79 protein-coding genes and 1 riboswitch are annotated in these 83,932 nt (G+C 69.4%); of the genes, 41 read left to right on the top strand and 38 right to left on the bottom strand.

Translation table 11 applies throughout. The features are described from left to right. Positions 1 to 884: 884 nt before the first annotated feature. A complete protein-coding gene (locus ABZU75_RS06475; protein WP_030905642.1) occupies positions 885 to 1,085 on the top strand; it encodes a LuxR C-terminal-related transcriptional regulator in 201 nt (66 codons plus the stop codon). A gap of 197 nt (positions 1,086 to 1,282) precedes the next feature. Here ABZU75_RS06475 and ABZU75_RS06480 read toward each other — a convergent pair whose 3' ends face one another. Further along, on the bottom strand, positions 1,283 to 2,245 hold the full coding sequence (locus ABZU75_RS06480; protein ID WP_355550158.1) for an NlpC/P60 family protein: 963 nt from the start codon (positions 2,243 to 2,245) through the stop codon (positions 1,283 to 1,285). Between the two features lie 92 nt (positions 2,246 to 2,337). Further along, positions 2,338 to 2,485: riboswitch (cyclic di-AMP (ydaO/yuaA leader) on the bottom strand. A 335-nt stretch (positions 2,486 to 2,820) separates the two neighbouring features. Between ABZU75_RS06480 and ABZU75_RS06485 the strand changes: the two genes are divergently transcribed. From ABZU75_RS06485 to ABZU75_RS06505, 5 genes are all read left to right on the top strand, one after another. Continuing rightward, a complete protein-coding gene (locus ABZU75_RS06485) occupies positions 2,821 to 3,474 on the top strand; it encodes an amino-acid N-acetyltransferase (RefSeq protein WP_355550160.1) in 654 nt (217 codons plus the stop codon). Positions 3,475 to 3,573: 99 nt separating this feature from the next. Next, entirely contained in the window at positions 3,574 to 4,764 is a 1,191-nt protein-coding gene (locus ABZU75_RS06490) for an RDD family protein (protein WP_355550162.1), read from the top strand. A 1,287-nt stretch (positions 4,765 to 6,051) separates the two neighbouring features. Next, positions 6,052 to 6,384, top strand: coding sequence for an Lsr2 family protein (locus tag ABZU75_RS06495; protein ID WP_012895497.1), 333 nt, complete (start codon positions 6,052 to 6,054; stop codon positions 6,382 to 6,384). 279 nt (positions 6,385 to 6,663) lie between these two features. Further along, complete coding sequence (locus ABZU75_RS06500) at positions 6,664 to 9,171, top strand: ATP-dependent Clp protease ATP-binding subunit (RefSeq protein ID WP_030905625.1); 2,508 nt, start codon at positions 6,664 to 6,666, stop codon at positions 9,169 to 9,171. A gap of 536 nt (positions 9,172 to 9,707) precedes the next feature. Continuing rightward, positions 9,708 to 10,658, top strand: coding sequence for a TIM barrel protein (locus ABZU75_RS06505; protein WP_355550165.1), 951 nt, complete (start codon positions 9,708 to 9,710; stop codon positions 10,656 to 10,658). Positions 10,659 to 10,825: 167 nt separating this feature from the next. Here the strand turns inward: ABZU75_RS06505 and ABZU75_RS06510 are convergent, their stop codons facing one another. Further along, on the bottom strand, positions 10,826 to 11,701 hold the full coding sequence (locus tag ABZU75_RS06510) for an A/G-specific adenine glycosylase (RefSeq protein ID WP_355550167.1): 876 nt from the start codon (positions 11,699 to 11,701) through the stop codon (positions 10,826 to 10,828). A gap of 144 nt (positions 11,702 to 11,845) precedes the next feature. Between ABZU75_RS06510 and ABZU75_RS06515 the strand changes: the two genes are divergently transcribed. Next, the gene (locus ABZU75_RS06515; RefSeq protein WP_355550169.1) at positions 11,846 to 12,532 is read left to right on the top strand and encodes a hypothetical protein; all 687 of its coding nucleotides are present in this window, start codon (positions 11,846 to 11,848) and stop codon (positions 12,530 to 12,532) included. Positions 12,533 to 12,729: 197 nt separating this feature from the next. Here the strand turns inward: ABZU75_RS06515 and disA are convergent, their stop codons facing one another. The 5 genes from disA to ABZU75_RS06540 all read right to left on the bottom strand — a co-directional run bounded on the left by disA (position 12,730) and on the right by ABZU75_RS06540 (position 16,910). Then, positions 12,730 to 13,815, bottom strand: a complete 1,086-nt coding sequence (gene disA, locus ABZU75_RS06520) for a DNA integrity scanning diadenylate cyclase DisA (protein ID WP_350925636.1) — start codon at positions 13,813 to 13,815, stop codon at positions 12,730 to 12,732. 108 nt (positions 13,816 to 13,923) lie between these two features. Next, the gene (gene radA, locus ABZU75_RS06525; protein ID WP_350925638.1) at positions 13,924 to 15,327 is read right to left on the bottom strand and encodes a DNA repair protein RadA; all 1,404 of its coding nucleotides are present in this window, start codon (positions 15,325 to 15,327) and stop codon (positions 13,924 to 13,926) included. 79 nt (positions 15,328 to 15,406) lie between these two features. Continuing rightward, positions 15,407 to 15,721, bottom strand: coding sequence for a thioredoxin (trxA, locus tag ABZU75_RS06530; RefSeq protein ID WP_350925640.1), 315 nt, complete (start codon positions 15,719 to 15,721; stop codon positions 15,407 to 15,409). After that, a complete protein-coding gene (locus ABZU75_RS06535) occupies positions 15,718 to 16,098 on the bottom strand; it encodes a MerR family transcriptional regulator (protein WP_355550173.1) in 381 nt (126 codons plus the stop codon). The genes trxA and ABZU75_RS06535 overlap by 4 nt, the downstream gene beginning before the upstream one ends. A gap of 113 nt (positions 16,099 to 16,211) precedes the next feature. Beyond that, complete coding sequence (locus ABZU75_RS06540; RefSeq protein ID WP_350925644.1) at positions 16,212 to 16,910, bottom strand: class I SAM-dependent methyltransferase; 699 nt, start codon at positions 16,908 to 16,910, stop codon at positions 16,212 to 16,214. 261 nt (positions 16,911 to 17,171) lie between these two features. Between ABZU75_RS06540 and ABZU75_RS06545 the strand changes: the two genes are divergently transcribed. From ABZU75_RS06545 to ABZU75_RS06570, 6 genes are all read left to right on the top strand, one after another. Beyond that, positions 17,172 to 17,981 carry a sugar phosphate isomerase/epimerase gene (locus ABZU75_RS06545; RefSeq protein ID WP_355550175.1) on the top strand — a complete coding sequence of 270 codons (810 nt, stop codon included), beginning with the start codon at positions 17,172 to 17,174 and terminating at the stop codon, positions 17,979 to 17,981. Between the two features lie 11 nt (positions 17,982 to 17,992). Continuing rightward, positions 17,993 to 18,622, top strand: coding sequence for a TetR family transcriptional regulator (locus ABZU75_RS06550; protein WP_355550177.1), 630 nt, complete (start codon positions 17,993 to 17,995; stop codon positions 18,620 to 18,622). Between the two features lie 189 nt (positions 18,623 to 18,811). Beyond that, positions 18,812 to 20,962: a heterodisulfide reductase-related iron-sulfur binding cluster gene (locus ABZU75_RS06555; protein ID WP_355550179.1), complete on the top strand. Its 2,151-nt coding sequence runs from the start codon at positions 18,812 to 18,814 to the stop codon at positions 20,960 to 20,962. Between the two features lie 169 nt (positions 20,963 to 21,131). Continuing rightward, positions 21,132 to 21,926: a hypothetical protein gene (locus ABZU75_RS06560; protein WP_350925733.1), complete on the top strand. Its 795-nt coding sequence runs from the start codon at positions 21,132 to 21,134 to the stop codon at positions 21,924 to 21,926. Between the two features lie 32 nt (positions 21,927 to 21,958). Continuing rightward, a complete protein-coding gene (locus ABZU75_RS06565) occupies positions 21,959 to 22,999 on the top strand; it encodes a glycosyltransferase (protein ID WP_355550182.1) in 1,041 nt (346 codons plus the stop codon). An 18-nt stretch (positions 23,000 to 23,017) separates the two neighbouring features. After that, positions 23,018 to 23,299 (top strand): metal-sensitive transcriptional regulator, encoded by a 282-nt coding sequence (locus tag ABZU75_RS06570; RefSeq protein ID WP_344966736.1) that lies wholly within the window; start codon positions 23,018 to 23,020, stop codon positions 23,297 to 23,299. A gap of 88 nt (positions 23,300 to 23,387) precedes the next feature. Here ABZU75_RS06570 and ABZU75_RS06575 read toward each other — a convergent pair whose 3' ends face one another. From ABZU75_RS06575 to ABZU75_RS06585, 3 genes are all read right to left on the bottom strand, one after another. Then, positions 23,388 to 23,669, bottom strand: a complete 282-nt coding sequence (locus ABZU75_RS06575; protein WP_350925654.1) for a hypothetical protein — start codon at positions 23,667 to 23,669, stop codon at positions 23,388 to 23,390. 115 nt (positions 23,670 to 23,784) lie between these two features. Beyond that, positions 23,785 to 25,128, bottom strand: coding sequence for a hypothetical protein (locus ABZU75_RS06580; protein WP_355550185.1), 1,344 nt, complete (start codon positions 25,126 to 25,128; stop codon positions 23,785 to 23,787). A 167-nt stretch (positions 25,129 to 25,295) separates the two neighbouring features. Beyond that, positions 25,296 to 25,838, bottom strand: coding sequence for a gamma carbonic anhydrase family protein (locus tag ABZU75_RS06585; protein WP_355550187.1), 543 nt, complete (start codon positions 25,836 to 25,838; stop codon positions 25,296 to 25,298). Positions 25,839 to 25,978: 140 nt separating this feature from the next. On the opposite strand from ABZU75_RS06585, the gene ABZU75_RS06590 reads away from it, so the two are divergent. Further along, positions 25,979 to 27,211 (top strand): hypothetical protein, encoded by a 1,233-nt coding sequence (locus tag ABZU75_RS06590; protein ID WP_355550189.1) that lies wholly within the window; start codon positions 25,979 to 25,981, stop codon positions 27,209 to 27,211. A gap of 257 nt (positions 27,212 to 27,468) precedes the next feature. Here the strand turns inward: ABZU75_RS06590 and ABZU75_RS06595 are convergent, their stop codons facing one another. From ABZU75_RS06595 to ABZU75_RS06610, 4 genes are all read right to left on the bottom strand, one after another. Further along, positions 27,469 to 27,699 carry a hypothetical protein gene (locus ABZU75_RS06595; protein WP_355550191.1) on the bottom strand — a complete coding sequence of 77 codons (231 nt, stop codon included), beginning with the start codon at positions 27,697 to 27,699 and terminating at the stop codon, positions 27,469 to 27,471. 126 nt (positions 27,700 to 27,825) lie between these two features. Further along, positions 27,826 to 28,578: a GntR family transcriptional regulator gene (locus tag ABZU75_RS06600; RefSeq protein WP_355550193.1), complete on the bottom strand. Its 753-nt coding sequence runs from the start codon at positions 28,576 to 28,578 to the stop codon at positions 27,826 to 27,828. A gap of 151 nt (positions 28,579 to 28,729) precedes the next feature. After that, complete coding sequence (locus ABZU75_RS06605) at positions 28,730 to 29,212, bottom strand: VanZ family protein (protein ID WP_355550195.1); 483 nt, start codon at positions 29,210 to 29,212, stop codon at positions 28,730 to 28,732. Between the two features lie 255 nt (positions 29,213 to 29,467). Continuing rightward, entirely contained in the window at positions 29,468 to 30,226 is a 759-nt protein-coding gene (locus ABZU75_RS06610) for an IclR family transcriptional regulator (protein ID WP_355550197.1), read from the bottom strand. Positions 30,227 to 30,299: 73 nt separating this feature from the next. Here ABZU75_RS06610 and ABZU75_RS06615 point away from each other — a divergent pair, with 73 nt between their 5' ends. From ABZU75_RS06615 to kynU, 9 genes are all read left to right on the top strand, one after another. Next, positions 30,300 to 31,754: a 2-hydroxymuconic semialdehyde dehydrogenase gene (locus ABZU75_RS06615; RefSeq protein ID WP_355550199.1), complete on the top strand. Its 1,455-nt coding sequence runs from the start codon at positions 30,300 to 30,302 to the stop codon at positions 31,752 to 31,754. Then, the gene (locus ABZU75_RS06620; RefSeq protein ID WP_355550202.1) at positions 31,747 to 32,544 is read left to right on the top strand and encodes a fumarylacetoacetate hydrolase family protein; all 798 of its coding nucleotides are present in this window, start codon (positions 31,747 to 31,749) and stop codon (positions 32,542 to 32,544) included. Before ABZU75_RS06615 ends, ABZU75_RS06620 begins: the two co-directional genes overlap by 8 nt. Continuing rightward, a complete protein-coding gene (locus ABZU75_RS06625) occupies positions 32,541 to 33,479 on the top strand; it encodes an acetaldehyde dehydrogenase (acetylating) (protein WP_355550204.1) in 939 nt (312 codons plus the stop codon). The genes ABZU75_RS06620 and ABZU75_RS06625 overlap by 4 nt, the downstream gene beginning before the upstream one ends. Further along, positions 33,476 to 34,489, top strand: a complete 1,014-nt coding sequence (dmpG, locus tag ABZU75_RS06630) for a 4-hydroxy-2-oxovalerate aldolase (RefSeq protein ID WP_350925675.1) — start codon at positions 33,476 to 33,478, stop codon at positions 34,487 to 34,489. Before ABZU75_RS06625 ends, dmpG begins: the two co-directional genes overlap by 4 nt. Then, positions 34,486 to 35,259 carry a fumarylacetoacetate hydrolase family protein gene (locus tag ABZU75_RS06635; RefSeq protein ID WP_355550207.1) on the top strand — a complete coding sequence of 258 codons (774 nt, stop codon included), beginning with the start codon at positions 34,486 to 34,488 and terminating at the stop codon, positions 35,257 to 35,259. The genes dmpG and ABZU75_RS06635 overlap by 4 nt, the downstream gene beginning before the upstream one ends. Before the next feature lie 46 nt (positions 35,260 to 35,305). Then, complete coding sequence (locus tag ABZU75_RS06640) at positions 35,306 to 35,728, top strand: RidA family protein (protein ID WP_355550209.1); 423 nt, start codon at positions 35,306 to 35,308, stop codon at positions 35,726 to 35,728. Next, positions 35,725 to 36,240, top strand: coding sequence for a 3-hydroxyanthranilate 3,4-dioxygenase (locus ABZU75_RS06645; RefSeq protein WP_350925681.1), 516 nt, complete (start codon positions 35,725 to 35,727; stop codon positions 36,238 to 36,240). Before ABZU75_RS06640 ends, ABZU75_RS06645 begins: the two co-directional genes overlap by 4 nt. Before the next feature lie 3 nt (positions 36,241 to 36,243). After that, positions 36,244 to 37,215: an amidohydrolase family protein gene (locus ABZU75_RS06650; protein WP_355550212.1), complete on the top strand. Its 972-nt coding sequence runs from the start codon at positions 36,244 to 36,246 to the stop codon at positions 37,213 to 37,215. 127 nt (positions 37,216 to 37,342) lie between these two features. Further along, positions 37,343 to 38,575, top strand: coding sequence for a kynureninase (gene kynU / locus ABZU75_RS06655; protein WP_355550214.1), 1,233 nt, complete (start codon positions 37,343 to 37,345; stop codon positions 38,573 to 38,575). 25 nt (positions 38,576 to 38,600) lie between these two features. On the opposite strand, the gene ABZU75_RS06660 is transcribed toward kynU, so the two are convergent. Next, positions 38,601 to 38,861 (bottom strand): hypothetical protein, encoded by a 261-nt coding sequence (locus ABZU75_RS06660; RefSeq protein ID WP_355550216.1) that lies wholly within the window; start codon positions 38,859 to 38,861, stop codon positions 38,601 to 38,603. Positions 38,862 to 38,955: 94 nt separating this feature from the next. Between ABZU75_RS06660 and ABZU75_RS06665 the strand changes: the two genes are divergently transcribed. Then, entirely contained in the window at positions 38,956 to 39,447 is a 492-nt protein-coding gene (locus tag ABZU75_RS06665; RefSeq protein WP_355550218.1) for a hypothetical protein, read from the top strand. Between the two features lie 267 nt (positions 39,448 to 39,714). Here ABZU75_RS06665 and ABZU75_RS06670 read toward each other — a convergent pair whose 3' ends face one another. Genes ABZU75_RS06670 through ABZU75_RS06680 form a run of 3 tightly spaced genes read right to left on the bottom strand, consistent with a single transcriptional unit; the run spans position 39,715 to position 43,004 of the window. Then, entirely contained in the window at positions 39,715 to 41,319 is a 1,605-nt protein-coding gene (locus ABZU75_RS06670; RefSeq protein WP_355550220.1) for a CocE/NonD family hydrolase, read from the bottom strand. Positions 41,320 to 41,328: 9 nt separating this feature from the next. Next, complete coding sequence (locus ABZU75_RS06675; RefSeq protein ID WP_355550222.1) at positions 41,329 to 41,778, bottom strand: DUF3237 domain-containing protein; 450 nt, start codon at positions 41,776 to 41,778, stop codon at positions 41,329 to 41,331. Then, positions 41,775 to 43,004, bottom strand: a complete 1,230-nt coding sequence (locus tag ABZU75_RS06680) for a flavin-dependent oxidoreductase (protein ID WP_355550224.1) — start codon at positions 43,002 to 43,004, stop codon at positions 41,775 to 41,777. Before ABZU75_RS06680 ends, ABZU75_RS06675 begins: the two co-directional genes overlap by 4 nt. Before the next feature lie 72 nt (positions 43,005 to 43,076). On the opposite strand from ABZU75_RS06680, the gene ABZU75_RS06685 reads away from it, so the two are divergent. Continuing rightward, positions 43,077 to 43,580 carry a MarR family transcriptional regulator gene (locus ABZU75_RS06685; RefSeq protein WP_355550226.1) on the top strand — a complete coding sequence of 168 codons (504 nt, stop codon included), beginning with the start codon at positions 43,077 to 43,079 and terminating at the stop codon, positions 43,578 to 43,580. A gap of 81 nt (positions 43,581 to 43,661) precedes the next feature. Here ABZU75_RS06685 and ABZU75_RS06690 read toward each other — a convergent pair whose 3' ends face one another. Further along, positions 43,662 to 45,395 carry a pyruvate dehydrogenase gene (locus tag ABZU75_RS06690; RefSeq protein WP_355550228.1) on the bottom strand — a complete coding sequence of 578 codons (1,734 nt, stop codon included), beginning with the start codon at positions 45,393 to 45,395 and terminating at the stop codon, positions 43,662 to 43,664. 268 nt (positions 45,396 to 45,663) lie between these two features. On the opposite strand from ABZU75_RS06690, the gene ABZU75_RS06695 reads away from it, so the two are divergent. From ABZU75_RS06695 to ABZU75_RS06720, 6 genes are all read left to right on the top strand, one after another. Beyond that, the gene (locus tag ABZU75_RS06695; RefSeq protein WP_355550230.1) at positions 45,664 to 46,476 is read left to right on the top strand and encodes a class I SAM-dependent methyltransferase; all 813 of its coding nucleotides are present in this window, start codon (positions 45,664 to 45,666) and stop codon (positions 46,474 to 46,476) included. A 152-nt stretch (positions 46,477 to 46,628) separates the two neighbouring features. Then, on the top strand, positions 46,629 to 47,654 hold the full coding sequence (locus ABZU75_RS06700) for a YihY/virulence factor BrkB family protein (RefSeq protein WP_355550232.1): 1,026 nt from the start codon (positions 46,629 to 46,631) through the stop codon (positions 47,652 to 47,654). Positions 47,655 to 48,025: 371 nt separating this feature from the next. Continuing rightward, complete coding sequence (locus ABZU75_RS06705) at positions 48,026 to 50,365, top strand: nitrate- and nitrite sensing domain-containing protein (protein ID WP_355550234.1); 2,340 nt, start codon at positions 48,026 to 48,028, stop codon at positions 50,363 to 50,365. Beyond that, positions 50,358 to 50,783 (top strand): roadblock/LC7 domain-containing protein, encoded by a 426-nt coding sequence (locus ABZU75_RS06710; protein WP_355550236.1) that lies wholly within the window; start codon positions 50,358 to 50,360, stop codon positions 50,781 to 50,783. Before ABZU75_RS06705 ends, ABZU75_RS06710 begins: the two co-directional genes overlap by 8 nt. Before the next feature lie 20 nt (positions 50,784 to 50,803). After that, on the top strand, positions 50,804 to 51,130 hold the full coding sequence (locus ABZU75_RS06715) for a DUF742 domain-containing protein (RefSeq protein WP_355550238.1): 327 nt from the start codon (positions 50,804 to 50,806) through the stop codon (positions 51,128 to 51,130). Continuing rightward, complete coding sequence (locus tag ABZU75_RS06720) at positions 51,111 to 51,719, top strand: ATP/GTP-binding protein (protein ID WP_350959506.1); 609 nt, start codon at positions 51,111 to 51,113, stop codon at positions 51,717 to 51,719. Before ABZU75_RS06715 ends, ABZU75_RS06720 begins: the two co-directional genes overlap by 20 nt. 3 nt (positions 51,720 to 51,722) lie before the next feature. Here ABZU75_RS06720 and ABZU75_RS06725 read toward each other — a convergent pair whose 3' ends face one another. Further along, a complete protein-coding gene (locus ABZU75_RS06725; RefSeq protein WP_355550240.1) occupies positions 51,723 to 52,433 on the bottom strand; it encodes a helix-turn-helix domain-containing protein in 711 nt (236 codons plus the stop codon). Positions 52,434 to 52,586: 153 nt separating this feature from the next. Here ABZU75_RS06725 and ABZU75_RS06730 point away from each other — a divergent pair, with 153 nt between their 5' ends. The 3 genes from ABZU75_RS06730 to ABZU75_RS06740 all read left to right on the top strand — a co-directional run bounded on the left by ABZU75_RS06730 (position 52,587) and on the right by ABZU75_RS06740 (position 55,381). Then, entirely contained in the window at positions 52,587 to 53,822 is a 1,236-nt protein-coding gene (locus ABZU75_RS06730; RefSeq protein WP_355550242.1) for an acyl-CoA dehydrogenase family protein, read from the top strand. Then, positions 53,819 to 54,670 (top strand): SDR family NAD(P)-dependent oxidoreductase, encoded by an 852-nt coding sequence (locus ABZU75_RS06735; RefSeq protein ID WP_355550245.1) that lies wholly within the window; start codon positions 53,819 to 53,821, stop codon positions 54,668 to 54,670. The genes ABZU75_RS06730 and ABZU75_RS06735 overlap by 4 nt, the downstream gene beginning before the upstream one ends. Before the next feature lie 123 nt (positions 54,671 to 54,793). Next, positions 54,794 to 55,381 carry a thioredoxin domain-containing protein gene (locus tag ABZU75_RS06740; protein ID WP_355550247.1) on the top strand — a complete coding sequence of 196 codons (588 nt, stop codon included), beginning with the start codon at positions 54,794 to 54,796 and terminating at the stop codon, positions 55,379 to 55,381. 114 nt (positions 55,382 to 55,495) lie between these two features. Here the strand turns inward: ABZU75_RS06740 and ABZU75_RS06745 are convergent, their stop codons facing one another. Continuing rightward, complete coding sequence (locus ABZU75_RS06745) at positions 55,496 to 55,705, bottom strand: ferredoxin (RefSeq protein ID WP_355550336.1); 210 nt, start codon at positions 55,703 to 55,705, stop codon at positions 55,496 to 55,498. 8 nt (positions 55,706 to 55,713) lie between these two features. Then, a complete protein-coding gene (locus ABZU75_RS06750; protein WP_355550249.1) occupies positions 55,714 to 56,913 on the bottom strand; it encodes a cytochrome P450 in 1,200 nt (399 codons plus the stop codon). Positions 56,914 to 57,017: 104 nt separating this feature from the next. On the opposite strand from ABZU75_RS06750, the gene ABZU75_RS06755 reads away from it, so the two are divergent. Then, positions 57,018 to 57,641 carry a helix-turn-helix domain-containing protein gene (locus ABZU75_RS06755; protein WP_355550251.1) on the top strand — a complete coding sequence of 208 codons (624 nt, stop codon included), beginning with the start codon at positions 57,018 to 57,020 and terminating at the stop codon, positions 57,639 to 57,641. Between the two features lie 53 nt (positions 57,642 to 57,694). Here the strand turns inward: ABZU75_RS06755 and ABZU75_RS06760 are convergent, their stop codons facing one another. The 9 genes from ABZU75_RS06760 to ABZU75_RS06800 all read right to left on the bottom strand — a co-directional run bounded on the left by ABZU75_RS06760 (position 57,695) and on the right by ABZU75_RS06800 (position 69,245). After that, positions 57,695 to 58,897, bottom strand: a complete 1,203-nt coding sequence (locus tag ABZU75_RS06760; protein WP_355550253.1) for a cytochrome P450 — start codon at positions 58,895 to 58,897, stop codon at positions 57,695 to 57,697. A gap of 639 nt (positions 58,898 to 59,536) precedes the next feature. Beyond that, positions 59,537 to 60,715, bottom strand: a complete 1,179-nt coding sequence (locus ABZU75_RS06765) for a globin domain-containing protein (RefSeq protein WP_355550255.1) — start codon at positions 60,713 to 60,715, stop codon at positions 59,537 to 59,539. A gap of 66 nt (positions 60,716 to 60,781) precedes the next feature. Next, positions 60,782 to 61,210, bottom strand: a complete 429-nt coding sequence (locus ABZU75_RS06770) for an Rrf2 family transcriptional regulator (protein WP_355550257.1) — start codon at positions 61,208 to 61,210, stop codon at positions 60,782 to 60,784. A 160-nt stretch (positions 61,211 to 61,370) separates the two neighbouring features. After that, on the bottom strand, positions 61,371 to 62,456 hold the full coding sequence (locus ABZU75_RS06775) for a cytochrome P450 (protein ID WP_355550259.1): 1,086 nt from the start codon (positions 62,454 to 62,456) through the stop codon (positions 61,371 to 61,373). 796 nt (positions 62,457 to 63,252) lie between these two features. Then, positions 63,253 to 64,656, bottom strand: coding sequence for a cellulose binding domain-containing protein (locus ABZU75_RS06780; RefSeq protein ID WP_355550261.1), 1,404 nt, complete (start codon positions 64,654 to 64,656; stop codon positions 63,253 to 63,255). 23 nt (positions 64,657 to 64,679) lie between these two features. Continuing rightward, entirely contained in the window at positions 64,680 to 65,975 is a 1,296-nt protein-coding gene (locus ABZU75_RS06785; protein WP_355550263.1) for a beta-N-acetylhexosaminidase, read from the bottom strand. A 57-nt stretch (positions 65,976 to 66,032) separates the two neighbouring features. Continuing rightward, on the bottom strand, positions 66,033 to 66,863 hold the full coding sequence (locus ABZU75_RS06790; RefSeq protein ID WP_350929273.1) for a carbohydrate ABC transporter permease: 831 nt from the start codon (positions 66,861 to 66,863) through the stop codon (positions 66,033 to 66,035). Continuing rightward, complete coding sequence (locus ABZU75_RS06795) at positions 66,860 to 67,849, bottom strand: sugar ABC transporter permease (protein ID WP_355550266.1); 990 nt, start codon at positions 67,847 to 67,849, stop codon at positions 66,860 to 66,862. Before ABZU75_RS06795 ends, ABZU75_RS06790 begins: the two co-directional genes overlap by 4 nt. 109 nt (positions 67,850 to 67,958) lie before the next feature. After that, the gene (locus ABZU75_RS06800) at positions 67,959 to 69,245 is read right to left on the bottom strand and encodes an extracellular solute-binding protein (RefSeq protein ID WP_355550268.1); all 1,287 of its coding nucleotides are present in this window, start codon (positions 69,243 to 69,245) and stop codon (positions 67,959 to 67,961) included. 137 nt (positions 69,246 to 69,382) lie between these two features. Here ABZU75_RS06800 and ABZU75_RS06805 point away from each other — a divergent pair, with 137 nt between their 5' ends. Next, a complete protein-coding gene (locus ABZU75_RS06805) occupies positions 69,383 to 70,117 on the top strand; it encodes a GntR family transcriptional regulator (RefSeq protein ID WP_350929266.1) in 735 nt (244 codons plus the stop codon). A gap of 61 nt (positions 70,118 to 70,178) precedes the next feature. Here ABZU75_RS06805 and ABZU75_RS06810 read toward each other — a convergent pair whose 3' ends face one another. Beyond that, on the bottom strand, positions 70,179 to 70,310 hold the full coding sequence (locus tag ABZU75_RS06810) for a hypothetical protein (RefSeq protein WP_355550271.1): 132 nt from the start codon (positions 70,308 to 70,310) through the stop codon (positions 70,179 to 70,181). Positions 70,311 to 70,383: 73 nt separating this feature from the next. On the opposite strand from ABZU75_RS06810, the gene ABZU75_RS06815 reads away from it, so the two are divergent. Continuing rightward, a complete protein-coding gene (locus ABZU75_RS06815; RefSeq protein WP_355550273.1) occupies positions 70,384 to 71,070 on the top strand; it encodes a nucleoside/nucleotide kinase family protein in 687 nt (228 codons plus the stop codon). 152 nt (positions 71,071 to 71,222) lie between these two features. On the opposite strand, the gene ABZU75_RS06820 is transcribed toward ABZU75_RS06815, so the two are convergent. The 3 genes from ABZU75_RS06820 to ABZU75_RS06830 all read right to left on the bottom strand — a co-directional run bounded on the left by ABZU75_RS06820 (position 71,223) and on the right by ABZU75_RS06830 (position 73,139). After that, on the bottom strand, positions 71,223 to 71,975 hold the full coding sequence (locus ABZU75_RS06820; protein ID WP_355550275.1) for a GNAT family N-acetyltransferase: 753 nt from the start codon (positions 71,973 to 71,975) through the stop codon (positions 71,223 to 71,225). Continuing rightward, on the bottom strand, positions 71,972 to 72,712 hold the full coding sequence (locus tag ABZU75_RS06825; RefSeq protein WP_355550277.1) for a hypothetical protein: 741 nt from the start codon (positions 72,710 to 72,712) through the stop codon (positions 71,972 to 71,974). Before ABZU75_RS06825 ends, ABZU75_RS06820 begins: the two co-directional genes overlap by 4 nt. A 79-nt stretch (positions 72,713 to 72,791) precedes the next feature. Beyond that, positions 72,792 to 73,139 (bottom strand): hypothetical protein, encoded by a 348-nt coding sequence (locus ABZU75_RS06830; protein ID WP_355550279.1) that lies wholly within the window; start codon positions 73,137 to 73,139, stop codon positions 72,792 to 72,794. A gap of 313 nt (positions 73,140 to 73,452) precedes the next feature. Here ABZU75_RS06830 and ABZU75_RS06835 point away from each other — a divergent pair, with 313 nt between their 5' ends. The 4 genes from ABZU75_RS06835 (at position 73,453) to ABZU75_RS06850 (ending at position 77,791) form a co-directional block, all read left to right on the top strand. Beyond that, positions 73,453 to 74,817 carry an FAD/NAD(P)-binding protein gene (locus tag ABZU75_RS06835; RefSeq protein ID WP_355550281.1) on the top strand — a complete coding sequence of 455 codons (1,365 nt, stop codon included), beginning with the start codon at positions 73,453 to 73,455 and terminating at the stop codon, positions 74,815 to 74,817. 246 nt (positions 74,818 to 75,063) lie between these two features. Further along, positions 75,064 to 75,660, top strand: a complete 597-nt coding sequence (locus ABZU75_RS06840) for a hypothetical protein (RefSeq protein WP_355550283.1) — start codon at positions 75,064 to 75,066, stop codon at positions 75,658 to 75,660. Positions 75,661 to 75,698: 38 nt separating this feature from the next. Further along, positions 75,699 to 76,274: a TetR/AcrR family transcriptional regulator gene (locus ABZU75_RS06845; protein ID WP_355550285.1), complete on the top strand. Its 576-nt coding sequence runs from the start codon at positions 75,699 to 75,701 to the stop codon at positions 76,272 to 76,274. A 347-nt stretch (positions 76,275 to 76,621) separates the two neighbouring features. Further along, on the top strand, positions 76,622 to 77,791 hold the full coding sequence (locus ABZU75_RS06850; protein WP_355550338.1) for a DUF6745 domain-containing protein: 1,170 nt from the start codon (positions 76,622 to 76,624) through the stop codon (positions 77,789 to 77,791). Positions 77,792 to 77,842: 51 nt separating this feature from the next. Here the strand turns inward: ABZU75_RS06850 and ABZU75_RS06855 are convergent, their stop codons facing one another. The 3 genes from ABZU75_RS06855 to ABZU75_RS06865 form a co-directional block, all read right to left on the bottom strand. Beyond that, a complete protein-coding gene (locus tag ABZU75_RS06855) occupies positions 77,843 to 80,467 on the bottom strand; it encodes a BTAD domain-containing putative transcriptional regulator (protein ID WP_355550287.1) in 2,625 nt (874 codons plus the stop codon). An 805-nt stretch (positions 80,468 to 81,272) separates the two neighbouring features. After that, the gene (locus ABZU75_RS06860) at positions 81,273 to 82,367 is read right to left on the bottom strand and encodes a tetratricopeptide repeat protein (protein ID WP_355550289.1); all 1,095 of its coding nucleotides are present in this window, start codon (positions 82,365 to 82,367) and stop codon (positions 81,273 to 81,275) included. Continuing rightward, complete coding sequence (locus tag ABZU75_RS06865) at positions 82,357 to 83,646, bottom strand: MFS transporter (protein WP_355550291.1); 1,290 nt, start codon at positions 83,644 to 83,646, stop codon at positions 82,357 to 82,359. Before ABZU75_RS06865 ends, ABZU75_RS06860 begins: the two co-directional genes overlap by 11 nt. Positions 83,647 to 83,932: the final 286 nt, after the last annotated feature.

Below are 83,932 nucleotides of genomic sequence, written 5' to 3' on the forward strand. Positions count from 1 at the left end.
CGCGGGACCTCGTCCCGCGCGGTCCGGCGGCGCGATCGTCTCCGCCGGGATCGAAGCCCGGATGACGGCCCGGGGCGGCATCCCCGGGGCGGGCCGGTCGGGCTCGGCGCGCACCTTCGAATCCCGGTCGGCGGTACCGGGTAGCGCCCTCACACCTCGCGAGCACCTCTTCACCGTCCCGCACGGCTCCGCGCCGACGCGCGTGGGCGCGAGCACGGCAGGCGGACGATTCCTGGGCGGACGGGTCGAATCCCCATGGGCCGCAAACCGCGGGGTCCGTGCTCACGCTCCCCCGTGTAATTTCGGACGGCTTTCTGCATAGCGCAGAAACTCCCTTTTAAGCATGTCCAATATCGCCTGACGTCCGTCGTCGGCACCCGATACTTCGCTAATGCCGCAAAGGTGCTCTTGCGGGCTTCCCATTTCAGAGTTTTCCGCGAGGTGCCGTCAAGGCGCCAGACGGCGTGGCCGTCGAAGAGCGCCAGGAAGAGATCGATTTTCCCGGGGAAAAACGGGTGGCTCGCTTCCACCGAGGATGCGACCCCGCGGGTGCGCGCCGCCGCGGCGGTTCCGGCGAAACCTTGTTCTGCCAGGACTTCTGTTGTCGCAGCCAGGGGGGCACCTGCAGGCTCGTGCGGGGGCACGGTCGTGACTTAACCCCAAAGGCACTGACATATCATGAGTACTTCACGTAGCACCTAGTATGTCAATAGTGGGCGCGCGCTATGAAGAGTAGAACTTGACGACCTTTGAACAAGGCGTTTACCGTTCCTGGCGGACGGTATTCATTTCCGGCGTCTCGCGCCCGGTTTCCAGAGTGGGGGGAGTGACTCTTGATGGCATATCCAGAAGTGGATTCTCGCCATGGCGACAGCCCCCTGGGCATGAGTGATATCGGTCTCAGCGACGACGACCTCGTGCTGCTGGCTGAACTCGCCAAGGGCGTCACCGTCGACAGGGTGGGCCGCCGCCTCGATATCAGCGGCCGGACCGTCAGGCGCAGGCTCAGAGGCATCTGCGACCGCATCGGTGTCGCCACGGCGATCGAGGCCGTGGCCTGGGCGGCCCGCCGCCGCCTGATCTAGACCCTGCCCCTTGGCTGCCCTGCCCACCGCGGTCAGACGGCGCCTCACCGCGTTGCCGTCGTCACCGCACCTGCGGGCACCGTCCGAGGGGCGCAAGTCTGCGGGGTGCCCGTCTGACCGGCCCTCGGCACGGCAGGATTCGCCGCCCGGCCCAGGGCCGGGCGGCTCGCGATCCGTGACCGGCCCGGCTCAGCCGCTCAGTCGGAGATCCGCACCCCGCCGGCGAAGGGCCGGTTGTCGATCGTGGCGATGTGGATGACGTCACCCGTCCGGGGCGCGTGGACCATCAGGCCCGCGCCGATGTAGATCCCGACGTGGTGCAGGTCGCTGTAGAAGAAGACCAGGTCGCCTGGGCGCAGGTCGTTTTTGGAGATGTGGGTGCCCGCGGTCCACTGGTTGCCGGTGTAGTGCGGCAGGCTGATGCCGACCTTCTGGTAGGCCCACATGACCAGCCCGGAGCAGTCGAAGGAGTTGGGGCCCTCGGCGCCCCAGACGTACGGCTTGAGTTGCTGGGTGAGCGCCCAGCGGGCCGCCTCCGCCGCCTTGCCGCTGCCCACGATGGGCACGTCGACCTTCACCCGGGCACCCCTGTTGCTGACGGCCCTGGTGCGCACCTCGCTGAACAGGTCGCTCTCGACCCGCGCGACCAGTCGCTCGATCTTGCTGCGCTTGCCCTCGATCTCCTCCAGGAGCACCTTGACCTCTGAGGTCCTCGCCTTGGCGCTGGCCTGTGCCCGCTCGGCGGCCTCGATCGCCCGGCCGACCTGGGCGACCTCCTCGCTCTGCTGCTGCTGGAGGGCGTAGTTGGTGGTGGCCTGGTCGAGGAAGGTGTCGGGGTCGGTCGCCTGGGTGAAGGCGAGTCCGGAGTTCAGGCCGCCGGACATGTAGTTGCTCTGCGCGAGGAGGGTGGCCTTGGTGCGCCGGGTTGCGAGCTCCGACTCGCTCGTCGCGAGGGTCTTCTTGGCGCTTTCCGCGGCTCGCTGGGCCTGCTTGAGCCTGACCCGCTCGCCGTTGTACTGCTCGGCGAGCGTGCCGATCTCCTCGTGCAGCTTCTCGGCCTGCTTGGCCAGTTGCTGGAGGCTGGGCTCGGGATCCGCCGTGGCCGAGACCAGGGGGGTGCCGAGGGTCATGATGGCGAACGCCAGGCCGATGACCGCCATGCGGCGACTCCGCCTCCGCGGCGCGCGTTCTCGACAGCGGGCGTCGCCGCCCGCGTGCTCTCCTGCGCGGTCGCGCATGCGCTTCACCAACGGGCTCCTCTCCTCGGCCGCCTACCGGGTTAGCTGACGGGTTCGGGCCGGAGGCAGCCCTACCGGGTGCGCCGGTGGCACTCGGATTCACCCCGAAGGACGTGGTGGGTCCCCGGTTCCCCTGGTCGGGAGATTCGGCGGGTCAGGCTTTTACGTCTCTGACATCGAGCACGGAGATTAGTGCACTCGTGGTTCCTGCTCAACCAGAACTGCGAACTCAGTAGAGGTTTCGCAACTGAAATGTCACGGAAAGATCACATGCCAATATGATCAACATGGCCATTACGCTGCCTTTGCCTTCCTCGCGGCGGGCGTGGCGTGGGTCTTCCCAGGTCCGGGACCGTGCCAAAGATGAGCTGCGACACATTGGAGGCGTCGTGCGCCCAGCGTGGTAATCCAACTACCAAGGGTCATGTGATGCCCCCGGGGCGAGAGTTAAGGATGAGCCGTAATTGAAGGCCGGAGAGGACGTACGCTGATCGGTCATGGAGCAGCTTGCGGAGCATTCTCCCGTGCCGTTCGCGAATCCCGGGAAAGAGGGGGAGCAGCGAACCGGATCCGAGGGAGAGGAGCGGGGGTCACCCGCTCCCGGCGCCACCCCGGCGGTCACGGTCCGCCGCGCCCGCACCCCGGACGTCCGTGCCATCAGGCGGCTCGTCGACACCTACGGTGGAGCCGGCCCGCGCCTGCTGGAGAAGGCCACCGTCACCCTGTACGAGGACATCCAGGAGTTCTGGGTCGCGACTGACGCGGAGGGGATAATCCTCGGCTGCGGGGCGCTTCATGTTCTCTGGGAGGATCTTGCCGAAATTCGGACCGTTGCCGTCGATCCGACCCGCAGGGGAATGGGAATCGGCCATCGGATCGTCTCGGTGCTCATCCGCACGGCCGCTGAGCTGGGCCTGCGCAGGGTCTTCTGCCTGACCTTCGAGGTCGGCTTCTTCGCCCGGCACGGATTTCAGGAGATCCAGGGCACACCCGTCGCCCCGGAGGTCTACGCCGAACTTCTCGCCTCCTACGACGAGGGCGTCGCGGAGTTCCTCGATCTGGAGCACGTCAAGCCCAATACCTTGGGAAACACCCGGATGCTGCTGCACCTGACACACGAGCCCGACTCTGATGACTTTAGAGATGACTGACTGGAAAGGTGACTGTTGATTCCTATGTCGATACCTTGTGCAGCAGCAAGCATGTGCGTCTGACATTTGCCACATGCGCAGTCTAAGTGAGGTGACGCGGTGAGCAACGGACAGCCGCCGTATCCACAGGATGATCCCGAGCGCAGTCGCACACCTTCGGGACAGCCGGATTACGGGCAGCACAACCAGGGTCGAGCCCCTGGCGAACTCGACCCCGACGTGACGATCATGGGATATCGGTCGGAGGGATCGCAGCCGAACACCGGCCCGGGGGTGGCCCAGCCCGGCTATGGTCAGCAGGGCTACGGCCAGCAGCAGGGGTACGGGCAGCAGCAGTCGTACGGCCAGCAGGGGTATGGGCAGCAGCAGTCGTACGGTCAGCAGGGCGGGACGGACGCGTACGGCCAGCAGCAGGGCTATGGCCAGCAGGGCGGGACCGGCGCCTACGGTCAGCAGCCCGGCTACGGGCAGCAGGCGTCCCACGAGCAGCCCGGCTACGGCCAGCAGCCCGGTTACGGGCAGCAGCAGCCGTCCCAGCCGGGTTACGGGCAGCAGCAGCCCGGCTACGGCCAGCAGCCCGGTTACGGGCAGCAGCAGCCGTCCCAGCCGGGTTACGGGCAGCAGCAGTACGGTCAGCAGCAGCCCGACTATGGCCAGCAGCCCGGTTACGGGCAGCAGCCCGACTACGGCCAGCAGCCGGGTTACGGCCAGCAGCCCGGCTATGGGCAGCAGCAGTACGGGCAGCAGGGGTACGGCCAGCCTTACGGCGGCCCCCCCGGTGCTCCCGGCCCGCTCGCCGAGTGGTGGCAGCGCCTGGTGGCGCGGATCATCGACGCGATCATTCTGGCGATCCCGGGGGTGATCATCAGTGCGGTGCTGACCGGCCTCCTGGTGACGGCTCCCAGTTTCAACCTCGCGACGGGCGCCAGCACCGACGGGAGCGGCGTCTTCCTCGCGAGCCTTCTCGTCTCCCTGGTCAGCGCGGCGATCTACTTCGCCTACGAGTTCTTCATGATCAGTAGGGGGGGGCAGACCGTCGGCAAGATGGTCATGGGCATCAAGATCGTGCCCGTCGGCAGCACCCTGCCGCCGGGCGGGCTCAGCTCCGACGTCGCGCTCAAGCGCGGCGGTGTGTTCTTCGGCCCGCAGTTCCTGAGCTGGATCCCCCTCCTCGGCTGGATCGTCAACATCTTCAGCCTCGTGAACGTGCTGTGGCTGCTGTGGGACAAGCCCCTGCAGCAGGCGCTGCACGACAAGGTGGCCGGGACGGTCGTCGTCAAGATCAAGTAGTTCCGGGTAAATCGGGGCCGGCGGTTGAACCGCCGGCCCCGATTTCGTACCCGGACCAGAAAAACGAGGACCTTGGCGGTGGGTAACCGCCTCGGCCACGGAAGCCGCGGAAGCGTAAAAATCATTTGCCATGCCATGGGCGACGCGGGGGGACTTATGATCGAGCCCCGGCGTGCTCCGGCGGAATATTCGTGTTTGAGGCCGGACAAGGGGCTCAGGAGAGCCCGCAAGCCGCTATGAGACGCCAATGCCGGATCTGCCCCCGTCGAGGGTTCGCACACCAGTCATCGAATGGTGGGACCGGCTCGCCTCCCGCATCCCCGGTGACGGCCCGCGGGTTTCTCTCCTTCACCTTCCGTCGCGCGTTCAGGGGTCTTCTCACGGAGCTGGATCATGGGTGTGTGGTGTTGCCCGGGTTGTCCCGTGAGCCCATCGTCTTTGGTGGTTATACGGTCTACGACTATGTACTCCACGCCAGAGTGGGTCGTACTCTTGGCAAGAAAGCGTTGAAGATCCGTCTTGTTCCGTAGGCTTGCGTCGCATCGGCTGCCGCCCGGGTGATGAAGCGAGCCGCTCTCCATCCGGGTGTTCTGCCGGCGGTGGACATTCTCGCGATGAACCCGCCCGCGGTGATCTCCGGTTCCGTGACAAGGCGTTGTTCATCCCGGCGGGAAGGCTCTCCCACCAGGAGCTTCGCCCCTCCGAGGCCGGTGGCGCAGCGGCCGGAGAGCGGGCGGGCATTGGTATTTCCGAAGGCGACGATGATCACTTGATCGTCCTGTCGGTTTTTCCCTGCGGCTTTACGACTGCAACCGGTAAGGCGGCTGGAGAGAAGCATTAGGCTGGAGAGTGACGGGCATGGTCGCCCCTGCTGACGCACGTCGCCGTCCGGTGGCGCTATGGTCATCTGTGGGCGGTTCCAGACTGATCGGGCGGACACCCGCGTGGCTCGGGAGTCGTCGCCAAATTTTCATGGTCTCCAGAAAGCCACCTAGCGGTACGGAGCGAGGACGAATGTACGACGTATTGTCCGCGTTGATACCTCCGGCGGTCGTCGGCGGAGCCTTCATCTTCGGAGTCGTCAAGCTACTTCGGAGTGAAGCCGCCGGTCGCCGGCCAAAACAGTCCGACCCGGCCGAGTCGCAGAACAGCTGATCCACCGGAGCGCCGACTGAGAGTGTCTCGGTCGGCTGTGAGAATCGCCGGGCTCCTGGAATTGCCGCTCTTCGATCGCGGGTATATGTTTAGCTTGCGAATGAAACAATACTCCGCGAAAGGATTGTGTAGATGGCCAAGCAGATCCAGGAGATTCTCATCGACGACCTCGATGGGGGCGAGGCCAATGAGACTGTCGCCTTCGCGATTGACGGCACCAGCTATGAGATTGACCTGAGTGACGTTAACGCGAAGAAGCTCCGCGACTCCCTGTCGCCTTTCGTGCAGAGCGCCCGTCGTTCCGGCGCGCTGGCACCCCGCCGCCGCCGCGCGGGTGGCGCGCGGGCACTCACGCGAGAGAAGAGCGCCGACATCCGGGCATGGGCGAAGTCCCACGGCCTTAATGTCAGCGAGCGCGGTCGAATCGCCTCCAAGATCGTCGAGCAGTACGAAGCGGCTCACTAGATCGGCTCAGTGGATCGAGTGAATCATGCGGTTATGGCGGTCACGGTGGGGTCCGGTGGCGGCCATGACCGCATGATGTGTTTGTCTGGTGGACAAACGTCGTTCGCTTGCGGCGTAGCGGGAACATCCCACCCCCCGTAAGTAGTTGGATGGAGGGTGAACGCCCTGCTCTCGGGGAACGTCTTCTGCATAGAGCGGTCGCCGGGTCGGGGCTACCATGCGGGATGACAGGGCCCGGATATCCCGGACCTGCCTGACCGCTCTGTGAGGAGCGACGAGATGTTCGAGAGGTTCACCGACCGCGCACGGCGGGTTGTCGTCCTGGCCCAAGAAGAGGCCCGGATGCTCAACCACAACTACATCGGTACGGAGCACATTCTTCTTGGCTTGATCCATGAAGGTGAAGGCGTTGCCGCCAAGGCTCTGGAGAGCCTCGGCATCAGTCTTGAAGGTGTGCGTCAGCAGGTCGAGGAGATCATCGGCCAGGGCCAGTCCGCGCCGTCGGGGCACATTCCGTTCACCCCGCGTGCCAAGAAGGTCCTTGAGCTGTCCCTGCGCGAGGCGCTGCAACTGGGTCACAACTACATCGGCACCGAGCACATCCTGCTCGGCCTCATCCGTGAGGGCGAGGGCGTGGCCGCCCAGGTGCTGGTGAAGCTGGGCGCCGATCTCAATCGGGTCCGCCAGCAGGTCATCCAGTTGCTTCACGGCTACCAGGGCAAGGAACCGACCGCCGCCGGCGGTCCGGCCGAGGCCGCTCCTTCGACCTCTCTGGTGCTTGACCAGTTCGGCCGCAACCTGACCCAGGCCGCTCGTGAGGGCAAGCTCGATCCGGTCATCGGCCGGGAGAAGGAGATCGAGCGGGTCATGCAGGTCCTGTCCCGCAGGACCAAGAACAACCCGGTCCTGGTGGGTGAGCCCGGCGTCGGCAAGACCGCCGTTGTGGAGGGCCTGTCCCAGAAGATCGTCAAGGGCGAGGTGCCCGAGACGCTCAAGGACAAGCAGCTCTACACCCTGGACCTGGGCGCCCTGGTGGCGGGTTCGCGCTACCGCGGTGACTTCGAGGAGCGCCTGAAGAAGGTCCTCAAGGAGATCCGCACCCGCGGCGACATCATCCTGTTCATCGACGAGCTGCACACGCTCGTCGGTGCGGGCGCCGCCGAGGGAGCGATCGACGCCGCCAGCATCCTGAAGCCGATGCTGGCCCGAGGCGAGCTGCAGACCATCGGTGCCACCACCCTGGACGAGTACCGCAAGCACCTGGAGAAGGACGCGGCGCTTGAGCGGCGTTTCCAGCCGATCCAGGTGGCCGAGCCCAGCCTCAGCCACACGATCGAGATCCTCAAGGGTCTGCGGGACCGCTACGAGGCCCACCACCGCGTCTCCATCACCGACGGTGCCCTGGTGGCCGCCGCGCAGCTGGCCGACCGCTACATCAGCGACCGGTTCCTGCCGGACAAGGCGATCGACCTCATCGACGAGGCCGGCTCGCGCATGCGCATCCGCCGCATGACCGCGCCGCCGGACCTCCGCGAGTACGACGAGAAGATCGCCAACGTGCGGCGCGACAAGGAGTCCGCGATCGACGCGCAGGACTTCGAGAAGGCCGCCGCTCTCCGGGACCAGGAGAAGCAGCTCCAGCTCAAGCGCGAGCGCCGCGAGAAGGAGTGGAAGGCCGGCGACATGGACGTCGTCGCCGAGGTCACCGAGGAGCTCATCGCCGAGGTCCTGGCGACCGCCACCGGCATCCCGGTCTTCAAGCTCACCGAGGAGGAGTCCCAGCGACTGCTCCGCATGGAGGACGAGCTGCACAAGCGGATCATCGGCCAGGACGACGCCATCAAGGGTCTGTCCCGCTCGATCCGCCGCACGCGCGCCGGTCTGAAGGACCCGCGCCGCCCCGGTGGCTCGTTCATCTTCGCCGGTCCTTCCGGTGTCGGTAAGACCGAGCTGTCCAAGGCGCTGGCCGAGTTCCTGTTCGGGGACGAGGACGCGCTGATCATGCTGGACATGTCGGAGTTCATGGAGAAGCACACCGTCTCCAGGCTGTTCGGCTCGCCTCCCGGCTACGTCGGATACGAGGAGGGCGGCCAGCTCACCGAGAAGGTGCGACGCAAGCCGTTCTCGGTCGTCCTGTTCGACGAGATCGAGAAGGCCCACCCCGACATCTTCAACTCGCTGCTGCAGATCCTGGAGGACGGTCGTCTGACCGACGCCCAGGGCCGGGTGGTGGACTTCAAGAACACCGTCATCATCATGACGACGAACCTGGGCACCCGGGACATCTCCAAGGGTCAGGGGGTCGGCTTCGCGAAGAGCAACGACGCCGAGTCCAACTACGACCGGATGAAGTCCAAGGTGCAGGAGGAGCTCAAGCAGCACTTCCGGCCGGAGTTCCTCAACCGTGTCGATGACATCGTGGTCTTCCACCAGCTCACGCCGAAGGAGATCATCCGCATCGTCGACCTGATGCTGGCCCAGGTGGGTCTGCGTCTGAAGGACCGCGACATGGGGATGGAGCTCACGCAGGAGGCCAAGCAGCTGCTGGCCGACCGTGGCTACGACCCGGTGATGGGCGCCCGCCCGCTCCGTCGTACGATCCAGCGCGAGCTGGAGGACACCCTGTCGGAGAAGATCCTGTACGGCGAGCTCCGTCCCGGCCAGATCGTGAAGATCGGGATCGAGGGCGAGGGCGAGAACGCGAAGTTCACCTTCGTCGGTGAGGACGCGCCGGTCGACCGGGTTCCCGACTCGGCCGCCGCCATCGCGGAGCCGATCCAGAACTAGGCCCAGAACCGGGCATCGTCCCGCGGGCCCTGGCCGTTGAGGATCGGTCAGCTGGTGCCTCGCAAGGTTGGCGGAGGTCACCGCAGCACGCTGCGGTGACCGACGACAACCCGGCGAGGCGTCGTCCGTCCGGCCGCGGTAGGCGGAAGATCCAAGGCGCAGGACACCGGGCATGGCCCGATCAGGCAGGAAGGACAGACCTCGCCGTGAGGATACTCACGGCGGGGTCTGTCTATTTGTTACCTAAGAAGGTGTCTCGCCACGATAGGTAGTACTACACTGCGTAGAGCGAGTTCGATAAGTCTTGCCCGAGTGATCCGTGGGTTGCAGTGATCATGGTGAGATCGGCGTCGAGGTCAGCCTGGCGGCGTACCGGGAAATCAGCTTCGTGAGTGACGCGGAGCCCGGTGGTCGCACGGGATGCTTCGGACGGCCGGGTCGAGCTCCCGGCAGGGAGAGCCTCCGGCTCACGGCGCTGGAACACCGGCGCGGGGCGATCGGAGACGCTTACACGGAAGTATGTTTTGGAGGCACGCATGCGTTTACGGCACGAGGACGGGACGCTCGTTCACCTGGCCTACAACGCGGGCGTGCACCCCGCCGAGGACCTCGAGAACCTCATCGCGCACCTGACGAGATACGCGGTGCCGGTGCGCAAGCGCCTCGGAGTGGAGCGGATGGGCGTCGGCCTCTGGCTCTCCCCGAGCGTCGCCGACCATCTCGCCGCGGACAGGATAGAGCTGGTGCGCCTGCGCCGCTCCCTTGAGGAGCGCGGCCTGGAGGTCGTCAGCCTCAACGGAACCGGCGGCAGGAACCAGGAGTCCCCCGGTCCCGACTGGGCCAAGCCCGAGCGTTACCGCTACACGATGGCACTCGCCAAGATCCTGGCCTTCCTGCTCCCGCAGGACGTCCGCTTCGGAAGCATCTCCACCATCCCCATCGGCTGGCGCCGCGACTGGCCGGCCGACCTGCACGCGATAGCCTCGCGCCGGCTGGAGCGCCTCGCCCGCGAGCTGCGCGGGCTGTACAGCGTCACCGGAAAGACGATCAGGGTCGGCTTCGAGCCGTGGCCCGGCTGCGTCCTGGAGACCACCAAGCAGGCGCTCGACAGGGTCTCCGGCATCGACTCCGAGCACCTGGGGGTCTGCCTGGACGCCTGTTACCTCTCCGGCGGCGCTGAGGAGCCCGGAGTCGCCCTGCGCGGCCTGGCGGATGCCGGAGCTCCTGTCGTCAAGCTCGGCCACGTGCACAACCACATGGCCGCCGCCTGCCGGGAACTGCCCAGCACCCGCTCGGTCCTGGAGGACACCCTCACCGCGATGCTCTCCGGCGCGGTGAACGGCACCGCTCACATCGAGGTGGAGACGCACGACCTGGCCGTGCCGCTTCGGGCCAAGGGGCCCGGCGCACTGGTCAACGTGATCGCCGAGGAACTCGACTGGGCCCGCACCAGCCTCACGGCCCTCGGCCTGCGTCTCGCCGCCTGATCGCCTTCGCCCATCGGACTCGCGGCGCGGCAGTGGAGCCTTTCCCGCCGTGCACGGAGGCCCCGGCGGGAAAGGCACCGGCCTGCTCCACCCGGTGACCGCGAGCCAGGCGGCAGCTGCCCTCGTCGAGGGCGCGTTCCCGCGCTGAGGCGTCGATCGTGGCGCGTTCAGCCGGGTAGGCGGTAGGTGCCGTCGTCGAGGACCTCGGCCAGGCCGTCGGAGATCAGGCCGTCGAGGGCGCGCTCTCGCTGCGGGGCATCGTCCCAGACCACGTCGAGGGCGTCCTTGGGCACCGGACCGTGGGCCTGGCGCAGAACCGCGAGAAGGCGGCCGCGGCACTGACGGTCCGTGCCCGCGTACGTCTGCCCCCTGCGCGCGGGACCCTCGTAGGCGGGCTTGCCCGCCAGGCGCCAGGCGCACAGGTCGCTGACCGGGCAGTCGGCGCAGCGGGCGGCACGAGCGGTGCAGACCAGTGCGCCGAGCTCCATGACGGCGACCGCCCAGACGGGGGCGCGGTCGGCGTCGGGGAGCAGCGAGGTGGCGAGCCTGCGCTCGGGGGTCGTGGTGGCCTTTGGCGGATATTCCTCGCCGCTGACGGCCCGCGCCAGGACCCGCCGCACGTTGGTGTCGAGAACCGCGTGCCGGCCCCCGAAGGCGAAGCTGGCGACCGCGGCCGCGGTGTACTCGCCGACGCCGGGCAGCGCCAGCAGGGCGTCGTGCTCCGAGGGGACCTCGCCGCCGTGCCGGTCGGTGATCGCGCGGGCGCACGCGTGCAGGTTCAGCGCCCGGCGGGGGTAGCCGAGACGGCCCCAGTGGCGTACGGCCTCACCGGGGGGTTCGGCGGCGAGGGAGGCGGGCGTGGGCCAGCGCTCCATCCACTCGGTCCAGACAGGCAGCACCCTGACCACCGGTGTCTGCTGCAGCATGATCTCGCTGACCAGGATCGACCAGGGCGAGGCGCCGGGCGCCCGCCAGGGAAGGTCGCGGGCATTGCCGGTGTACCAGTCGAGGACGGGTTCGAGTAAGCGGTTCGACTCGGGCACCTTTTGACGATAGTGCGGGATCAGGCCCCCTTGCCCCTCCTTCACCTGCCTTCATCCGCCTTCTGCCGATGATCGGTGGCCGAAACGGGGACGGTAGCGGCGGGTCTCCCCCTGTGGCCCGCGAGCACTAACCATACTGTTGGTATGGACCCCGACACGTTCCGTAGCGATATCGGAGCCGACATCTACTGGCGGCGCCGGATGGCCGCGCTCGTCGGTGTGCTCGTGGTGGTCGCCGTCGTGGCGTGGGCCTGCTCGTCGACGAGCGGGCCGCAGGACGCCCGGGAGAAAGGCACCTCGGCCGCCAAGAAGGACGCGCCGGACCCGCTGCTGGCCATCCTGCCGACCGTGACGGTCATCCCCTCACCGCCTGCGAGCCCGTCCGCGAGCCCGACCCCGGAGCCGAGGGAGAGCAAGGCGGCCCCCAGGCCCCGGCGACCTGGTGAGGCCTGCGCCTCCCCGCAGCTCGTACTGAGCATGGAGGGCCAGGGGACGGTCTACCCGCCGGGCATCCGGCCCCGGTTCATCCTCACCCTCGTCAACGTCGGCAAGGTGATGTGCACCACGGACGTGGGGCCGCGCAACATGGAGGTGCGTATCACCTCCGGTGACGACCGCGTGTGGTCCTCCTCCGACTGCGTCAGCGGTGAGACCGAGAACATCCGCAAGCTCGACCGGGGCATTCCCTATGTCCGGGAGCTGGTGTGGGACCGCCGCAGGTCCGGGAACGACTGCACCGTCGACCGCGTCGCCGCGCGTCCCGGTACCTATGTCGCGGTGGTCCACGCCCCCGGTCTGAGGAGCCGCAAGGCCGTCTTCCACCTTCGCTAGCGATGTCCGTCCGCGTGCCCCGGGGCACCGAAGGGCCGCTTCCGCGAGACGACGGCCGGAAAACCGGCCGAAGTTCGCGGTCACCGCACCGGCGCCGTGGAGACCTTCGCCGGGTCGGCGGCCGTCGACCGTCCAGGCCGCCGGGCGAGGCGTGCCGGAAGGACCCGGTGAGCCTCCGCGCTCGGCCGGGGGATCTCTTACACGTAGCGTTCCAGGATGGACGACTCGGCCAGCCGGGACAGACCCTCGCGGATGTGGCGGGCCCTGGCCTCGCCCACCCCGCCCACCTCCTGGAGGTCGCCGATGCTGGCGGCCAGGAGCTTCTGCAGGCTGGCGAACTGGTCGACGAGGCGCTCGACCACCGTGCCCGGCAGGCGCGGAACCTTGGCCAGCAGGCGGTAGCCCCTGGGGCTCACCGGTGTCTCCAGGGCGTCGTTGCCCGAATGGCCGAGGATCTGGGCGACGACCGAGAGGTCGAGCAGGTCGGCGGAGGAGAGCTGGTCGAGCTCGTGCAACGCCTCGGCGAACTTGCGCGGGCGGCGGCCCGTCACGGGCAGGTAGTCGCGCACGATCAGTTCGAGGTCGCTCTCCGTGCCGGCCACGAGCTCGTCCAGCTGCAGGGAGAGCAGGCGGCCGTCAGTGCCGAGCTCCACCACGTAGCCCGCGATCTCCTCGGAGATGCGCCTGACCATCTCCAGCCGCTGGGCGACCACCGCGATGTCGCGGACCGTCACCAGATCCTCGATCTCCAGCGCCGAGAGCGTGCCGGAGACCTCGTCCAGGCGGAGTTTGTAGCGCTCCAGCGTGGCCAGGGCCTGGTTGGACTTGGACAGGATGACCGACGACTCCTCCACCACGTAGCGGATGCCGTCGAGGTAGAGGGCGATGATCCGCATGGACTTGCTGAGGGAGATGACCGGAAAGGATGTCTGAAGGGCCACCCGCTGGGCGGTGCGGTGCCGGGTGCCCGACTCGTCGGTGGGCAGGGACGGATCAGGCATCAGGTGCACGGCCGCGCGCACGATCCGCAGGTCGCCGGAGTTGAGGACGATGGCGCCGTCCATCTTGGCCAGCTCGCGCAGCCGTGTCGCGGAGAACTCGACGTCCAGCTCGAACCCGCCGCTGCAGATCTCCTCGACGGTGCTGTCGTATCCCAGCACGATCAGGCCGCCGGTGTGTCCTCGCAGGATGCGCTCCAGGCCGTCGCGCAGGGCGGTGCCCGGTGCGACGGCGGCGAGGACGTCCCTGCGGCGGTCGTCGAGCCCTTTGTACGTTGCTGCCACATGACCCCCGTGGTCTGCGTATAACGCTCAGCTTACCGGCGAAGGCCCCGCACGGCCCGGAATCATCTGATGACCATGGGCCGCGCGAGGTCCGTGGGGCGTGGCGCCTCAGGTGACGTGGGTGAGGGCGTCCCAGACGTTCTCCGCCTCGACGACGTCGAAACCGGGCGCGAAGGACGCGCCACGCCCGGCCACCCGGACCAGGGAGTTGTCGCCGTTGCGTCTCTTGCCCACCTCCAGGGAACCCGCCGGGACCAGTGCCCGGGTGAAACCCAGCCGCGCGGCCTCCGACAGGCGGCGCCGCACGTCGCGCACCGGGCGCAGCTCCCCTGCCAGGCCCACCTCGCCGAGCACCACCAGGCCGGCGGGGAGCGCCTTGTCGCCGGCCGCGCTGGCGACCGCCAGCATCACGGACAGGTCGACCGCGGGATCGCTGAGCTTGATCCCGCCGACGGTCGCGGTGAAGACGTCGCACCCGCCCAGCTTGGCGTTGAGCCGCCGTTCCAGCACGGCCAGCACCATCGTCACCCGGTAGGTGTCGAGCCCCGAGGAGGAGCGGCGTGGCTGCTGGGCCTCGGTCCTGGCGACCAGCGCCTGGACCTCGGCCGGCAGCGGCCGGGTGCCCTCCAGGGTGACCGTGACGCACGTGCCGGGCACCGGGTCGGTGCGGTGCGAGACGAACAGGCCGCTGGCGTCGGTGATGCCCTCGATGCCGCTCTCGTGCAGGTCGAAGCAGCCGACCTCGTCGACCGGGCCGTACCGGTTTTTGATCGCGCGGACCAGGCGGAGCCGGGAGTGCCGATCGCCCTCGAAGTGGAGCACCACGTCGACGAGGTGCTCCAGCGTGCGGGGGCCGGCGATCGAGCCCTCCTTGGTGACGTGGCCGACCAGCACGGTGGCCATGCCACGCTCCTTGGCCAGCCGCACCAGGTTTCCCGCGACCTCCCTGACCTGGGTCACCCCACCGGGCACGCCGGTCGCCTGGGCCGAGCCGATCGTCTGCACCGAGTCGACGATGAGCAGGTCGGGCTGGACCTTCTCGACGTGCGAGACCAGCGCGCCCAGCTCGGTCTCCGCGGCCAGGTAGAGACGGTCCTGGATCGCGCCGATCCGGTCGGCCCTGATCCGCACCTGGGCGGCCGACTCCTCGCCCGTGATGTAGAGGACGGTCTGCTGCCGGGCGATCTTGGCCGCCGCCTCCAGCAGGAGAGTGGACTTGCCGATGCCGGGCTCACCGGCCAGCAGCACGACGGCTCCGGGCACCAGACCGCCGCCGAGGACCCGGTCGAGCTCGGGCACCCCGGTGCCGCGCGCGTGCGCCACCTCGGCCTTGACCTGGCCGATCGGAACCGCCGGTGCCGACACCGCTCCGGCGGAGGCCACCCGCGCACCCGCGGGCGCCGTCTCCTCCTCGACCGTGCCCCAGGCCTGGCACTCGCCGCAGCGCCCCACCCACTTGGCCGTCTGCCACCCGCACTCGGCACAGCGGTAGCCACCAGCCTTCTTCGCCATGGCCGCACGTTACCCGTAGGACCCGACAACTTTCACCCGGTGGGGGCGCCGTACCGGATGAAAGCCATCGGGAGAGGCGTCAGATGTGGCCTTCGAGGTCGGCCAGGAGCAGGCGCTTGGGCTTGGCGCCCTTGATCTGCCGGACCACCTCGCCGTCCTTGTAGAGGTTGAGCGTCGGCAGGCCGAGGACGCCGTACCTGGCGGAGATCTCGGGGTAGTCGTCGGCGTTGAGCTTGGCGATCGTGAGGCGGTCGCCGTACTCGGCCTCGATCTCCGCCAGGACCGGCGCGATCATCTTGCACGGCCCGCACCACTCGGCCCAGAAGTCGACCAGGACCGGCTTGTCGCTCCGTAGCACCTGCTCGTCGAAGTTGTCACTGGTCAGTGTGATCATGGTTTTCCCGCTTTCCTCAGTACGCATCCTGGGCAGGCGGTGGTCAGCTGCGCCGCCACCTCCGCCCTCCGGGTGAGAAGCGTGCGGATCTCGTCGTCGATCTCCGCCAGCTTGCGCTGGTAGACGGCCACGGACTCCGGGCACGATCCCCCCAGGGCATGCCCGGCCCGCAGGCAGGCCACGAACGGGCGGGCGTCCTCCAGGGTGAAGCCGACGGCGAGCAGCGACCGGATCTCGGAGACGAGCCGCAGATCGGTCTCCCCGTACTCCCGGTAGCCGTTGGCCGAGCGCCGGGCCGTGATCAGTCCCTGCTGCTCGTAGTAGCGCAGTGCCCGGGTACTGACACCCGCCCGCCGTGCCAGCTCGCCGATCCGCATCCGGCCCTCCTCATGACCCGACGATAAACCTTGACATCAACGTCAAGGTCAAGCCGGTGTCCCGTTGTTCCCCCGCCGTGCCCGACAGGCCGGCGGGCAGCCGCGGGACAGGTTCAGAACCGCCTCCAGCGCAGCAGGTTGGGGTAGGCGATCTCCAGGCCGGGGGTCTCGGCGATGGCGAGGTCGGCGACCGCGGGGGTGAACTCGATGCGGAGCACCGCCTCCAGATCGGCACGGCGTTCGAAGCACATGCGCAGGTCGAGTTTCTCCACCTGCCAGCCCTGGCGGTTCCAGAAGCTCTCGACGGCCCTGGCCGAGTACGCGGGGATGGACTGGCTGAACCAGCGGCCGAAGGCGCCGCGGGTGGTGTCGATGTCGATCACGAAGGCCGCGCCGCCGCGCCGCATCACCCGGGAGAGTTCGGCCAGGCCGGGCTCGCAGCCGGGGCCGAAGAAGTAGGCCCAGCGGGCGACGGCCACGTCCACGGAGGCGTCGGGCATCGGGAGGGCCTGGGCGGTGGCGGCGTGGATCTCGACGTTCCGCAGGGCATGGCAGCGGCGCCTGGCCAGCCGTACGAGGTCCTCGTGGGGTTCGACGCCGATCACGCGGGCGGCGGTGGCGGCCATGGCCGGCAGGTGATAGCCGGTGCCGCAACCGATGTCGAGGACCGTCGCCCCGGTCCACGACCTGACGGCCGCCATCGCGGCCTCGGCACGCCCCTCGGGATCCACCGCCCGGTTCTCCAACTCGTAGGTCTGGGGGGTGTTCCAGATGTTGGGGCTGGGGATGGCACCCCTGGCGAACCTCGGCATGCCCTTACCGTAATGACTCCTCCGTCTCGGTGAGGAGAGCGGCTTCTCACCCCACCGGCGGAGGCGGGCCCTGATCGTTTCGAACGCCCGGCGGTCTCCTCGCCGAACCCGATGATGTGATCTCGGTCGCGTCGGTGGTGGCGGACAGCACTGCTCGCCGGACCCGCTTAGGCTGGCAAAGGTGAGCGACATGAGCGAGCGGGCCGGTATGCCCAGCGGTGTTCGCCAGGGTGTGCTCCGAGCCGGAGACGAGGAAGCGGTATGAGCGTCCGTGTATCCAGCGCGAAGATCGCGCTGTCCAGCGCGTCGGTGTATCCCGAACGCACCCCCGACGCCTTCGAGTTGGCCGCGCGTCTGGGATACGACGGTGTGGAGATCATGGTGGGCGCCGACCCCGTGAGCCAGGACATCGACGTCCTGGAGCGCCTGTCGGACCACTACCAGCTGCCGATCCTGGCCATTCACGCGCCGTGTCTGCTGGTGACGCAGCGGGTGTGGGGCAAGGACCCGTGGGCCAAGCTCCAGCGCGCGCAGCGCGCCGCCGAGCGGGTCGGTGCCAGGACCGTCGTGGTGCACCCGCCGTTCCGCTGGCAGCGCGACTACGCGCGCGACTTCGAGCTCGGCCTTGCCAGGATGCGTGACGAGACCGACGTGGTCTTCGCGGTGGAGAACATGTTCCCGCTGAAGGCCAGGGGCAACGAGGTGGTCCCCTACTCACCCGACTGGAATCCGGTCGACTACGACTTCCCGCAGGTCACGCTGGATCTGTCGCACACGGCGGTGTCCGGGTCCGACGCCATGGAGATGTTCACCAAGCTCGGCGACAGGCTGGCCCACCTGCACCTGGCCGATGGCGTGGGGGTGTCGAACAAGGACGAGCACCTGGTTCCCGGGCGGGGCAACCAGCCGTGCGCGCCGATCCTGGAGCGGATGGCGGGCAACGGCTACTCGGGGCTGGTCGTGCTGGAGATCAACACGCGCAAGGCCGCCAGCCGTACCGAGCGGATCGACGATCTCGCCGAGGCGCTGGCCTTCGCCCGGCTGCATCTCGCCGCGTCCACCAACGTATGAGCGAGCCCGTCGTGAGCACGCCGTCCGCGAACGGCTCCGCCCAGGACGGGGCCGGAGCGGTCAGAAGGCGCCCGGGGCGCAGGCCGGGGTCGGCTGACACCCGCGGGCAGATTCTCGCGGCGGCGCGTGAGACCTTCGCGGAGAAGGGGTTCGACCGGGCGACCATCCGGGGCATCGCCCGGCAGGCGGGGGTGGATCCGGCGCTGGTCCACCACTACTTCGCCGGCAAGGAGGGGATGTTCGTCGAGGCCATGGAGCTGCCGATCACCCCCGAGAGCGTCGTCTCGGCGGTCCTGGCGGGGCCGCGCGAGGAGGTCGGCGAGCGGCTGGCCCGGTTCATCCTGACCGTCACCTCGGATGCCGGGGCCCGCCAGCCGCTGCTGGCGCTGGTCCGCACCGCGATGACCAACGACCAGATGGTCGTCATGATCCGCGAGTTCATGACGCAGGCGCTCCTGGTCCGGGTCGCGGAGATACTGGGAGTCCCGCCGATCCGGATGGAGGCGGCCTTCGCACAGCTGTTCGGCGTGGTCCTGGTGCGCTACGTGCTCAAGCTGGAGCCGCTGGCCTCGGTGGACATCGAGGAGCTGGTCGAGCTGCTCGCCCCCACGGTCCAGCGCTATCTCGACGCGCCTTCCTAGCCTCGGCGGCCATCTCGGCGGCATGTAGAGCATTGTTCTGGGAACGGTGTTGACCGTAAGGTGGCCACGGTCGCAGTCGGCCTCGCTTTGAAGTTAAGTTACCGATCAGTAGTATTTATGGAGACCCGTCGTCAGCGTGGATGACAGGCAGTCGTACGCTGTCAGCCAACGTCGTCTGTGGGAGGACCCGTGCTCTGGGTAGCGATTATCGGGCTGGTCATGACAATCGTGGCGCTCGCGCTTGCCGCGCGCCGCGTGTTGTTCCTGTACAGGCTTGCCACCGTCGGGCCGGGCGCGCCCGAGCGCGTCGAGTACGCGAAGAACAACCTCGGTGAGGAGCTCAAGGCCCAGCTGGTCGAGGTTTTCGGGCAGCGGAAGCTGCTGAAGTGGACGGCGTCCGGCGTCGCGCACTTCTTTGTCATGTGGGCGTTCTTCATCTTGGCGACCGTCTACCTTGAGGCGTACGGCGCGCTGATCCAGGGGGCCGTCACCGGAACCCCCGACTTCCACATTCCCCTTGTCGGGACGTGGCCGATCCTGGGTTTCCTGCAGGACTTCATCGCGGTCGCGGCCCTGCTCGGACTCATCGCCTTCGCGACCATCAGGATCAAGAACGCTCCGAAGAAGCTGGGCCGCAAGTCCCGCTTCTCCGGGTCGCATCTCGGCGGTGCCTGGCTGGTCCTCTTCATGATCTTCAATGTGATCTGGACGATGTTCCTCTTCCGCGGCGCCGCGGCCAACACCGGCAACCTGCCCTACGCCTCGGGGGCGTTCGCCTCCGACGCGACGGCCGCGCTGCTGCGGCCGCTGGGCGAGGCGGCCAACGAGGCGCTCGAGCACGTCGGCCTGCTCCTGCACATCGGCGTCATGCTGGTGTTCCTGGTGATCGTGGTGAACTCCAAGCACCTGCACATCTTCACCGCGCCGATGAACGTGGCCTTCTCCCGCCGCCCGGACGGCAACGGCGCGGCCCAGCCGATGCGGATCGACGGCAAGATCGTCGACTTCGAGGACGAGGACCTCGACGGTGACCGGCTCGGCCGGGGCAAGATCGAGGACACCACCTGGAAGGGCTTCCTCGACTTCTACACCTGTACCGAGTGCGGCCGCTGCCAGTCGCAGTGCCCGGCCTGGAACACCGACAAGCCGCTGTCGCCGAAGATGCTGATCCTGGACCAGCGCGACCACGCCTTCAAGGTGGCGCCGTATCTGATGGCCACCCAGGAGCAGCGCGCCGACCTGCACGAGGACGTGCTGGCCCTGCTGGAGAAGCCGCTGGTCGGCGAGGACGGCGTCATCCACCCCGACGTGCTGTGGTCCTGCACCAACTGTGGTGCCTGCGTCGAGCAGTGCCCGGTGGACATCGAGCACATCGACCACATCCTCGACATGCGCCGCTACCAGGTGATGGTGGAGTCCAACTTCCCCTCCGAGGCCGGCGTCATGGTCAAGAACCTGGAGAACAAGGGCAACCCGTGGGGGATGTCCGAGATGAAGCGGGCCGACTGGATCGAGGAGCTCGCCGGCCGCGAGGTCGACCCCATCGAGGTCCAGCTCATCGATGACAGGATGCCGGAGGACACCGAGTACCTGTTCTGGGTCGGCTGCGCAGGGGCGCTGGAGGACCGGGCCAAGAAGACCACCAAGGCGGTCGCGGAGCTGCTGCACGTCGCGGGTGTGAAGTTCGCGGTGCTCGGCCCGATGGAGGCGTGCACCGGTGACCCGGCCCGCCGCCTGGGCATGGAGTTCCTCTTCGACATGCTGGCCAAGCAGAACATCGAGACGCTGAACGAGGCCGGGGTCAAGAAGATCGTCGCGACCTGCCCGCACTGCTTCAACACCCTCGCCAACGAATACCCGCAGCTGGGCGGTACCTACGAGGTGGTGCACCACACCCAGCTGCTGGCCAAGCTGGTGGACGAGGGCAAGCTGATCCCGGTCACGCCGATCGAGGAGAAGATCACCTACCACGACCCGTGCTTCCTCGGGCGCCACAACAAGGTCTACTCCCAGCCCCGCGACATCATGGCCAAGGTCCCCGGTGTGCAGACCCAGGAGATGCACCGCCACAAGGACCGCGGCTTCTGCTGCGGCGCGGGCGGCGCGCGGATGTGGATGGAGGAGCGGCTCGGAAAGCGCATCAACACCGAGCGGGTGGACGAGGCGCTGACCACGGACCCGGACACCATCTCCACGGCCTGCCCGTTCTGCCTGGTCATGCTCGGTGACTCGATCAACGAGAAGAAGAACGCGGGCGAGGCCAGGGAGACGCTGGAAGTCGTCGACGTCTCCCAACTGCTGATCAAGTCGATCAAGGGCCAGCCCGTCGAGGCGTCCTGAGGCCCGATGACCAAACGTCAGGTGCGGCATTTTTTCGCATGCCACACCTGACCTGCGGTCAAGTTCCCATGAAAAGGACGTAAGGTCCGAAAACCTTCCTTTCACATAACGGTCAAATCACGGTAACCTCAACGTCGCGTAGCTCATTCAACGGGGAGGGGGCTTGACGATGCCTGTCGTCGTCAGCGATGCCGAGGTTACCCTGGCCGATGTTCTCTCACTTCGGCTGGCCGTCGACGAACCGCTGGCCGACGGCACCGAACTGGTCCTGCGCAACCGGGCCACCGCGGTCGAGAGCCGGGTGCCGCTGGGGGCGCCGGGCGTCCAGACGCGCGAGGCGGCGCTGGCGGTCTCGCTCGCGCCGCTGGAGCTGGGGCCCGGCCGCTGGGACACCTACCTGCAGCAGGGCGCGTCGCGCACCCGGCTGCGCAGCGTCGACCCCGGGTTCTCCCTCGACCACCTGGACGCGTACGCGCTGAGCCGCCGCACGCTGGCCTACCGCGCCTACCGGACCCGTAACGGCTTCCTGGCCTTGAAGATCGACGACGCCCGGCCGGCGGCCGAGGTCCGCTCCGTCTGGTTCAGGGAGGGTCGCTTCGAGGTCACCGGGCTGCTGGCCTTCACCGGCCTCGACGACGACGAGGCCCGGCACGAGGCGCGGCTCGCTCTGCGCCGCAGCCGGCCCGACGCCGAGCTGACCTCTGTTGCAACGGTCCAGGGCGTGCGCTTCCACGCCGCGCTCTCACTCTGCGACGTGCTCGCCGCGGCTCCCGACCAGACCGGCACCTGGGAACCCTCGCTGCGGGTGCGCGGCGTGGACACACCGCTCCGGCTGGGCTCCCGGCTGGACGACGTCGACGGCAAGCGCCGCCGCCTGCACTATCCCGCCGCCCAGATCGACGGGGTGCCGATCCGGCCCTGCTACACGGCGGACGACGAGCTCAGGATCGAGGTCGGCGGGTGAGGATCTGCCTGCTCGTCCCATCCGTCTACGGCATGCGTGGTGATACCCGCTCGGTGGTCAACCTCGCGGGAGAGCTGGCAGAACGTCACGACGTCGAGATCATCAGCGTCCGCCGCCAGCGGGAGAGGCCGTTCTTCCCCGTGGCGTCCGATGTGAAGCTGTCCTGGGTGGTCGACGCCCAGCCGGGGGTGCGGCACCTGCTCCCGCGCGGCCAGATGCGCACCGAGGTCGCTCTCTGGCGGCGGTTGCGCAGCCTGAAGGCCGACGTGCTCATCAGCACCCGCCCCGGCCTGAGCGTCCAGGTGGCCAGGCACGCGCCGCGTGACGTCGTGCGGGTCGCCCGTGAGTGGGGCCGCCCGCCGGTGCCGGGGCCGATCAGGAAGTTCTACCCGCGCCTGGACGCGGTCGCCGTCGCCACCGAGTCGAGCAGGCAGGAGTGGGACCGTCTGCTGGACGGGAACGTCACGGTCGGCACGATCCCGGACGCGCTGCCCGCCGGGCCGTGGCCACGCTCGCGGATGGACAACCGCATCGTCGCCGCGGGCGGGCGCCTGGTGCCGGCGAAGGCCCACGACCGGTTGATCCGCGCGTTCGCCGCCGTCGCGGGCAAGCGTCCCGACTGGCGGCTGCGCCTGTACGGCGGGGGGCCCGAGGAGAAGCGCCTGCGGGCCCTCGTCGGTGTCCTCGACCTGCACAACCACGTCTACTTCATGGGCACCACCTCCGACCTGACCGGCGAGTTCGCCAAGGCCTCGATCGTGGCGACCACCTCCAGGACGGAGGTGCTCGGGATGACCGTGATCGAGGCGATGGCCAGCGGGGTGCCGGTGATCGCGTTCGACAGCCCGCGGGGAGCGGGCGAGTTCGTGGCCGACGGGCGGAGCGGGGTCCTGGTCGCCGAGGGGGAGGGCGAGATCGAGGCGTACGCGTCCGCGCTGCTCGCGCTCATCGACGACGAGCGGCGGCGGCGGGAGCTCGCGGCGGGGGCACTGGAGGCCGCGGCGGTTTACGGCGCGGGCGCGGTGGCGGACCGCTGGGAGAAACTGATCGCGGCTACATCCCGCTGTGCCTGACGCGGGTACCGTTGGGACATGCATGGGTACAGCGGTGACAAGCAGGCTTATCTGACCCGGTTACGGCGGATCGAGGGGCAGATCAGAGGTCTGCAGCGGATGGTCGAAGAGGATGCCTACTGCATCGACGTGCTGACCCAGGTGTCCGCCGCCACGCGGGCGCTCCAGGCGGTGGCGCTCGGCCTGCTTGAGGATCACATCGGTCACTGCGTCGCCGACGCCATCAACACCGGGGGCCCGGAGGCGCAGGAGAAGGTCAAGGAGGCGTCGGCCGCGATCGCCCGTCTCGTCCGTTCGTGACTAGTCACATGACTATTTTTTCCGACCACGTCCCGGACCCCGTTACAGGGTCCGGGACCGGGTCTTGAAAACGGTTCTTCCGGTGGCTTCAGCAGACAGCCGAAGCACTCAACCCGAGCGCGTTGTCGAGCTCCACCAAGGTGAGGGGCCGTTCGCTGATGGCGACGGCGGACAGCACCTCGGCATAGAGCGCGATCTCGTCCAACGCGACACGGTCGTGGACTCTAGAGTCCAGGTCGTCGTGCCCCACCGCGTCGTCCTTCCTTCCGCAGCCCACACCCACTTCGAGGTTACGGCGGGCGGTCATCGGTGCCCATGGCCCATCGGGACCATTCCTCGCCCCGCCCGGCACGTCCTCAAGGAGGATCATTTCCCGATTACGAGATCACAATTCAGCTAATTGTCTGATGCGTAGGGGCCTAGAAGGATATAGGGAGAGTAAGGATGAAATAACTCTATTTGTGGTTTAAGCATACTGGCGTGTGTCAGAAGTGACGTGGATAGGTCCCCGATACTCCCGGGACGGGGTCGTCCCGCTCGTGTGTCAGCCGGTGCACGACAGCCGAGGCCGTCGTGAAACCGCGCTCGGGTACCTCGGTCCCGGTGAGACGGCACCACGCGAGCCCGGTGGCGTAGGCGGCGCCGAGCAGGGCCGCGGCCGAGGCCCGGTCCGGCGGGTGGAGCGCGGAGGGCAGCTCGCCCGAGCGCGGCCAGCAGCCCCGCAGCGGGTGCGCGGCGTCGGTGAGCACCACGTGGAGGATGTGCCGCAGCTCGGGATCCAGCCACGGGTAGAGCCCGTCGGCCACCCTCGGCGCGAAGGCCGCCAGGTCGGCGGCGAGCAGCGAGGCGGCCACCGCCCGTGGATCGGCGCCCATCGGGGCGAGGAAGCCCAGTGCCTGGACCAGGTCGTAGACCATGTGCTGGAAGTGGTCGCCGGGTGAGGCGTCGGGCAGCGTCATGTGGGCCGGGCAGCGCGAGAGCCACGCGTGGCGCACCACCTCGTCACCCCGGTGGGCGATGACGGGATCCTGGCAGGCCCGGCGGAGCAGCGGTTCGATCATGGCCAGCAGGGCGTCGGCACGCGGCCCGAATCTCGGGTCGCCGCGTACCACGGCGGCGGTGTCGGCCATCAGCGCGACCAGCCGCAGGCCCGCCTCGGGGTGCCCCGCCCTGACCCGCTCGCCGTACAGCGCGACCAGCTCGCCCAGCGAGGTGGGCGGCAGCCAGCGGACCCACTCGTCGCCGGGCAGCGGGCGGGCGAGGAACTCCCCGAACATCGACAGCAGTACCTCGTTGCCGTCGAAGGCGGGGGCGTAGGCGCACCACATGAGCGTGCCCCAGATCGCGGCGACCGGGCTGGCCACCTCCCCGGCGAAGAGCCGGGTGAACGGCCCGGTGAGCGGGAAGTCCTCCCTGCGCCTGCCCCGCTGGGCGATGACCAGCTCGCGGACCCGCTCGGTGATCTCGTAGGGCACGTCGGGGCCGACGAACCCCTGGATCGACCCACGGTCGACGGCGAAGTCGGGGCCGGTCGGGATCAGATGCGGCAGGACCATCGAGGTGACCTGGATGACCTGCGCCGCGGCGCGGAAACCCAGGTCGGCGGGAGGTGCGGTCAGGTACCAGCGGCCGTCGGCGGGATCCTGGCGGTACCACCGGGCGTGGGCACCGAACAGCCAGCGCCCGCCGTCCGGGGTGGCCAGCGTGCGCTGGGCGATGGCCTGGGCCCGCGCGAGCGGCGGGAGACCCGTCCACCGGTGGTCGGCGACCATGGTCCGCACGTCGCGCTCGATGGCGTCGAACCCATCCCACTGCCACATGCCGGTCATCGGCATTCCGGGGCGAGGGCCCCTGGCCTTCGCCACGGGCGGGATGCCCCTGCCTCCCTTCGGTCAAGGTGGTGTCCGGCACCGCGATCGCCAAGCGGGCCTCGCACGATCGTAAGGCTCTCCCGGCTGCTCCGGCAGGCGGGCGTCCAGGCCGGCGGGCGTGCCGTTCAGACCGGCGACGACACGGTCGCGGCCCGATGGCGGGCGGCCCTGGCGACGTAGCCGGCCGAGGTGCGGGCGAAGGAGTCGCGGTCGTCGTCCGTGAGCTCTCGGACGATCTTCCCGGGGACACCCGCGACGAGTACCCCCGCCGGGATCCGCTTCCCCGGTGCCACCAGGGCGCCGGCTGCGATCAGCGACCCCGCGCCGATCCTGGCGCCGCCCAGCACGATCGCGCCGATGCCGATGAGCGCGCCGGTCTCCACATGGGCCCCGTGCACCATGGCCTTGTGCCCGAGGCTCACCCGGGGCTCCAGCACGGCCGGCTCGCCCGGGTCGGAGTGCAGGCAGCACAGGTCCTGGATGTTGCACTCCTCGGCGACTTCGATGTCCTCGTCGTCCCCGCGGAGGACCGAGCCGTACCAGACGTTCGCGGCGCGGCCCAGCCGGACCCTTCCGACGACCACGGCTCCCGGGGCGATGTAGGCGTCCGGATGAATCCGCGGAATCGCGTCGCCGTCGAGGGCGGCGATGTATGGCGTGGCGTTCATGGAGACGATGTTAGAGGGGGGCGTTCTGTCCGGTATTTCGGCAAGCAGGTGGCGTGTTCAGGTTGCGGACTTGGGCAGTAAGCAGGAAAGTCGTCTCCTGACGTCACCTTTCCCGCCACACAACCTCCACGGGCAGTGCCATGACAAACCAGCACGAGAGCTTTCCCGACCTGATGCATGAGGACTCGTTCGAGGTCGTCATGCGCGGTTACAGCCGCCGACAGGTTCACGACTACATGGACCGCCACCGCCACCAGATTCGCGACCTGGAGGAGCGGCTCGCGCGCGCGATCGACCAGGCCGAGCAGGGCCGGATCGAGCTGTCCGAGGCACGCAGGAGGCTCTCGGACGCCCCGCAGGACTACGACGAGCTCGGCGAGCGGCTCAGCCAGATACTGAAGCTGGGAGAGGAGGAGGCCGCCTCCAAGAGGCAGGTCGCGGAGGCGGAGGCGGTCAAGCTCCGCGACGACGCGGCCACCGAGTCCGAGCGGCTGATCACCTCCGCGCAGGACCGGGCGGAGAGCATCCTGAACGCCGCGCAGCAGGAGGCCGAGCGCCGGGTGGCCGAGGCCACCGCCACCGCCGAGCAGAGGCTCGCCCACGCCGGAAACGAGGCGGAGGAGACGGTCAACGCGGCCCGTGCCGAGTCCGAGGAGACCCTGCGCAGCGCCCGTGCCGAGGCCGACCGGATGGTCACCTCGGCGAGGAGGGAGGCGGAGCAGACCGTCGAGCACGCCCGCGCCGAGGCCGAGTCCACGCTGAACGCGGCCCACTCGGAGGCACGGGCGACGGTCATCGCCGCCAACACCGAGGCGCACTCCACGCTGTCGTCGGCCCAGCAGCGGGCCAGCGCCCTGGACGAGACCACCGGCCGCCGGGTCGTCTACCTCACCGACACCCACCACGAGGTCATGCGCCGCCTGCACGAGATGGGTGCCGTCCTGGGCGACCTGCTGCACCGGGAGAGCAGTGCGGGTCCGCTGGTCGACGAGGACGCGGTGCTGCCCCCGGCCCGTGTCCAGCCCGCGCTGACGGCTCCCGCCCCGGTCGAGGCCACCAACGATGTCTCCGGGGTCTCCGGGGTCTCCGGGGTCTCGGGGGCCCCCGACGAGACGCCGGGCGCCGCGTCGGACGGCACCGAGGCGCCGGCGGGGTACGCGGAGCACACCGGATCCGAGGGTGCGCGAGGCGCCGAGCCCGATGACGCCGCACCCGACCTGGAGTCCGTACGGGTGATCGTGGAAGACGACGCCCCCCGCGAGGACGCCGGTGACCGTTCTGCCGAGGAGCTTGAGGTGTACGACGACACCGACGTCGACCTCGCCCGGGCCGCGGGAAAGAACGGGGGGAGGTACGCCGCTCCCCACCAATGAGGTCCCCTCGCCCCGAAGCGCGTGAACGGGTATCGGCGCGCGTGACCGTGGATCTCAGCGGTGCCGCGGGGATCATGAGCGGGCCCGCGTGGTTTCGGAGACCGGCGCGTGATCGTGGGTCCGCGGCGTGGTCGGAGCCCGGAGCCGTCCGGAGGTCAAGCGGAAGCCCCCGCCCCCGATAGGGTCGAGGGCTTCCGCGATTGGGGGCCCGGCGCCGGGACCGCATCGGATCCGCTCACCCCGGCACCGGGCGGTCTTCAAGTGCCCGTTTCCGGCTCCGCCTCGCCGGAACGTTCCCGCTGGGCGTGTAGTTGCTCACGCAGTTCCTCAGGGCCGTCCGCGTCGATGGTCATCGCGCAGCCGACATCACGCTGGGCGGAGGTCAGCGGGTGGTGGCGGGTTGCCCACCACCTGCCCGCGTCGCTCCGCCAGATCGTCCAGTCGGGGAACTCCCGGGCGATTTCCGCTAGATGTCGGTCGAAAGACATCCGTGCACCTTCCCCGCGCCCAGGCCCGTCTTTGCGACGTTCCACCTCTGACGGTGAGGCACTTCTCTAGAGAAATCAATGATCGTGAAGGACAGGTCAACCTATCGGTTGACGGATGGTCTTGAACTATGAGTCGAAGTCGTACTGAAGTACGTAAGAGGCGGCGTCCAGCACCATCTCGTTGACCTCGACGGCGACGCCGTCGGTGGTGCGGGCGACCCGGGCGATCACGATGACCGGGGTACCGGCGGGCAGGTCGAGCTGGACGGTCTCGTGGGGATGGGGCATGCGGGCGCGGATCTCCTCGGTGAAGTGCGCCGGGGCGTGGCCGAGCTCGCCGAGGCGCGCGTAGACGCCCCCCGGTCCGGTGTCCTCCCTTGTGATCGCGGTCCCCTCCACCAGTTCGGCGGGGAAGTGGGAGACCGACAGTTGCACCGGCCGCCCGTTCACCGAGTAGCGCCGCCTGCGGACCCACACCTCGGGGCTGTCCAGCACCCGTGCCACGGAGTCCTCGGCCCGCTCCCGGTCGATGTCCACCTCGTCCACGGTGTAGGGGCGGCCCTCGGTGTCGGAGTCCCAGATGGCCGCGCCGCGCCCCCATCTGTCACGAGAGAGCCGCCGGGAGCCGTGTCGCCTGATCGGGCGGAACTGCCTGACATACACCCCCGAGCCGCGTTTGGGGACGGCCAGTCCTTCGTTGATTAACACGGAAAGGGCCTGTCTGGCGGTGGCGCGGGCTATGCCGTGCCGTGCCATCAGGGCGTTCTCGCCCGGAAGCCGATCCCCGTCTCGGAGATCGCCGGACAGGATCGCTTCGCGAAGCCCGTCGGCGATGCGCCGATAGATCGGGGGCTCGGGAGGTACCGGGGACTGCTGCACGTTCGATCACCCTCTGTCACCAACCGGGTTTGGCGTCTCCAGAGAACTTGCCCCGTCTTGTCCACGATCGCACAGATACAGGGGTTGGTAACCTGTTTCTTTTGGGAGGTATCGTGCCAGTGTGGCGAGCTTAAGGAGTTTCTCCGGTCCGTTACCGTGGAACGATCCCAGCCGCTATTCGGTCGGCCCACCACCGGCGCGTCACGGTCGCGGCCAGCACGGCACCCGCCGTGTTGACGATCACGTCGTCGACGGAGCTCACCCGCCCCAGGCGCAGGACGTACTGGAGGATCTCCACGGTGAGTGAGGAGCCCGCCGCCACGGCCGCGATCCGGGCGAGCGAGGCGAGGCGCGCCGAGCGCACCGGGAGCATGGCGCCGAGCGCGGCGAAGACCAGAAGGTTCCCGCCGACCTGCACGAACGCCGCCTGTGCCGGCCCGTGGAGGGTCGCCCACAGGTCCACCAGGGGGAGCAGGCTGACGTCGGAGTCGCCCGCCCGAGGAGTGAGGATCATCCAGATCCAGGGGGCGGTCCCGGTCACCGCGACCACGTCGGCCAGGGCGGTGCGGACGGGGCAGGGGTGACCCTTGCGGGCGCGGTGGCGGGCCAGCACATGGATGGCGACAACGGCCACCGGGACCGCGAGGAAAGTCGCTATAACGATATTTCCCCATAGCTGCCATGCCTGGTGCATGAGGCAATGATGCCGGTGCGCGAAGCCCGGCCGGCGGTGCTGTGAGGTTACGAGAAGGTGACCTTCAGGCAAGGGGCGTTCGGGGGTACCGGACCGGAGTGGATCGGTACGGCGTGGGCCGGGGAATTCCGGGAACCGGAACCTCGGGCCGAGCAGTGGCCGGAGTCGAGGCGGGCGGTCGCGGCCGACCCGGGATCAGATGGTTCTGGTCAGGGCGCGGGAGATGCCCAGGGCGGCGGCCTTGACGGCAGGGGCCAGCCGGGTGGGCTGGAAGCGGGCCAGCGGGACCGAGATGGACAGCGCGGCCACGGCCACCCCGTCGCCGAACACCGGGGCCGCGATGCAGGCGCCGCCCAGCTGGGCCTCCTCCCGTTCGTAGGCCAGCCCCGCGGCCTGGATCTGGCCGAGCACCTCCTCCAGGCGCCGGGGGTCGACTATCGAGTGCGGGGTCAGCCGGCGGAGCGGTCGGCCGAGGACCTCGTCGATCAGGTCGGGTCCTGAGTAGGCCAGCAGGGCCTTGCCGATCCCGGTGCAGGTCAGCGGGAGGCGCCCGCCGACGTGCGAGGGCAGCGCGAAGGCCGTCTGGCCACGGATCTTCTCGACGTAGACGACGTCGAGGCCGTCGCGCACGCCCAGGTGGACGGTCTCGTGGGTGGCCTCGTAGAGGTCGTGCATGAAGGGCAGTGCCGCGTGTCTCAGGTCGCGCTCTCCGGGCACGATGCTGCCGAGCTCGAAGAGGCGGCGGCCGAGATAGTAGCCGTCGGGGCGGCGGGTGACCGCGCCGATCGAGGTCAGCTCGGTGAGCAGCCGGAAAGCCGTGGTCTTGGGCAGATGGCAGCGCTCGGCGACGTCGATCAGGCGCAACGGCCCGCCCGTGGGGCGGAACGCGTCAAGCACGAGCCAGGATTTCTCCAGCACGGACAACCGGTCGGGGTTCCGTTTCACGGAACTCATTCTTGCTTATGAACTACCTGGGCCCTATACCCGTATGGAGTGACCCAGCGAAGTACATCCCCGAGGAGAAGTCTTGTCTGACCAGGTGAACCACTTCATCGGTGGGGTGCCGGTCGCCGAGGGCGCGACGTTCGCCACGTACGACCCGGTGACCGGGCTTGTGGTGCGTGAGGTCCGCGAGGCGGACCGGTCCATCGTCGACAGAGCGGTGGCCGCCGCCCGCTCGGCCCTGCCCGCGTGGGCGGCGCTGCCGGTGGCCGAGCGGGCCGCCTGGATGCGCCGCCTCGCCGACGCGATCGAGGAGCGGTTCGAGGATCTGGTGGCCGCGGAGATCGCCGACACCGGCAAGTCGGTCACCCAGACCCGGACCCTGGACATCCCGCGCGGCGCCGCCAACTTCAGGTCGTTCGCCGAGATCGCGGCCCAGCACCCGGAGAACGCGTTCCACCTGACGGACGTGCTGAGCTACACGGTGCGCAAGCCCCTCGGGGTGGTCGCGGTGATCGTGCCGTGGAACCTGCCCTTCCTGCTGGCGACCTGGAAGCTCGGCCCCGCGCTCGTCGCGGGCAACACGGTGGTGGTCAAGCCCTCGGAGCACACGCCCGGCTCGGTCGCGGTGCTCGCGGAGATCGCCGCCTCGATCGGCCTTCCCCCCGGCGTCCTCAACGTCGTGCACGGCTTCGGCGGCGGCTCCACCGGTCAGTTCCTGGTGGAGCACCCGGGTGTGGACGCGGTCACCTTCACCGGTGAGAGCCGCACCGGTTCGACGATCATGAAAGCGGTGGCGGACCGGGTCAAGCCCGTCTCGTTCGAGCTGGGCGGCAAGAACGCGGGGCTGGTCTTCGCCGACGCGGACCTCGACGCGGCGGTCGAGGGGAGCGTGCGGTCGGTCTTCACCAACGGCGGCCAGGTCTGCCTGTGCACCGAGCGGCTGTACGTGGAACGGCCCGTCTTCGAGGAGTTCACCGCGCGGCTGGCCAGGCGCGCGGGGGAGCTGCGGTTCGGCCGCCCTGCCGACCAGGACACCACGATGATGCCGATGATCTCCGCCGAGCACCGGGACAAGGTGCTCTCCTACTACGAGCTGGCCAAGAGCGAGGGTGCCGAGATCCGCGCCGGCGGCGGCGTGCCGCGTTTCGGCGACGACCGCGACGGTGGCTACTACGTCGAGCCGACGGTGCTGACCGGCCTGCCGCAAGACTCCAGGGTGAACCGGGAGGAGATCTTCGGCCCGGTCTGCCACGTCGCCCCGTTCGACACCGAGGCCGAGGCGGTCGGACTGGCCAACGACAGCGAGTACGGCCTGGCGGCGACGGTCTGGACCGCCAACCTGAGCAGGGCCCACCGGGTGGCGCAGTCGTTGGAGGCCGGGCTGGTCTGGGTCAACACCTGGTACCTGCGCGACCTGCGAACCCCCTTCGGAGGAGTGAAGCTGTCCGGCATCGGACGCGAGGGCGGCACGCGCTCGCTGGACTTCTACTCCGAACCCACCACGATCACCATCAGGCTGGAGCCGGGAAATGACTGAGTGGAGCGAGGCCGTCGACGTGCACCGGGATGCGGCCGACCGGTTGCTGGAGGCGGCGCGGAGCGGCAAGCCGTGCGCCCCGGTGCGTGAGACGTTGCCCGACCGGAGCGCCGAGACCGGCTACGCCGTACAGGAGATCAACACCAGGCGGGCGCTGGCGGAGGGGCGGCGGCTGGTCGGCAGGAAGATCGGACTGACCTCCCCTGCGGTCCAGCGCCAGCTCGGCGTGGACCGGCCGGACTTCGGGATGCTCTTCGCCGACATGGCCTACCTCGACGGCCTGCCCGTCCCGACCGACCGCTTCCTGCAGCCCAGGGCCGAGGCGGAGGTGGCACTGGTCCTCGGCGCCGACCTGGAGGGCGGCCCCTTCACGGTCGCCGACGTGATCCGGGCGGTCGACTTCGTGCTGCCCGCGATCGAGATCGTGGACAGCCGCGTCGCGGAGTGGGACATCACGCTCGTCGACACGGTCGCCGACAACGCCTCCAGCGGCGCGTTCGTCCTCGGCAACACCCCGGTCGAACTGCGCGGCCTGGACCTGCGCCTGGCCGGGATGACCATGAGCAAGAACGGCCTGGAGGTCTCCACCGGCGCGGGCGCGGCCTGCCTCGGACACCCGCTCAACGCCGCGGTCTGGCTGGCCGACGCGCTGGGCCGCACGGACTTCCCGCTGCGCGCCGGGGACGTCGTGCTCACCGGCGCGCTCGGCCCGATGGTCGGCGTCGAGTCCGGCGATGTTTTCGAAGCACACATCGAGGGCCTCGGCTCGGTCAGGGCGGTGTTCTCATGAAGATAGCGATCATCGGTTCGGGGAACATCGGCACCGACCTGATGTTCAAGGCACTGCTGTCGAAGAAGGTCGAGGTCTTCGCGATGGCGGGCATCGACCCCGACTCCGACGGCCTGGCCCGCGCCCGCCGTCGCGGGGTCGCCACCACCCACGAGGGCGTCGAGGGCCTGGTCGCGCTGCCCGGGTTCGCCGACGTGGACGTTGTCCTCGACGCGACCTCGGCCGGCGCGCACCGGCACAACGACAAGGTGCTGCGGGCGCACGGCAAGCGGGTCATCGACCTGACCCCCGCCGCCCTCGGCCCCTACGTGGTGCCCCCGGTCAACCTGGAGGCGCACCTCACCGAGCCGAACCTCAACATGGTCACCTGCGGCGGGCAGGCCACGATCCCGATCGTCGCGGCGGTCGCCTCGCAGGTGCCCGTCCGGTACGCGGAGATCGTCGCCTCGATCGCCTCCCGGTCGGCGGGGCCCGGCACCCGGGCCAACATCGACGAGTTCACCGAGACGACCTCCCGGGCGATCGAGCAGGTCGGCGGGGCGGCCAAGGGCAAGGCGATCATCGTCCTCAACCCGGCGGAGCCGCCGCTGATCATGCGTGACACGGTCTACTGCCTGGTGGACGAGTGTGACGAGCCGGCGGTGGTGGAGGCCGTGCGGGCCATGGTGGAGCGGGTCCGCGACTACGTGCCCGGCTACCGGCTCAAGCAGGACGTGCAGTTCGAGAAGATCCCGGCCGGGGAGCCGCTCCCCGACGGCACCCGCGACGGCGGCGTCAAGGTGACCGTCTTTCTGGAGGTGGAGGGCGCCGCCCACTACCTGCCCGCCTACGCGGGCAACCTCGACATCATGACCTCCGCCGCGCTGCGCACGGCCGAGCGCCTGGCCGAGGACCGTACCGACGACGAAGGCGCGCGCGCGGAGGTGAAGGCGTGAAACTGTACGTTCAGGACGTGACGCTGCGGGACGGCATGCACGCCATCCGGCACCGTTACACCGTCGCCCAGGCCGCCGAGATCGCCGCGGCCCTCGACGCCGCCGGGGTGGCGGCGATCGAGATCGCGCACGGCGACGGCCTCTCCGGGGGCAGCTTCAACTACGGCGTGGGCGCGCACACCGACGATGAGTGGATCGAGGCGGTCGCCGGGGCCGTGAGCCGGGCGAGGCTGACCACCCTGCTGCTGCCCGGTATCGGCACCATCGACGACCTCAAGCGCGCCCACGCGCTCGGCGTCACCTCGGTCAGGGTCGCCACCCACTGCACCGAGGCCGACATCTCCGCCCAGCACATCGCCACCGCGCGCGAGCTCGGCATGGACGTGTCCGGATTTTTGATGATGTCGCATATGGCGGAGACCGAGGAACTGGCCAGGCAGGCCAAGCTCATGGAGTCGTACGGCGCGCAGTGCGTCTACGTGACCGACTCCGGTGGCCGGTTGACCATGGACGGGGTCAGGGAGCGGATCCGGGCCTACCGCTCGGTGCTCGACGAGGGCACCGAGATCGGCATCCACGCCCACCACAACCTGGGGCTGGGCGTGGCCAACTCGGTGGTCGCGGTGGAGAACGGCACCTACCGGGTGGACGCCTCCCTGGCCGGGATGGGCGCGGGTGCGGGCAACTGCCCGATCGAGGTGTTCGTCGCGGTGGCCGACCTGATGGGCTGGGACCACGGCTGTGACCTGAACGCCCTGATGGACGCGGCGGACAACCTGGTCAGGCCGCTGCAGGACCGGCCGGTCCGGGTGGACAGGGAGACGTTGACGCTTGGCTACGCCGGTGTCTACTCCAGCTTCCTGCGGCACGCCGAGGCGGCCTCGGCGCGGTACGGGGTCGACACCCGGACCATCCTGACCGAGGTGGGTCGCCGCCGGATGGTGGGCGGTCAGGAGGACATGATCGTGGACATCGCGCTGGACCTCGCACGTTCGGGAGAGCAGTCATGACCGACATCCACAAGCTCGCCGCGGTCCTGGACGAGGCCATCCGTACCGGTCGCGCGGTGCCCAGGCCCGAGCAGGACTACGGCGTGGCCGACGCCTACCGGGTGCAGGAGGAGCTGATCCGGCTCCGTCTTTCGCGGGGGGACCGGCTGGCCGGGGTGAAACTGGGCTTCACCAGCGAGGGCAAGCGCCGCCAGATGGGCGTGCACGACATCATCTTCGGCCGGGTGCCGGAGTCGTCGGTCATCGGTGACGGTTCGTACGCGGACGTGTCCGGCTACATCCACCCGAGGGCGGAGCCGGAGGTCGTCTACCTCATCGGGCGGCGCATCGCGTCGCCGGCCGACGCGTTCGCACCGGACGCCGTCGCGGCCGTCGCCCCCGGTATCGAGGTCATCGACTCGCGCTACGAGGACTTCAGGTTCTCGCTGCCCGACGTGATCGCCGACAACACCTCGGCCGCCGGATACGCCGTCGGCCAGTGGCAGCCCTACGACCCGTCCCGGTGGAACCTGGGCGTCGTGCTGGAGATCGACGGGCGCGTGGTCCAGGTCGGGTCGACCGGCGCCATCCTGGGCGACCCGCGCCGGGCCCTCGCGGAGGCCGCACGCCTGGCCGGACAGATCGGGATGGTCCTGGAGCCGGGGTGGATCCTGCTCGCCGGTGCCGCCACCCCGGCCGAGCCGCTCGCGCCGGGCGCGCGGGTACGGGCCGAGATCCAGCACCTGGGATCGGTGTCGTTCACCGCGTCCGCGTCCGAAGAGAAGTCCTGAAGGGGCGCCGGGATGCCGCCGGCGCCCGCGGGAGAGGAGAGAGAGCATGAGTGACGGGCTCGTCGTCACCGGGAAGGCCACCCCCAGGGGAAGGTTTCCGCACGTCAAGCGGGCGGGTGACTTCCTGTACGTGTCCGGGACCAGTTCGCGCAGGCCGGACAACACGATCGTCGGCGCCGAGGCCGACGAGTTCGGCACGGTCACGCTCGACATCGCCGAGCAGACCCGGGCGGTGATAGAGAACATCGAAGACATCCTCCGGGCGGCCGGAGCCGATCTGCGCGATCTCGTGCAGGTCACCACCTACCTGGTGAACATCAACGACTTCGGCGGGTACAACGCGGTCTACGCGGAGTACTTCGACGAGGCCGGACCGACCCGCACTACAGTGGCCGTTCACCAGTTGCCGCATCCGCATCTGCTCATCGAAATTCAGGCCGTGGCCTACCGACCGGAGGGGCGCCCGTGATCCCACCCATCGACTTCACCAAGTGGATCGACGAGCACGCCCACCTGCTCAAGCCGCCGGTGGGCAACAAGATGGTCTTCGAGGGCTCCAGTGACTTCATCGTCATGGTCGTCGGCGGGCCGAACGCGCGGACCGATTTCCACATCGACCCGTACGAGGAGCTCTTCTACCAGATCCGCGGCAACATGCACGTCAACCTCATGACCCCCGAAGGACCGCAGACCGTGCACGTGCGCGAGGGGCAGATGTGGCTGCTCCCGCCGAACACGCCGCACTCGCCGCAGCGCCCCGAGGAGGGTTCCGTCGGCCTGGTGGTGGAGCGGATCAGGCCGGAGGGCGTGCTGGAGAGGTTCCTCTGGTACTGCCCGGAGTGCAGCGCCGTGGTCCACGAGGTGGAGCTTCAGGTCCGCGACATCGTGACCGACCTGCCGCCGATCTTCCAGGCGTTCTACGCCGACGAGAAGGCGCGCACCTGCGGGAACTGCGGCGCCGTCCACCCCGGCAAGGGATAGCCGTTGATCATTGATGTGCACACCCACCACGTCCCCAGGGGCTGGCCGGATCTCGGCTGGCCGGGGGCGCCACGGCTCCGGGTCGACTCCGAGCGGGAGGCCGTGATCCTGCTCGGGGACCGGGAGTTCCGCCGGATCGCCGACGACTGCTGGAACCCCTCGGTCCGCCTGGAGCGGATGGACGCCGACGGAGTGGACGTCCAGGTCGTCTCGCCGACGCCGGTCTTCTTCTGCTACGAGCGCCCGGCGGCGGAGGCGGTACGGGTCGCGAGGATCTTCAACGACCTGGCGCTGGAGATCTGCGCCTCCGAACGGCTGGTGCCGTTCTGCCAGGTGCCGCTCCAGGACCCCGACCTGGCCTGTGCCGAGTTGGACCGGTGCATGGCCGCCGGGCACGCGGGCGTCGAGATCGGCAACCACGTCGGTGACCGTGACCTCGACGACGAGGGAGTCGTCCAGTTCCTCCAGCACTGCGCCGCCGTGGGCGCGCCCGTCTTCGTGCACCCCTGGGACATGGCGGGTGGGCCCCGGCTGGAGCGCTGGATGGCGCAGTGGCTGGTCGGCATGCCCGCGGAGACGCACCTGTCGGTGCTCGCCCTGATCCTGGGCGGTGTCCTCGATCGGGTGCCGGACACACTGCGCCTCTGCTTCGCGCACGGCGGCGGCTCGTTCGCCTTCTGGCTCGGCCGGTTCGAGAACGCCTGGCACCGCCGGGGTGACCTCGTCGGGGTCTCCGAGTTCCCGCCGTCGCACTACCTCGACCGGTTCAGCGTGGACTCGGTGGTCTTCGACGAGCGGGCGCTGCGGCTGCTGGTCGACACGATGGGAGAGGACCGGGTCATGCTCGGCTCCGACTTCCCCTACCCGCTGGGCGAGTCGCCGGTGGGCTCGCTGATCCGAGGGGCGGGGTTCCTCTCCGAGGACGCCCGCGCCAAGCTGCTCGGCGGCAACGCCACCCGGTTCCTGGGCCGCTGACCCGGCGGCGAGCCGGGGAGCCCGGGTGCGGCGGGACCGGTCTCGGTCCCGCCGCGCCCGGGGTGCCACCTGATCCGCTGTGACGGCATGATGGAAGGGTTGCCAGCACCTACCCCGGAGATGACTCGTGGCCATCAGCCGTGCGGAGTGCGTCGCGCTCGACGCCGCCGATCCCCTCAAGCGGATCAGGGACGAGTTCGTCCTGCCCGACGGGACGATCTACCTGGTCGGCAACTCGCTCGGCGCTCCGCCGAAGGCCGCCGCGGCCGCGGTCACGCGGACCGTGGAGCAGGAGTGGGGCGGCCGGCTGGTCGGCGCCTGGAACGTCTCCGGCTGGTACGACCTGCCGCTGACCACCGGTGACAGGATCGCCCCGCTGATCGGCGCGGGCCCCGGCCAGGTGGCGGTGGGCGAGAGCACCTCGATCGCCATCGTCAAGGCCGTGTCCGCCGCCCTGGGCCTGCGGCCGGAGCGCCGGGTCGTCGTCTCGGACCTGGCCAACTTCCCCACCGACCGTTACGTGGTCCAGGGGCTGGCGGAGGCGCTGGGCGGCTACGAGATCCGCGACGTCACCGGCCTTGACGACCTCTCCGGCGCTCTCTCCGAGGACGTCGCGTGCGTGCTGCTGTCGGAGGTGGACTACCGGACCGGTGCCCGTCACGACACGGCGGCGGTCACCACGCTGGTCCAGGCGGCGGGCGCGCTGATGATCTGGGACCTGTGCCACAGCGCCGGCGCGTACCAGGTGGACGTCTCGGCGGCCGACTTCGCGGTCGGCTGCACCTACAAGTACCTGAACGGCGGTCCGGGATCCCCGGCCTTCGTCTACGTCCACCCGGACCACCAGGCAGCGGGGCGGCACATGCTGACCGGCTGGCACGGTCACGCGGAGCCGTTCGCGTTCGAGCCGGACTTCCGTCCCGCCGACGGCATCCGGCGCTTCACCGTGAGCACCCCGCACGTGGTGTCCTACGCCCCGCTCAACGCCTCGCTCGACATCTGGGAGCGCGTCGACCTGGCCGCCGTGCGGGCCAAGAGCGTGGCACTGACCTCGCTCTTCATCGAGCTCGTCGAGGAGTTCTGCGCGCCGTACGGGCTGGGGCTCCTCTCGCCCAGGGACCCGGAGCGGCGGGGCAGCCAGGTCAGCTTCAGCCACCCGGACGGCTATCCGGTCATGCGCGCCCTGATCGACCGCGGTGTCCACGGTGACTTCCGCGCCCCCGACGTCCTCAGGTTCGGCTTCGCGCCGCTCTACATCCGTTTCGTGGACGTCTACGACGCGGCCGTGACCCTGGCCGAGGTGCTGGAGAAGGAGAGCTGGCGCGACGACCGCTACAGCCGACGCCTCGCCGTCACCTGAGCATCCGCCCCTCGGCGGGGGATGCTCAGCGGTCGCCCGGCTTGCGTCCCCTGAACATCGGGCGCCTGGTCTCCCAGTATCTCCAGCCCTCCACCCGCGCGGGGATGTTGGCCATGCCGGCGGTGACCTTGCGTACGCGGCAGTTGTAGACCCGGCGCCACGCCGTGAAACTCACCCGGTATCCGAAGACGCGGTACCACAGGTTTCCGTACATGCCGTCGCTGATTTCCCGGGTGTATTCGTGTCCGGTCTCGATGATGTACTCGTCCGCGAGCAGCGGGCTCACAAAGTTTCGCAGCTGGCGGATCAGTTTGCCTGTTTCGATCTCGCTGATCTTTTCTCTTTCTAGTTCCATCTCGGCGTACACGCGGTGTTGCCGGGTGACCGACGCCGCCATTGTGCCGCCGGGACCGTCGATGAACCGGGTACGGGGAATGAAGAAATTCTTTGGCCTGAAGGAATGGAATCTGAAGAAGGACCTCGGCCTGCACTTCCTGCGTGCCTGTTCCGCGAGCGAAGGGCGGGAGTCGCCGGAACCGGCGGTGGCGAGGGGCTCGGTGCTGACCGAGGCGATGGGTGAGGTCGGGTTGGGCGGCGGCTCGGCGAGCGCGGACGAGGTGGTGGACGAGGTGGTGATCGAAGAGGGCTCAGCGTCGGCCGAGGTGCTGGTCGAGGTGCTGGTCGAGGCGGCGGGCGGGGAGGTGGGCGAGGTCGGGGCGGGGGGTGGGACGTTGGGCGCGGACGCGGCCGCGGGTGTGGAAACGGTGACGGCGAGGGCCATGGAGAGGGAACCGGCCAAGGACAATACGGCCGTCCCTTTCATCGACCGACGTCCCTTGTGCCGGTTGCGTGGAACCATCGGGTTTGTTTGAGGTTCGGGGGTGGACACGGAGACCGCACTCCCTTCCACACGCGATCCACGATCGATCCGCTGGTCGGAATGTGGCCTCTGCCGTTATATGGAACCACTCAGCGCGACAGTGACGATGCTTACAGCCGGGATTCGCCGCCACGCGGTGCCACGCCGACCCCCACCCCACCGAACAGGGAAAGAACGAGTGAAAAGGCGTCCATGCCGCCCGCCCGAGTGCCGCCCCGTTTTTCCGTGCCCCCGTTTCCCGGCGCCTTCGTGACGGGCCTCAGCGGGGAACGATCGGCAAGGTGATGAAGGAGTCGGGGAAGACGGTCTGGTGCTGGACGACGAACTCGTCCAGCGCCGATTCCGCGGAGGTGCGGCCGTTGCCGGGGTTGAGGTCGAACCGCGGGAAGTTGGAGCTGGAGATCTCCACGCGGATGCGGTGCCCGGCTTTGAAGACCTGGCTGGTGGCCACCAGGCTGATCATGAACTCGGCGGGGCTGTCCGGCTCGGTGCGGGCCCTGAGGATGCCGTCGATCACGCTCATCGCGCGGCCGTCGGGGTGGACGTCGACCAGCTTGGCCGTCCAGTCGGTGCTGACCGCCGAGGTCGCCGCCCGCAGCGCGACCTGGAGCGGGCCGGTCACCTCGATGTCCGATTCGAGGACGTCGGTGGTGAAGCAGAGCACGTCGTGCCGGAGCTCCACCTCGCGCTGGTCCTGCGGGCCGACATTGGTGGCGTCGGCGAGCAGTAGCGGGCCTCCCACGGTGGGAACCGGATCACGGGGATCGAACACGAACGTGGCGGGGGCGGTCCTCGCGGGGGCGTCGGTCGACAGGCTGCCGTCGGAGCGCAGGTGGTAGCGGGTGTCGACGGCGCGGGCCGGCGGCCAGGCCTCCTCGTCCCGCCACACGTTGTCACCCATCACGAAGATTCGCACGGCCGGACCGTGGTCCGCGCCGCGCAGGAACTCCAGTTGCCGGCTCTCCAGCCGGGCCGCCGCCGCCGAGGCGGCGAAGCCGAAGTCGAGGGCACCGGTGCCCGCCGCGCCGGGACCGTGTGACCAGGGCCCGATGATCAGCGGACCACCCAGGCGGCGGTGGTTCTCCAGGGTGCCGGCGAGGAACAGGTCGAACCAGCCGGCCGTGTGCATGACCGGCACCTCGATCCGGTCGTGCCGCAGCGTCTCGGCCAGGCCCTCCCAGTAGGCGTCCCGCCTCGGGTGCGAGGTCCACTCCTGCCACCACGGGATGGCCGGTATGTCGCGGAGCGGGAGTGTCCGCGCGGCCCGCGCGGGATCGCCGATGACGGGCAGCAGCGCGCCGAGCCCGGCACCCACGTCCTCGCCCGCCGCCATCCTGTGCATCAGGTCGAGCATCGACTGCATCGATCCCCAGTTCAGCGCCGAACCCAGGGCGAACGCCCCGCCGTGGTACTTCAGCCCGTCGTAGAAGTCGTGCGGCGTCATGGACGCGACCACGGCCTTCAGCCCCGGCGGGCGCGTCGCCGCGGCCTGGAGCGCGCATCCGGCGAGGTACGACATCCCGGACGCCACGACCTCGCCGTTCGACCACGGCTGGGCGGTGATCCACTCGATGGTGTCGTAGCCGTCCGTCCCCTCGTCCAGCCAGGGCCGGAACGTGCCGTCACTGCTGCCGCGCCCCCGGCAGTGCTGGAGCACCACCGCGAACCCGGCCTCCAGCGCGGGGATCGTCGGCGTCATCCGGAACGAGCCCTCCCCGTACGGGGAGCGGACCAGCATGGTCGGGAACGGCCCGCCGGAGGCGGGGCGGTAGACGTCGCCGCGCAGGATCGTGCCGTCGCGCATGGGGACGGGGGTGTCGTGCTCGGCGGCGAGGGGGAGCGCTGCGCGGTCGAGTTTCGCCATGGGGGCTCCTCAGGTCAGGGTGTAGGCGTCGTAGCGGACGGCATCGGCGGTGCGGGACGCCGAGGCCACGGCCAGGGTGCGGTTGAGCCACAGGTAACGTTCGTCGCCGGTCTCGAAGCGGCAGAACAGCCGGAAGTAGTACTCGCCAGGGTCGACGGGCTCGCCCCGAGACAGGCGCTCCAGGACGGGGGGAGGGCCGTGCCGCACCCCGCTGGTGGAGATGAACAGGTGCGCGCCGTCGTGGGTGCGCAGCGTGTAGCGGGTGTCGATGCTGGCCATGCCGTCGGCGTGCAGGACCTGCCAGTCGGCGCCGCCGGGCAGCACGGTCCCGGAGAGGCGCGGCCCCTCGAACGACCCGCCCACGATGTTGATCACCCGGCGCCTGCCCCACTGGGAGTCGCCGAGGTCGAGGATCGGGTCGAGTTCCACGTGAAACACGGCGAGCGGTTCGAGGTTCACCGCGTCACGCTCCAGGACGGGCGCTCGTTCAGCGACACCGGGTCGAAGCCCGCGGTGCGCTTGTACGACGCGGCGATCTCGGTCCGCTCGGCGAGGGGGACGACCCGCTCGATGTCGTCGAAGCCGTCCGGGGCACGCTCGTGGGCGAGCCTCATCACCACCTCGGGGCCCATCTGCCGGTTGGACAGCTGCAGCGCGGTGGTCACCGGGCGGCGGGCCGCCTCGTAGGCGGCGAGGTCGCCGTGCGCGAGGGAGTGGGCGAGCACCCGGGCATCGATGATCGCCTGGGAGGCGCCGTTGGAGCCGATCGGGTACATGGCGTGGGCGGCGTCGCCCAGCAGGGTCACGTTGCCCGACGTCCAGTACGGCAGCGGGTCGCGGTCGACCATCGGGTACTCGTACGCCGCCTCGGCACCGGAGATGATCCCGGGCACGTCCAGCCAGTCGAACCGCCAGTCCGCGAAGTGCTCGACGATCCGCTGGGGATCCGCCGGGCGGTTCCAGTCGCCCCGGGCCGGAGCCTCGCCGTCCAGCGGGCGTTCGGCGATCCAGTTGATCAGTGTCCGCCCGCCCGTCTCGATCGGATAGGCCACGAACTTCCGCGTGCCGTCCCCGGCCATGATCATGGATCGCCCGGTCAGGAACGGCTCGCCGTAGGTCGTGCCGCGCCACAGGACCAGCCCGTTCCAGGGCGGTGGTCCCTCGCCGGGGAACAGGTGCGCCCGGACCGCCGAGTGGATGCCGTCCGCTCCGACCAGCAGGTCGTCCGCCTCGATCCGCAGGTCGCCCGTCCCGATCCGCAGGCCGTCCACGCCGGACCCGGGGCGCGGGCCGGTGGAGACGACGCGGCTGTCGGTCCGCACGGCCTGCGCGCCGAGGCGCTCGATCACGGCCTCCAGCAGGAGCATCTGCAGACGTCCGCGGTGGATCGAGTACTGCGGCCAGCCGTATCCCGCGCCCAGGCCCCTGGGCTCCGACCAGATCGGCGTGCCGTACCGGTTGAAGTAGGCCAGCTCCCCGGTGGCCACCCCGATCTCGGCCAGCCGCTCCGCGAGGCCGAGCTCGGTGAGCTCGCGCACGGCGTGCGGCAGCAGGTTGATGCCCACGCCCAGCGGGCGGATCTCCCCGGCGGCCTCGCACACGACCACGTCCTCGAAGCCGGCGGCGTGCAGGCTGAGCGCTGTCGCCAGCCCGCCGATGCCGCCTCCGGCGATGACCACCCGCACAGGCGCCTCCCGTAGATTGTTATGGCCGTAACAATATTCACGACGGACCTCTCGTTGCGCAAGACTTGGCCGATGGACAGAGCAGACCTCCGGTACGCCGCCTACGCGCGTGAGCGCCTGGCGGCCATGCCGCCCCCGGCCGACGCCGAGGCCTTCGCGCTGGCCTACAACCTGCTCCAGCTGGCCTACCTGCTCGTCACGGACCTGGAGACGCGCATCCACCGCCCGCGAGGCTGGACCCTTCCCGGCTTCCGCCTGATGTTCAAACTCTGGCTGCTCGGCCCCACCCAGCCCGCCAGGCTCGCGGAGATCTCCGCCACGTCCCGCTCCGCGGTGACCAACGCGGTCAACACCCTTGAGCGGGACGGCCTGGTCGAGCGCCGCCCGCTCCCCGAGGACAGGCGGGCCGTGGTGGTCGGCCTCACCCCGGCGGGCGAGGCGGCGGTCCGTGAGGTCTTCGCCGAGCAGACGAGCAGGGAACAGGAGTGGTTCTCCTGTCTGCGGGCCGATGAGCGCGAGAACCTCACGGACCTTCTCGGCCGGGTCCTCGCCGCCCGGCCGGGGGACGCCCCCTGACCAGAGCCGGCTGAGCAGAGTCGACACGGGCCGGCTCGGGTGCCAGAGGCCGCTCGGTCCACAGGGCGGGTGCCGTCCGGCTCAGGGGCGCGGGATGCTCCGCAGATTCGCCTTCGCCATGTCGACCATGCGCCCGACCCCGCCGGTGAGCACGATCTTGCCCGCGGCCAGGGCGAACCCCTTCACCTGCTCGGGGGTGATGCGCGGTGGCATGGCCAGCACGTCGGGGTCGGTGACCACGTCCAGCAGGAAGGGCCCGGGGGTCGCGAAGGCGCGGGCCAGGGCCTCCCGTACGTCCGCGGGGTTCTCCACCCGCAACGATTCGATGCCGGCCGCGGCGGCGATCGCCGCGTAGTCGACGGGAGCGTGGTCGGTGCCGAAGTCGGGCAACCCGTCCACCATCATCTCCAGCTTCACCATGCCGAGCGAGGAGTTGTTGAACACCACCGTCTTCACCGGCAGGTCGTGCAGCCGGACCGTGAGCAGCTCCCCGAGGAGCATGCCGAGCCCGCCGTCCCCCGACAGCGAGACGACCTGCCGCCGGCGGTCGGTGAACTGGGCGCCGATGGCGTGCGGGAGCGCGTTGGCCATGCTCCCGTGCGCGAACGAGCCGATGATGCGGCGGCGGCCGTTGGGACTGAGATAGCGGGCGGCCCAGACGTTGCACATCCCGGTGTCCACCGTGAACACCGCGTCGTCGTCGGCGAGCTCGTCCATCAGGTTCGCGACGTACTCGGGGTGGATCGGGCGGTGGTGCTCGATGTCGCGCGTGTACGCCGCCACCACGTTCTCCAGCGCCTTCAGATGCCTGGCCAGCATCCTGTCGAGCTGGCGGCGGTCCGTCTTCTGCGTGACGTGCGGCAGCACCGCGCGGATCGTCGCGCCGACATCGCCGTGTACGGCCAGCTCCAGCGGGGTCCTGCGGCCCAGCCGTGCCGGGTCGTGGTCGATCTGGACCGTGCGCGCCCCCGGCAGGAAGTCGTCGTAGGGGAAGTCGGTCCCCGCCAGTACCACCAGGTCCGCCTCGCGCATCGCGTCGTAGCAGGCGCCGTAGCCGAGCAGCCCGCTCATCCCCACGTCGTAGGGGTTGTCGTACTGGATCCATTCCTTGCCGCGCAGCGCGTGCCCGACCGGTGCCAGGGTGCGCCCGGCCAGCCCCATGACCTCCTCGCGGGCGTGGCGCGTCCCGGCGCCGCAGAACAGCATCACCTTCTCGGCGCGGTTCAGCGCCTCGGCCAGCTCGGCCACCTGGTCGGCGGGCGGCACGACGGTGCCGGTCCGGGTCAGGAAGTCGTGCTCACCGGTGGCGCGGGCGGTGGACATGCTCGCCACGTCACCGGGGAGCACCACCACCGAGACGCCGCCGAGGCCGATCGCCTGCTGTACCGCGATGCGCAGCACCCGGGGCATCTGCTCGGGCGTGCCGACCATGTCGCAGAAGTGGCTGCACTCCACGAAGAGACGCCCCGGATGGGTCTCCTGGAAGAAGCCGGTGCCGATCTGAGTGGAGGGGATGTGCGAGGCCAGCGCGAGCACGGGGGCGCCGCTGCGGTGGGCGTCGTAGAGCCCCTGGATCAGGTGGGTGTTGCCGGGGCCGCAGCTGCCCGCGCAGGCCGCCAGGCGCCCGGTGATCTGCGCCTCGGCCGCGGCGGCGAACGCCCCCGCCTCCTCGTTGCGTACGTGGACCCACTCGATGTGGCCGGACTTCCTGACCGCGTCGACCACCGGGTTCAGGCTGTCGCCCACCACCCCGTAGATCCTTTCCACCCCGGCCTGGCGGAGAACCTCGATGAACTGCTCGGCGACGGTCGCCATGGTGCCCCCTCGTGTATGGCGTCACCGGTGTACCTCACCGCATTTCGCCGCGTCACTCCCCGGGGAGGCGTTCGACCGGCCGCACGGTGTGTCGCTCGGCGGCGGGACCGCTGTTTGCTTACCGAGTAAAAGGCTCATGTTCGGACATGATGTGGCGTGGGGGATACGTTCTTTAGGGAGAGGGGATACGTCCCGCCGAAAGCCTGTCACTTTCCGTGGTGCGCCGCTTACCATGCGACGGAGGTCACCCACTCTCGGAAGGCTCTACATGACCGGGCAGAACTCCGCGACCGCGTCTGACTACGTGTTCGACAACGACGGGGATCACTCGTCCGACCAGCACCGCTACCTCGCCCAGCTCCTTGACCCGCTGACCTTCGAGCGCCTCGCCCTGACCGGCGTCGGAGCCGGCTGGAACTGCCTGGAGGTCGGGGCCGGCGGGGGCAGCGTGGCGCTCTGGCTGGCCGAGCGGGTGGCGCCCGACGGGCGCGTGCTGGCGACCGACATCAAACCCGGCCTGATCCCGTCCAGGCCGGGGCTGACCGTCGTCCGCCACGACATCGTCGCCGACCCGCTGCCGGTGGACGCGTTCGACCTGATCCACGCCCGGCTCGTGCTCAGCCACCTGCCCCAGCGCCGCCAGGTGCTGCGGCGCCTGCGCACCGCGCTGCGGCCCGGCGGCTGGCTGCAGATCGACGAGATCGACATCACCCGCTGGGTGGCGCCGCCCACCCCCGGCGGGCGGGAGGGAGAGCTGTACGGGGCCTACATCGCCGCGATGACCCGGGTGCTGGGCGCCGCGGGCAGCGATCCGACCTGGGGCGGTTCCGCCGCGCGGGAGATGGCCGGGGCGGGCCTGGTCGATGTCGACCCGGTGCGCTGGACCGAGGTGTGGGAGCGCGGCTCCGCCGGGCTCGGTCTCCTGATCAGCAACAGTCACCACCTGGAGGAGCGCCTGGCGGAGGCGGGGATGACCGCACGGCAACTCCGGGAGGTCCGCGAGGTCATGTCGGCCCCGGGGTTCAGCGCGCCCTCCTTCGAGATCCACTCGATCCTCGCCCGCAGGGCCTGCGACGGCTGAGGGCGAGACGGGCGCGTCCTGCCGAGCCGGAGAACCGCCCTCGGCCCGGCAGGACGAGACCGGTTCCCGGAAAGGAGGATCCGGGAGGTGGGCCCGGAGATGACATGATCGGGAGAGGGCTAGGCGGGCGGGCCGGGGGTAGAGGCCGTGGCATGACGGTCACGGGCTTCACCGCGCGGATCTCCGAGGCGTGGAAGCGTGCCCGCCACCGCCATGGCTGGCTGGATCACCTGGTGCGCGCCGGGGTGCGCTACGACGAGGTGGACGCCGGACGGCTGTCGGCGGCGCTCACCTACTACTCGTTCTTCGCCGTGTTCGCGCTGGGGCTGCTCGGGTTCGCCATCATCGGCCAGGTCCTCGACGACCCGGAGGTGGTGCACACGGTGCAGGGCTACCTCTCGGAGAACTTCCCCCGGCTGGACGTGCAGGCGCTGCAGGACGCCAGGAGCACGGCCGGCGCGATCGCCTTCGTCGGCCTGCCCATCACCGGCCTGTTCTGGATGGACGCCCTGCGCTCGGCGATCAGGGCCACCTGGCGGATCGAGGAGTATCCGGGCCGCCTCGTGGTGCGCCAGATCATCGACCTGGGAGTGATGGCGGGCCTCGGGCTGCTGCTGTCGGCCTCGCTCGCGGTGGCCTTCGTCGCGGAGACGGTGCTGAACTGGATGTTCCTGCACACGGTGGGCGTCGACGACACGCTGTCGCGATGGCTGCTGTCGGCCGCCGCGTTCGTGCTCGGCCTGGCCGTCAACACCCTGCTGGCGGTCGCCCTGCTCTGCGGCCCGCCTCGGCTGAGACTGCCGCCGAGCCGGGTTCTCGGGCCCGCGCTGCTCATCACCGCCGGCCTGGAGGCACTCAAGTCCCTGGGGCAGTTCTATCTGGAGCTGACGGTGGGCAACCCCGCCTACCAGGTGGTCGCCGGAGCCGTCGGGATGCTGGTCTTCCTCAAGATCCTCAACCAGCTGATCCTCTTCGCGGCGGCGCTCACCGCCACCGGCACCACGGGCACCGTGGTCGACCTGGCCGCCCGCCGCGCCCGCTCCGAGGCGGCGCGTGAGGGCTTCTCGCCGGACGCCCCGCGGAGCCGGGCGGATGATTCCCCGGAGCCGGCTCCGGCCACTCCCCACGACGGCCCGCAAGGCGCCGGGCACCTCGGCACGCGGGATCCGGCCGTCTGATTTTCGGGTGTTCACCGACGTCACGCTCGGTGACCGGGCGTCGGGGGCGATGCCTTGCCACCGGATGCTCGGGCGTCGGCGGGCGGTAACGGAATGCTCTCGATCCGTGGCGGCGGAGATGGCGGTTTCGCGCGCCCGCACCCACGCTGAGCTGCATGATCGTCTGGAGCCCCGGCCCTCGCAGCTGAGCAGTCTCGTGACCTGCCGCGAACATTGAGATTCAATCTTCGCTCTGCGGCTTGAAGCTACATATGTCCCATGGGCATAGTGTTTCGAATCACACACGCACCAGTCGCGGCGTGCGACCGCGGGGCTCTTTCGAGCCCGGCGGCTGTCAGCCATGCGCAGGAACCGCGGATTGGACAAGAAGAATGAGTTCCCCTCCTCCGATCCGCTCGAAGATCCTCAAGATTCTCGTCATTCCTGTGCTCTCGCTGATCGCCCTCTGGGGGGTCATCGCCTACACGGCGGTCTCACAGATCGCCGGTATCTCCCAGACGAAGACCCGCTGGGAGGTGACCGGGGTACCGATCCGGGACATGATCGTCGAGATCCAGCGGGAGCGTCAGCTCTCCGCGGACGCGGCCGAGGCCACCGCACAGAGCAAGCCGCTCGCCGAGCAACGGCGGGCCACCAACGTGACGGTGGACCAGGTACGCCGGGCGATCTCGTCCGCCCAGGGCTACGAGCCGGAGAACGCCCCGACCGACATGCGGATCCTGCAGTCGGCCATGGACGGCCTCGTCCTGGTGCGCGCCTCCGCCGACAACGGCTCGATGACCCCGATCCAGGTGACCGACGCCTACAACGCGTTCATCAACGCCGCCAACAAGCAGTTCGGCGACTCGACGGCGCTCGCCGACGTGTCGTCCTTCCGCGTCCTCCGCGGCATGACCGCCTACAGCACCACCGCCGAGTACCTGGGCAGGGAGCAGGCCGTACTCGCCCCGGTGCTGAAGCGCGGCGGGATGACGCACGCCGAGCAGGCGGCCTTCGTCGCGGCGGTGACCAGCCGGAGGCACTTCCTGGCCAACGCCGAGGCGGACATGGGTCCCGAACTGCAGGCACGCTACCGGCAGGTCGCCGGGGACGCCGCGCACCAGCGGTTGCTGGTCGCCGAGAACAAGATCTTCGCGTGGGACCTCACGGGGAAGCCGCCGCTGGACGCCGCCGAGTGGAAGCGGGACTCCGAGACGGTGCTGAGCACGGTCATCCAGCAAACCCAGGAGGAACTGGTCCGCGCCACGATCAAGGGCGACGAACTCAGGAGTTCGGCGTTCCTGCGCATCGGGCTGGTCCTGGGCCTGGGCCTGCTCGCCATCATCGTCTCGATCGTGTTCTCCTACCGGTTCGGCCGCTCCCTGGTCGATGAGCTGAAGCGACTCCAGGCCTCGGCCGTGGAGCTGGCGGAAGAGCGGCTGCCGCGGCTGGTCGAGCGGCTGCGCAAGGGCGACGACGTGGACCCGGCGACCGAGGCTCCCGAATTGGATCGCGCCAATACCGCCGAGGTCGACCGGGTCGTGCACGCGTTCTCCGCGGTGCAGCGCACCGCGGTGGAGGCCGCGGTCGGCCAGGCCACCCTCCGCAAGGGGGTCAGCCAGGTCTTTCTGAACCTCGCCTGGCGCAACCAGGCGCTGCTCCACCGCCAGCTCACGCTTCTGGACACGATGGAGCGCCGCGTCGAGGAGCCGGAGATCCTGGAGGATCTCTTCAAGCTCGACCACCTGACCACCCGCATGCGGCGGCACGCGGAGAACCTGATCATCCTGTCCGAGGCGACCCCGGCCCGCAGGTGGCGCGACCCGGTGCCGATCTTCGACGTGGTGCGCAGCGCCGTGCTCGAGGTCGAGGACTACACCCGCGTCACGGTCCTGCCCATGCCGCAGGCGCCGCTGCTGGTGGGCGCCGCGGTCACCGACGTGATCCACCTGATCGCCGAGCTGGTGGAGAACGCCACGGTCTTCTCGCCGCCGAACACGGTGGTCCACGTACGGAGCATGGTGGCGGCCAACGGCTTCGCGCTGGAGGTCGAGGACCGGGGTCTGGGGCTGAACCAGGCCACCCTCGACGAGCTCAACGCCAAGCTCGCCGACCCGCCGGAGTTCGACCTGGCCGACAGCGACAGGCTCGGCCTGTTCGTCGTCGCCAGGCTCGCGGCCCGGCACGGGATCAAGGTCGTGCTGCGGCCCTCGCCGTACGACGGCACCACCGCGATCGTGCTGCTGCCGCAGAGTCTCCTCGCCACCTGCGAGGCACTGACCGCCGAGGACGTCCCCCGGGTACACCGGGTGGGCTCCCATCCGGGCGGGCCGGTGCGGGCGCTGGCCGCGGCCCCTGAGGTGCTGCCCGGGGCGTTCTACAGTTCGCAGGACCTGCCGGTGGCGCGCACTCCCGAGCCCTCGCCGGGTTGGTTCCCCGCGCCACAGCAGCGGCAGGAGACTCCGGCCCCCTCGATACCCGTGCGGCGGGCGGTGTCCGTACCGGACATCGACGAGGACTTGGACGGGCTGCCGGTGCGGGTACGGCAGGCCAGCCTGGCACCCCAGCTCCGCCAGGCGCGCGCACCGGAGCGGCGCGACGTTCCCGCGCGTACTCCCGAGGAGCTCTCAAACCTCATGTCGTCCATGCAACGAGGCTGGCAGCAGGGGCGCAGCCAGACCGAGCAGGACCAGGACGTGTGGAAGCGAAAGGATGGCCACCCCGATGCCTGACACCAGATCTGAACTGAGCTGGCTTCTCGACGACCTGACCCAGCGGGTCCCCGGCATCCGGCACGCGATCGTGCTGTCCGCCGACGGCCTGGCGATGGGCGGTTCCCGGGAGCTGACCCGGGAGGACGCCGAGCACCTGTCCGCCATCTCCGCCGGAAGCCACAGCCTCGCGCTGGGTGCCGGGCGGCACTTCGGCCTCGGCGGTGTGCGGCAGACCATCATCGAGATGGAGGGGGGCTTCCTGTTCGTCACCGCGGCGGGGCAGGGAGCCCGATTGGCCGTGCTGGCCGCGGGCGACGCCGAACTCGGCATGGTGACCTACGAGATGGCGCTGTTGGTCAAGCGCGTCGGCGAGCACCTGTCCTCACAGCCGAGGGGAGCTGCCCCGGCGCCCGCCTGGAACGGTGCGAGATCGTGACGGGAGAGGATCCCGGGCCCTTGGTCAGGCTCTTCGGGGTGACCGGCGGTCGGGCGCGCCCGATCGGGGAGAGCTTCGACCTGGTGGCCATCGTCACGACCGTCGACATACCCTTCGAGCCGGTCGGGTTGATGCCCGAGCATCTCGACGTGCTGTCGGCGTGCCGCCGGCCCACCCCCGTGGCGGACGTGGCGGCGCACCTCAAGCTGCCGCTCAACATCACCCGCGTACTCCTCAGCGAACTGCGCCGCGAGGGCCTGGTCACCATCGACAAGCCCCGGCCGATGGGGAAGACGATCGACGAACGCATCTACAGGGAAGTGCTGCATGGAATACGCGGCCTCTGAGCCGGGCATGAGCCCGGTCGACAGCCCGGCGATGGCCATCAAGATCCTTGTCGCCGGTGGTTTCGGGGTCGGCAAGACGACCATGGTCGGTACGATCAGCGAGATCAGGCCCCTGCACACCGAGGAACTGCTGAGCGAGCGCGGTGTCGGCGTGGACGACGTCGCGGGTGTCGAGTCGAAGATCACCACGACCGTGGCGCTGGACTTCGGCCGGATCACCATCCGTGACGGGCTCTGGCTCTACCTGTTCGGCACTCCGGGCCAGGACAGGTTCTGGTTCATGTGGGACGAGCTCTCTGTCGGCGCGCTCGGCGCGGTCGTGCTCGCCGACACCCGTCGTCTGCAGGACTGCTTCCCCGCCGTGGACTACTTCGAGCAGCGCGGGCTTCCGTTCGTGGTGGCGGTCAACTGCTTCGACGGCGCGCGGCGGCACGACCCGATCAAGATAAGGAGGGCGCTGGGGCTGGACGGGGTGGCCCCGATCATCCTCTGTGACGTGCGCAGGCGCGAGTCGGTCAAGGAGGTGCTGACCACGCTGGTCACCTACTCGGCGGGAGGCGCCTTCCAGGCGGCTCACGCGGGCGCCTGACGGTCACCGTTCGCCTTCGAGGCCGCCGGGGTCCGGATCACGGCGCTCCGCGCCCCGCAGCCTGTCGCGTTCTCCCAGCAGGCGAGCGGTCTCTGCGGAGACCTCGGTGGCCAGCACGGCCGACACGACGTCGATCAGGTGGCTGGTGAAGAGCCGGTCGTCCTTGCCCTCGGGTCCCGCGGCGCGGCGGGCGAGCTCCACGTAGGTCACCCGGATGGCCATGAAACGCTGGTGCAGCCGGCGCAGCGCGACCTCGGAGAGCAGCGGGGCCACCAGCTCGCGCCACCGGTTGATGCTCTGCTGAGGATCGGCCTGCATGCTCCGCAGGGCGGGGAGGTCGCCGCGCTGGACGAGCTGCTCCATGATCCGTAGATATGACCGGCCGCTGTCGGGGTCGGCCAGCTTGGCGGCCATCGGCCGCACCAGCGCGGCGGCGAGGACGCGGCGGGCCTCGGCTTCCGGAAGGCTCCCCCTGGACTCGTATTCGTCGAGCAGCTGGTGGCGGCGGGCCTCGATCTCGGGATGGTGCTTGGCGAGCACCGCGTTCAGCAGTCCCGTCCGATCCCCGAAGTGGTACTGGAGCGCCGTCGAGTTGCGTTGCCCGGCGGCATTGTTGATCTCGCGGAGTGACACGCCGTCGATTCCCCGCTCGGCGAACAGCCGCTCGGCCGCCGCCACCAGGCGCCTGCCGGTCGCTTCCGGGTTAGGGGGCATGCGCGCTCCTGCCTTGCCGGTGGATCTGTCGATCGTTAAGGTAATAATGCATCTGTCTGAAATCATCAAGCAGTCGCCTCAAAGCGGCGACACACGGCAAGGATAGAAGGCGTTCCCTTCTGACCTGCCGGTCACCGGTAAGGGGAGGACCCCATGGCCATTGATTTCACCCTCGCCCCCGAGCACGAGGAGATCCGTCGCCGGGTACGGGCCTTCGTCCAGGAGACCATCATCCCGGCCGTCAGCGGCTTCGACGACGAGGAGAAGGTGACCACCCGCGACGAGTACATCCGGGTCATCTTCGAGCTGCGCGAGAAGGCGCGGGCCGAGGGGCTGTGGCTGCCGCACATGCCCAAGGAGTGGGGCGGCATGGGCCTCGGCCACGTCGAACTCGCCATGGTGCAGTCCGAGGCCGCCAAGACCCGGCTCGGGCCCTGGGTCCTCAACTGCGCGGCGCCCGACGAGGGCAACATGCACACGCTGCTGCACTGGGCGACCGACGAGCAGAAGGAGAAGTACCTCAAACCACTGCTCAAGGGCCACAAGATGTCATGCTTCGCGATGACCGAGCCGGAGGTGGCCGGTTCCGACCCCACGCTCATCCGCACCCACGCCGTCAGGGACGGCGACGAGTGGGTCATCAACGGCCACAAGTGGTTCATCTCCAACGCCCGCCGTTCGAGCTTCGCCATCCTCATCGCCAAGACCGAGCTCGACGTGCCCGAGGGCTCGCGCGGCGGCAACACGGCCTTCCTCATCGACCTCCCGCAGCAGGGGTGGAACGACGTCCGCGAGGTCGAGACGATGCACGGCTCCACCGGCCACAGCGAGATCGTCATCACCGACCTGCGGGTGCACGACGGCCAGATCCTCGGCGGGCGCGGCAACGGCCACCGGCTCGGCCAGTACCGCCTGGGCCCGGCGCGGCTGGCGCACTGCATGCGCTGGATCTCCCAGGCCGAGACGGCGCTGGACATGATGGTCGACCGCGCGCTCAACCGCTACAGCCACGGATCGCTGTTGGCCGAGAAGCAGGGCATCCAGTGGCTGATCGCCGACTCGGCGATGGAGCTCTACCAGTGCAAGCTGATGGTCCTGCACGCCGCTTCGAAGATCGACAAGGGCGAGGACTTCCGCACCGAGGTCTCGATGGCGAAGCACTTCGTGGCCAACAGCCTCAACCGGATCGTCGACCGGGCGATCCAAGTGCACGGCGCGCTCGGCTACTCGACCGACACCCCGCTGGCCAACATGCTCCAGCACGCCCGCTGGGCCCGCTTCGCGGACGGTGCCGACGAGATCCACCAGATGCGCATCGCCGAGCGTACGATCGCGGCGTACCAGAGCACGGGTTCGACCAACGCCGCGACCGGAGGGCTGCCACTTTGACCACGGAGAAGACGGGTACCGGCGGCTGGTCCGCCGGCGGCGGGGGCGGGCTGCTCAGCGGGCTGGGGACCGAGAGCCCGGCCGAGGCGTTCAACGTGGTCCGCAGTGACCGGCTGGAGGGCAGGGTCGCCCTGGTCACCGGCGGCGGCAACGGCATCGGCGCGGGCGTGGCCCGGCGGCTGGCCGAGGGCGGGGCCCGCCTCGTTCTCGCCGACGTCGACGACGCCGCGGGCGAGAAGCTCGCCGACGAGCTGGACGCGACCTATGTCCACTGCGACGTGTCCCGGCTGGAGGACAACGAGGCGGCGGTGGCGACCGCGGTCGAGCGGTACGGCAGGCTCGACCTCGCCTTCCTCAACGCGGGCATCACCTCGGGCTGCGGGCTGGGCGAGGACTTCGACATCCGCCGCTACCGCCTGGCGATGGGGGTCAACCTCGACGGTGTCGTCTTCGGGGCGCACGCCGCGATCCCGGCGCTGCTGGCGGCGGGCGGCGGCACGATCGTGGCGACCGCCAGCATGGCGGGCATCGTCGGCATCCCCTCGGATCCCATCTACGCCGCCAACAAGCACGCCGTCGTCGGGCTGGTCCGCTCGCTCGGCCAGGATCTCCAGCCGCGGGGGATCAGGGTGCAGGGGCTCTGCCCCTCGTTCGCCGACACCGCGATCCTCGGCGAGGGCAGGGAGATGCTCCAGCAACTCGGCTTCCCGATCCTGGAGGTCTCGGCGGTCGTCGAGACGTTCGTCCGGCTGCTCGACAGCGAGGGCACCGGCGAGTGCTGGTTCGTGATCCCCGGCCGTGAGAGCCAGCCCTTCTCCTTCCGCCGCGCTCCGGGACCGCGAGTCTGAGCGGATGCGGTTTGTCCGAATTTTGGTGGTTCATGGGCTCTGGTGGTCCGCCACGGGGTAGAGCACGAAAGGGGGTGGACCCGCGGGGGCCGCGACCCTCTTCCGCGTCGCGGGGAGGAACACATGACAGCTCGACCGCATCGGCCCACACGGCCGGCCAGGGTGCCCGCCGACGCCTCCACGGCGGGAGACGGTATCGCCGTGGGCTCTGGTCCGGTCATCGTGGACGCCTACATCGACTTCCTCTGCCCGTTCTGCAAGGCGTTCGAGGAGGCGGCGGGACCGGCGCTGGTAAGGCTGGTGGCGGACGGGGCGGTCAGCCTCGTCTACCATCCCATGGGCTTCCTGGACGAGCTCTCCACCGACCACTACTCCTCCCGCGCGTCCGCCTCCTCTGGTTGCGCCTCGGACCGGGGAAGGTTCGTCGAGTACGTCCATGCGCTCTTCGCCGACCAGCCCCCGGAGGGAGGCCCGGGGCTCACCGACGACGAACTGGTCGAGGTCGGCCGCCTCGCGGGGATCACCGATCCGGGGTTCGGCGGATGCGTGCGCGAGGGCGTCTACCTCGACTGGGCCGCCCACGTGACGGAGACGGCCATCGAGCGCGGAGTGAGCGCCACGCCGACGGTCCTCGTCCAGAACGTCCCGGTACCCGCCAACGCGCAGGCCATCCTCACCGCCGTGCTGGCCGTCGCCCGCTCGCGCCGGTGACCGCCGGTCACCTGCGGGGGCCGGCGGGGGCCGGAGCCTCGGCCCCCGCCGTACATCGGGAAGTGCCGGAATCCCGCGTTCCCTGACGTGCGGGATCCCGGCGTCTCCGGTACGTCAGGCGGTGCCGGGATCCTCCTGCACCGAGATGGCGCCCGACGGGCAGAGCCGCTCGGCCCGGCGGACGTCGGCGTGCGACTCGGGCGGCGGTGACTCGTCGAGGAGCACGACGGTGCCGTCATCCTCGCTCTGGTCGAACACCTCCGGCGCGGTGAGCACGCACATGCCCGCTCCGATGCACCGCGACGTGTCCGTGGTCACCTTCAGTGCGTTCTCTACCATCTGACCGGCAGCTCCCGTACGCCGTAGATGGACATGGTGTCGCGCATGCGGACCTCCTGCGCCGGTACGGCGAGTCGTAGATCGGGGAACCGATCGAACAGCATGGGAAACGCGGTGCGCATCTCCACGCGGGCGAGCTGCTGGCCGAGACACTGGTGCAACCCGTGCCCGAATGTCAGATGCCCACTCGCGGGGTGGGTGATGTCCAGACGGTCGGGGTCGGTGAAGCGCGAGGGATCGCGGTTGGCGGCCTGGATCGAGAGGGTCACCACCTCACCCGCCCTGATGAGCTCCCCGCCCACCTCGACGTCCTCCAGGGCGGCGCGGATCGGGCCGATGTGGATGATGCTGAGATAGCGCAGCAACTCCTCGACCGTGTTGTCGATCAGAGAGGGGTCGGCGCGCAGCGCGGCGAGCTGGTCGGGGTGCTGTAGCAGGGCGAACGTGCCGAGCCCGAGCATGTTGGCGGTGGTCTCGTGCCCGGCGGCGAGCAGCAGGAACCCGATGTTGCCCAGTTCCTCGTCGGTCAGCTCACCGCCGGTGACGAGCCCGCTGAGCAGGTCGTCGGCCGGCTCGGCCCGCTTGAGCTCGATGAGCCGGGCGAAGAACGCGGCGACGCGGGCGACCGCCGCGCGGATGTCCTCGACGGCGGACTCCAGGTTCAGCAGCACCGCGGTGGCCTGCTGGAACTCCTCGCGGTCGGAGTACGGGACACCGAGCAGCTCGCAGATCACCAGCGAGGGGATGGGCAGTGCGAACTCCCTGACCAGGTCCTGGGGAGGCCCGGCCTTCTCCATCGCGTCCAGCCGCTCCTCGGTGATCTCGTGGATCCTGGGCTCCAGCTGCTTCATCCGCCGCACGGTGAACTGCGCGGTGAGCAGCTTCCGGTAGCGGGTGTGGTCGGGTGGGTCCATCCGGATGAACATGCCGGGGTCGGCCGGGCGGCGCATCTCCTGCATCAGCGGGAAGGGCACCGGGACGTTCAGCAGCTCGCGCCGGGAGCTGAACCGGGGATCGGCCAGGATCGACCGCACCGCGGGGTAGGAGGTCACGAGCCAGCCGACCCGGCCGTCGGGGTAGGTCATCCGGGTGACGGGCCGCTCCTCGCGCAGCGAGGCCAGACGTTCGGGTGGAGTGAAGGGGTCGGGGCGTCCGAAGGGGAAGGTGATCGCCTCCGCGTGGGACTCTGTCATCGTCGCTCCTATGCAGAGATGCAGCTGGTCTCCATCCAGAAAACTACATCAAATGCAAAGTTACAATAGGTGCAGAGTATGGTGCTATGCATTAAGATGTCCGCATGAGTGAGGTTCTGGGACTGCGTGAGCGCAAGAAGCTGCGCACCCGGCACGCTCTCATCGCCGCGGCGATCGAGCTCTTCGTCGAGAAGGGCTACGAGCAGACGACCGTCTCGGAGATCGCCGCAGCGGCCGACGTCTCGACCCGCACCTTCTTCAGCTACTTCGCGAGCAAGGAGGACGTGGTCTTCCACAACTCGCGAGACGGCATCGACCGCGCCCTGCGGGTGATCGCCGAGCGCGGTCCCGGAGACCGGGCGGTCGACCTGCTGAGCCGCGCCATCACCTCGGGGTTCGCCGCGCTCGCCGTCGACGACCAGCTCACCCGTGAGATAGCGCCCATCAACCACCTCATCATGACCGTCCCCTCGCTCAGGGCACGCGGCCTGCTGCTCCTCTTCGACAGCCAGCAGGAACTCGCCGAGGCCCTGCACCGGGCCTGTCCCGACGAGCTGAACCTGGCCGAGGCGTCGGCGGCCGTGGGCGCGGTGATCGGCGGGGCCAAGCTCGCCGCCTTCGTCAGCATGCGGCACGGCGCCTCCCCCGAGGAGATGCTGGAAGCCGGCCGCCAGGCCACCGAGTTCACCCTGAACGGCCTCCGCGCCGCCTCCCAGCCGCTCCCCTGAACCCGCTGCTCGAAACGCGGCGGATTCACCTGCCCGCGGGCTCGCGCGGGTGATCAGTTCTCAAAGATCAGTGGCAGATACGCCGGGCCGCGCACGACCAGGGACGGTTTGTACACGACCTCCTCGCGAGAAACCGCCAACGATATCCTCGAAAATCGCTTCAGCGTCTCGCCGAGCAAGACCCTCGTTTCCAGCCGCGCGAGCTGTGACCCCAGGCAGCGGTGAATTCCATGCCCGAATGCCAGGTGGCGCTTGTCCTCCCGCGATATGTCAAAACTGTCGGCGGCCGGATAGTGGTCGGAGTCCCGATGTGCGGATCCGACGAGGAGCAGGACCGGCTCGTGCGCCGGGATCTTGACTCCTGCGATTTCCATGTCCGTGCTGGAAAATCGCCACAAGGACGATGCCTGCGGGCCGTCGTATCTGAGCACCTCCTCGATCGCGGAATCGACGAGTGCCATGTTCCGGCGTATCAGTGAAAGCTGTTCCGGGTGGTCCAGCAAGACCAGGAAAGCGTCTCCGACCAAGCGGATGGACGTCTCGTACCCGGCCACGATGAGCCCGATGACAGTCGAGAGAAGCTCGTCCTCGCTAAGCACTCCGGGAGTCTGGCTCGCCCGTATCAGTTCCGACAGGAGGTCGTCACTCAGGCTGTCCTTCTTCTGGAGAATGAGGTCGCCGGTGTACGCGATCATGGATTCTATGGCTCCGTGTACCAGATGACGCTCACCGGGGTCGGCGGTGAATATCAGGTCACCCCACTCCCGGAGCCTGGCGCGATCACCGGGCGGAGCGCCCAGAATGTCGCAGATCACTTCAACCGACAGTGGAGTGGCAATGTTATCTATGATGTCCACCGGCTCGCCTGCGGGTACGGCGTCGAGGAGAGCCCCCGTTATTTTCTGTATGGTCGTCTCCCACTGTGCGATCCGCCGCCCGGTGAAAGTCGCCGCCGCCAACTTCCTCAGCCGCGTATGATCTGGCGGATCCAGGTTGACCATGGAGCGCTCGGCCACCGTTCCGGCGCCGAACGCCAGCGAGGCATCGGTGAAATCGGAGGACGCGGTCCGGTAGTCGCTGCTGAGGCGAGCGTCCGCGAACCCCTCCCTGACGTCCTCGTATCTGCTGACCAGCCAGACGCCGACATCGGTGAACGGAATTGTCGTTCGGTAAACAGGGTGATTCTCCCTGAGCCACTCGAAGGTGGGATAGGGGTTCTGGAAAAAATCCGGTGTGAAAATGGGGGGTTCGGTCATCTTGCCGGTTCTCCAGTGTGTGATCGGGTGATCTGGAAGGTACGGGAAAAATGCATGGTCCGAAATCGAGCCGCCATCCGGCACGGCCGATGACGCCCTGAATGATTTCGGGATACTGCCGAGGGCAGCCGGGATGTGTATTCGGAGTTCCGCTGACGGCGATCTCTAAGATCGGCGGTGGGCTCACATCGAAACCGGCGGTCGACGCTCTGTGAGATGCGCCTGCGCGACCAGGGTGCAGGCAGTGGTGGTACTTTTATCCGGTGGGTGCTCCTCGTCTGGGCAGCATCGTATGAATCGCCTTCTGGCCTAATCCAGTTTCAAAGACCACGACTCGACCCGACACGCCTGCCGACGGGAATCTCCACTGCTTTGGCTCAAGTGGCGAGATACATCATCCCACTCCCTGACGCCTTTGTGTCAATGCCTAGATTCCGGACAGCCCTATGTCATTAATTCTTTCCGGGGCTGTTGACGTCTGCCCCCCGCTGCCATCCGAAGGTGTCGTACGGGAGGGAAGGCGTCCCTCGGGCGGCGCGTTCGTCTCTATCCTGACGCGGTGCGTCACCGTCCTGCTCGTGACAGGGCGGGCGTCCTCTTTCCACCGCTCCTCGGGCGAGGCCCGAGCATCGCCGATGATCAGTCCTGGCCGAGCCAGAGGTCGGGGCCGAAGACCTCGTAGTGGACGTCGCGGGCGGGGACCCCGTGGCGGAGCAGGTCCGCGCGCACGCCGCGCATGAACGGCAGCGGGCCGCACAGGTAGGCGACGAGGCCGTCGGGCAGGTCGATCGCGCCGAGGTCGGCGTACCCGACGTGGGGCGCGGGGTCACAGGAGCACGCGCCCGCCTCCTCGTACCAGCGGTGCAGGGTCGCGCCGGGCAGCTCGGTGACCAGCTGGACGAGCTCCTCGCGGTGGGCGTGGTCGGCGGGGCTCCGGTCGGCGTGGACGACGATCACCTGGCGGGTGGAGCCGGTGGTCGCGAGGTGGTCGAGCATCGACAGCATGGGGGTGATCCCGATCCCGGCGGAGGCGAGCAGCAGCGGGGCGTCACCCGGGGCCAGGGTCAGGTCGCCGTACGGCGCCGAGATGGTGAGCTCGTCCCCGGCCTGGACGTTGGCGTGCAGCCACCCGGAGACCTCGCCGTCGGGTCCTGACCCGCGGGCCCACCTGACGGTGATCCGCCAGTCACCGCGCTCGGGGGCGCACGACAGGCTGTACTGCCGGATCTGCCGTGCCTCGTCGGGCAGGGTGACCCCGACGCTGACGTACTGCCCGGGGGTGAAGGCGAGCGGGATCGACGGGGCGAGGGTGAAGGAGACGGTGTCCGGTGTCTGGCGTCGCCGCTCCAGGACCGTGGCGCGCAGCCAGGGGTCGCCGGGCTCGCGCAGCAGTCGCGCCTCCAGCGCGATCAGCGCGTTGGCCATCAGCCAGTAGACCTCGTCCCAGGCCGCCGCGACCTCGGGGGTGACGGCGTCGCCGAGCACGTCGGCGATGGCGGCGAGGAGGTACTTGTGCACGATCTGGTACTGGTCGGGGGTGACCCCGAGCGAGGCGTGCTTGTGCGCGATGCGGGAGAGCAGCGCGTCGGGCCGCTCGTCCGGCCGGTCGAGCAGGAGGGTGGCGAAGGCGGCGATCGACCCGGCCAGTGCCTGGCGCTGCGTCCCGCAGGCCTGGTTGCCCCGGTTGAAGAGGTTCCTCAGCAGGTCCGGGTTGTCGGCGAACATCGTCGCGTAGAACCGCCCGGTGATCTCCTCCAGGGCCCGCTGGACGGTGGGCAGGGTGGTCCGGACCGTCGCCGCCGATTCAAGAGAGAGCATGCCTTCTCCTTTAATTGGTAGATGATCTTCATATTAAAATGCGCGACGAAGGGGGCGGGGCGGGTCTCAGGAAAGATTGATCAGCACCGGGCCGGTCGGCGAGGTGACCAGATCGTCCACGGTGAGCGGGTCGAGCGCCGCGTAGAAGGCCCGCTGGGCGTCGCGCAGCGCGCCGCGCAGGCGGCAGGCCGCTCGCAGCGGGCACGGGGTGTCGCCCTCGCAGGCGACCACCTCCTCCTCGCCCTCCAGTTCGCGGACCAGCCATCCCAGCGAGGCCTTACGGCCGAAGCCGGTCACCTCCAGACCGCCGCCGCGCCCCCGGCGGGCGTCCACCACCCCCAGATGCCGCAGGCGCGCGATGGCCTTGGCCGTGTGCGTGTAGGGGATGGCCATGGCGTCGGCCACCTCCCGGGTGGTGAGGATCGTCCCGGGTTCGGCGACCGCCAGCCGCATGGTCACCCGGAGCGCCAGATCCGTGAACTTCGTCAACCGCACGATAGGACCGTAACAAACATGAATGTCAGGTACCAATTCGGGGGTGCCTGGGGAAGAAGGCGGGCGCGGCCCGCGCCGGTGGAGGCGCGGGCCGCGCGGGAGAGGGCCGCCGGGAGTCGGGGACCTCAGGGGCCCGCTCCCCGGAGGCCCGCGAAGGCGGTCAGTTCCCGAAGATCAGCGGCAGGTGCGCCGGGCCACGCATGATCAAAGACGGTGCGAACACGACATCGTCCCGGGGAACGGCCAGCGACATCCTCGAAAACCGGCCCAGCGTCCTGCCGATGACGATCTTCGCTTCCAGGCGTGCCAGCTGTGCTCCCACGCAGCGATGAATTCCATGCCCGAACGCCAGGTGGCGCTTGTCTTCCCGCGATATGTCGAAACTGTCGGGAGCCGGATAGTGGGCGGAGTCCCGGTGCGCCGATCCGACCAGCAGCAGGATCGGCTCGTGCGCCGGTATCGTGACTCCCGCGATTTCCACGTCTGTGGTGGGAAAACGCCACATGGGCGATGCGGTGGGGCCGTCGTACCTGAGCACCTCCTCGATCGCGGAATCGATGAGCGTGGGATCCCGACGTAGCAGTGAACGCTGTTCCGGGTGGTCCAGCAGGGCCAGGAAGGTGCTTCCGACCAGGCGTATGGACGTTTCGTATCCGGCCACGATGATTCCGAACACCGTGGTGAGAAGCTCGTCCTCGTCGAGCGCCCCGGGGGTCTGGCTCGCTCGTATCAGATCGGACAGCAGGTCGGCGCCCAGGTCGTCTTTCTTCCGAAGAATGAGGTCGCCGGTATACGCGAGCATGGACTCGATGGCGCCGTGCGCCAGGTGACGCTCGGCCGGGTCGGCCGTGAACATCAGGTCTCCCCATTCCCGCAGCCTCGCGCGGTCGCCGGGCGGGGCGCCCACGACGTCGCAGATCAGCCCGACCGAGAGCGGGGTGGCGAGGTGGTTCATGACGTCCACGGGCTCGCCCGTCGGCACGGCGCCCAGGAGGGCATCCGTCATCTTCTCGATGGCCGCTTCCCACTGGGCGACTCTCCGGCCGCTGAAGGCCGCGGTCGCCGGCTTCCGCAGCCTCGTGTGGTCCGGCGGGTCCAGATTGACCATGGAGCGTTCCGCGATCGTCCCTGAGCCGAAGGCCAGCGAGGCTTCGGTGAAAGCGGGGGACGCGTTTCGGTAGTCGCTGCTGAGGCGGGCGTCCGCGAAACCCTCCCTGACATCCCCGTACCTGCTGATCAGCCACACGCCGACATCGGTGAACGGAATGGTCGTCCGGAAAACGGGATGGTTCTCTCTGAGCCATCTGTAGGTGGGATAAGGATTCTGGAAGAAGTCCGGTGTGAAAACAGGGGGTGTGGTCATCCTGCCGGGCCTTTTCTCTGTGGTCGTGCGGTACGGAATGTTTTATGAGACGAACGTGCGGTCCGAAGCCGAGTCGCCATGCCGGTTAACCTGAAATGGCCGACGGTATCCTGAGCGGACTTAGGCCAGTCGGTTTTCAACTGTGCGGGGAGTCTTGTCCGGCGGGGTACAGGAGGGGATATCCACTGCTCGGTGGAGCAGCGAGACGCATCATCTCACTCCGCGATGCCTTTGTGTCAATCCCTCAATGCCGAATATGGCCTGTATCGCGACGGGGCGGTTGATGCCCGTTTCTTCCCCGCCGAACTCGGTAGGCCGATTCCAAGCAATTTACAAGTAAATTCCAACCGCGAAGCCGGATTCTGCTACCGAGATACGACACGACGACGCCTGGAAAGGCAATGATTCACCGCCGCCGACGCGAAGCCGAAGGTCCGGATCCTGGTCGCGACCGATCGGGTCCTCGGCCGGTACGACGACCGGCGCATCGTGGCCTGGCGGAGGCAGAGCCTCGGCTACACCAGGGGCGGCCGAGCGGACGGACGCCGCGCTCCGATGCGAGGGGCGGTCGCCCGGCCCGAAGGGCCATGGAAGCGTCGGCGCCTGGGAAAGAGAAAGGGGCACGGCCCGCGCCATAGGCGGGCGCGGGCCGTGCGTCCTGGTCGTGCGGGCAGGGATCTCAGGGGTTGGGGACGGTGTCGACCCAGGAGGTGGAGGCGGAGCGGTAGCCGTTGACCCGGTTCAGGACCTCGGCGGGGGCGACCACCTCGTTCTTGGAGTGGTAGAACCAGTCGACCTGCTGGACGTAGTCGCGCGGGGTGGAGCTGCCGACCAGGCCGCCGCTGATGAACCAGAGGTTGAAGTTGACCGACTGCACCGTCTCCGGGTAGTAGATGCCGTCGTGCTCGGCGAAGAGGGCACCGTCGATGTAGTACCTGATCTGGCCGCCGGAGACCTGGAGAACCAGGTCGTGCCAGCCCGCGTAGCTCTGCCTGACCTCGGTGTGGACGTTCACCGCCTCCCAGGGCTCGTTGCGGTACGTCTCCCACGACGTGGTGTACATGATGTTGCCGGGCTCGCCCCAGCCGCCGTTGGGCAGGTACTCGAAGTCCTGCTCGCTGTAGTCGGGGTCCATGTCGAAGGCCAGAGGGGTGATCGTGAAGAAGGTCTGCACGACGTGGTCACCGTCGGGGCCGCTGACCGGGGCGTCGGAGAACTTCACCCGGGCCGCGTAGGTGCCTTCGAGGAACTTGCGCTGGTGCAGTACCTCCGACTGCTGGGTGCCCGCACCGGTGCCGTCGGTGACCGCCTTGAGCTGCAGCGCCTTGTTCGTGCCGGAGACCGTGGGGAAGGTCACGTTCTGCTTGGGCCAGCTCGCGCCGGGCACACCGGGGCCGCCGCTGTTGGTGCGCACCGTCCAGTTGTGCGCGGTGAGGTTGGGGTCGTCGGCGTTGCCGTACGAGAAGTCGTCGAACACCACCCCGCTGCCCCCGGGGTTGGTGGGCGGGACCGACGGGGTCGGCGACGGGGACGGGTCGCCACCCACGGGAGAGGTGCCCCAGACCAGGGCGCCGTTCTGGTAGACGGTGACCTTGGTCCAGTCGCCGTAGGTCGTGCGGGCCGGACCGAAGGAGTAGTCGTCGCTCTGGGTGATCCGCTGCCAGTCGGACCGGTAGAAGCGCAGCTGCAGGTCACCGGTCTGCGCCCCGGCCGCGAGGTTCCCCGAGGTGAAGCCCACCTCCAGGTAGCGGTCGGCGGTGGCCGTCCCGGGCGAGAGCGTGCCGAAGGTCCCGGTGACCGTGGAGCAGGAGACCACGGCCCACGAGCACGCGAAGCGGTACTGCGTCGCCCCGGAGTCCGCCTTGAAGTAGTAGCGGATCTTCACACTGCTCAGCGGCACGGCCGAGGTGCCGCTGTTGACCAGGTTGAACCACGGCTCGACCTGGTCGGCGGTCGCGCCGGTGGCGCTCGTCTTGTACTGGAGCCGGAGGGACTGCTGGGCGCTGGCCGGGTTCGCCGCGACGCCCACCAGGGCGAGCAGCATGGCGGACACGAGCCCGCCGAGTAACAGCTTTCTGCGCACGTGCTTTCCTTTCCTGGGTTGTGCTAGGGAATGAGCGGCCCACCACGGACGCCCTGGGCGCTGAGCCGGGCGAGGTGCGGGCCGAGCCGCCGGAGGAAGTCGGGGTAGTCGCCGGGCGAACCCCACGCGACCTCGGCGAAGGCGCACATCCTGGGCAGGGCCATGAACTCGACCCGCTCGGGTGTGGGCATGTACTCGGTCCACAACTGGCACTGCACGCCCCGCGCGGCCGGGTCGGGTGCGAACGCGTAGGTGTCGGCCAGGGTGAGGACGCGCTCCTGGACCGTCGGTGAGTCCGACCCGGCCGGCTGCTCGTCGAAGGGGGCGGCCGAGGGGCGGTAGTCGAAGTACGTCCGGGTGTGCGGCGCCAGGATGATCTCGTTGTCACCACGGTCGGCCTGCTCGTCCCGCCAGACCATGACCGTCGTGCCGGGCGTCGGCGCGCGGTCGGGCTCGTCCCAGCAGACCAGCCTGCGCGAGTGTTTCTCCAGGTGGGCGGCCATCCGGCCGATGAACCAGGCACACGCGTCCCGCGGTCCGGCCAGCCCCAGCTCGGCCAGCCGCCGCCGCGCCGCCGGACTGCGCTCCCACTCGGTGGTGGGGCACTCGTCCCCGCCGACGTGCACGTACGTGCTGGGGAAGAGGTCGCAGACCTCGTCGAGCACGTCCTGGCAGAAGCGGACCGTGGACTCCTCCAGGTTGAGGACGTGCTCGCTGATCCCCCACTCCGACCAGACCTCCACCTGGCGGGACGGGTCGTTGCCCAGGTGGGGGTAGGCGGCGATGGCGGCCTGGGCGTGGCCGGGCATCTCGATCTCGGGCACCACCGTGACGAAGCGCTCCGCCGCGTAGGCGACGATCTCCCGGATGTCCTGTCGCGTGTAGAACCCCCCGCGCCGGGCGCCGACCTCGGTGAGCCTGGGATGGCGCTCGATCTCCAGCCGCCACCCCTGGTCGTCGGTCAGGTGCAGGTGCAGCACGTTGAGCTTGTGCTCGGCGAGCAGGTCGACGAGGCGCAGGACGAACGCCTTGGGCATGAAGTGCCGGGCGACGTCCAGCATCACCCCGCGCCAGGCGAACCTCGGCCGGTCCTCGATCGTCCCGTACGGCACCTCGGGCCCCAGCTGGGCGAGGGTCCGCGAGCCGTAGAAGCGGCCGGCCGGGCCGCCGGCGGTGAGCTCGACGCCCGAGGGGGAGACGTCGAGGCGGTAGCCCTCCTCGTCGAGGGACGGATCGTCGGGCATGAGCCGCAGCAGGTCCCGCCGGAACGCGACGGAGCCCCCGTCGACGACCACTTCCCGTGGCCTCGGAATGATCACGTTGGTCTTCCCTTCACGGCGCCCCGGAAGGGCGCGCCTGTGGACGGACGGTGGGACCTATCCCTTGACGGCGCCGGCGATCATCCCTGAGGTGACCCTGCGCTGCAGGACGAGGAAGATCAGCAGCACCGGCAGCATGAAGAGGGTCGAGGCGGCCATGGTGGCGCCCCAGTCGGTGCCGAAGACGTTGCTGAAGGAGGAGAGCCAGACGGGCAGCGTCCGGTCGTCCTGGTTCTTGATGATCAGCGCGTTGGCGAAGGCGAACTCGTTCCACGCGGTGATGAAGCCGAACAGGGAGGTGGACATCAGGCCGGGGGCGAGCAGCGGCAGGACCACCCGGCGGAAGGCGGCCATCCTGCCGCACCCGTCCATCAGCGCCGCCTCCTCCAGTTCGGGAGGGATCGAGGCGAGGAACCCGCGCAGGGTCACGATGGTGAACGGCAGCGTCGTCATGAAATAGATCAGGGTGAGCATCGACAGCCTGTCGAGCATCCCGGTGTCGCGGGCGATGATGAACATCGACACCAGCAGCGCCTCCCAGGGGGCCATCTGGGCGATGAAGACCATCAGGACGAACGCCCTGCGCCCGCGCCAGCGCATCCGGGCCACCGCGAACGCGGCGAGCAGCGCGACCACCAGCGCCAGCAGCACCGCGCTCGCGGTGACGGTGAGACTGTTACCCCAGAACGTCCAGAAACCGTCGGCGCTCACCGCGGTCGCGAAGTGCTCCAGGGTGGGGTGGGCGGGCCAGAAGGTCGGGGTCTGCGACTGGATGTCCCTGGTGGGTTTGAACGCGGTCAGCACCATCCAGTAGACGGGGAAGACCGAGACGGCCAGCACGGTCAGGGCCGCGAGGTTCAGCGGTACGCGGCGCAGCGGGACGGTCACAGGTGCTCTCCCTCGTGCTTGAGCATCCGCCGGAGATGGGTGATCAGGAGGGCGATCAGGATCAGCACGGTCAGGCTGGAGATCGCCGAGCCGAGGTCGTACCTGTGCAGTGACTGTGCGACCTGGAACGCGTAGACGGGCAGGGTGGTGGTGGCCTCCTCCGGGCCGCCCTTGCTGATCGCCCAGATCTGGGCGAAGCACTTGAACACCCAGATCACCTCCAGCGAGGTGATCAGGCCGAAGAGCGGCCGCAGGATGGGGAAGGTGACGGTGGTGAAGACCTGCCGCCCGCTCGCGCCGTCGATCCGCGCGGCCTCGTACAGCTCGGCGGGGATGGTGGTCAGGCCCGCGTACAGGGTGAGCGCGGCGAACGGCACGGACTGCCAGACGACCAGGGCGACCAGGATGGCGAAGGTGGAGGTGCCGTGGGCGAACCAGGTGTAGTCCCTGAAGGACTCGAACCCCAAGGTGACCAGCAGCCAGTTGACCACCCCCAGCCGTGACTGGAAGAGCCACTGGAAGATCGTGGTGGCGGCGAGGACGGGGGTCGCCCAGGTGAGCACCAGGCCGCCCATCACGGCCAGCCGCATCCTGCGGCCCAGCCGGGCGATCATCAGTGCCACCGCGGTGGAGACGACCATGATGAGGACGACGTTGACGGCGGTCCAGAGCAGGGTCCTGCGCACCACGGCCCAGAACTCCGCCCCCCCGAGCACCCGCGTGTAGTTGTCCAGGCCGACGAGCGCCGCCCCGCCGCGGATCAACTCGCCGGTCCTGAAGTGCTGGAAGGAGATGACGACGCTGCGGACCAGCGGGTAGAGCAGCAGGTAGGCGGTGCCCGCCAGGGTGGGCGCGATCAGCAGGTAGGGCCAGAGGCCGTTCAGCCGGGACGGCCGCGCGCCGGGTCGCGGCGCGGGCGGCGCGGGTGCGGTGGCGTCCCGGTCACGGGCACGCCGCCGGGGCGGGGCCTGGGAGGCAGCGGGCATGGCACTCCTCGGAGCGGACGGTACGGGGGGCGGTGTGAGGCTTGCGCGGACCGGCACGGGTTGTGCGGATGGTGCGGGGAAGCCGGGTGGCCGGCCTGCCGGTCGGGTGTCAGGACTTGGTGTTGAGGATCTCGGCGATGCCCTGGTCCACCTTGGCGGCCTCGGTGGCGGCGTTACCCTCGGTGAGCACCCTGGTCAGATACTCCTTGATCAGGTTCTTGGCCTCGACCGCGGCCCAGTTGGGGGAGTTGGGGGTGGCGTGCCCGCCTGCGGCGCCCGCCGCCATCGCGGCCGTCGCCTCGTTGCCGCTCAGCGCGCCCGCGAGGGAGACGCGGTTGGGCACGTAGCTCATCTCCTTGGCCATGTCGACCTGGAACTTCTCGCCCGCCAGCGCCTTGACCACCTGGTAGGCCGCCTCATGGTTCTTCGAGGCCTCGGGGATGACCAGGTCGGAGCCGCCGGTGAACACCGCGCCCGGCCTGTCGGCGGTCTTGCCCGGGATCGGGAAGAACCCGAGCTTGCCCTTCAGTTCCGGATTGGCCTTCTCGATCGCCACCGCGCCACCGGGCGCGGAGATGAGCTGGGCGACGTCGCCCTTGGCGAAGACGTCGGCCTGCGGCGGTTTGGCCTCGTCGGAGTCCTTGGGGCCCTTGCCCAGCGCCTGGAGGGTCCGGTAGAACTCGATGCCGGCCAGCGCCTGGGGGGTGCCGAGGCCGCCCTTCCAGGTGCCGCCCTCGTTGACCGCGAGGTCGCCGCCCTCGTCCCAGATGAATCCCGCCAGGGTGTACCAGTTCTGGCCGGGCAGGTAGATGCCCTGGTCGCCGCCCTTGTTGAGGTTGGCCGTGATCTCCAGCCACTCCTGCCTCGTCTTCGGCGGGGCGGTGATGGACGCCTTGGCGAACAGGTCCTTGTTGTAGATCACCACCCGGTTGGCGGCGTACCACGGAATGCCGTACTGGCGCCCGTCGATCCTGCCCGGTTCGGCCAGGCCGGGCAGCCAGTCGCCGCCGCCCAGGTCGGCGACCTTGTCGGTGAGGTCCTTCACCCCGCCGCTGGCGGCGTACTCGGCGACCTGGGTGTTTCCGACCTCGATGACGTCCGGGGCGTCATTGCTGGCCAGGGCGCTGGTCACCTTCTGCCCGATGCCGTCCCACTCCTGGACCTGGATGTCCAGGGTGACGTCCGGATGGGCCGCCAGGTAGTCGGTGCGGAAGCGGTCGAGCAGGGCGTCGGAGAAGCTGTCCCGCATGACCCACACGGTCAGGTTCGTGGCGCCCTTCCCGGTACCGGCCGAGCCGGGCGAGTCCGCGGAGGGTGACGGCTCGGCGGAGCCGCATGCGGTGAGGCCGGCGGCGAGTGTCAGCACTGCCGCGGTGGCGCGGAGGCGATGCCCCATCGGTACTCCCAGAGGTCATGTATTGGTAAGTAATTGGCCTGCTCCGCATAGGGTGGCTCTTACCAGTTCCGTCGTCAAGGCTTGTTTTTTCTCGGACAGCTGGTAACAAATAGGTAAGGTCTAGGTAAGGTGGGGGCGTGACGCTAAACATGAGGTCCGGGCTCAAGCGCGACCGGGTGCGCGATGTCCTGCTCGACTTCATCGCCGACATGAAACCGGGCGAGGCGATCCCCTCGGAGCGGGATCTCTGCAGGGAGCTCGGAGTCTCCCGGCCCACGGTGCGCGCGGCGATCGACGATCTGGTCAGGTCGGGGCTGCTCGTCCGCGAGCGGGGGCGCGGCACCTTCACCGGGCCACATCGGGTCACCCAGGCGCTGGCGTCGACGACGGGCAACTCGTTCTACGCGCCACCCGCCGAGGGCAACTGGCTCAGCCGCATCCTGGAGTTCGGCTCCGCCCCCGCGGGCGCGCGGCTCGCCTCCCGGCTCCAGCTCTCTCCCGCCGACCCCGTCCTGAGGGTCGTCCGGCTACGCGTCGTCGACGACGAGCCCATGGCGATCGAGCGCATCCACCTGCCGCACGCCCTGGTCGACGGCCTCGTCCCGGCCGACATGGAGTCGGGGTCGTTCTACCGATTCCTCCGGGAACGTTTCAATGTCGACGTCCGCACCGCGGTGCAGACGATAGAGCCCACGGTCACCGACGAGACCGAGGCCAAGTTGCTGCACGTCCCCCAGCACGCCCCGGCCCTGCTCTTCGAGCGCACCACCCGCGACGTCGGCGGCCGGATCGTCGAGTTCACCCGCTCGATCTACCGGGGCGACCGCTACCGGGTGACCTCGGAACTCTCCTTCAACGCCGACTCCGGCTGACCCCGCAGGGTCAGCCGGAGGCCGGGTCCCGGGGCCGCCCCCCCCGCGCGCCCCGAGCCGGTCACTTGATCGCGGCCAGCTCCTGCCAGAGCCCCTGCTCCTCGTCGGCGGGGAAGACCACCTGCCGGCTCCGCTCGGGCGGCTCCCCGGTGAGGTGTTCGCGCCTGCGCCGCCGCCAGATGCCGATGTGCAACCGCGCCATCGTGTTCCGGCAGGCGTACGACCCGGGCTGGAGGACGGGGGGCGGCTCGGCTAGGTTCGGGGAGATGACCTCCCTCGACGAACTCGCCGCTCGGGCCCGCTCTCTCGTACGGGAGGGGCACCGCGCGCTGCTGGGCATCACCGGCGGCCCGGGGGCCGGTAAGACCACCCTCGCCGAGCACCTGGTCGAGATGCTGCGCCCGGCGCCTCCCGAGGGGCTGCCGGCGCGGGAGTGGGTGGCGTACGTGCCGATGGACGGCTTCCACCTCGCCGACGTCGAGCTCGACAGGCTCGGGCGTCGCGACCGCAAGGGGGCGCCCGACACCTTCGACGCCGCCGGCTACGCGGCACTCCTCCGCCGCCTGCGCGAGGACGAGGATGACGTGGTCTACGCGCCCGCCTTCGAGCGCGACCTGGAGCAGCCGGTCGCCGGCAGCATCCCGGTCACCCGGGCCGCCAGGCTCGTCGTCACCGAGGGGAACTACCTGCTGCTCGACCAGGGCGACTGGTCACGCGTACGGCCGCGGCTCCACGAGGTCTGGTACTGCGACCTCGGCCCCGACGAGCGGGTGCGCCGCCTCGTCTCCCGCCACGAGTACTTCGGCAAGGATCGCGACGACGCGGTCGCCTGGGTGCTGGGCACCGACCAGCGCAACGCGGACCTCGTCGCCACCACCCGCTCCCGCGCAGACCTCGTCATCCCCGACGCGGTCCTCCGCTCGATCGGCTCCCCCGAGAAGACGGCCGGCTGACCATGAGCCTTCCTGCGGGCGTCCCGGCTCCGGAACGCCCGCGGGCGGGGATCCCCAGCCCGGCGAACTCCGGATCGAGCGGCCTCTCGCCCGCGGGGAGCGGGGTATCGAGTTCCCGCGGGCTGAGGTCGTGCACCGAAGGCGGAGCGGGGTCAGAGGCGCATCCCCTGGATGTGGGTGGTGCCCTCGGCCGAGAGGTTGTCCATGTGCCGCCGCAGTTCCGCCGCGGTGGGTCCGAGGCTGAGCCGGTGTGCGATCACGCGTACGGTGTCCTGGTAGTGGGCGGAGAACTTGTCCGTGTCCGGGAACGCCTGCCAGCCGAAGCGGCCGAACAGCAGGTGCTGGCCCTGGTCGGTGCCGGACGTGCTGAGCAACAGGGAGGCACCCAGGGCGTGGCCGGCCGCGACGACCGCGTTCACCATCCAGCTGCCCAATCCCTGGCCCTGCAGTTCGGGAGCCGTGGCCAGCCGACCGGCTTCGAACACCGACAAGGCGGGAACCTGCATGTTCGCGAGCATGTCGGCGTACTCCCGGTCGCCGAGGTGGCGCCGAGTCTGGAAACGGGGCGCCAGCTTCGGGGGCGCCAGGCGGACGCAGCCGGCGATCTCCGCACTGCCCTCCAGATAGGCGATGAGATGGTAGGAGCCCAGGTCGAGACTCTGCGCGTCGACGTAGTGGGTGTCGGCGACCCGGAAGCTCGGTCTGCTGCCGTTGTCATACAGGACCCACGCACGGAACCGGCGGACCGCCTCCAGCCACTCCGCCGGCTGCTCGAAGGGTGACTGCCGGTGAACCCGAAGGTCGACCATCAGGCCTTCCCTGGTGTCCACGGAACCCGCCTCGCGCCACATCCTGGTCTCGGGGATCGGGAAGCGCGGCTCCTGTTCGGTCGGCTGAGCGCTCACGCGCCAACCTTGTCCGATTCCAGGTCGGCCTTCGCGAGATCGAGGCACTCGGCCATGAAGGCCGCGTACGACGTCAGCGCGGTCTTGCCCGTCTCCACCATCAGGTCCAGCGCGTCGGGGAACTGCTTGAGGAGCTCTCCGAGCTGCCGCTGGTTGAAGGCGGTGTGGCCGGCGTCGAGTTCCACGTGCTCGGCCAGGAAGCTGTAGCACGCCGTGTCCGGGCCGAAGACCCGCTGGCAGTTGACGAGCAGGACGGGGCCGATCGTGATCGACAGTCTTTCGATCTCGTACTCGATGGCGAGCTGGAGGAACGGCTTCGGCCCCGAGATCACCTTTTCGTGGAGCTTGGCGTAGAAGTTCGTGCTGGCCAGCGGGGGAGCGGCCAGCAGGAGCTCGGTGTCGAGCGGCTCGCCGAACCTCTCCTGCCACCAGTCGGCGATGGCCTTCGCGTCGGTGACCATCATCCGGTCGTGACCGGCCTCCGCCCTGGCGTGCGCTTTCAGCGCCTTCTCCAGCTTCTCCATGCCCAGCTCGCCGCAGCGCGCGCCGGCACTGGAGATCCAGTGCTCCACGTCATGCGTCATGTGGACGCCGTGTGCGTTGAAACGCAGCATCCAGCGGGCGAACAGCCTTTCGTCGGAGACGGCGGAGGAAATCTCGGAAACGGCCGCGTCTTCGAGGAAACGCTGACGGCTGGCCTGCAGTGATCCTTCGTACTCGTCCATGACCGTGCTCAAAGGAAGTCTCCCTGGTTCGTCATCCGTAGGATGATCATGATGCGGTTGTCCGACGGCGGGGCTTCTCGGTAAGTCAGCCTCAACAGAGCCTGAACAGCTGGAAATCCCAGACGTCCGTCATCTCTGCCGCGTCCGCCGCGTCGAACTTGTCGATGTAAAGATGCATCGTCCCGGCTTTGGTGTCAATGGATTCCTCGCGCGTTCCGGACTTCACGGGATCGACGTCGGCGGTGTGATTTCGATCCTGAAGAGTCCCCGCGGGGCCGGTATCGCCGCCCGCCCCCCTTCCGAACACCTGGGATGGATCGCGGCCGTCGATCCCGTGAAGTCCGGCGCCGTCCGGAGGCGGCCGAGGGGACCGCAGCCCGGTGCTCGCTTTTGTTCCAGCTGAAAACATCATTTTCAGATGGGGGGAAAGAACGTTCACGCGCCGGGGGGGAAGCCGCCGTCATGGCGGGCCGGGAGTCGCCCGACGGGCACGTTGCCAACCGCAACGAGGGTGTCGGCCGGCCGCTCTCCGGTGAGGTCGGCGCAATGCGGGTGCGCGCGAGGTGGACATCGCCGGTCGGCCGGGTGGGGTTGGGGAGTCCGGCGGGCGCGGACGTGGTCGGTTGAGATCGCCGGCATCCTCGGTTCACCCCGCTGTGGCCACTGATGAGCTCTCGGAACGGCGGGGATGGGCCGGTTCGCAACGCAATTAGGTATATAGCCTACATGTTTAGTGGGTTATTGTGAGTGGCATGTCGGGTTCTCAAGTGGTCGCCGTCGTGGGTGGCGGCGCGAGCGGCACCCTGGCCGCGGTCCACCTCCTGCGCGAGGCGCGGGTGCGCGCCGTGCCGCTGGAGGTCGTGATGATCGACCGGTACGGGCGGTACGGGCTGGGGCAGGCCTATTCCACCGTCGATCCCCACCACCTTCTCAACGCCGGCGCCGACAAGATGAGCGGGCTGGAGGGCGACGCCGGCCACCTGCTGCGCTGGGCCCGTGATGCGGGGTTGGCGGTTTGCGGCTCCGATTACCTGCCCCGGCGGATCTACGGGCGTTACCTGCGCGCGCTGCTGGACGGCGCCGAGGAGTGGCCCGTCCGGGGGGTGCGCAGGGTGACCGGTACGGCCGAGGCTTTGACCGGCGATCCGGGCTTGCGGGTGCATCTGTCCGGCGGCGGGTACGTCGAGGCCGGCGCCGTCGTCCTGGCGCTGGGCAATCGCGCCCCGGCGGCCTGGCCGCGCGTCGTGGAGGCAGGGAGTCCCCGATACGTCGCCGACCCGTGGGCGCCGGAGGCGCTGGCCCGCGTCGGCGACGGCGCGCCGGCGCTCGTGCTGGGGACCGGGCTGACGATGGTGGATGTGGCGGTCACCGTGACCGGGGCGCACCCGGATGCGGTGGTGTACGCGGTGTCCCGGCACGCCCTGCTGCCGCGGCCGCACCCCGATCCCGTGCCGCCCCCGGTGGCGACGCCGTTCCCGGACGGGCCGCTGGGGATCGCCACCCTGTTGCGCGCCGTGCGCGTCGCGGTCAGGGACAACGGGGGCGACTGGTGCGGCGTGGTCGACGGCCTGCGGCCGCAGACCCAGAGCCTGTGGGCCCGGCTCTCCCCCGATGACCAGCGGCGGTTCCTGGACCTGGCCGCCCGCTACTGGGAGGTCCACCGCCATCGGATCCCGCCCGCCACCGCCGCCCGGATCGCCGCCCTGCGGGCCGCGGGCCGCCTCCACGTGCTGCGCGGGCAACTGGTCCGGGCCGTGACCGGCCCCGGCGGGCTTCGCGTCCACCTGGACACCGGCGGTGGCGCGGTCAGGGAACTCGACGTCGGCTGGCTGGTCAACGCCACCGGTCCCGGCGCCGACATCGCCCGCGACCCCTTCCTGGCCGCTCTCCTCGCCACCGGCACGGCCCGGCCCGACCGTCTGGGGCTCGGCCTGGAGGCCGACCCCGGCGGCGTGGTCCTGGACGCGGCCGGACGGCCGGACGGCCGGATCTTCGCCCTGGGCCCGCTGCTGCGCGGAAGCCTGTACGAGAGCACCGCGATCGCGGAGATCCGCGCCCAGGCCGCCGCCCTCGCCCCCCGCCTCCTCGACGCGATCACCCTCGCTCCCCGCCTCTGAAGGAGGGGAGCAGCCTCTGCGGGAGAGGCCGGGGAAGGACTCGGAGCGAGGGATCACGCCGAAAAATTGATGCGTTCGCTCTCCCGCAGGATGCGGATGCGAGAAGAAATCTCGACTGGCTCTCGTGTCTGCCATAGTTATGTGCCTTTACCCTCGCATATGCGTGTGATCGAGACGCGGGGCGGGAATATTGCGGTAAAGGTCCATGTCCATGACCTGATCACGGGCGAGGGAGGGCTGAGGCCCATGTCGATCGACGTCCCCGATCGTGTCCGCGCCGGCGGGCGGCTGCGCCTGTCGGGCGACCTGTCCCTTCCCGGACTGTTGAGCATGGCCGATCTGCGGGCCTTGCCGCAGCGGACGGTGGAGGTCGGCTTCGCCTGCCGCACGTCGGGAACCCGGCACCACCGCTTCACCGGCCCCCTGCTCCTGGATGTGGCCCGCGCGGCCGGGCCGGTCTTCGACGCCTCCGAGCGCAAGGATCGGCTGCGGTTCCTGGTGTCGGTGCTGGGGCGCGACGGCCATCACGCGGTGCTGTCGTGGGGGGAGATCGACCCGGAGTTCGGCGATGTCCCGGTGCTGGTGGGCGTCCGGATGGACGACGACGACCTGGACGCGCGCGGGCCGCACCTGGTGGTGCCCGGAGACCGGTGCGGAGGACGGCACATCAGCGAGGTCGTCGAGATCCGCATCTGCGCGGACGCGCGCCTGTGGAAAGAGACGCCGGACGACCTGAAAAGAATGGAGGGCGTACCGGATCGTGTCGGCCGCTCGTCCCCGAGCGGTGCCGGAGCCGCAGATCATTCCGGTGAGGAGCCCGGAACCGCCGTGCCCCGGCCGTGACGGGTGGTCCTCCTGCCCGGGACACAGATCCGGCTAGTATGGCCCGCGTGAGCAGGAGTGATCAAAAATATCCTTATCATCACGGTGACCTGCGACGAGCTTTGCTGGACGCCGCCATGGAGGCCATCGCGAAGGACGGACCCGCCGCGCTCAGCCTGCGCGACGTGGCCCGCCATGTGGACGTCTCACACGCCGCGCCAACCCATCACTTCCGCAACAAGACGGGCCTTCTCACCGCGATAGCCGTGGAGGGTTACCATCGGCTGGCCGACGAGTTGGAGCGAGCGCGGGCGGTTGGCGGGCTCGCCGAGCTCGGCGTCGCCTACGTGCTCTTCGCCACCGGTAACCGGGCGTATTTCGCGGTCATGCGCGCCACCGACCTGCTCGACACCAGGGACCCCGAATTCGTGGCCGCTCGCGAGCGAACCGGGCACCAGCTGCTGCGCGGCACGGCGAGGCATCCCGGTTCGGCCGACTGGACCGTCGCCCTGGCGGCGTGGGCGCTCATGCACGGTCTTGCCAACCTGTTCGTGGAGGGCAACATCCAGCCCGAGCCGGGAAGTGACATCGAGGAGCTGACCCGCGCTCTCACCCGTCGGCTCGTTCCTCGCTGACCTCAAGATGACGGCCGCCCCGCGTTCGGCCGGGGCGAGGGCCGTCCCCCGAGGGCCTTGCCGTGCGTTCGAGCCTCGCGCACAGGGCGGAGCGCGCCCGCGGCCCCGCCATGAGACAGCGCGACTCGGCGGGTCGCGTCGGCAGAGGCCGCATCCGGGAGCGTGCGACGGCCGATTCGCGACGTCGACCCCGTGAGCCAAGGTGCGGTGCGCTGGGCGCCAAGCATCCACCAAGAACGGCAGGCGAAGCTGGTGCCCGACAGTCCGGCTCGGACCTCGTTACGTGACAGGAGATCCGTCAGTCCTGTCAGTATCTGACGTGCGAATGGAGAGAACACTTGAGCACCATGTGTCCATCCGCCTTCGGGGGTGACCTCACCTCTGAACACGAGGAAATCATTGACGCCGTGCTCCGCGAGTGGATGGACCACGGACTGTCCACCGTGGCCGTCGACAAGGACAGGGCGGAATGGGCCGTGCGCCACGCGTACGGCGCCGCCGGGCTGGACGCCCCCTCTCTCGTGATATGGGCCGACTCCCCGATGGAATGTCTGTCGACCGTCACGGCCTTCGACCGGCTTCCCCCCGCGAACCCCTCGGGGGAGCGGTCCGTGGAGGTCCGCCGGAGCGGGCTCGGCGACGACCTGCGGGTTTCCAGCAGGAGCCAGGTCAAGGAGGAGCTCAAGGACCGGCTCAAGGACCAGATGCACGACCGGCTGAGGGCCCGGCTGGGCAACCAGCTCTGGGACCGGTTGCGGAGCCAGCTCAAGGAACGGCTCTGGGAGCAGCTCTGGCGGCAGCTCAGAGCCCAGCTTGGAGGCCAGCTCCTCGGCCGGCTGTGGGAGCAGTTCCGGTCCGAGACCTGCACATACGTGTGGGGGATCCTCGACATCTGGCGCGAGGCCTATTGGATCGCACTGTACACCTGCGCTTTCCGGATAGCCGGGCTGGAGCCCGGCGAGCGTCTGGAGACGCTGGCGGAGGCGAGCCGGCACCTCGGCTGGTGGATCCCGCTGAACGGGGCGGTGGTCCTGTCCGAACGTCCCATCGCCATCCTCCGGGACGACGACCATCGGCTTCACTGCGAAACCGGCCCCGCCCTTTCCTGGCCCGACGGGTACGCGCTCCACGCCTGGCACGGCATCCGGGTCCCCGAGTGGGTCATCACCGATCCCACCCCCGAGGCCATCCTGGCCGAGGGGAACGAGGAGATCCGCAGGTGCGCCATCGAATCCCTCGGTTGGTACCGCTACGTCGCCGCCGCGGGGCTGAAGCTCGTCGCGGAAGCCGCCGACCCCGGTGATCCCGGCCGCACCCTCTCGCTCTACGACGTGCCGACGCAGGTGTTCGGGGAGCACGTCCGCGTCCTGCTGTCCGCCGACGGCGGGAATGAGCGTGACGGGGTCCCGGGCAAGTCGGGGCTGATAGTCCCCGCCGAGACGGCCACGCCGCTCGACGCGGTCGACTGGAGCCGAGGGTTGACCGCCGATCGGTACAGGTCGCCGTACCGGGCCTGACCACGGCATGCGCGAATGGCCGGTCGGTGGTGGCCGCGGTGCCCTTCCCCGTCACCCGCCTCCGCCGCCTCGGCGAAACCGGCGGCTCATGAACAGAGCCTGCCTGTACGGAGGTGCACGGCACGGGTCGCGATCCACCGCCTCCGGGCCCTTCGGCCGCCTGGTCGTGGCCTGCGCCTCGTCTGCCGCCTCGGTGAACCGGGTCGCCTCCTCGCCTCCGAAACCCGCGATCTCGAAGGCGAGTGAGGTGAGCAGCAGGCAGCGTGCCGCGTGGTCGCCCGCGGGCAGCAGGGAGAGCGCCTCCTCGATGACCTGGACGACCTCTTGGAAGCCCTTGTCGCCACCCCCGGTGCCGTATACCGCCGGCTTGTCCAGTACGCCGACGACCCGTGCGGTCAGCTCGGGGTCGGCGTGCGGAAGGGCCAGCTGGATCGCCCGCTTCCACAGCTCCCTGGCGTCGTCCAGCTCGTCGCAGAGCGCCAGAGCGGTGACCCGTCGCACGAGCAGTTCCAGATCCTCCTCGTCCGCGAATTCGATCGCCCGTCCCCAGAGGGAAGCCGCCTCGCGGTACGCCGAGCGTTCTTTGGCTCGCTCGGTGGCGAGCACGCAGTGGCGAGCGGCGGCCGAGGGCTTGCCGCTCGCGGCGAAGTGGTGGGCCACGGCGGCGGCCTCGCGCGGGCCGAGCCGTTCGAGAGACGCGGCGATCCTGCCGTGGGTGCGGATCTGCCGCAGGCGGGACATCTCACCGTAGAGCGCGTCCCGGGTGAGGGCATGGGTGAAGCGGAGCCCACCACCCTCGGGCTCGACGAGCAACCCGGCTGTCAGGGCCGCCTCGACCGCTTCCACGACGACCTCCTCGCCGTTGCCGTTCACATCGATCAGCACGTCGATGTCGAAGTCCCTGCCGATGACCGCCGCCTCGCTCAGCACGCCCCGGATGGACGCGGGCAGGCGGGCGAACCTGCGCCGGAGCACGTCGCGTATCCCCGCGGGCACGGTCGACAGGGCGGCGTCCTCGCCCTCCGTGGCGATCAGGCGGGCGGTCTCGCGCAGGAAGAAGGGGTTGCCGCCGGTGCGGTCGGTTACGGCGGCAAGCACGCCAGGCGTCACCGCCCTGCCCGAGACGGAGGCCACGAGCCGCTCCGCCGCGTCCTGGTCGAGCCCGTCCAGGACGATGCGGAGCGGCTCGTGGGGGGCCAGCGTGGCCAGTGTCTCCGCGAGTCCGTCCGCCTCCTCCTCGCGGAAAGTGCCGACGATGAGGACCTCGGCGTCCCTCAGCTCGGAAACCAGGTCCACGAAGATGGCCAGCGTCTCATCGTCGGCCCGGTGCAAGTCGTCGAGGACGAGCAGTAGCGGGGAGACCCGGGCCACCTCCGCCAAGTACGCCGCCAGGTCGCGGCGGAACCGGAACCGTTCGGCGGTGAGGTTCGCGTCACCGTGGACGGGGTACGGGGCATCCGGATCGGCGAGCAGCCGCCGGATCCGCGCGGCCACCGCCTTGGCGGGGGCCATGCGAGCCGTGAGAGTACGCAGAATCTCCACCCACGCCCATCCGGCCGGAGCTCCGCCGGTCTCCGGGCAGCGGCTGACGGCGGCCTGCCGACCAGAGCGCGAGTGTCCGGCGACGACCGCTTTCACCAGGGCGGACTTTCCTATGCCCGCCTCACCGCTGATCAGCGCGATGCCCCGGGACATCCCGGCGAGCAGGGCCAGTTCCCTCTTCCTGCCGAAGATCGGGGCGAGGGTCTCCGGACCCGCCTCGGCCCTTACCCGGCGGAGTCTCTCCGGCGAGGACAACGTTGTGGAGGAGGTCATGTGCTCCAAGGGCTTGTTCGCGGCGACCGGCCGCGCGATCTCGGGAGATTGCGAGAGAATGTCGGCTTCCAGCCGTTGCAGTGCCGGACTCGGGTCGACGCCGAGTTCCTCGGCGATGGTGTGGCGGGCCTGTCTGAGTGCGACGAGCGCGTCCCCCTGCCGGCCCTGGTGGTAGAGGGCGATCGCGAGCAGCCGCCATCCCTCCTCCCGTAGCGGGTGCTCGGAGAGGTGGGCGCGCAGGTCGGCGATCACGGTGCCCGGCGAGTCGAGCGCGATCGCCGCGGCCGCGCGGTGCTCGACGGCCATGGTGTGCAGCTCGTCCAGGCGGGAGATCTCGGACAGCGCCCAGTCGGCCGTGGCGAACTCGGCGTACGCCGGTCCCCGCCAGATCTCGATTGCCGCGTCGAGCTCGCGCAGAGCCGCGCGGGCGTCTCCCGCGCCCAGGAACGCGGCTCCCCGCCGAGCCATGTCCTCGAACCGCCAGGCGTCCGCCTCCTTGCTCCGTATGGCATAGCCGGGAGAGACCGTGACCAGCACCTGGGGCGGGGTGCCCGCCGCGCGGTCCGATTCCAGGACGCGCCGTAGGTTGGAGACGTAGGTGTGCACCGAGGTGACGGCGCTTCCCGGCGGGTGGCCGCCCCACAGGTCGTCGATCATGCGTGTGATCGGCACGACTTGGCCGCGGGCGACCAATAATCGCCCGAGAACCGAACGCTGTCGTGGTGCCCCGAGGTTCACCGGCCTTCCGGTGCCGATTACTTCGAACGCTCCAAGAACCCGAAATGCCACCATTAGTGCCCACCCAGCATCGAGCGTCGGCAGGCCTGGACCTGGCACGTGCCACTTCCGGAGTTCGGACATGGCGATGCCGCAGCCTGCCGCGCAAGCGTGCCCACGCCGGTCTTCCGCGAATCAGGACGACTCGCGGGCGGACCGGCAACGGGATTTCCGACGGATCCCACGACCGCGGTCATCGGGAGGACCAGGCCGGCCATGCCGGGGTCGGCGCCCGCGTGCGGTGCGTGAGGGGGAGAAGGAATGATTCAGTACCGACTGCGGGTGCGGCGTCGTCACGAGGATACGCATCCGCCGAAAACATCGATCATCAACCCGCGTGACCGCCCCATCACATCATCGTGGAGAGGCTCCGCGGAGAGTTGGCTTGTCGTAGTGGATGAACAGCCGGGTGCGGGCTGGCGTGACATGGGCGTCTTCCTATGGGGGCGGCTTGGTTCTGGACTGCGGAACCGAGCGGTTTGAACGCAATCACAATCACCGATCCCCCTTGAGGAGAGCTTGGAATCCACTGCAAACCCTGGCAGTGGTCTCGACCACCTGCCTGACTCTCCCGTCAAGGCCCCCTTTCGGCGCTGTGCGCGCCGCTGCCGGCGCGACGCACGCGCCTGAGGACCTGGTGCCGTACCCCTGTGGCCGAAGAAGGCGAACGGCCGCTGGTCCGGATCCGCCGTCGGCTCCCCGGCCGGCCCGTGGCTCGGGGACGCGGCGGGGCGACCCCGTACGCCGCGAAGGCGTCGCCGAACCGGTGCGGGGAGGCGGCCGGTACGGGGTCGGCCCGCCGAACAGTGTCGACAGGCCGGTCAGATCCATCCCTGCGGTTCGTCGAGGGGGCACGGTACGCCGCGGTCCCGGACGCGCGCCCGCTGATTTACCGGGCTTCCGGTGAGCTCATCAACCGCCGACAGGCGTCGAGGTTGCCGAGGCAGGCCAGCCGGACGGGTTGGTCCCGCTCCACCACGCCGTCCAGCAGGTTCAGCGCCCGCTCCAGGAACGTCACGGCCTCCTTTGGCCGGCCGCTCCCGCGCAGGGTCGCCGCGAGGTTGTTCAGGGCCACGGCCAGCTCGGGATGGTTCTCGCCCAGAAGCTCTTCCTTGATCGTGAGCACCTTGCGATAGGTCGCCTCAGCCGCTTCCAGATCCCCCCTGGTGTACTGGAACGCGGCGAGGTTGTTCAGAGTCGACGCGACCTCGTAGTGCTCGGGCCCGAAGTGCTCCTCGAAGACGGCGAGGGCCTCGCGCAGCAGCCGCTCGGCCTCCTCCTCCTCGCCGAGCTCGCGCAGGATCGCGGCGAGCGCCACCTGGTCGCCGGAGACCTCAGGATGGGCGGGACCGTGTACCAGCCGCCGGATCTCCACCGCGCGGCGGGCGAAGGGCTCGCCGAGCGCGTGGGTGCCGCGTGCGTGGTTCAGCCCGCCGAGGTTGTGATTGATGTCGGCGAGGTAGGGATGGTCCGCGCCGTGCAGGGCTTCGACGATCTTCAGAGCGCGCTGGTACGACCGCTCGGACTCGTCGAACCGACCGGTGTACTTGTGAAGTACGCCCAGGCTGTTGCAGACTCGGACGACGGCGAGGGAGTCAGGGCCGCAGGATTCCTCCGCCAGGACCAGCGCGTTCCTGAGCATCACGTCGGCGTCGCCGTAGCGCCCCCTGGCCCGCAGCAGGTCGGCGTGGTCCACGGTCACCCGTAGCCGGATCTCCGGATCGCCCGTCCGGGTGATCTCGGCCGCGCGTTCGAGGTGGCGTTCGGCCTCATCGTGGCGTCCGAGGCGCAGGCACAGCCGGCTCGCGAGCATCAGGGCGTCGGCGAGATCGCCACCGGCGTCCGGGTGGCCCGCGCGGGCGCCGCCGGTGAGATCGCGGACGGCGACCATGACGCCGTCGTACGCCTCCGCATAGCGGCCTGCCCGCTCGTGCTCACGGGAGAGGTCGAGGTCCGTCATGGCGGGTGTCTCTTCAGCCGTCATGCGAGCCGCCCCCCTGTGCCACCTTGATCGCCTCGGTGGGAGTCGTTTCGGCGGAGACCCCGTTCACCGACGGGGGAAGGAACCGCTCCAGCCGGATCGCCTGGCCGGCCACCAGGACGAGCACCCCCACCAGCACCATGAAGAGCACCGAACCGTAGCCGGCGCCGAGCGCCATACCCGCCAATCCGGGGCCGATGACGTAACCACTGGTCCATGCGAGGGTGTACGCCCCGTTGTACCGTCCCCTGTTCGAGTCGTCGGCGAGATCGTTGATGATCGGCGGGATGGTCGGGGCGAGGAAGGCATCCCCGATGGCGAACAGCGTCAGCGCGATCGTGAATCCGGTCAGGGCGATCCCGCCGTCTCCCAGTAGCGGGGTGACCAGTACCGTCGCCCACGCCGCGGCCATCAGCACGGCGCAGAGCGCGAACCCGCGAGTTCGGCGCCGGCCGGTCATGAGACGGAGCACGATGAGCTGGGCGACCACGATCATGCAGGTCTGCACGATGAAGGTGAAGCGCAGGCCTCCGGCGTCGAGCCCGCCGACCTCGGTGGCGTAGATCGGATAGGCGGTGTAGTAGGCCGCGAACCCGCACACGACCACGGCCACCACCAGAACCCAGACCCTCCGCAGCATCCGGTTCGAAACCACCTCGCGATAACCGCCCGCGACGGAGGTGATCGGCGTTTTCTGGATCTGTGGAGGATTATGCGTGAACCGGGCGATCAGCATGGCGAAGATCAGGAACGTCACCGCGTCCAACAGGTAGAGGATCACGAAGCTCCGCAACGACGAGAAGCTCACCACGAACGCCGCCACCAGCCCTCCGGCGCTGTGGCCGACGTTGACGGTGGCCTGCCGGACCGCGAAGGCCTGCGCCCGCAACTCCGCGGGCACCGAGCCGCCGAGAAGCACCTGGAAGGCCGGTGCAGTGATCGCGATGCCGAGCCCGTACACCCCGGCCGCGAGAAATCCCTGCCAGGCCGACTGGATGACCGCCAGGCCCGTGGTTCCCGCGGCGACGGTGACAAGGCCCGCCACGCTGGTCTGCCGCGCGCCGAAGCGGTCCGAGAGCAGACCGCCGAGAGGGTTTCCGATGAGTCCCGCGACCGCGATCATCGAGAAGATCGGCCCTGCCAGGGCAAGGTCGATATCCCGCATGCGGTGCAGGTAGACGAGGAAGAAGGGCAGTGTCATCCCCGTGCCGAGCGCGGACACGGCATCGCCGCTGAGAATGAGCCAGGTCTGTCGTGGAAGACGTGGCACTAATCCACGCACCGGCATCTGCTTCACCTATCCTGCTTGTCGTCTGCGGTGATCCGTGGTTTCAGAAGGACCGTTCAATGCCGTTGGCGGCCTTCCTGAACCTGCCGTTCCTCGCCGGGGCGTTTCCGGCGAGGAACGACGCCTCTGTGCCTCGCCGTCTTAGAGGACGGTGTCGCTGTGGTTGGTGGACAGGCCCGGGGTGAGGACGGTGTCGCTGTGGTTGGTGGACAGGCCCGGGGTGAGGACGGTGTCGCTGTGGTTGGTGGACAGGCCCGGGGTGAGGACGGTGTCGCTGTGT

The organism is Streptosporangium sp. NPDC005286 (genome assembly GCF_040607515.1).
Classification (GTDB): Bacteria; Actinomycetota; Actinomycetes; order Streptosporangiales; family Streptosporangiaceae; genus Streptosporangium.

What these genes read in the sequence shown, in the direction of transcription:
- trxA (WP_350925640.1), bottom strand. Translation starts at nt 15,721, where the DNA reads ATGATCACACTGACCAGTGACAACTTCGACGAGCAGGTGCTACGGAGC.
- ABZU75_RS06800 (WP_355550268.1), bottom strand. Translation starts at nt 69,245, where the DNA reads ATGGGGCATCGCCTCCGCGCCACCGCGGCAGTGCTGACACTCGCCGCC.
- ABZU75_RS06710 (WP_355550236.1), top strand. Translation starts at nt 50,358, where the DNA reads ATGCCTGACACCAGATCTGAACTGAGCTGGCTTCTCGACGACCTGACC.
- ABZU75_RS06750 (WP_355550249.1), bottom strand. Translation starts at nt 56,913, where the DNA reads ATGACAGAGTCCCACGCGGAGGCGATCACCTTCCCCTTCGGACGCCCC.
- radA (WP_350925638.1), bottom strand. Translation starts at nt 15,327, where the DNA reads ATGGCGAAGAAGGCTGGTGGCTACCGCTGTGCCGAGTGCGGGTGGCAG.
- ABZU75_RS06540 (WP_350925644.1), bottom strand. Translation starts at nt 16,910, where the DNA reads ATGCCGAGGTTCGCCAGGGGTGCCATCCCCAGCCCCAACATCTGGAAC.
- ABZU75_RS06725 (WP_355550240.1), bottom strand. Translation starts at nt 52,433, where the DNA reads ATGCCCCCTAACCCGGAAGCGACCGGCAGGCGCCTGGTGGCGGCGGCC.
- ABZU75_RS06755 (WP_355550251.1), top strand. Translation starts at nt 57,018, where the DNA reads ATGAGTGAGGTTCTGGGACTGCGTGAGCGCAAGAAGCTGCGCACCCGG.
- ABZU75_RS06610 (WP_355550197.1), bottom strand. Translation starts at nt 30,226, where the DNA reads ATGAGTTCCGTGAAACGGAACCCCGACCGGTTGTCCGTGCTGGAGAAA.
- ABZU75_RS06485 (WP_355550160.1), top strand. Translation starts at nt 2,821, where the DNA reads ATGGAGCAGCTTGCGGAGCATTCTCCCGTGCCGTTCGCGAATCCCGGG.
- ABZU75_RS06720 (WP_350959506.1), top strand. Translation starts at nt 51,111, where the DNA reads ATGGAATACGCGGCCTCTGAGCCGGGCATGAGCCCGGTCGACAGCCCG.
- ABZU75_RS06565 (WP_355550182.1), top strand. Translation starts at nt 21,959, where the DNA reads ATGCGTGGTGATACCCGCTCGGTGGTCAACCTCGCGGGAGAGCTGGCA.
- ABZU75_RS06575 (WP_350925654.1), bottom strand. Translation starts at nt 23,669, where the DNA reads ATGATCCTCCTTGAGGACGTGCCGGGCGGGGCGAGGAATGGTCCCGAT.
- ABZU75_RS06845 (WP_355550285.1), top strand. Translation starts at nt 75,699, where the DNA reads ATGGCCCGCGTGAGCAGGAGTGATCAAAAATATCCTTATCATCACGGT.
- ABZU75_RS06740 (WP_355550247.1), top strand. Translation starts at nt 54,794, where the DNA reads ATGACAGCTCGACCGCATCGGCCCACACGGCCGGCCAGGGTGCCCGCC.
- ABZU75_RS06815 (WP_355550273.1), top strand. Translation starts at nt 70,384, where the DNA reads ATGACCTCCCTCGACGAACTCGCCGCTCGGGCCCGCTCTCTCGTACGG.
- ABZU75_RS06705 (WP_355550234.1), top strand. Translation starts at nt 48,026, where the DNA reads ATGAGTTCCCCTCCTCCGATCCGCTCGAAGATCCTCAAGATTCTCGTC.
- ABZU75_RS06595 (WP_355550191.1), bottom strand. Translation starts at nt 27,699, where the DNA reads ATGTCTTTCGACCGACATCTAGCGGAAATCGCCCGGGAGTTCCCCGAC.
- ABZU75_RS06580 (WP_355550185.1), bottom strand. Translation starts at nt 25,128, where the DNA reads ATGACCGGCATGTGGCAGTGGGATGGGTTCGACGCCATCGAGCGCGAC.
- ABZU75_RS06765 (WP_355550255.1), bottom strand. Translation starts at nt 60,715, where the DNA reads ATGCTCTCTCTTGAATCGGCGGCGACGGTCCGGACCACCCTGCCCACC.
- ABZU75_RS06560 (WP_350925733.1), top strand. Translation starts at nt 21,132, where the DNA reads ATGCCTGTCGTCGTCAGCGATGCCGAGGTTACCCTGGCCGATGTTCTC.
- ABZU75_RS06640 (WP_355550209.1), top strand. Translation starts at nt 35,306, where the DNA reads ATGAGTGACGGGCTCGTCGTCACCGGGAAGGCCACCCCCAGGGGAAGG.
- ABZU75_RS06760 (WP_355550253.1), bottom strand. Translation starts at nt 58,897, where the DNA reads ATGACCGAACCCCCCATTTTCACACCGGATTTTTTCCAGAACCCCTAT.
- ABZU75_RS06855 (WP_355550287.1), bottom strand. Translation starts at nt 80,467, where the DNA reads ATGTCCGAACTCCGGAAGTGGCACGTGCCAGGTCCAGGCCTGCCGACG.
- ABZU75_RS06505 (WP_355550165.1), top strand. Translation starts at nt 9,708, where the DNA reads ATGCGTTTACGGCACGAGGACGGGACGCTCGTTCACCTGGCCTACAAC.
- ABZU75_RS06590 (WP_355550189.1), top strand. Translation starts at nt 25,979, where the DNA reads ATGACAAACCAGCACGAGAGCTTTCCCGACCTGATGCATGAGGACTCG.
- ABZU75_RS06635 (WP_355550207.1), top strand. Translation starts at nt 34,486, where the DNA reads ATGACCGACATCCACAAGCTCGCCGCGGTCCTGGACGAGGCCATCCGT.
- ABZU75_RS06570 (WP_344966736.1), top strand. Translation starts at nt 23,018, where the DNA reads ATGCATGGGTACAGCGGTGACAAGCAGGCTTATCTGACCCGGTTACGG.
- ABZU75_RS06860 (WP_355550289.1), bottom strand. Translation starts at nt 82,367, where the DNA reads ATGACGGCTGAAGAGACACCCGCCATGACGGACCTCGACCTCTCCCGT.
- ABZU75_RS06545 (WP_355550175.1), top strand. Translation starts at nt 17,172, where the DNA reads ATGAGCGTCCGTGTATCCAGCGCGAAGATCGCGCTGTCCAGCGCGTCG.
- ABZU75_RS06620 (WP_355550202.1), top strand. Translation starts at nt 31,747, where the DNA reads ATGACTGAGTGGAGCGAGGCCGTCGACGTGCACCGGGATGCGGCCGAC.
- ABZU75_RS06795 (WP_355550266.1), bottom strand. Translation starts at nt 67,849, where the DNA reads ATGCCCGCTGCCTCCCAGGCCCCGCCCCGGCGGCGTGCCCGTGACCGG.
- ABZU75_RS06840 (WP_355550283.1), top strand. Translation starts at nt 75,064, where the DNA reads ATGTCGATCGACGTCCCCGATCGTGTCCGCGCCGGCGGGCGGCTGCGC.
- ABZU75_RS06695 (WP_355550230.1), top strand. Translation starts at nt 45,664, where the DNA reads ATGACCGGGCAGAACTCCGCGACCGCGTCTGACTACGTGTTCGACAAC.
- ABZU75_RS06585 (WP_355550187.1), bottom strand. Translation starts at nt 25,838, where the DNA reads ATGAACGCCACGCCATACATCGCCGCCCTCGACGGCGACGCGATTCCG.
- ABZU75_RS06500 (WP_030905625.1), top strand. Translation starts at nt 6,664, where the DNA reads ATGTTCGAGAGGTTCACCGACCGCGCACGGCGGGTTGTCGTCCTGGCC.
- ABZU75_RS06690 (WP_355550228.1), bottom strand. Translation starts at nt 45,395, where the DNA reads ATGGCGACCGTCGCCGAGCAGTTCATCGAGGTTCTCCGCCAGGCCGGG.
- ABZU75_RS06730 (WP_355550242.1), top strand. Translation starts at nt 52,587, where the DNA reads ATGGCCATTGATTTCACCCTCGCCCCCGAGCACGAGGAGATCCGTCGC.
- ABZU75_RS06835 (WP_355550281.1), top strand. Translation starts at nt 73,453, where the DNA reads ATGTCGGGTTCTCAAGTGGTCGCCGTCGTGGGTGGCGGCGCGAGCGGC.
- ABZU75_RS06850 (WP_355550338.1), top strand. Translation starts at nt 76,622, where the DNA reads ATGTGTCCATCCGCCTTCGGGGGTGACCTCACCTCTGAACACGAGGAA.
- ABZU75_RS06515 (WP_355550169.1), top strand. Translation starts at nt 11,846, where the DNA reads ATGGACCCCGACACGTTCCGTAGCGATATCGGAGCCGACATCTACTGG.
- ABZU75_RS06480 (WP_355550158.1), bottom strand. Translation starts at nt 2,245, where the DNA reads ATGGCGGTCATCGGCCTGGCGTTCGCCATCATGACCCTCGGCACCCCC.
- ABZU75_RS06495 (WP_012895497.1), top strand. Translation starts at nt 6,052, where the DNA reads ATGGCCAAGCAGATCCAGGAGATTCTCATCGACGACCTCGATGGGGGC.
- ABZU75_RS06475 (WP_030905642.1), top strand. Translation starts at nt 885, where the DNA reads ATGAGTGATATCGGTCTCAGCGACGACGACCTCGTGCTGCTGGCTGAA.
- ABZU75_RS06670 (WP_355550220.1), bottom strand. Translation starts at nt 41,319, where the DNA reads ATGGCGAAACTCGACCGCGCAGCGCTCCCCCTCGCCGCCGAGCACGAC.
- ABZU75_RS06685 (WP_355550226.1), top strand. Translation starts at nt 43,077, where the DNA reads ATGGACAGAGCAGACCTCCGGTACGCCGCCTACGCGCGTGAGCGCCTG.
- ABZU75_RS06700 (WP_355550232.1), top strand. Translation starts at nt 46,629, where the DNA reads ATGACGGTCACGGGCTTCACCGCGCGGATCTCCGAGGCGTGGAAGCGT.
- ABZU75_RS06625 (WP_355550204.1), top strand. Translation starts at nt 32,541, where the DNA reads ATGAAGATAGCGATCATCGGTTCGGGGAACATCGGCACCGACCTGATG.
- ABZU75_RS06535 (WP_355550173.1), bottom strand. Translation starts at nt 16,098, where the DNA reads ATGCGGATCGGCGAGCTGGCACGGCGGGCGGGTGTCAGTACCCGGGCA.